The sequence below is a fragment of the Corallococcus sp. bb12-1 genome (genome assembly GCF_026626765.1).
Taxonomy (GTDB): Bacteria; Myxococcota; Myxococcia; order Myxococcales; family Myxococcaceae; genus Corallococcus; species Corallococcus terminator.
On the sequence record NZ_JAPNJZ010000018.1, the window covers coordinates 173,015 to 287,196 of the forward strand.

Genomic DNA, 114,182 nt, shown 5'->3' on the forward strand with positions numbered 1-114,182 from the left:
GCGAATCACCCGGGCCCCAGTTGCAGACCGCACCAGCTCCATGACCTCTTCGAAGCCCGCCTCCGAATCCAGGTCCGCGTGCGAGCCTCTCAGCGCTTCGCTCAGCTCCTCGATGGAACAGGGCGAGAGCACGAACCAGGCACCGAGCGCCAACCACGTCCTGCCGTGGGCCCACGCCAGCCGCACCCCGGCCAGCTCCGACCAGTTCCTGGCCCCGAACTCCTCGAGCCTCGCGCGCAGCGCTGGCTCTGCCTCAGGGATGTCGCGCTCCTTCATCGCAGGGACTCCTCCTCCATGACCCTCGGCATCAAGCATACGCCGTCATGAGGTCCGCGCCCTGAGCGAGAGGAGCAGGTCGATCGCGCGAACGTCGGCCGGAGAAGCCGGCGTGAAGACAACCATGCTCAATCCGTTTCCGTTGTCGACGGAGAAGGCCGAGTACTCGAGCGTGAGCGGACCGGCGATGGGGTGATGAATGCGCTTCAGCCCCACCCCATGGCTGCGCATCTCGTTCTCGGCCCAGAGCCGGCGGAAGTCGGCGCTGGTCTCCTGGAGTTCGGCCGCGAGCGCGACGGCTTCGGCGCTTTCGCCCGCGCGCGCGACGTCGAGGCGGAACACAGCCACGGCGAAGCGCGCGTGTGTTTCCCAATCAGGCAGCGAAGTGCGGACGGAAGCCGAGCCGAAAAGGCGTCTGAGCACGTTGCGCTCGCCGGGCGGTAGCGCGGCATAGTCGCTCAGCACCGCCGTCGCCGCCGCGTTCCAGGCCACGACGTCCCAGGCGGGCGTCTGCACATAGGCGGGGCTGGTCGGCATGGCGTCCAGCACGCGCTGCAAGGAGGCAGGGACCGGAGGCGGTGGAGTCGGTATCGGTGGCGGCGGTCGCTGCTGGGCCAGCAGGTACAGGACCTCGCGGCTGGCGGCGTCCAGTTCCAGCGCGAGCACCAGGCGTTCCAGCACCTCGTCGGAGGGCGGGCCGCCGCGCCCCTGCTCCAGCCACGTGTACCAGGTGACGCTCACGCCCGCCCGCGTGGCCACCTCTTCCCGCCGGAGCCCCGGCGTCCGGCGCCGGCTCGGGGCGCCGGGTGCCGGCGACAAGCGCTCGCGGCGGTCGCGAAGGAAGCCACCCAGGGTCAGGGCCGGGCCCGGCAGGCTGTTAGTGGTCATACCTGTATAACTCCTCGGCTTTTCCAGCCCTGAGCTCCGGAACATAAACCGCCTGCGAACAACGAGGAGGTCAGCATGCGTGTTTTTGTGACGGGCGCGACAGGATTCATCGGGACAGCGATTGTGCGTGAGTTGAGGACCGCCGGGCACGAAGTGCTCGGACTGGCGCGCAGCGGTGCCTCCGCCGACACCCTGGCGCGAGCGGGAATCCAGGCGCATCGGGGCGAGCTGTCGGACACCGCGAGCCTTGTCGCGGGCGCCCGTGCCTGCGAGGGCGTCATCCATACGGCCTTCATCCACGACTTCTCCCAGTACGCGGCCGCCGCCGAGACAGACCGGCGGGCGGTGGAGGCGCTGGCCGGCGCGCTGGAGGGCTCAGGCAAGCCCTTCGTCTCCACCTCGGGGACCGCGATGCTCGCGCCCGGCCGCCTCGGCACGGAGGCAGACGCTCCCTCCCCCGGGAGCGCGGCGGGCCCTCGCGCGGCTACGGAGGCGATAGTGATGGAAGCCGCCCGTCGTGGGGTGCGCGCAAGCGTCGTGCGGCTGCCGCCTTCCGTCCACGGCGCGGGCGACCATGCCTTCGTTCCCGCGCTCATTGACATCGCACGCCGCACGGGCGTCTCCGCATACATCGGCGAGGGAGCGAACCGCTGGCCCGCGGTGCACCGGCTGGATGTCGCACGCCTCTTCCGTCTGGCGCTCGAGCGCGCGACCCCGGGAACGCGTTTGCACGGCGTCGCCGAGGAAGGCATTCCGCTGCGCGCGCTCGCCGAGGCCATTGGCGCGGGGCTCGGCGTCCCCGTCCGCGGCATCGCCGCGGATGAGGCGCGCACGCATTTCGACTGGCTGGCGGGCTTCGTCGCCATCGACAATCCCACCTCCAGTGCCATCACCCGCGACACGCTGGGATGGAGCCCGCAGGAGCCGGACCTCAGGACCGACATGCGCGACAACGGGTACTTCACGCGGACCGCGTAGCTCCGCGAACCCCATCGTGCCCGTGATGGGGGCCGTTCGTCAGGGGGCCGCTACCGAGCCTTGCGCGTCCGGGGGCCTGGACCTGGGGAGGGAGTGCGTCGGGGACGCAATCGCTGCTCAAGCGCCGCCACCAGCAGGTCCAGCCCGAAGTTGAACTCCGTCAGGTGATGGCAGGCGGCCAGGTGGGGCGCGGCCCAGGCCACGTGGGGAAAGCCCGAGTCCTTGAGGTCGGCGCGGCGCCCCGCCAGTTCTCCGAGGTTCTGGCCGCTGAAGGTCGGACCGGAGGACACCTCGCGCAGGAGCGTCCCGATCAGGAAGGCGAGGACGGAACGCAGGGCATGCACGGCCTCCTCCGGCGCAAAGCCCGCCGCGTGCAGGATGGCGAGGGCTGATTCCGTGCCCGCCAGCCCCTGGTTGGATTTGAGCTGCCGCGTGAGCACCAGCGGGGCGGCCCGGGGGTGCTGAACCGCCGCGTGACGGAATGCCGCGGCGAGCGCGCGAACATCCTCGCGCCAGTCATCGGTCGGTTCGGGCGGTTCGATGGCCGCCAGGAACAACTCCGCGACACCGTCGAGGACCGCGTCCTTGTTGGCGACGTGGTGGTAGAGGCTCATCGCGTCCACACCGAGCACGGTCGCGAGCTTCCGCATGCTCAGCGCCTCGGTGCCGTCGCGGTCCACCAGGGTCAGGGCCGTCTGGAGGACCTTCTCGCGCGTGAGCCCTGAACCGCCCCTGGGCCGTCCACGCCGGGGCGTGGCACCCGCAGGCGCGAGGCCCGGACGGGGGGCGGGTTCGGACCTGTCGGGTCGCTTCATGAACTTGACAATACCTACAGCGTAGAATTACGTCCAACCCTACAGCGTAGACAAACCTGGGAGGCCTTCGATGCGACCTGGCTGGCGGGAATCCGATGTCACGGACATGCCAATGATTGGCACGCACATCGACACCTTCGACGGCATGGAGCGCGTTCCGGGAGGTCCCGGCGCCAGGCTGCGCTGGGCGAGGACGCGGGCCACGGACTTCCGCGCGGCGTTCGTTTCGACGGGGACGCCCGACAGCGTGGACACCTGCGAGTTGGTCACGCTGCCCTACCCCACGAAGTTCGGACTGTTCCGCGCCAGCACGGCGGTCGCGCCCTTCCTGTCCATCACCAATCGCATGCTGGTCATCCGCTGGCGCGAAACCGATGGCAGGCAGCGCGTGCTCCTCTTCGAGCCGAGCGACGTCGAGCTCGGCCGCAAGACGCCGTACTTCGCGGCGCGCGGTGGGCGCGCACCTGGCAGCAGGAGGTCATCCTCAACGCCAACAGCATCGAGAACACGGCGGAGCAGTACAACTCGCTGGTCCTCGAAAAGACGCTGGTCGACCGGTCCCAGGCGGATGAGCGCTTCCTCCAGTTCTTTCCCTCCAGCGAGCTGACCGCCGCCTGGACCCATCCCGGCACGGCCCCCACGTTCAGCCACCGGGCCATTCATCACCGCCGCTGACCGCGGCGCCCCCTCTTCAGGAAGAGACAAACGTGATCACCGAACAGGTACGCCAGGCACGTGAGAAGTTGGTGTTGGACCATTTCCACGACGAGGTGAGGCAGGACTGGGACGACGTCCTGGCGACCTTCCCGCATCCGCACTACGAGCTGATCCCCACCCTGACGGTGCACGACGGCAACAGCGCGGTGCGCGACTACTACCGCGACACCCGCATCGCCTTCCCGGATCAGGACCACGAAATCATCGCGCTGCGGCACAGCGACGACGCCGTCATCGTGGAGTTCTGGCTGAAGGGCACCCACCTGGGTCCGCTGGGCAAGATCCCGCCCACAGGGAACCGGTTCCGGGCGCGAATGACGGGGTACTTCATCTTCGACGCGAACGAGACGCTGGTCTGCGAGCGCGTCTACTTCGACACGCTCAGCATCCTCAAGCAGCTCATCGGGGGTCTGGACATGAAGAATCCGAAGAACTGGTTGCTCGCCGTCCAGTGCATCAAGGGGCTCCTGGCGATGTCCAGCGGCAAGCCGGAGCCCATCCTGACCGAGACCGCGCCCTGGACTCCCACCCAGCAGCCCCGGAGCTGAGCTGCTACTCCTCCAACTCCTGAGGGAGCGGATTCCTGAGGAATCGCGCTCCTTGGGGAAGGTTCACGACCTGGTATCCCTTGCCAGCGATACTGACGAGTTCTCCGTCATGGGCACCGGCCGCTTTGAGCCATTCATCCGCCTCCGTGCGAGTTTCGAATGAATGTGCTGCCCGCACACCTTCAACCGCAGGTGTCGTGATTTGCCGGAAGAACTCCCGATAATCCTCGAGCCTTCCAATCTCACGCACGTAGACCAGGGCAGCGGCGGCGGCTCGGAGCGAAGCCTCTTCCGGTGAGCCGTCTTGAAAGCCGCGGCTGACCGACTCAATGGTGAGAAGCGCGGTGTCCACATTGAAATGCGGATCATATTTCATGATTGCCCCCGGGTTAGAGCACGATGGGCACAAGAAGCAACGCCCCGCCTCCGCCTGTCGCAATGACAAACGAGCCGCCAGCGACAACAACGACCGTACCGATGACGAGCCCTTTTTTGTGCTCTCGGAGCCAGTCCAGAGCAGCGTCCATGTTCGAGAACCTCAGCCGGGCGGATTCCTTGCGCACCGCCTCCTTCTCCTGAACGCACTCAACGTACTCCTCGCGGCACTTCTTCGTGCAGTACTTATAGTACCACTCGTCCCGCTTGACATGAGGGTACGGCAGTTCGGGAGTGCTCCAACAGGCCGTGAAACATTCGACCTGCTCCTGGTCGCAGTTCCGTCCACCCGAACCACCCACGCCGGAAGCATCTTCCGTGATGACGTAGCTCTGGTTCCCTCCCGGGCGTTGACCATGGCTGCATCCGATGCCAGCCGCCACCATCCAGGTGCATAGAGCCAGAACCCTCATCATTGCTCCCCGGACGAGGCGGTGCTCACAGTCGCGAAGGAGGTGGCGGGAGGTGTTCTCCCGCCCTTCTCCGCTCCGGGCCAGGAGAGGGCTTTCGCCCCTCTCCCTTCCGGGGGTGATTACATGTTGCCCAGGGCCCTGCGCAGGCCGTCCTGGATGACGGACTGCAGGTCCTCGGCCGTGAGGTCGGGGTTCTTCTTGAGCTGTTCCTTCGCGTAGTTGGACCAGTCGCGAATTTCCCGCGCCGTGGGCTCACGCGGCTTGTCCGTGGGCTGGTTCATGTACAGCTCGAACACCCACTTGAAGGCGTCCTTCACGAACCGCTCGAGCGGGGCCGACTCCGCCGGGCCTCCCACGCCGCGCATGTCGTCGCGCACCGCGTCCTGGATGGCGCTGGAGAGCTGCGAGGGCGTCATGCCCGGGTTGTCCTCCAGCTTCTTCTTGGCGAACTCCTTCCACTTCGTGAGCTCCGCGGGCGTCGCGCCGCGCTCACCGCCCTGGTAGACCTTGGCCGCCCAGCTCACCGCGTCGTTGATGATCTTGTCCAGGTTGGCGCCGCCCGAACCCGACGACACGCCCGTCACCTCGTCGCGCACCGCGTCCTGGATGGCCGCCTGCAACTGCGCGGACGTCATGTCCGGGTTGTCCGCCAGGGTCTTGTCCGCGAAGGCCCGCCACTTCTGGAGTTCGCCCGACGTCGCACCGCGATCGGTGCCCTGGTAGACCTTGGCCGCCCAGCTCACCGCGTCGTTGATGAACTTGTCGACGTTCGCCTGGCTGGGCGGACCGCCCACGCCCGTCATGTCGTCGCGCACCGCGTCCATGATGGCGGCGGACAGCTGCGAGGGCGTCATGTCAGGGTTGTCCGCCATCGTCTTGTCCGCGAAGGCCCGCCACTTCTGGAGCTCCGCCGCCGTCGCGGAACGTGAGCCCCCCTGGTAGACATTGGAGGACCAGCTCACCGCGTCCTGGATGAACTTGTCGACGTTGACCTTGCCCTTCGCGCCCGAGCCGCCCGAGGACATGCCCGTGGCCTTGTCGCGCACGGCGTCCATGATGGCGGCGGAGAGCTGATCCGGCGTCATCTCCGGGTTGTCCTTCATCTGCTGATTCGCGAAGGCCGTCCACTCGGCCATCTCCGAGGGCGTCGGGCTGCGCGCCCCGCCCTCGTAGCAGGTGGCCGTCCAACTGACCGCCTCCTCCACGTACTTCTGGATCTTCGCCGGGGTGACCACGTCCCCGCCGTCGCGCCGCTTGCGCAGCTCACCCACGAGGGCTTCGCGGAGGTCCGCCGCCGTGATGTCCGGCTGCTTCTCCCGCAGCTTCGTCGCGAAGGCCAACATCTCCGTTCGCTCCTTCCCGCTGGGGAGCTTCGTGCCTTGGTAGACCTCGTTGAAGGCCTTGTCGAAGCACTCGTTCATCTTCGGGTCGGTCAGAGGCGCCAGCAGATTGGGCAGGACCTCCCGGGTCGCCGCCATGGGCTGGGCCAGCGCCGCGGTCATCGCGGGCGTGGCGACCATCGCCTGCTTCGCGCTCGTCGCCGTCACGGGCTTCGCCGGCGACGCGGAGGCACTCGTGAGCGAACCGAACAGGTTGGCGAGTTGCTGCGCGGAGACGGTCTTCGTCGCCGCCTTGTCATTCGTGGGCTGCTGCTTGGGCGCGGAAACGCCAGGCCTGCCCTCACCGATCTTCGACATGGTGACCCCCAGGGGCATGGATGCCCGTTAACTGGAATACCATATAACCCCTTAAACACCTGATTGTGCCCACGATAGAATTGATGGCTGACCTTTCGTCAAGTCACCAACGATTGCCTTCTGATCCCGAGGGTTTACGGCCCGACGCGGTGCGCAGTGCCGGGCGTTCTCCAGCGCAGCGCAGGCGCGCCTCCTGGCTGCCTGGTCACCAGGCGGGAGCGCCCTGGCCGAGGACCGGCGGCAGGAGCGCCCACGCGTCTTGCGTGGGAACGACGAAGCCTTGCGCCGGCCACATGCCGCTTGCGCCAGGGGCGCCGTTCCTAGCTTCAGGAGACACACCCCAACGGGAGACACGACCATGTTTCATCCAAGAGGGCCCCACCGGCATTCCCTGTACTGCATCCTGCCGCCCTACCTGCTCCGGTCGGTCGCGCAGAATGGCTCCGGCGCCCAGCGCGCCGCGGCCCTGCGCACCGCCGCCGTGGACAGCACGTTCCGCAACCTGCGCTTCGCCACGACCCAGACGGCCCAGCGGGCCCCATCCCGGATCATCTCGGGAATGATGGCCGACTCGCAGTGCCACCGCTCCATCTACGACCTGCAAGGACAGGAGACGTTTCCCGGCACGCTGGTGCGCAGCGAGGGACAGGGCGCCACCGGCGATGCCGCCGCCGACGAGGCCTACGATGGATTGGGCGCCACCTATGACCTGCTCTGGGAGGTCTACGGACGCAACTCCATTGACGACAGCGGCCTGCGGCTCAACGCCCACGTCCATTACGGCACGAACTACGACAACGCCTTCTGGGACGGCCAGCGCATGGTGTTCGGGGACGGAGACAAGGAACTCTTCAACCGCTTCACCATCGCCATGGACATCATCGGGCACGAGCTCGCGCACGGCATGACGGAGGACGAGGGCCCCCTGGTGTACTTCCGCCAGGCGGGAGCCCTCAACGAGTCCATCTCCGACGTCTTCGGCTCGCTCGTGAAGCAGAAGTTCCTCAACCAGACGGCGGACAAGGCCGACTGGCTCATTGGCGCGGGCCTCCTGGCCGACGGGGTCAAGGGCAAGGCGCTGCGCTCCATGAAGGCCCCTGGGACCGCCTACGACGACCCGGTGCTGGGCAAGGACCCGCAGCCCGGCCACATGCGCGACTTCGTCAGGACCTGGGAGGACAACGGCGGCGTGCACATCAACTCCAGCATTCCCAACCGGGCCTTCTGCCTGCTGGCCACGCAGTTGGGGGGCTACGCCTGGGAGAAGGCCGGCCACATCTGGTACGAGGCGCTGCGCGACACGCACCTGCGGCCCGACTGCGGCTTCGCCCGCTTCGCGCGCATCACGTTGATGGCCGCCGCCCGACTCTACGGCGAGGGCGGAGCCGAGGACGCCGCGGTCCGCGACGCCTGGAACCAGGTGGGCATCCCGGTCACCCGCGAGAAGGTCTCCGTGGCTTTCATCCCGCAGCAGCAGGGCGTCCCGGCCTCCAAGCCGTCGCGCCGCCCCAATGCCTGAAACCACGGGGCGTCCCGTCAGGCGCCCGGGAGCGTGAGATGCGCATCGAGCTCAAACGGGAAGGAGGGCTCGCCTTCATTCCAGGCCTCAACAGACCCCGTCTGTTCGACCTGGCGGACCTGCCTCCCGCGCAGGCGGAGGCCATCACCCAGAGCGTACGGGCCGCGTCCTTCTTCGAGCGGCCCGCCCGCGTAGGCACCGCTTCGAAGGGGGCGGCGGATCAGACCCGCTACACGCTCACCATCGAAGAGGGGGGACGCCGCCACTCCGTCCAGTTGCTTGAGCCCGTGGAGGATGCCTCCCTGCGCGCCCTCCTGGGACTGCTCAAGCAGGTGGAGCGCACGGAGGCCCGTGCGCCCCCTGACACCATCAACCGCTAGGCACGGATGCGCACGAGGCGCCGCGTGGCGACACACACCACGCGCCCCTCCAGGGCCTGGAGGCCGTGCTGCCGGCAGAACTCATCGTAGGCGGAGGGCCGCTCGCTCTCGAAGGTGAAGAGCGCCCGTGGGAGCGGCACGTCCGCCAGCTCCGCCGACGGCGTGAGGTCCAGCACGCCGAGCGTCTTCACGACCAGTTCCTCCAGCCCGTCCATACCCTCGACGGGGGCACGTGAGAGCACATACGAGAGGGCGCCCACGGTCTGCGTGGGCGCCACGGGGCGAATGTTGTCCGCGGCGAGCAGTTCCTCCCAGAGGACCTCGTGCAGGTCCCTCGCGGCAGCGGCCAGCGTCATGGACACGACGAGCCCACCGCTCACCACCACGCCCCTGCCGTGTCCCAAGTCAAAGCGGTGGTGGTCCAGGTGGATGGGATGGGTCACCAGGAGCTGGGTCGAAAGCGCGAGGTTGGCGGTGATGCCGAGCGGCCTCGCGAAGCCGTGCAGCAACAGCGCTCCTGTCTCGAAGGACGGCACGGCGCCCACCTCCGCGCGCGGCAGCACTTCCTGGGCCCGTTGCGTGAGCGTCATCCGGAACGCCTGGGCTTGCGAACGCTCCTCCTCCTCCATCCGGGCGGCGGCGGGCGAGGGTTCGAAGGACTCCGGCTGGCGGTGGTAGAGCTCACGCTTGTCGAGCGTGAAGACGGGAACCTCGTCGCCCACGCGAATGAGCCGACGGTGGGTCGTCACGACGGCGCGCTTCCCGTCGCCCGTGTTGCGCACCCGCCGGACCTGGATCTCCTGGCGGTACGTGTCCCCCACCCGCAGCGGCGCGTGCTGGCGCGCGTTGCGGAAACCCAGGTGGTAGATGGCGCCATGGGTGCTCGACATGCAGCACGCCAGGTAGAGGCCCATCATGAAGGGCAGCGGCAGCGTGCCGGGCGCGGTGAGCCCAAGCCGGGCCGCGAAGGGGGCGCTCGTTACGATGCGGTCGTGTGAATAGAAGCACTGGACCCAGAGGTCGCGCATCCCGGCGGTCGCCGTCATCTCGTAGGGGTTGAGCAGGAGGTCGTCGAGCGTCGGCGGGCGTTCGAGCGCGTGCGTGACCCGGCGTCCCACCACGACCTGCCCTTCATCCGCGACCGGGTCCTGGGGCGGCGCGAGCGCGAGCATCCGGTGCGCTGCCTTCAGGTGGGGCGGGCCAATGAGCTGTCCCTCCACGATGGCCATTCCCTCGTTCACCGACGAGGGGCCCGGGACCTCGCTGGCCCCTGGCGCGGCGAGTCCTGGCACCTTGCGTGTCAGCGTGGACAGCGTGCCTTGTCTTTGAGCCTGGGTCACCCGACGGGCCCAGGCCAGTTCGGCGGCCGTGGGCGTCATGCAACGGTTCACGGTCTCGAGCTGATCCGAGTGCAGGCAGCACTTGCCCGTGAAGCCATGCAGGCGCCCCTCGCGGGCGTGCGCCTCCAGCCCGATACGGTCCCCCACGTGCGTGTAGGGCGTGTCGAAGGGTTCGATGCCCGCCGCCCGGGCCGCCATGACGACCTGGCTCCGGGGATGGCTGAGCGTGAGCTCCGCGTGGGGGGTGGCACCGGTGAACCGGAAGAGGTCCCCATGCCCGAGCATCACCCCCAGGTTGCGCCCGCCGCCCGCGAGCGCCATCCGCCGCGCCTCCAGGACGGCCGCGGGGGTCTCCAGCAGCGGCAGGAACCGGGTGTGTCCCAGAGGGAGGCCCCGGGCGAGCTCCAGCGCGGCCACGCGCTCGTGCAGCGCATCCAGCTCCTCCGGCCCGTGGGTCATCGTCGGCATCAGCGCCGTCAGGCCGGGCAGCCCCACGCATACCTCCAGGTCGGCGGCATGCAATTCGGAGTGGTCCGCTTCGTTGATCCGGACGACCACGGGACGTCCGTCGAAGAGCCCTCCGCTCAGGGCTTCGATGACGCCAGCACGCGCGGCGGCCTTGGCGGCCAGTGGCACGCCATCCTGCAGGTCCAGGACGAAGCAATCCGCGGGCAGCCGGGCGGCGCGGGTGAACGCGAACTGGGGGATGAACAACAGACTTCGCCAGCCCGAAGGCGGGCGCGGAAGATGAGACACTTCTTTCATGGGGAAACCCTCTCGGAGTCAGTCACCGCTAGATTGCGGTAGCGACTCCCGAATGGATCTCCGCCACGTCATCTCCTCGTTGCACGCGTGAATTGATACGCGTTCGAAGTCACGAATGACCGCCACGCTTGAATATCGAGAATGTGATTGTCTTCAGGCGCCCTCGAGGAATCGGCGGTGGTCGCCAGCTGCGTCCCGCGCCGGGCGGGGCTCAATAGACGTAACGGACCTTCTTCGCCCACTCCGTCTTGCCGTAGTGCTTGTGGAGGTAGGAGAAGGCCTTCCGGGCCTCGGGGGTGTTCTGGCCGCAGCCGTTCTTGCTGGCACGCACCGCGCGGAAGAGCGCGATGGGGGAGCGTGGATCCTTGGGGTGCGCCTGGGCCCAGGCGAGCGCCACGCGCGAGTGGAAGGCCACCGCACCGCCCGCTTCGGTGAGGGCCTTCCATTGCGCCGCGGCGGCCTCCCGCTCCTCGGGAGTCTCGAAGGAGAACGGCGGTGTGACAGGAGCCTCCTTCTGCACCGCGCACCACCCGTTGGCGCCGCGCCGGATGTCCTCGGTCAGGTCGTACGTCGGGGACGTGTTGAAGCCGCGCCCCCACGACAGTCGCGCGGACACGGCGGGCAATCCCATCAGGAGGAAGCGCGCGTCGAAGAGCCGCTCCTCGGGCGTGGGCCGTCCGACGATGGCCAGGAGTTCCGCGCGGGCCAGGGGCTCGGTTCCCGCGAGCGAGGTCGCCACCGCCTGGAGCGTTTCGTCATCGCCCACCACGGAGGCCAGGGCGAAGGCGTTCCACGTCAGCCGCCGACGCAGCGCGGAGTCCTGGGGAAACGTCTCGCTCCAGGCCTTCAGCTTCCGCGCCGTGAGCCGGGGTTCGAGGCGCCACGCATTCTCCCCTGCCAGTCCCATGACCACGGGACCCGTCGGCTGGGGGTACTCCACCAGGGTGCTCTGGAGCACCTCCTCCCAGCTCTGGGCCAGGTCGAAGCGCTCCATGCGCAGGAGGCCGCTCAGGTAGGGCATCCCCCCCGTGAGGGGCCACGGAATCGCGTCGAGCCGGGCACGCGCAGTCGGCAACTCCCCCCGCTCGCGCAGCAGGTGCACGGAGTGGTACGCGAGGGTCAGGCCCGCCGGAGAGGACAGCGGCACCTTCGCGGCGTCCGCCAGCAGCTCCGGCAGTCCCGGCGAATCCGCGCGGGACAGCATCAGCGCCGCGACGAGCCAGGGCATGTGCGCGGTCTTCTTCCAGTGGGCCACGGCGGCGGCCTGGAGCGGAGCCCGAATGTTCTCCTCGGCCCTGAAGGACTTCATGGACTGAAACCACTCGACGAGTTCGGCCGCGGGCGGCGGGAGCGCGGAACAAATACTCCCATCCAGGTACTCGTTCGGAAGGTCGCCCAGCAGCGCGCTCAATCCGGACCCCGTGCCCGGCTCGAGCACCCGTGTCAGCAGCTCGCAATTCCAGGCCTGCGCATCCAGACGGGTGCGCACGAGGCTCTGGAGGCGGCGCGCGGGCCCATGGACCTCGAGCAGTTTCGGATCCGCGAGCACCTTCGCGATGGCTTGATCCGCCAGGACAAAGCGTTCACGGTCGGCTTCCGTCATCTTCCGCTCGTAGGACGATGACTCGGAGGGCTGCTCGAACAGCGCACGGCGCACGGCGGTGCGCGCCACGAGGTAGGCGCCCAGGGTGCGGTAGGGCGAGTCGGACGCGTCCGCGATGGCCTGGAAGGCGGCAGCCGCCGCGTCGAAGTTGTTGCAGTAGAAGAGCGTGGCCGCCTCCTGGTAGGCGCGCTCGGATTCGCGCCGCTTCTTTTCGCGGGGCTTCAGTCCCTTCTCGATTCCCGGAGCCGCCTCCTCCAGGGAGCCGCATTCGCCGAAGACGACGTCCTGGTTGCGGACCCACTCCTCCAGCAGCGCCGGACGCGACTTCCACTCCTTCGCGAGCACGCGGGCGGTGCTCGCGGCCCGGACGAAGGCGTCCGCGTGGATGCGGGAGATTTCCGCGTAGTTGTTCTCCAGGACAAACTGCAACGGGGCTGGCTCCCGCTGGGGAACGACCTCGCTCCGGGCGGCGGTCCACTGCTGGCTTCCCCACTCCGCGACCTGGTGGGGGGCGCCCTGGATGACATTCCTCCAGCCTTCCACCACGTGCTTCTGTTCGTCGGGGGTGGTGGGAATCCCCATCATCGTGCGCCAGGAGTAGACGAGGTACCGCGTGCGGAGGCTCCCTCGCAGCAGCCCCATTCGCCCGGCGGCAAAGTCCTCACGGGAGACGTCGGGATGCGCCGTGTCGTCGTAGCTGGATTCGTCGCCGCCGCCACACGCCACCGCGACGGCTGAGGGCAGGAGGACCGCGAGGCCGACGAGACCCACGAATGCTGACTTCATGATTGCGTCTCCGCCATGGCGCGTGCGAACGCGGACCAGGTCCACGGCTGGGGGTTGAAGAGGTAGAGGGTCGAAACACCGGGAGGCACGGCCTGCCACTCATCCATCGCCAGGCCCATGCTGCCCGCGCACGGGCGGGGCAGCCCGCGCGCGAACCGGGCCCGCCAGATGGGAGCCTCCGCGCCCAGGCGGAAGAGCTGCGGAACCACCTCGTCCACCGGCGCGCGGGTGATCCAGCTCCCTGGCGCGCACCACGACGCCAGCCCGGTGATGGACAGGGGCATTCCCGGCGGCAGGCGCTCGTGCAGGTCCTGGAGCAGCGAGACGTAGGCGTCGTGTTCCGACGCGCGCACGTCGAAGTCGAGCTGGAGCGACGTGACGTCCGGTCGCCGCACCAGGGCCGCCAGGCGTTCGGACAGCGCGCGCAGGCGCTCGGGGCTGAAGCGCGCGAGCGAGGCCCCCGGGAGCATCTGGAGGCGCACGGTGGCCTTCAGCGTGATGCCCGGTGGGAGCCGGAGCGGCTGCCGGCGGGGGTGCGCGCGCACGTCCGTGTCGGTGAGGTCGAGCGTCGTCAGCAGGAAGGCGACGTCCACGGGCTGTCCCGCGAGGAAGCGGAGGTCTTCTGGCCGCTCCCAGGCCCAGAGGACCAGCCGGGGTGGTGGGGCCACTTCTGGAGGAGACAGCGGCACGCACAGCAGCGCGAGGAAGGCAGCGGCCAACAGGCCACGCCGTGGCGTGAGGGACGCGCTCTGGATGGGAGGTTCGGAGGTCATCGCGGCTGGGGCGCCACACCCGGGAGGCATGCCCGGGTTTCGCGATGACATTTAGCAATCCCCACGCCACCGTCCCATGCACCGGGAGAGTCTGGCCAGCGGGCGCGGGTGAGCCGCCAGGCCCGGCTCAGCCCTGGCGGTGGGGACGACCCGGAGCGGCCTTCCGGTTCACCGCGGAGGCAGTTGCGCCTTGCGCAGGTCGCCCCAGCAGGCGTCGTAGTCCGACTGCAACGTCGGGCTTTCGAGCGCGGCGCGCGTCGGCGCAATCACGTGGCGGGTCTCGAACATGAAGGCGAGCGTGTTGTCGATCTTCTTCGGACCCAGCGACGCGGCGACCGCGGCCTCGTAGGTCTTCCGGTCCGGCCCGTGCGCGCTCATGCAGTTGTGGAGCGACGCGCCGCCTGGAACGAACTGGTCCGCCTTCGCGTCGTAGACGCCGTGGATGAGCCCCATCATCTCGCTCATCACGTTGCGGTGGAACCACGGCGGCCGGAACGTGTGCTCCGCCACCATCCACCGGGGCGGGAAGATGACGAAGTCGCAGTTCGCGGTCCCCGGCGTCTCGCTGGGCGAGGTCAGCACCGTGAAGATGGAGGGATCCGGATGGTCGAAGCTGACCGTGTTGATGGTGTTGAACCGCGCCAGGTCATACACATACGGAACATGGGAGCCGTGCCACGCGACCACGTCGAACGGTGAGTGGTCGAGCGTCGTCTCCCACAGGTGCCCCTGGAACTTCTGCACCACGCGCGTGGACCGGTCCACGTCCTCGAAGCTCGCCACCGGCGCGCGGAAGTCCCGTGGGTTCGCGAGACCGTTGGAACCAATCGGTCCCAGCTCAGGGAGCCGGAACGGCGCACCGTGGTTCTCACAGATGTAGCCGCGCACGGGGCCCTCCGGCAGCTCCACGCGCATGCGCATCCCGCGCGGGATGAGCGCGACGTGGCCCGGAGGCACATCAAGCACGCCCAGCTCCGTCACGATGCGGAGCGAGCCCTGCTGCGGGACGATCAGCAGCTCACCGTCGGCGTTGAAGAAGGCGGTGTCCACCATCGACGTGTTGGCGACGTACAGGTGCACCGCCGCGCCGTCGCCCGCCGCCGCGGAGCCATTGCCCCCGAGCGTGAACAGCCCGTCCAGGAACGTCGTCGGGTCCGTGGGCAGCGGCAGCGGATCCCAGCGCAGCCGGTTGGGCGGAGGCGGCACCTCGTCGAAAGGGCCGCTGCGCAGGCGGCGCACTTCGGTCTTCCGGTAGGGCGGGTGGCCCGCGCTGGGACGCAGGCGGTACATCCACGTCCGCCGGTTCTCCGAACGCGGCGCGGTGAACGCCGTGCCCGAAATCTGTTCAGCATAGAGACCGAACGCGACCTGCTGCGGCGTGTTCTGGCCAACCGGCAACACTCCGGAGATGGCCTCCGTTGCGTGCTCGTTCCCAAAGCCCGTGAGGTATTGGAGCGGTTCCATACCCGGGATGGTAACAAATGAAACCAGTTTGACAACCTTCAGGGGTCGCGGCCCAGGGCCTCGCTCGCCGCGCGTTCGACGCGCTCCAGCAACGAGCGCAGGAGTGCGCGTTCGCTGACATTCAGCCCTGCGAGCACCTCCGCCTCGGCGGCGAGCGCGGCGGGGGCCACCCGTTCGTAGATGCGACGGCCGGCGGCGGTCAGCGACAGCTTTCGCGAGCGGGCATCGCTCTGGCTCGTGACGCGCCTGACCAGGCCCCGCGCCTCCAGGGTGCGCGCGGCGCGGCTCACCGACACCTTGTCCATCCGCGTGCGTTTGACGAGGTCCAGCTGCGTGCGCTCGCCGTCCTCCCCCAGCACGGCGATGAGGCGCCACTCCTGCGTGCTCAGGCCGTGCTGCTCCGCGTACACGCGCGCGACCCGCTGGCTGACGACGTTCGCGGCGACCGACAGACGGTAGGGGAGGAACGCGTCGAGTTTCAGGCTCGCGGGGCGCGGTCGGGTCATCGTGGGGAGTATAGGGACGCGGGCTACCAGGTGACCGGCAGTTCGTGCACGCCGAGCAGGTTCTCATCCTTCTTGAAGCGGACCTCCTCCGGTGGCACGGCCAGCCGCAGCGTGGGGATGCGCTGGAAGAGCGTCTTGAACACCACCTCGAACTCGATGAGCGACAACGCCCGCCCCGTGCACAGGTGGATGCCATGGCCGAAGGCGAAGTGACGGTGCACCTCGCGCTGGAGGTCCAGCCGGTCCGGATCTTCGAAGACCGTTTCGTCGCGGTTGGCGGAATCCGGCTGGGCGAGGATGCCGTCGCCGGCGCGGATGAGCTGGCCGCCAATGGTGACGTCCACCGTGGCGACGCGTTGCCGGGCCAGGTGCGAGACGTTGATGAAGCGCATGAGTTCCTGGATGGCCGCGGTGATGGTCGCGGGGTCCTCCATCGCGCGGAACTTCGCCAGCTGCCCCGGGTCGAGCAGCAGCGCCAGCGTGCCCAGGCCGAACATGTACGCGGGCGGCCCGTGGCCCGCGTAGAACAGCGCATGGAACAGGGAGGCGGCATCCGGGGCGCTCAGCTTGCCCGTCGCCACCTGCTCGGACACGACGCGACCGATGAGCGTATCCGTGGGCTCACGCAGGTTCGCCTCCACCAACGCCAGGAAGACATCATCCAGTCCGACCAGCGCCGCCGTCGCCTCCTCGCGCGACGAGGTGCGGGAGCCGATGGTCCGACTGAGGACGTGCAGGCGTTCCGCGCCGTCATGGGGCACACCGAGCAGGTCGCAGATGATGCGCAGGGCGACGGGCAGCGCGAACGCGGCCATCAGGTCCACCGGATGCGGGCCCGCCAGCATCGCGTCGAGCGCCTCATCCACGGTGCGCTGGATTCGCGGTCGCAGGGCCTCCATCCGCCGGGGCAGGAACTCCTGCACGAGCATGGCCCGCTGCACCCGGTACTCCGCGTCCGGGCGCAGGAAGAAAGGCAGGGGCCGCCCCTGCCGTGCCGACGAGGAGGCGGAGATGTGCGGGAACCCTGGCATCGTGGAGTCCAGGACCAGTCGGGGATCGCTCAGGACCGCGAGCACGTCCTGGTAGCGACTGACCAACCACGGCGTGTTGCCGTTGAACATCCGCACGGGACACACCGGGGCCTCCTGCCTCAACCGCTTGTAGTCGGCGGGAGGCTCCAACGGATGCTGCCAGTCCTTGGGCAACGGATAGGAAGTGCTCATCGGGATGCTCCTGTTCGTGTCAGCAGGGCGGCGGCACCCGCCACGGTGGGATGTTGATACAGCTCACGCAATCCAAGGTCCCGGTCCAGCTCGGTCCGGACCCGGGCCGCGATCTCGATCAGCTGAAGGGAATGGCCGCCGAGCCGGAAGAAGTCGTCGTACGGGTCCACCGAAGCGACCTTCAGCACGTCGGCGAAGATGCGGGCGAGGTGTTCTTCCGTCGCGGTCCGAGCAGGACGCAGGCTCGACGCCCGTGCACCCGGGTCCACGGTCCGCAGGAGTTCTTCGTAGGCCTCCAGCAGACTTTCGATGAACGCGAGGTCGAAAAGACTCTCATCGAATTCGGCCCACACCGTGAACAGGCCGTCGGAGCGCTCCTCGACCCGCAGGGTGAGTTCGAACTTCGCGGAGGGGAGGTCCAGCAGCAGCTCCGTCACCTCGCAGCCGTGCAGGGCCAGCGCCCCCGCCGTGTGAGGCGGATGGTAGGCGAAGTTCACCTGGACCACGGGAGACCGCGTGGGGTCTCTGGGAGGGGACAGGTCCTCGACGAGCTGCTCGAAGGGCAGATCCTTGTGCGCGTACGCAGCGGCTGTGGAAGCGGCCACCCGCGTGAGCAGTTGGCGGAAGTCGGGGTCGCCGCGCAGGTCCACTTCCAGCGCGACAGTGTTGACGAAGAATCCGAGCACGCGCTCGACCTCGGGCAGGTCCCGGTTGGCCACGGCCAGCCCCAGCAACACCCGCTCACGTCCCGCACGCTGACCGAGCACGAGGCCGCACGCGGCGGCCAGCACCGTGAACACCGTCTGACGTTCAGCGCTCGCGAGGGCGTGCACGGACCGGGCAATGGCTGCGGGCAGCACGCGATGCGCACGGCGTCCCTGGCCCAGCGCGGGACGCGGGGCGACAAGGTCCAGGAAGAAGGGAACGCCTGACAGCCGCTCACGCCACCAGCGCGACAGGGACTCGCGCCGTGAAGCGGTGAGCTGCTCGCGCTGCCACGCGGCCCAGTCCACGTACTGCACGGGCAATTCGGACAGGCCCGTGGGTTCGCCCAGGACCGCCGCGCGGTAGGCGTGGGCCAGGTCCTCGGAGAAGACCTGAAGCGACCCGCCGTCCGCCGCGAGCAGGTGCAGCGCGAAGACAAGCAAGTGCGTCCGGGGCTCCAGCCGGAGCACGGTGAGCCGCAGCAGCGGTCCGTGCTCCAGGTCGAACGGACGGGCCGCCTCCGCTTGCGCGTGACGCAGGGCCTCGGCTTCGGTCGCCACGTCCACGACGTGGAGATGTGTCCGCCCCTCCGGCGAGATGTGCTGCTGCGTTCCCAGGGGGAAGGCGGTCCGCAGCGGTTCGTGCCGGGCCACCAGCATGTCCAGGGCCTCCCGCAGGGCTCGCAGGTCCAGCGGCCCCGCCACACGGTGGCAGCGGACCGTGGCGTGGGCCGCGCCCGTGGGGTCCATCCGGTGCAGGAAGCACAACCGCTGCTGGGCGAAGGACATCGGGAACGCGGTCGTCATGCGCGCGGCAATCGCTTGATCGTGGTGGGGGCGACCGGCGCCACGGTGAGCGCGTCGGCCAGTTGCGCGACGGTGGGTCCCATGAGGATGGTCGCGAGCCCGACCTCGCGCCCCATCATCCGACCCAGCCGCGAGGCCAGCCGCATCGCCTGCAATGAATGCATGCCCAGCGCGAGCAGGCTCTCGTGGACATCCACCCGGGTCACGCCCAGCAACTCCGCGACCACCGCCGCGATGCGGACCTCGGCTTCGGTCCTGGGCGCAGTGAAGGGCGCTTCCGGACTCCGTTGGGTCGTGGTGGGCAGCCGGAAGCGGTCCACCTTTCCATGCGGGGTCAACGGCCACGCCTCCAGGACGACGACCTCCGAGGGCACGAGATGTCCCGGCAGCCTGCGCGCCAGGTCCTCGCGCACGGCCTGCGCGGCCACCGCGACTCCCGCCTCGGCCACCACATAGCCAACGAGGCGGGGCTCCTCCGCGCGCGAGTCGATGACCGCGAGGGTGTCCGCCACGCCGGGATGTCCGGCCAGGGCGGCGCGCACCTCCGCCAGCTCCACCCGGAAGCCCCGGACCTTCACCTGCTCATCGCGGCGGCCCAGGTACTCGATGATGCCCCCCGGAAGCCACCGACCCAGGTCCCCGCTGCGGTAGAGCCGCGCGCCAGGATGCGTCGCGAGCGGATCCGGCACGAACCGCTCCGCGGTGAGCGCCGGCCTGCCTCGGTACCCCCGCGCGACGCCATCCCCTCCGATGCAGATCTCCCCCACGGCGCCCGGCGGCGCCACCTGCCCGTACGCGTCGAGCACGGCGACGTGGGCATTGAACAGCGCCCGACCGATGGGCACGTTCGTGGCTTCGGGATCATGCCCTTCGTCGAGTTTGTAGGCGCTGGCCATGACGGTGATCTCCGTGGGGCCGTAGGCGTTCGTCAGCTTCGTGAAGCCTCCTCGCTGAAGCGTGCGGAACGCCTCCGGGGGAAAGACCTCCCCGCCCACCAACACCCGATCCAGGGCGGCGAAGGACTCCGGGGCCTCCGCCGCCAACCGGGGCAACACCACGGGGGGAATCACCGCATGCGTGATGCGCTCCTCGATGAGGCAGCGCGCCAGCGTCGGCACGTCCCAGACCGGCGGCAGGAAGTGGACCGCGGCGCCGTTCAACAGCGCACCCCAGACCTCCAGCACCGAGACATCGAAGGAGACCGACGCCATCGCCAGCATCGTCTTGCCCGGTCCCAGGTCCTCGGCCAGGGCCGTCCGGTGCATGAGCGACACGACCGAGCGGTGTTCGATTTGAACGCCCTTGGGCTTGCCAGTCGAACCGGAGGTGTAGAGGACGTAGGCCAGGTCCGACGGACTTCCCGAGGGCAACGGCGGACCGGACTTCGCAGGAAGGTCGTCCAGCACGATGGTGGGAAGGCAGGTGAGCCGGTCCGTCAGCGCCGCCGTGGTGACCAGGGCGTGGGCCCCGGCATCCTGGACGAGCGACTCCAGGTAGGCCGGTGGCGCCTTCGGATCCAGCGAGAGGAAGGCCGCCCCCGCCATGAGGCTTCCCAACTGGGCCACGACCAGCTCCGCCGAGCGGTGGATGCACACCGCCACCAACGCCTCACGGCCGACGCCCAGCTCGCGCAGGTGGTGCGCCAGGTGCTCCGCCCGACGCGTCAGCTCGCCATAGGTCAGCACGGAGTCACCGGACCTCACGGCGGGAGCATCGGGCGCGTCACGGGTCCAGAGGGCCAGCATGTCGGGCACCCGGTACACGGGGGCCTCCTGGCGTGGGCCCACGCTGACGAGCGCGCGCCGGTCCGCGTCGTTCAGCAGCGACAACCTGGACACGCGGGTGTCCGGCGCGTCGGTGATGGAGCGCAGCAGTTGCTGGTACGCGGACAACATGCCGGTGATGAAGAAGTCCTCGAAGAGGTCGGAGTCGAACTCCCACGAGAGCAGGATGCCGCTCAGGGACGCGCGGGGACTGGAGCGCACGGGGGCCTCCGAGCGGGGAATGCTCACCACGTCCCCGGCCAGCCGTTGGAGGTATCCCGGTTCGGCGTAGAGCGGCACCGCGACGACGGCCAGCTCGAACTTGGCCGAGCCGTTGCCCAGTCCCTCCACGATGGTGACGTCGAGCGGTGACGCGTCGAGCGTGCCCACCGACGAGTCGTGGAAGTTGAACATCGTCTGCATCAACGGATTGAAGCCACCCTGATGCCGCGCGGGCGACTCCGCGAAGATCTGCTCATAGGGCAGCTCCTGGTGGTCATAGACGTCCAGCGTGGTGCGCCGCATCCGCGCCAGGAACTCCTCGAACGAAGGGTCCCCGTCCAGCCGTCCACGCAGCACAACCGTGTTGATGAACATGCCCAGCATGCCCTCGGTGTCCTGCCAGCGCCGGTTGGCGACCGAGGAGCCGACGAGGAGATCCCGGGAGCCGGTGTACCGGTGCAGGAGGACGAAGTACGCGGAGAGGAGCGTGGTGAAGAGGGACGTGTGGTTGCGGTCCGCCAGGGCCTGGAGGCGGCGCGCGAGGTCGCCATCCAGCTCCACCCGGGGCGCCACTCCGCGAAACCGCCTCCCCCCGGGGGCCGCGCGGCGAGGGAGCTGGAGCCGGGTCTCCGCGCCCTCCAATTCCTGACGCCAGAAGCGGCGCTGCGCCTCGGCGGCCTCGGTGCCCACCCACTCTCGCTGCCAGCGCGCGTAGTCGTAGTACTGCACCGCCAGCGCGGGCCGGCGCACCTGGCCCTGGCGGACGAATTCGGCGTAGCCGTTGAGCAGGTCCCGCACGAAGACGTTGAAGGACCAGCCGTCGTGCACGATGTGGTGTTCGACGTGCACGAAGACGTGCTCCTCCGCGCCCAGGCGCAGCAGCCGCCAGCGGAAGGGCCGGCCTTCGGCGAGCGAGAACGGGGCCTGCACCGCGTCCCGGACAGCCTCCGCCAACCGGGTGGCCAGCAGCGCTTCGTCCACGCCGCTGAAGTCCTGGAGGGGGACCTCCACCTCCCACGGTGCTTCCAGCTCACACCGCAGCTCCCCATCCACTTCAGGGAAGCGGGAGCGCATCACGTCATGGCGGCGCACGATGTCGGTGAGGCTCGCGTTCAGCGCGGCGAGGTCCAGCGCGCCCGCCAGCCGGAACACCGCCTGCGTGTGGTAGGCCCGCGCGTCCGGGTTGAGCTTGTGCATCAGCCACACGCGCTCCTGTCCAAACGAAGGCGTAAGGGTCATCCCCGCCGCGCCTCCCCGAGGGCCCAGGTCCACCCCTCCCTGTGCCTCCTTCAAGCCGGCCGCGAGCCGGGCCACCGTGGGGGCCTGGAGCACGGCGCTCAATTCCAACTGCGCGCCCAGCACGCGGCGCACCCGGGCCACGAGCTGGGTGGCGAACAACGAGTGCCCTCCCAGCTCGAACAGGTTGTCATCGCGCCCCACCCGCTCCATGCCGAGCAGCGCCGCGGCGATTGCCGCCAGCGCCACTTCGCCGGGCGACTCCGGCGGCTGGTAGCCCATCCGCTCCGCGCGTGGAGGCCTGGGCAGCCGCGCCCGGTCCACCTTGCCGCTGGTGTTCAGGGGCCAGGCCTCCACCACGACCACGACATCTGGCACCAGGTAGCCGGGCAGTCGGCGGCGAAGCTCCGCGCGCACCCCGTCGCCGGACAGGGCCGCTCCGGTGACGGGCATCACGTAGCCCAGCAGGCGCTCCCGCGTGTCGTCGATGAGGGCGACCGCGTCCCGCACGCCCGGCAGCGCAGCCAGGGCCGCTTCCACCTGGCCCAGCTCGATGCGCGCGCCGCGAATCTTCACCTGGTCGTCGCGCCGGCCCAGGAACTCCAGCGTGCCGTCCGGCAACCACCGGCCCAGGTCGCCGCTGCGGTACAGCCGCCTTCCCGGCACCGGGCCGAACGCATCCGGAATGAACCGCTCGGCGGTGAGGGCGCTCCGGCCCAGATACCCGCGCCCGACACCCTCCCCGCCAATGCACAGCTCGCCCGGCACTCCGTCGGGGACGAGGCGCAGGTGCTCGTCGAGGATGACCACGTGGCCGTTGGAGAGGGGGCGGCCAATGGGCACGCGCTCTGCCTCCACGGCGTGCACCTCCTGGAGCGTGCTGGCCACCGTCACCTCCGTCGGGCCGTAGCCGTTGACGAAGCGGTGGTGCGCTCCCCACTGCCGGGCCGTCTCCGGAAGGCACACGTCCCCGGTGCTCATCACCACCTGGAGGTCGGGGAAGCCGCCCGGTCGCAGCGTGCGCAGGACCGTCGCGGGCAGCACCGCGTGGGTGATGCGCCGGTCCACCAGCACGTGGGCCAGCGGCTCTCCGGAGAGCGGCGACGCATCCAGCGTCTCCAGCCTCCCTCCGTTGGGCAGCGCCATCAGCAGGTCGAACAGGGACGCGTCGAACGACGGGTGGAAGAACTGGAGCACCCGCGTGTCCGGCCCCAACGCGCCCAGGAAGTCCCGCTGCGCATGGAGGAGGTTGGAGACCCCGCGATGCTCGCTCATCACCAGCTTGGGCTCGCCCGTCGAACCCGACGTGCAGATGATGTACGCGAGATCCTCCGGGACGAGCGCCGTGTCCTCAATGGCCGCCGCGCCGGAGCCCACGTCGGAACCCGACTCCAGGAAGGGCACCCCCGGCACCTCGCTGGCTGGCGAGCCCACCACGAGCACCGCGCCGACCCTGCGGACGATGTCCTCGCGCCACGCCTGAGGGTGTGACGGCGCCAGGGGCAGGTACGCCGCACCCGCACGCCAGACGGCGAGGGCGAGTTCGACGAAGGCCGCGCCCCGCTCCAGCACCACCGCGACCACGTCTCCGCGCCCGATGCCCCGGGCGCGCAGGTTGGCGGCCAGGGCGCGGGTCCGCTCTGCCAGCCGCGCATAGGTGATTTCAGAGGCCCCATCCGAGAGCGCGACGCGGTCGGCATGCCGCCGGCACTGCGCGTCGATGACATCCACCACCGACCGCCACGGCCCATGGTCGACCCTGCCGCCCTGCACGCGGGCGGCCTGCGCCCCGACGTCCTGCCCCTCCGGCACCTCCGCCGGGGTGTGACCTTCGAGCGCCCAGGGACTCTTCAGGCGAAGGCTGGAGAGCAGGCGTTCGTACTCGGTTCCTGTCACCAGGGCGGACGGGGGCGTAGGGGGCAAGGGAGCTCCTGGAAGCAATGACACACATCGCGGCCGCCGCGCGGGGGTCCGTCCGGCAAAGCTCGCTTCCCCGGACCTCTACCACGCGAAAATCCACCGCGACGGCCTCGAATGGCTCCAGCCCTTGCCTCAGGGACACCAAGGCATTATATAACCAGGAGGTCATGGAATCCACCGGTTATATAACCCCCTCCCCGGGGCACCTCGACGCCACCTTCGCCGCGCTCGCGGATCCCACGCGCCGGGCCATCCTGGCCCGGCTCGCGTCGGGCGAGGCCTCGGTGAGTGAGCTGGCGGAACCGTTCGCCATGAGCCAGCCCGCCATCTCGAAGCACCTCAAGGTGCTGGAGCGGGCCGGGTTGATTTCACGGGGTCGGGATGCGCAGCGCAGGCCCCGCCGGCTCGAAGCCGCGCCGCTCGCGGAGGCCACCGGGTGGTTGGAGCGCTACCGCCAGTTCTGGGAGGAGAACTACCAGGCGCTGGACGCCATGCTCGAGGACCTGAAGGCGCAGGAGGCGCGGCCCCCCACTCCCCGCAAGAGGAAGAAGCAGCCATGAGGAACACGGGAAAGCTGACCCTCTCCACCCCGAGCGAGCTTGAACTCACGATGACGCGGGTCTTCAACGCGCCCCGCCGCCGGGTCTTCGACGCGCACACGAAGCCGGAGCTGCTCAAGCGCTGGCTCGGGGTGCACCGGGGCTGGTGGATGGCGGTCTGCGACATCGACCTGCGGGTGGGCGGCGCCTACCGCTACGTGTGGCGTGGACCGGACCGCGAGGACATGGGTGTGAGCGGGGTCTTCCGCGAAATCGTGTCGCCCGAGCGGCTGGTGAACACCGAGCGGTTCGACGACGCCTGGTACACGGGCGAGGCGCTGAACACGTTGTTGCTCATCGAGGAGGGCGGGAAGACGACGCTCACGACCACGATGCGCTTCGAGTCGAAGGAGGCCCGCGACGAGGTGCTGCGCTCGCCCATGGAGGGGGGCGTGGCCACGGGCTACGACACGCTCGAGCAACTGCTTTCATCCGAATTGAAGTCCCCTCACGACAAGGAACTGTCAATGATTGACACCCCGCGAATCCTCCAGACGGAAGCACAGCTCACCGCGCTCATCCACGTGACCGTTCCCCGCGCTGAAATCCAGCAGGTCATGGGGCCGGGCATCTCCGAGCTGATGGCCACGGTGGCCGCGCAGGGCATCAAGCCCGCGGGGCCGTGGTTCACGCACCACCTGCGCATCACTCCCGACGCATTCGACTTCGAGATCGGCATCCCCGTCACCACGCCGGTCAAGGCCGCGGGCCGCGTCAAGCCCGGCCACTGGCCCGCGATGAAGGTCGCGCGCACCGTCTACCAGGGCCCCTACGAGGGCATGGGCCCGGCCTGGGGCGAGTTCGAGGGCTGGATGAAGCAGCAGGGGCTCCAGCCGGCCCAGGACCTCTGGGAGGTCTACGTCGTGGGTCCGGAGTCGGGGCCGGACCCGAAGACGTGGCGCACGGAGTTCAACCGGCCCCTCGTCGACTGACGGGGGCCGGGCGGCTCATGGCCCGTTGGTCCTGGATTCGTTGAAGACCGTCGCGCCAAACAGGTGGGCCGCCTCCTTCGCGTCATCGCAGATGGCCGAGCACTTCTCGGTGGCACCGGGCGAACGGCAGTCGTTGGTGACGTTTCCGTTCGCGTCGTAGATGGGCCAATTCAGGTTGATGCAGGTATTGGCCTGCAACGTCTTCCAGCGCCAGTGACTCAGGCACGCGGCGCCATTCGTCTTCCACCCTGCCTCGAACGTCATGCTCACCGCGGGGATGGGATTGGCGGGAGGCGGATTGATGGTGGGCGTCAGGCCATCCCACAGGCGAATGAGGGTGCCGTCGTTCGTGTAGGAATCGCCGGCGCCGCAGTAGTCCGCTCGCGCCATGCGGGTGCAGGCCCAATGCGCCTGCGTCACGGGGCCCGCCTGGGCGCCATCCAGCCACGGCTTGTAGCCCCAGCGGTAGCACTTGGAGATGACGGCGTAGTCGCACGCCAGCGTGAAGGCGGTGGTGCTCTCCGTCCGGACACCGTCGTCGTCGTAGAGCCCCCGCACCGGCACGGCCAGGGCCTCCCCGCCGTTCGGATCCGGGTTGCTGTCGCAGATGTTGGACAGGGGCAGCCCCCCCAGGGTCTGCACGCGGTACAGGAAGGTGGAGCCGCTCGGGTCCCACGTACCGGGGGACTCCTTGGTGGCGACTTCCCTGGCATTGATGGCCTCCGTCACCTCCAACATGGTCGCGCTGGTGGACGAACGCATCAGGAGTCCCACCAGCTGCGTCCCCCGCAGCTCCTGCGTCGTCGCGGGGAAGGCGCCTTCATTGGGGTCCACCGACAGGCTCCAGGGTGTCCCCGGCGTGTCGGCCCCGGCGAGCACGGTGTAGACGCCGCTGGAGGGGCAGTGGAAGGCAGCGCTGGGGCACGTCGCGGCGGAGCAGGCCGGGGCCCCCGTCGCGAGGTGGTTGGGGCCCTGGTCCTCACAGGGCGCCTCACCCGAGCAGACCCTCATCACCGGAGTGCCCGAACAACTTCCCGAAGGCCGGCCCCCACAGAGGCCGCCACTGTTCAGCTTCACCCGAGCGCCCGGCGTGCAGGTGCCCTGCCCCGCCACCGTCAGTCCACAGGAACGGTCGGGCCCGCTCGGCCCCTGCACCAGGCAGTCCGTGAGGCTGGGCGTGGTGCCCTCCACCCGCAGCGTCAGGTCCGCGACCAGCTCCCCCCTTTCCAGCCTCAGCGTCACGGGCCGCCGCTCCCCGTTGCGGAGCATGGCGGCGTTCGCGAAGGCGATGCTCCCATACGACGTGCCGTGCAGCAGCGTGCCCTGGGAGTGGGAGCCGTCGTTCCCGTCGGCGAAGTCCTGCGTCACCAGGGCGGGCGCCGGCAGGTCGTCCTCCGGCAGGGGAACACCGCAGGCGACGAGGAACCCGACGGACAGACAGGCGGGGAGCAGGCGGAGGATTGATTTCAAGGAAGGAACCTCGTTCCAGGGGAGATGACGGAACACAAAGCAGCCGGCGTGCCACGGCTCGCGAGGCGGGAAGGGGAACGCGGGCGGCCCTTGCTGGCAGGACCGGCCGGCAAGTCTTGCCGGGGTCCGGCGGGCCTTGCCGCGACGGAGGCGTCAGAAGCGCGGCGTGGCGCAGACGCGCATCCCCATGAGGGCCTCGCGCTGGGTGGGCTCCACCACGTCCCGGTTCGAGGAGTGCGCGCTCAGGTCGCTCTGGTACCAGCTTCCACCCTGGGCCGAAGGCTGGCCGGGGACCACGTCCGAGCGCGTCCACTCCCACACGTTGCCGGCCAGGTCGTCCACGCCGAAGGGGCTGCGCGAGCGCGGGTGGCTGCCCACCTCATCCGGGCCGAAGCCCTGGGGTTCCCGGCCATAGGTGCGGTCGACGTTGGCGTCGTCCGCCTCCAGCCCGTCGCCCCCAGGGTAGCGGCGCCCATCCGCGCCCCGGGCCGCCCGCTCCCATTCCCGCTCCGTGCACAGGCGCGCCCCGGGCACCTGGCCGGTGCGATCCAACCAGGCGACATACGCCTGCGCGTCCTCGAAGGAGATGGCGGACACCGGGAAGCGGCGCCAGTCCTGCACCGCGCGCCGGTCCCGCTTCCCGTAGCGCACGGGCTCCCCTTCCCTCACGCGGTAGCGCGCCGAGGCCGGGTTCAACTCCAGACGCCAGCGGCCGTCGGGTTCCTCCACCAGTTCCACCACGGTGAGGCTCTGCCGGTTGCCGGGCCGACGCAGGGCGCGCTCCTTCGCGGGCAGCGACGCGAGGAAGGCGATGTAGTCACCGAACGTCACCTCGTGCCGCGCGATGAGGAAGCCGTCCGTCCGCGTTTCATGCAGGGGCGCGGCGAAGAAGAAGTTCTGCCGCAGGTATTCGCTCTCCGATGCGCCCAGGAGGAAGCGGCCAGGGGGCACATAGACGAAGCCGTCGGGCACCGCGGAAGCGGGCGGCAGCTTCAGCTCCAGCGTCAGGGCTTCTCCGGGGCGAAGCAGCACGGGGGCACGTACGGGGGCGCGGCCGGGGGCCTCCAGCAGCAGCAGGTGCGAGCCCGGTGGGATGTCCGCTTCGCGCACGGGGCCTGACCCGAGTTCGCGCCCCGGTGAGGCCGCGTCCTCCGGCCCCGGCCCCAGCAGCCGTACGCGTGCGCCCGGCGGCGACGTCACGACCGAGAGGCGTGCGGGCGCGGACAGCTCAGCCCTTCGGGCTCCGGAGACGTCATACAACGCGAGGCGATTCAGCCACTGCTCACGCGCTTCGGGTTGCTGGTGGAGCGCCGAGCGGGCGACCCGTTCCGCCAGCAGGTCCGCCAGGAAGTCCCTCACGGTGGCGCGGCCGGGGTCGAGCCCCCACGCGGTCTCCAGCGCGGACAGGGCCCGCAGCGCTTCGGCTTCCGCGACGCGCTCCACCTCCAGGGCGTGGGACCACACCTTCTCCGCGGCTTCGCGGTGCTCGCGTCCCGGTGCATCGAAGTGCGCGAACGCGTCCGTCCGCAGCCGCTCCGCTTCCACGTCCGCCGTGTGCGCGGCGACCACGGCGCCCCGGGCGTCGCGCAGTTGCTGGGCGATGCGCGCCTCCAACTGGGCCCTCGCCTGAAGGCGCGTGACGACCACCGCGCCCAGCAGGGCCAGGGGCGCGGCGATGGCGGCCGTCCAGCGCACGGCGCGTCGGCGGCGGGCGACCTGTCGTGAGCGGGCGAGGAAGTCCTTCTCCCGCGAGCGTCCAGGCCGTGTGCCCGCGTCGGAGGCCTCGGCGAGCTGGCGCCCCGCGTAGAGCAGCTCCACCGGACGGCCCAGGCGATCCCACTCGGCGGCGGCGCGCTCCAGGCGGTGGCGGACGGCGCGCCGCTGCTCGTCCTCACCCATCCACCCGCGCAGCGTGTCCCAGCCGGTGAGCAGGCTTTCGTGGGCGATCGTGTAGACACCCTCTCCGCCCTCGCCCTCGCCCGCGGTGAGGAGCCGGCCCTGGACCAGTCCCTCCAGCACCGAGCGTCCCGCCGCGTCGTCCGGGCCCCGCAGCAGCTCCGCGACGGTGCGGCGCAGGCGCGTGCCTTCGGGGGTGACGAGCTCCAGGAGCAGCTCGCGGGCGCGGGGGCGCTGCTCCGGCCGCAGCCGGGCCACCACCGCGTCCGCGTGACGGGCCAGCGCGCCCTGGACCCCGCCCAGGGTCTCCAGGGCCGTGGCGGGGATGAGGCTTCGTTCGCGGTCCCGGGCCTCCCAGAGCGCGGTGAGCGTGAACTGCAACAGCGGCAGGCCGCCTTCCGTGCGGGCCGCGGCGGTGACGAGCGCCTGCTCCAGCTCCGGGGACTCGAAGCGCACGCCCAGCGCGCGGGCCGGGCCGACGACGGCCTCGCGCAGTCCCTGTTCGGACAGGGCTCGCAGCAGGTGCAGCGCGCGAGGCACCTCCTCTCCCAGGCCGGGCAGGGCCACCAGCCGGGTGAGACAGTCGCTGCGCGCGGTGGCCAGCACCCGCGTCCGGGGCGCGCGGCGCACCACCAACGCCAGCTCCTCGGAGAGGCGTGCCGCCTGGGCGGGCTCCGAGAAGGTGACGAGTTCCTCGAGCTGATCCACGAAGAGCAGCACCTGGGGCGCATGGGCGGGACGGCGGCGCAGGGCCCGCGCCAGGGCGCCGCCCTCCTCGGCCTCCACGGTCGCGAGCAGTGCGTCGGCCGACACGTCGAGCAGCGGGGCCAGGGCTTCGACCAGTGAGTCCAACGGGCGACGGCCCGGCGTGCAGGAAACGACGGCCCACGCCGACCCGCGCGCCCCGGACTCCGAGCCAGCAGCGAGGGCGGGCAGGATGCCCGCGCGGCACAGCGACGACTTGCCCACGCCCGAGTCGCCCGCGAGCAGCACGAAGGCATCGCCGCGCAGGCGGTCCAGCACTTCGCGCACTTCGCTTTCGCGGCCGAAGAAGACGCCCCGGTGCGCGGCCTCGAACGGTTGAAGGCCCCGGTAGGGATTACCGGTGGGCAGCGCACCCGCGCGAGTGGGCAGGCTCAGCGCTTCAAGGGCTTCGCGCAGGGCGTCGCCGGAAGCAAACCGGTGGGCGGGGTTCAAAGCCAGACACCGGTCCACCACGGCCGCCAGCCCCGGAGGAAGCGCGGGCGCCACGTCGGCGAGCGGGCGCGGGGGCTGCTCCTCCACCGCGCGGCCCAGGGTTTCCACGGGCACACCGTCGTGGGGGGCCACGCCCGCGCACAGTTCATAGAGCAGCACGCCCAGCGCATAGACATCACTGGCGCGGCTCGCCGGTTCGCCGCGCCAGAGTTCGGGGGCCAGATAGAGCGGAGTGCCCGCGAGCGCCGGAACCGGCATGGGGTCGGGTCCACCGGTCGCGGGGCTTGCGGCATCAACCTGCGCGGACGGCGCGGTGGGCCGAAGGTGGGAGCCCCGTGTCGGACGCGCGCCGTCCTGCGTCCTGTCGCCAGACACGGTGGGCAGCGGCCGGAAGTCTTGCGTCGCTCGCACTCCCGCCTGTGCGCTGTCACCGGCGAGAGGGTTCAGTGGCAGGAAATCGCGCGTCGCTCGCGCCCCTTCCTGCGGCCTGTCACGAGACACAGAGGGCAGAGGCAGGAGGTCTTGCGTGGCATGAGCGTCAGCCTGCGGCCTGTCGCCAGACACAGGGGGCAGGGGCTGGAAATCTTGCGTCGCACGCGCGCTCGCGGACCCTAGCGCCTCCGCATCACCCGCCTGTTCCGACAGGGAGGCCAAAGCCTCCGAGGCGTTCGTCAACGGTCGCGGGCCAGCAGTCGCGCCCAATGGCCGTCGATCCACGGTGTCCCGCGCCGTGCCAGCACTGTCTTCCGCCCCCCCTTTCTCCGAGGGAGCAGCGGGCTCCGTCCACACGCTCCACTCCGCGAGCCCGAAGTCGAGCAGCTTCACCTCGCCGTCCTCCGACAGCACGGCGTTCGCGGGCTTGAGGTCGCGGTGGAGGATGCCCCGACGGTGGGCGGCGGCCAGGCCTCGCGCCAGGTCGATGCCGAGCCGCAGCGCCAGTCCGCCCTCCACCGGTCGGGCCAACTGGTCGAGCGACTCTCCCCGGATCAGCTCGGACACGAGATACGGCTGGCCGCGCGCCTCGCCCACGCGGTGGATGGCCACCACGTTGGGATGCTGGAGCCGGGCGATGGCGCGCGCCTCCTGGAAGAACCGCGCCCGGGCTGCCGCATCCGGCAGCCGACCCGCGGGCGTGGCGATGAACTTCACCGCCACCTGCCGGTCCAACAGCGTGTCCTGCGCCAGGAACACCTGCCCCATCGCCCCATGTCCCAGGGGACGCAGCAGCCGGTACTCCTCGAACTCGCGCGGAGGCTCCAACAGCGGCCCGGGAGGCGAGCTCATTCGTCCTCGGGCCCCCGACGTCCGGGACGCACCTGCACACCCAACTGCTTCAGCTTGAAGGAGAAGGTCCGGATCGGCATGCCGATGAGCGCCGCGGCCTTCGTCTGCACGCCGTCCGACGCCTCCAACGCCTCCATCATCCGACGGCGCTCCAGCTCACGCAGCTCCTGCGCCAATGGCGGACGCGCCCCCGCCGAGGCCTCGGCCACCGCACGGCCCGCCTCCGGCGTGGACTCCACCCCAGCAGGCACCGGGGCCGTCCCCTTGCGTCCCATCATGCGGGGAGGAAGGTGATGCGGCTCCACCACGTCCCCCGCGACCGCCGCGGCGACGTAGTCCATCAGGTTGCGCAGCTCGCGCACGTTGCCGGGCCACGCATGGCGCGACAGCGCATGCAGCGTGTCCGAAGCCAGCACCAGCTCCTGCCGGCCCAATGCCAGACACGCGCGCGCCAGGAAGTCGCGCGCCAGCAAGGGCACCTCCCGGGGGCGCTCCCTCAGGGGCGGCAGCAACACCGTGGCCGCGCCCAGGCGGAAGTACAGGTCCTGACGGAAACGCCCGGCCGCGACGTCCGCCTCCAGGTCGCGGTGCGTGGCGGCCACCACGCGCAGGTCGATGGGACGCTCGCGCGTGTCGCCCACGCGCGTGATGCGACGCACCTCCAGCGCACGCAGGAGCTTGGCTTGCGCGGACGGAGGCAGCTCGCCCACCTCGTCGAGGAAGACCGTGCCCCCCTGCGCGCTCTCCAGCAGGCCCACGCGAGACGTGGTCGCGCCCGTGAAGGCGCCCTTCTCGTTGCCGAACAGCTCGCTCTCCACCAGCCCTTCCGGGAGCGCGGCGCAGTTCACGGCGATGAACGGCCCGATGCCACGGCGCGACCAGTGATGCACCGCGAACGCCGCGTTCTCCTTGCCCACGCCCGTCTCACCACACACCAGCACCGGCAGCTCGCTGGCCGCCAGCCGGCGCAGGAGCGCATAGAGCTGGGACATGGCCGGATCCGCCACCAGCACCGAGCGCCCGGCCAGGTCCAGCCGCGTCGCCCCTTCGACCGCCGCCGCCGCCCGTCCCGGCTTCGCGGCCTGCGCCGCCGTGCGCGCGACCGCCACCAGCGTGTCCGCGTCACAGCCATCCGTGGGACAGGCCGCCGTGCCCAGCCGGGCCCGGGGACACGCCGCCAGCAGCGCCTCCACGCGCTCGCCGAACCCCTCCTCGCCCGGCTCGCCGGACACCTCTGGAAGCACGCACAACAGGTGCGCGGCATCCAGCCACCCCACGGCCTCCGCCGGCCCTGCCTCCGCCGTCAGCAGGGCCTCCACCGACTCCCGGCTCGCGGAGACGGAGTCGGGCAACGCGAGCACCAGCACCGACAGCGGCCGGCCGTAGCGCAGCGCGCGGTCCACCTCCTCGCGCAGGTGCGCCATCAGCCGCTCGGACTCCAGCGTGCGCCGCACCGCCACCAACCGGACGCGGGCGCGCACCACCGCCACCACCCCGCCAAAGGACAGCACGTCCCCGGACAAAAGCAGGTGCGCACCCTCCACCTGCCGGCCGTTGACGGACGTCCCGTTGTGGCTGCCCAGGTCCACGACGCGCGCCCCCTCCTCCGTCACCAGGATGCGGGCATGCCGCCGGGAAACACTTTCATCCTTCAGGCGCAGGTCCGCCGTTTCGTCGCGGCCCACCAGCACCGTGCCCTCGTCAGGCAGCGTGAAGCGCCACGACGAATCGCCCTCCATCACCAGGAGGTAGGCGGCTCCGGAATCTGGAGGCTCCCCTCCCCCCGTTGCGAGGGGCCGGGTCTCACGGGCGTTGGAAATCGAGGAGGACATCGCGCGAATTCCCATGCTGTCACGTTCCCTCCCGGGAGGACAGCGCCCCAGTCCCAACCGTGGGCCCCTCACCGGCGTGACGTCATCGGCAGGCGTTCGCCGGGACGCGACAGGTAGATGCGCGACACCGCGCGGCCCTGCACCTGCGTGGGGCGCAGGACCATCTGACCGCGCAGCTCCGGCAGCTCCATCAGGGTGGGCAGCAGCTCCGCGCGGGACGCGGGCGTGTCGTGCTCCACCTCCAGCACGCACACCCGGGCGCGGCAGTCCACGCGGGTGAGGTGCGCGCCCGCGAGCGTCGGCGACTGGAAGGCCCGGGCCACGGCGGACTCGGTGCCCCGGGTCCACTCCGGGTCGCGCGCTTCGGTGTTCGCCGCCGATTCCAGTTCCGCCTCCACCTCCACCTGCTCAGACGTCGGCGGTGAAGCAGGCGCCACGGGTGTGACGCCCGTACCAGGGACCGCCGCCACCGCGCTTCCCCCTGTCTGCCGCACCTGCGCGGACAGACGGCCCTGGCCCTGGCGCAGCGTCTCCAGCTCGATGCGCAGCGCTTGAAGCTCTCGCGACACATCCGCTGGCGCGCCGGTCGGGGCTTGCGACACGGGCGGCGTCGCCGAGTCCCCCTCTTTCAGACTCCAACCCACGGCGGCGGTCGCGAAGACCGCGGCCCCTGCCAGCACCTTCCAGAGGATGTCTCGCATGAGAATTACTCCGCGACCGTGAAGCTGGCGAGCACCGACGTGAGGAGCATGCGGGTCTTCATCATGGGAAGGGGTCCTTGTGGCGCGCCCTCGCGCGGCACCGCTGCATGCGGGCCGGCCTGGGCTGGCGGGAACCCGGTAGAGCAACCGCGGTGCCAACGGGCACTTCGCTCTGGGAGGACCCCAGGCCCGGCATGCCCTGCCGCGAAACAGGCCAGCAAGGCTTGCCAGGGTCCGGCAGCGGTTGCCGGAGCGTCACCTCACCGGGACGCGCCAGCAGGCCACCAGGCGTCCTGGGCCCTCCTGACGGGGCGGATGGACGGAGGGGGATATCGAAGGTACAAGGCCGCCGCATGGAGGCCGTACCTTGAAGAAGACCCTCATCACCGAAATCTCGAAGGAATACACCTTCGAGGCCGCGCACCACCTGCCCCACGTGCCCCAGGGGCACAAGTGCTCCCGCGTGCACGGCCACAGCTACCGCATCGAAATCACCCTTCAGGGTCCGCTCCACCCGCAGCTCGGCTGGATCGTCGACTTCGCGGAGCTGAACGCCGCCTGGGAGCCGCTCCACGCCCAGTTGGACCACCGGCTGCTCAACGACGTGCCCGGCCTGGAGAACCCCACGAGCGAGCTGCTGGCCGCGTGGCTCTACGAGCGCCTGGACATCCCCGGCGTGCGCGTCTCCCGCCTCAAGGTGGCGGAGACCTGCATGTCGTCCTGCACCGTGTTCCCGGCGCCGGCCTGAGCTGGATCAGGTCTCCACCTGTCCCAGGTTGGCGTGGAGGACCGCGCCATTCAGGATGGGTGTCTTCGCGCAGGTGTAGAGGAAGTCCGCGACCTCTTCGGGCGTGATGATCCGCCCGAAGGTCGTCCGCGCCGCCACGCTCGCCCGGGCGGCCGCGTCCCCTCCCAGGTGTTCCCGAAGGATTTCGGTGTCGGTGAACCCCGGGCAGACGCAGGCGGTATGGATTTGCGTGCCAACCAGCTCCTGGCAGGTGGCGCGCATCATCCCGACCATCGCGTGCTTGGTCGTCACGTAGGACGCGATGCCCTTCACGGCCTTCTCCGCCAGCGTGGAGCCCACGTAGAGGATGGACGAGCCGTCCGTGAGCAGCGGGCGTACCAGGCGGTTGAGCACCAGGGGGGCGACGACGTTGACCTCCAGCACCTGGCGGAAGTGCTCCGCGTCCATCGCCAGCGCTTCGTCATGCACGTAGCGGGCGGCGTTGTGCACCAGGCACACGCGACCTGCGTCCCTGCCGGGCCCCTCCTGGAGCGCGGGGACGAGCTTCGCCTCCCAGCCCGGAACGGCGAGGTCCACTTCCACGTTCACGACGCCCGGCACGGTGCACGGGTTGCGCGACACGTTCATCACGCGCCAGCCTTCCTGATGGAAGCGCTCCGCGGTCGCCCGTCCGATGCCCCGGCTGGCGCCGGTGATGAGGGCCCAGTCAGCCATGCTGTCCCCACTCCCAGGTGGCCCACTGTCCGGGGCCTGAAGCGCATTTCACCAACAGGTGCGTGATGCCGTCGCGCGCCATCGCGGCGCCGTCGCCCACCAGCTCCTCGCCGAAGACGCGCGCCAGTTCCTCCAGCGTCACGTTGGGCGCGGGCAGCACCGTCACGTCGCGCGCGAGGAAGTGCAGCTCCTCGCCGTTGAAGTACGCTTTGTAATTGCCCTGCGCGTCCTTCTCCAGGCGCAGGTGCCGCGAGCGGCCGGGCAGGAAGAAGGTCTCATTCCAGGCCTTGCAGCGCGTGATGACGGCCTGCTTCAGCGGGCCGTAGTCCGCGAGCAGGCCGTCCTCGGACACCTCGCCCGTCAACGCGACGTAGACGGTGAAGTTGTGCCCATGCAGGTTCTCGCGGTGCGTGGCGGAGAAGATGGTGAAGTGCCCCGCGGAGAACTTCATCTCTTCTTTGTGCAGCTCGATGGTCGTTGTGCGCGCCATGGGGATGGCGGAGGGCTTAGCACCAAGGACGGAGGGAGCGGAACCATCCTGGCCGCCTCCGTTCACCCTCCGCCACCTGCTCCCCTGCCCTCCGTTTCCAGGGGGACTAGAAGAGGAAGTCGGTGGTCAGGAAGTCCGACTCACGACGGGTGAGGATGGACTGGACCAGGGTGGTGTTGTCGGGCGTCGTCTTCGTTGCCACCAGCGTCCGGATGGAGAACACCCGGAGCGCGTCCGCGACCGACAGGGTGCCTTCCGCGGAGTCCTTGCGGCCGTTGAACGGGAACGTGTCCGGCCCGCGCTGGCACTGGCAGTTGAGGTTGATGCGGCCCACCTGGTTGGAGAACGCGTCGATGAACCGGCCGATGCGCGCCGAGTCCTTCCCGAACAGGCTGAGCTGCTGGCCGAACTGCGACTCCACCACCAGCCGGACCGCCTCCGCGTCGTCGTCGAACACCATCACCGGGACCACCGGGCCGAACTGCTCCTCGTGGGCCAGCCGCATCCCCTTCGTCACCGGGTACACCACCGTGGGCGCGTAGAACGACCGCGACGACTGGCCGCCCGTCGTGTTCACCACGCGGGCGCCCTTGGACACGGCGTCGTCCACGAGCCCCTGGAGGTACGCCGCCTTGCCCGGTTCAGGCAGCGGCGTGACGGCGACGCCCGGGTCCCAGGGCATGCCGGGCTTGAGCGTGTCCACCGCGGCCGTGAACTTCGCGAGGAACGCGTCCACGATGCTCCGGTGCACCACCAGCAGCTTGAGCGCCGTGCACCGCTGGCCGTTGAAGGACAGCGTGCCGGTGATGCACTCCTTCACGGCGTTATCCAGGTCCGCGTCCCCCAGGATGATGGCCGGGTTCTTCGCATCCAACCCCAGCACCGCCTTGAGCCGGTGCGGCCGGGGGTGCATCCGCTTCAGTTCGCTGGCGCCCTTGTTGGTGCCGATGAAGGCGAACAGGTCCACCTGCCCGCTCTCCATCAGCGCCCCCACAGTCTCCCGGCCCCGGCCGTAGATGATGTTGATGACGCCGGGCGGGAAGCAGTCGCGGAAGGCCTCCAGCAGCGGGCGAACCAGCAGCACGCCGAACTTCGCCGGCTTGAACACCACGGTGTTGCCCATCAGCAGCGCGGGGAAGAGCGTGCTGAAGGTCTCGTTGAGCGGGTAGTTGTACGGGCCCATGCACAGCGCCACGCCCACCGGGCCCCGGCGGATCTGCGCCATGATGCCCTGCTCCTGCACGAAGCGGGACGAGGTGTGGTCCAACTCCTTCAGCGCGCGGATGGTTTCGACGATCAGGTCGACGGTGCGGTCGAACTCCTTCTCCGAGTCCGGCAGCGTCTTGCCAATCTCCCACATCAACAGATTGACGACCGCCGTGCGCTGGGCGCGCATCGCGACGAGGAAGCGCTCCACGTGCTCGATGCGCTGGGCCACCTTCAACGTGGGCCACACGCCCCGGCCCAGGTCGTAGGCCTTCACCGCCGCCGCGAGCGCGTCCAGGGACTCGCGCGAGGTGAGCAGCGGCGTCGCGCCAATCACCTTCTGCTGGAGCCCTTCCGGCGTGCGGAGGAACACGGGGCTCTGCACGGGGTTGAGTTCGCCCGCCCAGGTGCGCAGCTCGCCTCCCACCAGGTACTCGCGCTGCTCCAGATAGGCGGGAAGCCGGACACCGGGGGGAATCTGCGCGTCGGTGGGGAACAGGTCGTCGAGAGCCGTCGTCATGGGCGCCCTTTTTAACCAAGCGCCCTGTCACCGGCACCAAATCCCGCGCGGGCGATGTGGGTGTGGGCGCCGGACGCTCGCGCCCGGGCCTGCGTTCCCGTCATGAAACCATGAGCAGGAGCGGCCGCGAGGTGCCTGGCAGCGGGCTGGGGCTCGCGCTGTGCCGCCGCATCGCCCGGTTGCATGGAGGCACGCTGCGCGTGGCGGCCTCCAGCGACAAAGGCACCACCTTTGAATTGACCCTCCCCAAAACTTCATCCGGAGCACGGACCCGGAGCACCGCGTCTCCAGCTTGAAGCGAAAGCTCCAGTGGAGCCCCACCTCGCGTTTCTCCATCCAGACCGTGCGCGGTGTCGGCTATCGGATGGAGGTGGAGAAGAGCCCCTGAGCCCTGGGGTAGCGTGCCTAGCCTGCCCGGGCCGGCGGATGGACCGCACGAACACACAGAAGGCACGAAGACATGCTGAAATCCACGGGAGCTCTCGTTGTCGCGATGTTCACCCTCTTCCCGCTCCAGGGTCAGGCCCAGAAGCAGGACTGCGCCACGGCGTTCGACGCGGTGGCCAAGGCGGGTCAGCTCGACAACGCGGAGGCGCTGGTCAGCAACGACTGCGTCATCATGTACACGGAGAACTGGCGGGAGGGCGCGGGCAAGAAGAACGACGCCGTCTGTGGTCCCGCGTGGAAGGCCCTGGAGGCCTCGGGCGCCACCGCCAACGTGCGCTCGCTGTTCATCCAGGACTGCGCCGTCACCCACATGACCGGCTGGAAGGCGCTGTCCCAGCCCCAGGCGGCGGCCGCGGGGCAGTGTTCCATCAGCCAGCTCATGACCGCGCAGAAGAAGGTGCAGGAGCAGCAGGCGGCCCTCTGCAAGAAGGTGGGCAAGGGCAGCGTCGACGCGGAGGTCGCCAAGAAGGTGCAGGCGTGTTTCGACACCCATGTCACCCCGGCTATCGCCAAGGCGCCGGGCCTGAAGCAGTTCGTCAATGAGTGCGTCGTGCAGAAGAACGCCTGGGCCCCTGACTCCATGTGCAACAGGAAGCAGCAGTCGGCCGTCACGTCCTGCCAGCGGAAGACCTTCGATGCGAAGAAGGCCGCGCTGACGAAGGAGCTCACGAAGAACCTCGGCAGCCTGTGCGAGCCGGCCGACGCGTTCGCCACGTGCATGGCCGAAGCGACCCGCTAATCCCAGCCATCCCTCCGCCCGGCGCCTTCGTCCCGCGCCCGGGCGGTTTCGTCACATAACGCCCGCTCACACCGGGGTGTGCCGGTACTCCTCGGGGGCTTCGTGCGCCCTTCGCACGACTCCCGAGGAGTCACCGTGAAAGCCTTTCCCGCTGTCCGCAGCACCTTCCTGGCGAGCGCGCTCGTCCTCACGTCCCTGCCCGGCTGCCAGGGCCCGGACGCCCCCGACACCGGAGCGGAAGAGGACCTCCAGACCACCGCCCAGGCCCTCACCTGTTCCTCGGCGGTGCCGACGATGACGGGCCCCACGACGCCAGCGGGCACCGTGACGCGCTCGGGGGTCTACAACTCCTCGTACGAGGCTTGGCAGGCGTTCGACGCGAACAGTGCCTCGCTGTGGCTCTCCGCGCTGAACCAGACGCCGGCCTGGCTTGCCTATCAGGTGCCCGCCGGCACCGCCGCGGTCCACCGCTACGCCCTCGCCTTCGCCAACGGAACCAGCCTCACCACGCGCGCGCCGAAGGACTGGACCTTCCAGGGCTGGAACGGTTCGTCCTGGGTGGTGCTGGACACGCGCACGAACCAGACGAGCTGGGGCGGGTGGGAGCGGCGGGAGTTCACGCTGGCCGCGCCCGCGTCCTACAGCCAGTACCGCCTGCACGTGACGGACGACAACGACAACCGTGCGGGCGTGGTCGTCATCTCCCTCAACCGGCTGGAGTTGATCACCTGCGCGAGCGACGGCGTCACCAACCCCGTCACGGCCCTCTGGACGCGCACCTCCGGGGCGGTGTCCACGCCCGTGCGCGTGCATGACCTCGTGGGAGACCCGGCGGGACGCTCGTACATCACGGGCTTCACGACAGGCGGGCTGAACGGCAACCCGATGATTGGCGGGATGGATGGCTTCCTCCATGCGCGCGACTGGAACGGCAACAACATCTGGTCGCTCCAGCTTGGGGCGCCGGACAGCGTCACGCTGGGCTACGGCATCGCGACGAACCGGACGTGGGAGGAGATCTACGTGGCCGGCTTCACGGACGGAGCGATGGACGGCACGCCCAAGGTCGGTCCCCGGGATGCGTTCGTGACGAAGTACCGCTACACCGGCGTCCATCAGTGGACCCGGCTGCTCGGCGTGGCGGGGACCTCCACGGAGGGCTATGACGTCGCGGTCGACACCGCGGACAATGCCTTCGTCGTCGGCACGACGCTGGGCGGCATGGATGGCAACACCCGCACCGGCACCGAGGATGTCTTCGTGACGAAGTACGACGCCGCGGGCACCAAACAGTGGACCCGGCAGATGGGCGCGGCCAGCCAGAACACGATTGGACGGCGGGCGGCCACCGACGCGGCCGGCAATGTGTATGTCTCCGGTTGGACCTACGGTGGGCTGGACGGCAACACCCGGGTGGGCGCGCAGGACGCCTTCGTCATCAAGTACGACAGCGCTGGCGTGAAGCAGTGGACCCGGCAGCTCGGGTCCCCGGGCAACAACGTGTGGCTGTATGGCTCGGCGACGGATGCGGCGGGCAATGTCTATTTGACGGGCCAGAGCGGCGGCGGCCTGGATGGGAACCCGAACCCCACCCCGGGCGGGGATGTCTACCTGGCCAAGTACGACCCTTCCGGCAACCGACTCTGGACCCGGGAGTTCAGCGCGGCGAACGGCATCTGGGCGTCGGGGATCTTCATCGACGCGACGGGGATCTACGTGAGCGGTGGCGCGCAGGGCGACGTGGGCAACCTGGCCAACGCCACGTTCGTGAAGGGGCACAACTACGTCGCGAAGTTCGACACGGCGGGCAACCGGCTGTGGGTGGTCCAGCAGAACCCGGCGGTGTTGCCAGCGGGAGGACAGGCCCCCGTCTACAGCAACGGCGTGAACCGGGAGTCCAACGGCAACCTCTACCTGGGGGGCTACGTGGAGGGGAACTTCGGCGGCAACACGCTGGTGGGGACCTCCGACGCGTTCGTGACGAAGCTCGCGGCCCCCTGAGTCGCGGGCAAGGGGCAGCGCGGCGCACGGGGGCGCCGCGCTGTCACTCCTCCGCGTCGGCGGGGAGGCCCTGGACGACGGCGCGGGCCCGGGTTCGCGGTTCGCCCTCGGGGTCGGAGGCGAGGAACGCCGCGAGCAGTGCACGGGCCTGGGTGTAGCGGCGCAAGCCGACGAGGGCCTTGATCTCCAGGCCCCGGACATCCCGATACTCACCGAGCTCCGCCGGGGTGTTCGCCACGGGCCAGTTCACGAGGAAGGCACGGCAGGGCGCGAGGGCCTCCGCGTGGAACCGCTTCTCCGCGGGGAGCCGGCAGCGCTGGTAGTCCAGCCTCCGGCGGGCCTCGGTGCCAGGCTGTCCCAGCCCTTCGAGTCGGGTGACGTCCCGCGTGGCCCGGTCCTCTTCCGCGCGAAGCTCCTCCTGCATCATCCGATGGCCGTCCTCCGCGTCGGCACGAAGGGTGAGGGTGCTGCGCACGATGGCATCGACCGCGGGCACCAGGGCGCTGTCTGGATACGTCTGGCGGAAGGTGGGGCCGAGGCCCAACACGGTGTCCCACTGCTCCAGGTTCCGGGCGGCGTGGATCCGCAACCAGGCGGCCTGTTCGGCCGGAAGTCGTTGCAGGTGGCGGGGCAGGTCCAACTGGGAGATGCGCTCGGCGTCCCTCCCCAGCGAACGCCATCGCTCCCGGTTCGCGTGGGCATCGAGCAACGTCAGCGCCGCCTCGGACCGCTCCTCGGGAGGACGGGTCGTGTCTTCCATGACGGCTCGCAGCCGCTCGCTCTGGACGGACGGGGAAGGCCGGGGCTCCACCCGGGTCAGGGCGCCGTCCAGCGGGGACGGGGACGGACGCGCTACCGCGCCCACCGGCAGGGCTTCGACACGGCGCGAGGTCGCCCCCGTTGATGAGACACGCGAGGGAACCGACTCCTGGCGCGCCTCCGTCTCCATCAACGAGGAAGGCTCGACCGAGCGTGCGGTCCCACGCGGCGATGCAGCATTCGCGGAGGCCTGGTCCCGGCGAGAGTCTCCGACCACGACAGTCGCCCCCGGACGCGCCGCGCCCCCCACCGGTTCTCCCGGCACGATGACGGACTCCACCTTCGCGGTCGGACGCCTCAGGAAGACCGCGACGCCCGGCAGCGCGAGCCCCACCGCCACCAGCAGCGCGGTAAGCACCGTGGACACGTGGCCACCGCGCGAAGACCGCGGCTCGGCGTCATCGTCCTCGGCCCCCTGGACATACAGGGTGCCGTCCCGTGACTCGGGTGGACGCGCGGGCGGATCATCATCGGGGTCGGGCCCCGGGGCGCTCTGGGTCACGGCGCGACGGGACGTTAGCCGAAGCGGATGACCCTTTCCGTCAGCCCCCCTCACGAAACCCGGTTCCTCCCGCTAGGCTGCGCTCACTGGGGGCTGTGAACGCCATGACGCAGGGGGGAGCGCTGGAGGGGACCGGCCTGTCCGCGATGCGACGGGTCTGGGTGCTGGGCATGGCCGCGGGCCTCCTGGGCGCGGTCCCCCATGCCTTGCGCGCCTACGCGGAGGAGCCCCGTGACTTCCTCCTCAAGCTCGCCCTCGCGCTCGTGCCGTACAGCGCGTGGGCCCTGCTCGGGCCGCCGGTGCTGGCCGTCTTCCAACGCATTCCCCCCGAACGGCCCCGGCTGCTGCGTCACCTGGGCCTGCTGCTGGTCGCGGGCGCGGGCTTCGTCCAGGTGCACGTGCTGCTGCTCGCGCCCGTGCTGTCGGCGCTCCAGCAATGGAGCGGGCACGGCGTCTCCTTCACCGAGGGCCTGTGGCGCCTGCTGCTGGAGCGCGGCGCGCTGGGCTACTTCGAATACCTGCTCTTGCTCGCCGCATGGTCCGCGCTGCGCACGACGCGGCGCCTGCGCGAACGGGAGCTGGCGGAGTCGCGCCTCGCCGTGCAACTCGCGGAGGCGCGGCTCCAGGCCCTGCGCGCCCAGTTGGATCCGCACTTCCTGTTCAACACGCTCAACGCCGTCGCGGGGCTGGTCCGCCAGCAGCGCAACCCGGAGGCGGTGGAGGCCCTGGCGGAGCTGGGGCACCTGCTGCGCGCGAGCCTGGAAGGCCGGGGCGACCACGAAGTCCTGCTGGAGGACGAGCTGGAGCTGGTGCGTCGCTTCCTCGGCATCGAACAGCTCCGGTTCGGCGGACACCTGGAGGTCCACCTCACGCCCGGCCAGGACACACTGAAGGCCCGCGTGCCCGCGCTCATCCTCCAGCCGCTGGTGGAGAACGCCATCAAGCACGGCATCGCGCGGAAGGCCGCCCGGGGACAACTCCAGGTGAGCACCGCGCGTGAGGGCAACCGGCTGCTGCTGGAAGTGCGCGACGACGGGCCGGGCCTGCGCGCGGGAGGCGCCGGAGGCACGGGCATCGGCGTGGCGAACACCCGCGCCCGCATCCAGCAGCTCTACGGCGAGCACTACGGCCTGACGTTGGAGGACCTGCCCGGGGGCGGCGTGCTCGCGAAGGTGGAGCTGCCCTTCATTGAGGGAAAGACAGACATGAGGCGGGGGACGCGTGGTTGAGACGCACCGAAGGGAAGGCTGGCGCGTGCTGGTCGTGGACGACGAACCGCTGGCGCGGGACAGCGTGAGGCACCTGCTGGCCCAGACGCCGGAGGTCACCGACGTGCACGAATGCCACGGAGGCCGCGAGGCCGTGGACCACATCCTGCGCGAGCGGCCAGACCTGGTCTTCCTGGACGTGCAGATGCCGGAGCTGGATGGCTTCGACGTCCTGCGCGAAGTGGGCGTGGAGCGCATGCCCCCGGTCATCTTCGTCACCGCGTTCGACACGTACGCGGTGCGCGCCTTCGAGGCGAACGCGCTGGACTACCTGCTCAAGCCCTTCAGCGACCAGCGTTTCCGCGACACCCTGGAGCGCGCACGGAAGCAACGGGCCCAGGGCAGGGACCAGAAGCTGCTCGAACACCTGTCGTCCCTGCTCGAACAGCACCAGGCCCCACCTCCCGCACCCGCCCGTCCAGCGGGTGGAAACAGCCCGGTGGAGCGCATCGCGGTGAAGACAGGCGGCAAGGTGCTGCTCATCCCCGTCGAGGAGCTGGACTGGTGCGAGGCGGAGGGCAACTACGTGGTGCTGCACGCGGGCACCCGCAAGCCCATGCTCCGGGAGACCCTGAACCAGGTGGAGCAGTGGCTGGACCCGCGCCGCTTCGTGCGCGTGCACCGCTCCGTGGTGGTCAACGTGGAGCGCATCCGGGAGCTGGAGCCCGACGTGGACAAGGGCTGGGTGGTGGTGCTGCGCGACGGGACGCGGCTGCGCTTGAGCCCTGGCCGCAAGGCCGCGGTGGAGGCCCTGCTGCGGCAGTCGTTCTGAGTTCGTCCCACCCGGCGGACGTTTCATCCCCCGCTCCGGCGGTTCCGACACATCGCTCCACGGCGCGCTCGCGGGCGCCCGTACAAACACGGCACGGCCCAACGCTCGCGCGGTCCGCGCGACAGCGAAGGGGTCGTCACCTGAAGCGATGGAAGCAAGGAGCACCGCATGAGCGTTCCCACCTCCAGAAGAGGCCTCTTCCTGGCCGCCGCCCTGGCCCTGGCCACGGCGCCGGGATGTCAGGGAGAAGCCACCTCCCCTCCCCCTCCCGAGCCGCTCGCCACCGGGCAGGCACTCACCTGTGGGAGCAACCTCGTCCCCCAGATGACCAGCGCGACGCTCCCCGGCGGCACCGTGACCGCCTCCGGCGTGTACGGCGGCACCTACGATGCCTGGAGGGCCTTCGACCGCAACGACGCCACGATGTGGATCTCCACCCAGGGCGCCGTCCCCGCCTGGATTGGCTATGAATGGGCGAACGGTCCGAAGAGGGTCACCCACTACGCCATCAAGTACGCCAACGGCGGCATCCTCTCCCGCGCCCCCCGGACCTTCACCCTCCAGGGCTGGAACGGCAGCGCGTGGGTCGTGGTCGATACCCGCCCCAATGAAATCACCTGGACCGGCTTCGAGCGGCGCGAATACGCGGTCGCCTCCCCGGGCTCCTACGTCAAATACAGACTGAACGTCACGGAGGACAACGACAGCCGCTCCGGCATCGAGGTCATCTCCATGGGCGGACTCGAACTGTTCGAATGTCAGACGGACACCGAGCCCCCCACCGTCCCGGTGCTGACGGGGTTCACCCCCGTGTCACCGTCCAAGAACAACACGACCCCCGTAGTCGCAGGGACGACGGAGGCGGGCGCCACCGTGAAGCTCTTCCTGGGCGCGTCCTGCCAGGGCACGCCGGTCGCCACCGTGACGGCCTCGGCCACCGGCGCCATCTCCGCGACGCTGTCGCTGACGGCCAACACCTCGACGACCCTCACCGCCACCGCGACGGACGCCGCGAACAACGTGTCCGCGTGTTCGGCGGGCATCACCTACCAGCACGACAGCCTCGCGCCTCCAGCGCCGACGCTCACGGGGTTCACGCCCGTCTCCCCGTCCGCCAACCTCCAGCCCTTCCTGTCCGGCACGGGCGAGCCGAACGCCACCGTGCGACTCTTCGCCGGCTCCTCCTGCCAGGGCACGCCGCTCGTCACCGTGACGGCCTCGGCCACCACGGGCGCCTTCTCCAAGCAGGTCTTCCCCACGGCCAACACGAGCACCTCCTTCAGCGCCACCACCACGGACGCCGCGGGCAACACGTCCTCGTGCTCCAACGCGCCCGTGTACCAGCATGACAACATCGCGCCCGGGATCCCCGTGTTCGCGAGCTTCAGCCCGGCTTCGCCCTCCTCCAGCACCCAGCCTTCGTTGAACGGGACGGCCGAATCCAGCGCGTCGGTGCGCATCCACTCCGCCGCGGGCTGCGTGGGGACGCCGCTGTCCACCGTCACCGCGAACGCGACGACGGGGGCCTTCACGCTCGCCCGCACCGTCGCCGCCAATGCCTCCACGACCTTCTCCGCGCGAGCGGTGGACGCGGCGGGCAACGGCTCCAGTTGCTCCGCGCCCACCACCTACGTGAACGACTCCCTGGCGCCCGCGCTGCCCACCGTCCTTCCGGGAGTCGTGCCCTTCACGACGGCGCCGTTCGTCGCGGCGGTGCAGGCCCAGACCGAGCCGGGAGCCCGCGTGGCCCTCTTCACGGACGCGGCCTGCACCGTGCCGTCCCCGTCCACGCCGGAGGCCTTCGCGAACACGACGGGCCTCGCCCTGGTGCCCCTGCTGCCCTCCCAGCTCAACTCGCAGCTCTTCGTCTCCGCACGCGACGCCGCGGGCAACCGCTCCGGCTGCGCGTCCTTCCAGACAGGCTGTTCACCGGGCACGAGCGACTGCGACGGCAATCCAGCGAATGGCTGTGAAGCCACGCTGATGAGCGACGAGGCGAACTGCGGCACCTGCGGCAACACGTGCGGTGGGGCCCCTTCCGCCAACGCCGTCTGCGGCGCGGGCACCTGCGGCCTGGGCTGCATGGTGGGCACGTTCGACTGTGATGGAAGCGCGGCCAACGGCTGCGAGTCCGCCACCGCCTGCGACCCGGCGACGTGCTCCGTCGTCCCGTTCCAGGAGCTGCTCATCACGGACCTGTCCGTGGTGGAGGACCCGGTGCGGACCACCGGCAATGGCGCCTGGACGTTCGGCACGCTGATGCGTGAGATGAACGGCGGCGCGGATCCGTCCCAGTTGGTGCGCACCTGGCTGCGGACCTGGGAGCAGCCCCAGTTCCTCCAGGCCTCGGTCGCCCCGCCCCGCCCGGCCATCCGCGACCTCGTGACGGACGCGTGGGAGGCGCGCAGCGGCGGGCCCGGCCAGCCGCTCGACTTCAACACCGCGCCGTTCCGGCTGCTCGCCATCGTCAACCGCATCGACCTGCGGCAGGAGGGCGTGGCCTCGGGCGAGGGCCGCTTCGTGTTCGGCGTGCTCGACCCGTTCGGCTTTCCCATGCCGTTCACCGTCATCTTCGAATATGTGCTGCCGGGCGGCAGCCCGGAGGAGCTCCAGCGCTGGGCTCGCGACTGGCACGAGCTGACCCGGTTGGGCATCGCGCACCCCGACTACAGGCCGAAGCTCCAGGCGCTCACGGACCGCTTCACCAAGGCCTCCGTGGCACCGGGACGCTTCATGGGCAGCGCCATCAGCCAGGTGCGCACCAACGAGAACTCGCTCGACTTCGAATGGGAGCTGCGCGAGTTCCACTTCGGCGCCACGGGCCTCGCCCCGGCCCCGGTGGCGCTCACGCCCGAGTTCTTCCTCTCCAACTCACCGATGCTGGGCAACTACATCAACCAGAACCAGGCGGCCATCCTCGCCGGCACCCACGACGTGCCCGCCACGTTCCAGGGCCAACCCTTTCAGGCCGCCTCCTCCATCACGCCCTTCTTCTTCTTCTTCAATGCCTCCGGGGTGAACGCGGAAGCGCGCCACCAGTTCTCCGTCAACACGTGCAACGGCTGCCACGCGGGAGAGACCAACACCTTCTTCCTCCACGTGGGGCCGCGCGAACAGGGACAGCAGGCCTTCATCTCCCCCTTCCTCGTCAGCGCCTCCCCCACCCCGGATCCGACAGGCGCGGGACCCGGGCGTGTGTTCCAGGACCTGGGGCGCCGCAGGGACGACCTGGCCGCCCTGGTGTGTGGCGAGCCGCCCACATTGAAGGCAGCGACGGACAGGGTCGGTGAGACGCTCCTCGCGCCGTGGCGGAAGGAAGGCGCGCGCAGGGCCGCCGTGCCGGGCTTCCCGCCCCGCTCCAACCTGCCCGCCGGCCGGATCCACTGAAGTCCCGTCGCCTCACCAAGGGCCTCCCGTCCGGTGCATGCGGCGGGAGGCACCTGCCGGTGAGGTGGCTTGTCAGGAGCGGAGGGGCGGGATTGACTGGCGGCATGTCCTCCTCCCGCCGCGTCCTCGTCCCGCTGCCCGACCGCGATTTCGACGTCACGGAGGTCGCGGTGCCCTGGCGCATGCTCACGGACGCGGGCCATCAGGTGGTGTTCGCCACGGAGAAGGGCCACATGCCCGCGGCGGATCCACTGCTGCTCACGGGTGTCCTCTTCGGCAAGCTGGGCGCGGACCCGGAGCCCCGCCGCTTCTACGGCGACCTCACCCTGACGGAAGGCTTCCAGAAGCCCCTCACGTGGGATGCGGTGGTGCCGGAGGACTTCGACGCGCTGCTCTTGCCCGGAGGCCACGCGCCGGGCATGCGGCAGTACCTGGGCAGCGAGGCGCTCCAGGCGAAGGTGGCGGCGTTCTGGGCGCTCCAGCGGCCCGTCGCGGCCATCTGCCACGGGGTGCTGGTGCTCGCGCGGGCGAAGGACCCCGCCACGGGCAAGAGCGTGCTGCACGGCACGCGCACCACCTGCCTGCCCAAGTACATGGAGCGCTCCGCGTACATGCTGACCGCGTGGAAGCTGGGGCGCTACTACCGCACCTATCCCGCCTACGTGGAGGAGGAGGTGGTCGCCTCGCTCGCGGAAGTCGGCCACTTCGAGCGAGGCCCCCGCGCGGGCACGAAGCGCGGCACCGCAGCGGACCACACGCCGGCCTTCGTGGTGGAGGACGGACGCTACGTGTCCGCCCGCTGGCCGGGCGACGCGTACCTCTTCGCCCAGCGCTTCCTCACGCGCCTGTAGGTCAGCGTCCTCACAGGGATGCGGAGCGCGCAGCGTCCTCATGGAGACCTGATGGGGATAGAGTCCCCTTCGAAGGAAAACAGGTTTTCCATGGAGACATCGATGCGCGCCCTGAAGCCCCTCCTCGCCTCGGCCCTGCTGGGCCTCCTCCCGGCCTGTGGACCCGAAGCCAGCCCTCCCGTGCCAGACGACACCGGCACGAGCCAGCAGCCGGTGCGGCTGGGCATCAAGAACGCGGATCCGTCCATCATCCGGGTGGGCAGCACGTACATCTCCGCGGAGTCGGACGGCAGCCGGCTCTATGTGCGGACGGCCGCGTCGGTAGCGGCGCTGGCGAGCGCGGCCCGGACGCAGGTGTGGGGCAACCCCACCGGCCTGGGCGAGGTGTGGGCGCCGCAGATCGTCCGGGACGGCACCACCTACGTCATCTACTTCGCGGCCGGCACGGGGAACGCCCACCGCATGTATGCCATCCAATCCCAGACGGCCAATGCGGGCTACTCCGGGGCGGTGAAGCTGGCGCTCCCGGACGACAAGTGGGCCATCGACGGCACGGCGTTCATCTACCGGGGCCAGCGCTTCTTCGTGTGGTCCGGCTGGGTGGGCAACTCCAATGGCGAGCAGACGCTCTTCATCGCGCGCATGTCCAACGCCACCACCATCACCGGGCCGCGCGCCGTCATCTCGCAGCCCCGCGAGTGGTGGGAGCAGGTCGACGTCAATCCGCCCACGCGCATCAACGAAGGGCCGGAGGTCATCATCGATCCGAACGGCCAGCTCCACGTCGTGTACTCGGCCAACGGAAGCTGGGACACGAACTACTGCCTCGCGGACCTGCGCCTGCGCGCGGACGGCGACCCGATGTATGTCTGGGACTGGTTCAAGTCCAACGGCTGCCTCTTCGGCGCCAATGGCGGCATCATGATGAGCGGATGGGATCCCACCTTGTACGCGAAGGGCGTGGGCCATCATTCGTTCGTGCTGCTCAACGGCGACCCGAACACCAGCCCGCCCGCGGGCCCCCAGTTCCCGCTGGCCTACCACGGCGTGCCCAAGGCGGATTCGCCCAACCCGTTCTGGTCCGGCCGCTACTGGTACTCCGGCACCTTCCAGTGGTGGGGCAACGTCACCTACGCGCGCGGGACCGAACGCAACACCGGCTGGAGCCTGAAGTTCTACGAATGACGCAGGGTCCGCTTAATCTTTAAATCGGGATTTCTCAGTCAGTCGGACTATGTTGGCCAGACCTCGCCGCACAGGAGTCGTCATGGCCAACACGCTGATGTTCCGCTGTCTGTCGTTGCTGGGAGTGGTGGGCGCGCTGGGAGGCTGTTCCGGGGAGGAGCCTTCCGGCGGGGCTCCAGAGACGCTGGGGCAGCAGGAGAGCGCCGCCATCGTGTCGTCCATCGTGGAGGGTGACTACGTCATCCGTTCGGCGATGACGAACAAGTGCATCGACGTGGCCTCGTCCGGCACGGCGGACGGCACCAAGGTGCAGCAGTGGGACTGCAACGGCACCAACGCGCAGAAGTTCCACATCTCGCCCACGTCGGGCGGGTACTTCAAGATCATCAACGTGAACAGCGGCAAGGGGCTGGACGTCGTGGGCGTCAGCACCGCTGCGAACGCCGTCATCCACCAGTGGAGCTACCTGGGCGGCAACAACCAGCAGTTCCGGTTCGTGAACCGGGGCGGCACGAGCTTCAGCATGCACCTGCGGCACACGGACATGGCGGTGGACCTGTCCTGGGGCTCCCCGGACAACGGGACGCTGCTGCTCCAGTACCCCTACGGGAACACCGCCAACCAGCACTGGACGTTCGACCTGGTCTCCGGCGGTGGTGGTGGGGGCGGGACGGGCTTCGGCGGCATCCTCACCCGCGAAACGTTCAACGCCATGTTCCCCAGCCGCAACGGCTTCTACACCTACGACGCGCTCATCTCCGCCGCGTCGGGCTTCCCGGGGCTCGCGACCACGGGCGACGCGGACACCCGCAAGCGTGAGGTGGCCGCCTTCCTGGCCAACGTCAATCACGAGACGGGCGGGCTCGTGTACATCGAGGAGATCAACAAGGCGGATTACTGCGACACGTCGTGGGGGCCTCCGGGCTGCTCCTGCGCTCCGGGCAAGCGCTACTTCGGGCGCGGCCCCATGCAGTTGTCCTGGAACGGCAACTACTGCGCGGCGGGCAACGCGCTGGGCCTGCCGCTGCAGGCGAACCCGGACCTGCTCTCGCAGGACGCGAACGCGGCGTGGCGCACGGGCTTCTGGTTCTGGACCACGCAGACCGGCGCGGGCTCCATGACGGCGCACAACGCCATCGTGAACGGCGCGGGCTTCGGGCAGACCATCCGCACCATCAACGGGTCGCGGGAGTGCAACGGCGCCAACCCCGGCCAGGTGCAGAGCCGCATCGACGCCTTCGTGCGCTTCTGCGGCATGCTCGGCGTGAGCCCCGGCAACAACCTGGGCTGCTAGCTCCACCCGCCGGGGCGGAACGGGTCTCCCCTTCCGCTCCGGCGTCCGGCCCTGCTCAGCCGACTTCCGACAGCAGCTCGCGCAAGGCCTCCTTCACCGGCCCCTTCACGTCGTGGGCGACCTTCTTGAGCATGTCCCTGGCCTTCACGAGCAGGGCGGGCTCCACCGCCTCCAGCGCGGACAGCGCGGCCCCCTGCGCTTCCGGGGTGCCTTCGGAACGCAGCAGCCGCTCCAGCAGTGCGAGGGCTTCCTGCGGCGGAGCCCCCAGGCGCAGCAGGGCCACCGCCGCGCTCGCGGCCGGGGCGGGGTTCGCGTCCTTGAGCAGACCTCCCAGCGCGGTGAGCGCGGCCGGGGACACGGGCCCCGTCAGCCCCAGCAGGGACACCGTCTCCACCCGGACCGCCGGGTTCGAATCCGCCAGGGCGCCAAGCAGCGCGGGCTCAAGGCCTCCCAGCGCGGGCAGGGTCAGTTCATTCAGGCGACAGTGCTCCAGCAGCGCACGCAGCGAGGACAGGGCCAGATAGCGGCGCATCCCTTCCGTCTTGCGCACCTGGGCCAGCAGCGCGGCGCCCGCGAGCTCCGGAGCCGCGGGCGCGAGCGCCCCCACCGACTCCAGCGCCGCGAACGACACGCGCTCCTCCGGATCATCCAGGTGCGCGATGAGCTTCGGCAGCAGCACGCCCTTCTCGTCGAAGGCCCGGCTCGCCGCGCGGGCCATGGCGTGCCGGACCGCGGGACGTGCATGGTCCAACGCCGCGCCCAGGGCCGGGAGCTGGGTGGGGTCCACCCGGCACACGTTGCCCAGCACCAGCGCGGCATCCCCCACGGACGGATCCGCCACATCCATGCGCGACAGGGCCTCCGTGATGGCCTGGACGGCGGTGGCGGCGAGGCGCGCGGGAGGGGGCCACCAGTCCGCCTGCAACAGGGACAGGATGAGCCCGTGCGCGGTGGAGGCCGGCCGGGCCAGGTCCTTCAAGAGGAACTGGGCGGTGCGCTCCCGCACCCCCACGTCCTCGGATCCGAGGGCTTCCCCCACCGCCTCCAGGGCCTCCGCCCGGGCTTCCGCGTCAGGGAGGGAGAGTCGGGCTACCCATTCATCGACGGGCCGGCTGCTGTTCACGCGTGCTCCTGGGGCGGGTTTTCTGGGGGCGACGCAACCCGGGACCCCTCCAGGCGATAATCCCGCCACGACTCCCGATTTCCAAGAACGAGAACCATCATCATGAGCTACCGCATCCAGAGAGGAGACACGCTGTCGGCGCTGGCGGGGCGCTTCGGCACCACGGTGTCGGCGCTGGCCAAGGCCAACGGCATCTCGAACCCCGACCTGATCATCACCGGCAACTCGCTGAGCATCCCGGGCAAGAGCGACAGCTTCCAGTCCGGTGGCGCGAACGGTGGCGGTCGGTCCTCGGCCGCGGGGGGCTCCTTCGGCGCTTCGGGCGCCGCGCCGATGGGTGAGATTCCCAGCTCGTTCGGTGCGAACGCGAGCCGGCTGGCCTCCTCCGCCCAGTCCATGGCGTCGTCGATGAACACCACCGGCTGGTGCGCCAAGGGCGTCAACCGCGCCCTGGCGGCGGCGGGCCTGAACGTGAACCCGCTGCCTTCCGCGTACATGTACGGGAACGTGCTGGCCAAGGACTCGCGCTTCCGTGAGGTCAGCCTCACCGACGAGCAGATCAAGCAACTGCCCCCCGGCGCCATCATCGTGAGCGACGCCTACAACAGCCCGGGCAACCCGCACGGTCACATCGCCGTCACGCTGGGCAACGGCCGCGAAGCCAGCGACCACATCGCGGGCATCCGCACGCATGGTACCCAGCGGGTGTTCATCCCCGTCTGAGTTCCGACAAGGCACGAGGCGATCCCGGCGGCCCTGGAGAGGAATCTCCGGGGCCGTTGCCTTTGGTGCGAGCCCTCCCGTGAAGCCTCCCGCTTACGGCCCCGAGGGACACACCCCATGCACTCTCCCCTTCCGGAGCGGTCCGTCCGCTCCCTCCCCGCTCCAGGCGCAGGCCTCCTCGGCGCGCTCACCTGCATCCTCCTCGCCGGCTGCGTCGCACCCTCCGGCGCTCCCGAACCCACCGAAGCGTCCCCGCCCGGCACCGCCACCGTGCGCCAGGCCCTGGCCTGTAGCGGCGGGGGCAGCATCGACCAGCACGCCGCGCAGTGCGACGGCACGGGGAAGCTCCTGTCATGGGCGCCGCCCGCGGACCCGGGCTCCTCCGCCGCGTATGACCACGTGCTGGAGCTGAACCAGAACTACCTGCTGGCGATGCCCGACGTGAGCGGCCTCACGAACCCGTCGGTGGCGAAGCCCGCGTACTACGCGTTCTCCTACGTGTGCAGCGGCACCTCCCCCGGGTGTTCTCCCGCGGGCTCGCCGGTGGGCTGGCCGCACAACCCCGCGGGCCTGTACGCGATGCTCGTGGAGTCCGGCCTCACGTATTCGCCCTACAAGAACGATCCGCGCCTGAGGACCACCGCGCTGGCGCTCCTGGACTGGCACCTGGCGCACGGCATGACGGCGGTGGGCGACCACTGGTCGCTTGTGCCCTACGCGAGCGGTGCCAGCGGCTCGCTGACGTATGCCGGCGCGGCGGCGGGAGGTTCGGTGGGCGTGGGGGACGGCGTGGGCTACCTCCAGCCGGAGAAGGTGGGCGCGCTCGCCTGGGCTGCCGTGCAGTCCTTCAAGTTCAATGGCAACACGGCCTACCGGGACATGGCCATCAACGCGGCCAACCAGCTCACCAGCCACCTGCGCACCCCGAGCGCCACCGTGTCGCCGTGGCCCTACCGCGTGCGGGCCTCCGACAACGCCGTGCGCACCGGGGCGAACATCGTCGACAACTTCGCCTCCAACGTGGTGGAGCCGCTCAAGCTCTACCAGGAGCTCATCCGGCTGGGGCAGGCGGGCACGCTCGACGGCGCGCCCGGCTACAGCGCGACCCGGCTGTCCCAATGGCAGTCCACGCAGTCCACCGTGCTCGCGTGGCTGCTGGGACCCAACGGCCCCATCGCGACGCAGAACTGGACCCAGTACTTCGAGGACGTGGGCTCTGACGCGACGAACAACCTGAACCAGCTCGTCCCCGGAGAGACGGCCAAGTTCCTGATGGACAACCCCGGCCTGGACCCCAGTTGGCAGGCCCATGTGCAGAACATCATCGCCTTCATCGAAACGAACTTCGGGGACACGCTCGAGTTCGGCGCGCGGCCCATCAAGGAGCAGTACGCGTTCCACTACAAGATGGGCAGCCACACCTCGCGCTACGCCGCCGTGAACGCCCGCTACGCGGAGCTCACGGGGGACGCGGTGGCGAAGGACAAGGCCTTCCGCGCGTTCAACTGGGCCACGTACATGGTGCGTAACAGCGGGCTGACCATCGACGGGCCCTATCCCAACAACGTCTGGTTCACGGATGGCTGGGGCGACTTCATCCGGCACTTCGTCATCGGCATGGGCGCACAGCCGGACTGGGCGCCCGCCGGACAGAACCACCTGCTGCGCACCACCTCCGTGGTGAAGAGCGTCACCTACGGACCGGGCAACGAGGTCCGCTACACCACCTATGACGCCAGCGCGACGGAGGTGCTGCGCCTCGCCTTCGTACCCTCGTCCGTGACGGCGGGGGGTACCGCGCTGTCGCAGCGCACGGACCTGGCCGCGGACGGGTGGACCTTCGACACCGGCAACAACGCGCTGCGCATCCGTCATTCGAACAGCGGCGTCATCGTCATCTCCGGGGCGCCTCCCACGGCCCCCACCGTCGCCATCACCGCCCCTTCCGTCGGACAGAACTTCACCGCCCCCGCCACGCTCAACCTCGGGGCCACCGCCACGGCCATTACGGGACGGAGCATCGCCAGCGTCACGTTCCGCGCGGGAACCACCGTGCTGTGCACCGTGAATGCGCCTGCTTCCAATCCCGTCGCGTGCACGGCCACGAGCAGCCTGGGCAATGGCAGCCACACCGTGAGCGCGGAGGCGGTGGACAGCCTGGGTGAGAGCGGCTCCGCTTCGGTGGCCCTCACCGTCGCGGGCCCGCCGACGGTCGGCATCACCAGTCCGGCGTCCGGCGCGACGTTGCCGACGGGGAGCATGACCTTGGGCACCCATGCCAGCGCGGGCGCGGGGCGGACCCTCACGCGCGTGGAGTTCTTCCAGGGCACCACGTCGCTCTGCTTCACGACGACCGGCACGGCCTGCACGTGGAACGCGACAGCCGGCACGTACTCCAACGTCTTCGCCCGCGCCACCGACAGCGGCAGCCCGGCGCTCGTCACGAACTCCGCGCCCATCAGCTTCACGGTGAGCGCTTCGGCTGGCGGCGTGCGGCTGGTGGGCATCGATACGGTGGGGACGCAGAACGACTACGACAACGGCGGTTCGGTGAATGCGTTCCAATACACCGCCGTCGCGACCGGGACGCTGGGGACGCTCAAGGTCTTCGCGGCGCCGGGGAATGCCAATGCCTCGCTGTCCGTCGGCGTCTACAGCGACACCTCCGGCGCGCCGGGCACCCTGCTCTCCTCCTGCACCACGGCGGTCGTGGATCCGCTGCCGCTGGCGACGGGCCAGTGGTACGGCTGCACCGCGTCCCCACAGGTGACGCTCACGTCGGGCACCGTCTACTGGCTGGCCCTGCTGGGCGCGAACGGCGGCGGGGTGTTCCGCTACATGGACCAGCCCACCGGCTCCATGCGCTTCTCCCCGACGGGCCTCGCCGCGCTGCCGGGCCCCACCTTCGGAAGCTCCACCGTCTACGCGGGCGCGTCCAATGCGTCGATGTATGGCCTTTCGGCTGGAAGCTCCACCGCGCCGACTGTGTCCATCACCTCGCCTGAGGCCAATGCGAACTTCACCGCGCCCGCCAACCTGAATCTCCAGGCCACCGCGACGGCGGGGCCGGGCCGGACGCTCACGAAAGTGGAGTTCTTCGACAACGGCACCACGCTGTTGTGCACGGTGACGGCGCCAGCCTCGGCCTCCGTGAGCTGCGGGGTCAGTTCGCTCCTGGATGGCGCGCACAGCGTGACGGCGAAGGCCACCGACGACCTGCTCCAGGCCACCACCTCCGCCGCGGTGGCCCTGTCCCTGTCCAATCCGCCCACGGTGGTCCTCACCTCCCCCGTCGCCAATGCCACGTACACGGCGCCGGCCTCCGTGGCGCTCGCCGCGTCCTCCACCGCCGGCCATGGCCGGAGCATCGCGCGGGTGGACTTCTACGCGGACGGCACGACGCTGGTCTGCTCCAGCACCACCACCCCGTACGGCTGCACCTGGAGCAATGTCGCGCAGGGAAGCCACACGGTGCGGGCCGTGGCCGTGGACAGCGCCAGCCCCGCCGCGAGCACCTGGTCCAGCACCGTCTCCATCACCGTGAGCAGTGCCGCCACCGTGCCCTCGCCTCCCACCGGACTGACGGCCACGGCGGTGTCGTCCGCGCAGGTGGACCTGGCGTGGACCGATGCCTCGAACAACGAGAGCGGCTTCCAGGTGGAGCGGGCACCGGACGTCTCCGGAGCACCGGGCACCTTCGCCCAGGTGGCGACGCCGGGCGCCAATGTGACAGCCTTCAGTGACACGGGCCGCGCCGCGAGCACCCGCTACTGGTACCGGGTCCGGGCGACCAACGGCGCGGGCGCCTCTGCCTTCACCGCCAACGCCAGCGCGACGACCCCCGCCGCGCCCACCGCGCTGGTCGGCAACAGCACCGTGCTGACCGCGTCCGACTTCGAGAACGCGGGCGTCGCGGCGGCGTTCAATTACGTGGCGAGCGCCACCGGCAACGTCACGCGCCTGCGCATCTACGTGGACGGACAGACGACGGCCACCACGCTCCAGCTCGGCTTGTATGCGAATGGAAGCGGAACGCCCGGTGCGCTGCTCCGGAGCTGCACCGTCACGACGGTGACAGCCGATGCGTGGAACGAATGCACCGTCACGTCGCAGGCGGTGACGTCGGGCACGACGTACTGGCTGGCCGTCCTGGGTCCGTCTGGCGGAGGCAACGTCCACTGGCGACACACGAGCGGCACCGGTTCCTACAAGGTGCAGCCGGACCTGACGACGACCCTGCCCTCCACCTGGACCGGCACCGGGGGCTACCCGGGCAGCAACATGTCCGCCTACGCCGGCAACTGAAGCCGGCGCTCAGTCCAGCGAGGCCAACAGCTCGTCCAAGGTGACACGCGTCGCTCCGCGCGTGTCACCGACCACCGACTCCAGCATCCCCTTCGCCCTGCGGAGTCGGGCGGGATCCACCGACATCAGCGCGGACAGCGCGGCCTCCTGGACCTCGGGGGCCGCCTGTCCCAACTGGCCCTTCAACAGGAAGAGGGGCTCCGCCGACGGCGCCCCCAACCCGAGCAACGCCACGGCGGCACTGGCCGCCACGGAAGGACTCTCATCCCGGAGCCGGTCGCGCAGCGCCGCCAGCGCGACCGGCGACACGGGGCCCATCAGGCCCAGCAGGGACACCGCTTCCTGGCGGATGGGCGGCTCCGGCTCCTCCAACGCGCGAAGCAGCGCGGGCTCCGGATCCATCAGCGTGGGCACGGCCCGTTCTTCCAACAGCAGCTCCTCCAGCAGGCTCCGCAGCGACACGAGGGCCAGATAGAGGCGCACGCCGTCCGTCCTGCGCACCTGCTCCAACAGACGGGGCGCGGCGACGTCCGGCGCCAGCACCGCGAGCGACCCCAGCGACTCCAGGGCGGAGATCGCCACCGACTCCTCGTCGTCCAGCAGGGCGAGCACCCGGGGCAGCGCCGGCAGCGCGTCCTTGCCCAGCCGCCCCACCACGCGCGCCATCGCGCTCCGGACGGACGGGTGGGGATGCGCGAACGCCCCTTCCAGCGCGGAGAGCTGGGAAGCATCCACCCTGCACACCAGGGTCAGCACCAGCGCTGCATGCTCCAGGTCCGCGGAGCCGGCCTCCGTTCGCGGCAGCGTCGACAGGACGGCCTGGACGGCGCTTTCGGTGAGGCTCGCTTGAGGAGGCCACCAGCCGCGCTGCAACAGGAACAGGATGGGACTGGCGGCGGCCGTCCCGGGGCGCCCCAGCTCCTGAATGAGCGCCCGGGCGGTCCGCTCCCGCGACTCCGCCTCCCCGGACCCCAGCGCTTCTTCCAGGGCCTCCAGCGCCTCCTCGCGCGCGCGCGCATCCCGCGCGGAGAGTCGGGCCACCCATTCATCCACGGTCGGGACGCGACCCACGCGGCACTCCTCCACTGAAATGAAAGCGCGCCAGTCGGAAGGTGTCCGACCCGCGCGGGTTCAGGCAATCATCCCACGCCCCTGCTTGAGTGCGGCCTCCCACTGGAGCGTGCAGCCCTTGCCGTTCACCTGGTCGCCGGCACCAGGGCTCGCGAAGGAGCCCGTGCGGTAGGCCTCCGACATGAGCGGTCCCCGCAGCCAGCGCTCAGACCTGGACCATCTGGAGGAGATTGCCGCAGGTGTCCTCGAAGACGGCGACGATGACGGGCCCCATGGGCGTGGGCTTGCTCCGGAACACCACGCCCAGCTTCAGCATCCGCTCATATTCGGCCTGGCAGTCATCGACGCCGAACGCCGTCAGGGGGATGCCCGCGTCGAACAGCGCCTTCTGGTAGACGCGCGAGGGGGCGAAGCCCATGGGCTCCAGCAGGAGCTCCGTGCCTGCCTGGGCCTCGGGCGAGACGACGGTCAGCCAGCGGTGCTCCCCCAGGGGGACGTCCACCTTCGTCACGAAGCCCAGGACCTCCGTGTAGAACTTCAGGGCCTTCGCCTGGTCGTCCACCATCACGCTGGTGATGTTGATGCGCATCGTGTCTCTCCAAGTCGGTGCTGCGGTGTTTTCAGTCCAGCCACGGGGCGACGACCAGCCCCCGGAGCCTGTGCATGCGAACCGTTAAAGCAAGCCAGCCCGTCCCAGGTCCACTTCAGCGGTGCCGCACGCCGTGCCGGAAGCAGTCCACCACGTGGTCGTCCACGATGCCCGTCGCCTGCATCCACGCATAGACGATGACCGGCCCCACGAACTTGAAGCCGCGCTTCTTGAACGCCTTGGAGAACTCCTCCGACAGCGCCGTCTTGGCCGGCACGTCGCCCTTGCCCGTCCAGGTGTTGCGAAGGGGCTTTCCGCCCGCGAGTCCCCAGACGAACGTGGAGAAGTCCTCGCCCGCCTCCGCCATGTCCAGGTACACGCGGGCGTTGCCGATGGTCGCTTCAATCTTCGCGCGCGCACGGACGATGCCGGCATCGCCCATCAGCCGATCGACGTCCTTCTCGGTGAAGCGCGCCACGACCTTCGGGTCGAAGCCCTTGAACGCCTTCCGGAAGGCTTCGCGTTTGCGCAGGATGATGATCCACGCAAGCCCCGCCTGGAACCCCTCCAGCATCAGCAGCTCCCAGAGCGCGCGGCTGTCGCGCTCCGGCACGCCCCATTCCTCGTCATGGTAGGCCTGATACAGCGGGTCGCCCTCGGCCCAGGCGCAACGGTGTGGCATCCGCTCTCCTCAAGGTCTCGCGCCCGCATGAAGGCGGACGCGCGGCAGGGCTACCACGAGGACTGAACGGGCGACCAGTCCTGTTCTTCGTTCATGCGGGTCGGGTCAGCAGCGCGAACAACCCGTCGCTCCACCACCTGCCGCGCAGCCCGGGAAGAAACCGTTGCCAATGGATGCTGCTGCGGGGGATGCGCCCGGGCAGGGGGTAGTCGAAGTCGATGCTCTGGAAGCCCGCTTCGACCGCCATGCGCCGCGCGTCCAGTTCGGTGATGGGGGTGATGTGCCCCGAGTCCCGGTAGTCCTGCTCGCAGAACGCGGGGAAGTAGCCTCGGACCAGGAATGACAGACGCGCGGTCAGGCTGTCGTTGTTGGGCGTGGTGATGAAGAGGTGGCCTCCCGGCCGCAGCACCCGGAAGGCCTCCTTCACGAAGTGGCGGGGGTTGGCCAGATGCTCCAGGACTTCGATGGCGAACACCCAGTCCACGGACGTGTCCGCCCACGGGAGCACGTCCCGGGAGACGTCGCGCTGGTGGAACTCCACGCCGGGCAGACGGCTCGCGCCCGCATCGTGGATGTCCGTGCTGAGGATGCGTTCGATGGCGGGATTGCCCTGCAACCGGCGGATCCACCCGCCGCGGCCCGAGCCCACATCGAGCACCACCCCCGAGGCCCGGTGCCCCGCCGCGCTCCAGGCCGCGTCCCGCAGCGGCTCCGGTGACAGGCCCTCCTCTCGTCGGGCGTACGCGGCGGCGTCGTGGCCCAGGGGTCCCGCGCTGCCGTTGTCCGTCGCATTCGAGTCCATGCAAGGAAGCTCGCACAGAGGCGCGGGCCCGTGAAGACAACCTGGGGCGAATGGATTCCCCAGGGCCTCACGGACGCCCGGAAGGACGCTTCAGTGCAACCCTGGCGGCTGCACCCCGCCGGGAATCGGTACGGATTCGCCGGTCGGGAACCCCGGTTCATCCTTGAGCGAGATGCGAATCATCTCGCGCAGCGCGGGAATGTCCTGGTGACCGTGGACGGACACGGCGTGCTCGGTCGCGGCCCGGACCACCTCGTCCTCCTCGCCCGTGATGGTGAGCGTGCAGTTGGAATCGTCGGGGGTCTCCCGGCAGTCCATCATCTTGCGTGACATGGCCATTTCACCTCCCACCCATGAGGTGCGCATGTGAAATGGCCTCCGCAATCCACGGAAGCGAAAGCTTCGCCTATCATCCGCGCCCGCAACGTCACCAGGAGGCAACCGCATGGGACAGGAAGTGGATGTCATCGTCGTTGGCGGAGGGCTGGCGGGCCTCGTCGCCGCGACCGAACTGGCGGATGCCGGCAAGCGCGTCGCCGTCGTGGACCAGGAGGCTGAACAGAACCTGGGCGGGCAGGCGTTCTGGTCGTTCGGCGGCCTGTTCCTGGTGGACTCGCCCGAGCAGCGGCGCATGGGCATCAAGGACTCGCACACGCTCGCGCTGGAGGACTGGATGGGCACCGCGGCCTTCGACCGCGAGGAGGACCACTGGCCCCGCAAGTGGGCGGAGGCCTTCGTCAGCTTCGCCGCGGGCGAGATGCGCTCCTGGCTGCACCAGCAGGGGATGACCTGGTTCCCCGTGGTGGGCTGGGCCGAGCGCGGCGGCTACGGCGGGGTGGGCCACGGCAACTCCGTCCCCCGCTTCCACGTCACCTGGGGCACGGGCCCCGGCGTGCTCGCGCCCTTCATCCGCCGGGCGAAGGCGGCGCAGGCCGCCGGCAAGCTCACGTTCCTGTTCCGCCACCGCGTGGACGAGCTGCTCGTCACCGCGGGCGCCGTCGTCGGTGTTCGCGGCATGAAGCTGGAGCCCACGGACGTCCCGCGCGGCGTCACCAGCTCCCGCAAGACGGAAGGCGACTTCGAACTGCGCGCGCAGGCGGTCATCGTCACGTCGGGCGGCATCGGCGGCAACCACGAGCTGGTCCGCAAGAGCTGGCCAGAGCGGATGGGCCCCGCGCCCAAGTTCATGATTCAAGGCGTCCCCGACCACGTGGACGGGCGGATGATCGCCATCACCGAGGCCGCGGGCGCGCGGCTCATCAACCGCGACCGCATGTGGCACTACACCGAGGGCCTGCGGAACTGGAACCCCATCTGGCCGCGCCACGGCATCCGCATCCTGCCCGGCCCCAGCTCGCTGTGGCTGGACGCCACCGGCAAGCGCCTGCCCCCGCCGCTGTTCCCCGGCTTCGACACGCTGGGGACGCTGGAACACATCCTGAAGACGGGCCATGAGCACACCTGGTTCCTGCTGAATCAGCAGATCATCAAGAAGGAGTTCGCGCTGTCCGGGTCGGAGCAGAACCCGGACCTCACGGGCAAGGACTGGCTGGGCGTGCTCAACCGCGCCGTGGGCAAGAAGGCCATGGGCCCGGTGGAGGCCTTCAAGGAGAAGGGCGAGGACTTCGTGGTGGCCAAGGACCTGCGCGAGCTGGTCGCCGGCATGAACACGAAGACGGAGAAGCCGCTGTTGGACTTCGCCACCGTGGAGCGGGAGGTGCTGGCCCGCGACGGACAGTTGGACAACCCCTTCGGCAAGGACCTTCAGATCGCCGCCATCCGCCAGGCGCGCGGCTACCGGGGGGACAAGCTGGTGCGCACCGCGAAGCTGCACCGCATCCTGGACCCCAAGGCGGGACCGCTCATCGGCGTGAAGCTGAACATCCTCACGCGCAAGACGCTGGGCGGCTTCGAGACCGACCTTTCGGGCCGCGTCTTCAACGCCCAGGGGGAGACCATTCCCGGGCTCTACGCGGCGGGCGAGGTTGCGGGCTTCGGAGGCGGCGGCGTCCACGGCTACCGCGCCCTGGAAGGGACGTTCCTCGGAGGCTGCATCTTCTCCGGCCGCGCGGCCGGTCGCGACGCCGCCAGCCGCGTGTAGTCCCCGGCGAGCGGCAGGGGCCTTCAACACGCCCCTGCCCTTCGCGAGGTCCGCTCAGGACACCGTGGCCTGGAAGGGCCACGGGCTGGAGCGCGACCCGGCCATCCAGTTGTCGTGCCGGCCGTCCCAGTGCTGGTAGGTGAGCAGCGACGGGTCCACGTCATCCAGCGTGTTGACGCCGACGGAGCGGAACAGGCCGCCCATCTCGGGCACATCCCCGGCGCCAAAGCACATGACACCGCAGTGCTTGCAGAAGCTGCGGGAGTTCGGGCTCCCCTCGCGCCGGTACTCGCTGAGATGCTCCTGGCCCTTGATCAGCCGGAAGGCGCTCGGCTTCATGGAGACGTTCCCGACGTTGCCGAACTTCGTGCAGAACGTGCAGTTGCAGCGGCTCACGTCGGCCAGGTCCGCGGTGGCCTCGTAACGCACGGCGCCACAGTGGCAGCCGCCCGTGTACGTCCGCACACCGGCCTTGGCGGGGTTCTGCTGGGAGTCGTTCTGGGTCTGGGTCATGGCGAAATCTCCGGTGCCGCGTTGAAGGAACCCGACCCTTATCCCCCCTGTCAGTGACAGCCTTATGTCAGGTTTGTCCGCCCCCTGATGGGTCGTCCTGGAGGCCCCCCTGACCTTCCCCGTGGGATTGGGGCAGATTCCGCCCGTCCAACGCTGCTCCGGAGGCCGCTTGAACGTCTGGAAACCCCTGCATCGCATCCTCGCCGTGACGTTGTTCCTCCCCCTGCTGGCCGTGGCCGCCGCGCCGAAGCCGGCCCCTGGCACCGCGCGCAAGCCGGTGCAGCGCCCCTCGCGCCAGTACACGATGGAGCAGTTCATGGGGACGACGGAGGTGACGGGCCCTGAGTTCGCCTCGGATGAGAAGCGGATCCTCTTCTCGTCGAACGCCTCCGGCATCTACAACGTCGCCAGTGTGGCGGTGACGGGTGGGAAGACCACCGCGCTGACGAACTCCAAGACGGACAGCATCCGGATGGTGGGCACCTTCCCGCGCGACAACCGCTTCCTCTTCGAGCGCGACCAGGGAGGCAACGAGCAGACGCACGTGTACGTGCGCACGCCGGACGGCAGGGAGAAGGACCTCACGCCCTTGAAGAAGGGGGCCGCGGGCTTCATCGGGTTCAGCCGCGACGAGTCCGCCTTCTACATCGTCACCAACGAGCGCGACGAGGGCGCCATGGACCTGTACCGCCATGACGCGAAGACCTACGCGCGCACGCTGCTGTTCCAGAACGACAAGGGCCTCGCCATCGCCGGCGTCGCCCCCGACGCGTCGTGGGTGGTGATGAACGAGTCCATCACCACGTCCGACGGAAACGTGTGGCGCTACGACGTCGCGACGAAGACGTTGAAGAACCTCACGCCCCACCAGGGGACCGCCAGCTACTCGGTGGCGGACATCGACCCGGTGTCCGGGGAGCTGTACCTGCTCACGGACGACGGTTCGGAGTTCAAGCGCCTGGTGCGCCCGGCGAAGGAGGCCGGGAAGTGGGAGGACGTGGAGAAGGCGGACTGGGACATCGTCGCGTCCACGTTCTCGCGCACGGGGGCGTGGCGCGTCACCACCCTCAACGTGGACGCGGGCACCGAGGTCCGGCTGCACGACGTGAAGGCGGGCACCCAGCTCTCCCTGCCCCAGCTCCCCCCAGGCGCGGTGTCCGAGGTCGTCTTCGCGCGCAGCGAGAAGAAGCTGGCCTTCATGCACGAGGGCGACCGCTCCTCCCCCAACCTGTACGTCTATGACCTGACCGAGAAGAAGGCCACGCGCCTGACGGACACGATGGGCAAGGCGCTGGATCCGGAGGACCTGGTGGAGTCGCAGGTGGTGCGCTTCAAGTCCTTCGACGGGCTGGAGATCCCCAACCTGCTCTTCAAGCCGCACCAGGCCACGCCCGAGCAGAAGGCCCCCGCGCTCGTCTGGGTGCACGGCGGCCCCGGGGGCCAGACGCGCAAGGGCTACATCAACTTCATCCAGTACCTGGTGAACCGGGGCTACGTGGTGCTGGGCATCAACAACCGGGGCAGCACGGGCTACGGCAAGGCGTTCCACAAGGCGGATGATCAGAAGCACGGCAAGGAGCCGCTGCTCGACGTCGTGGAGGCCCGGAAGTACCTGGCGAGCCTGCCGTACGTGGACGGCTCGCACGTGGGCATCATCGGCGGCAGCTACGGGGGCTACATGGTGCTGGCGGCGCTCACCTTCCACCCGGATTCCTTCGAGGCGGGCGTGGACGCCTTCGGCATCTCCAACTGGCTGCGCACCCTGAAGGGCATGCCGCCTGAATGGGGAGCCTTCCGTCAGGCCATGTTCCAGGAGGTGGGCGACCCGGAGAAGCAGGAGGCGATGCTCAAGGAGATCTCCCCCCTCTTCCACGCGGAGCGCATCAAGAAGCCGCTGCTCGTCATCCAGGGCGCCAATGATCCGCGCGTCCCCCAGGCGGAGTCGGATGAAATCGTCGCCGCCGTGAAGAAGAACGGCGTCCCCGTGGAGTACCTCCTGCTCCCCGACGAGGGCCACGGCTTCAAGAAGAAGAAGAACGAGGTGGAGGTGAACGAGCGCGCCCAGAAGTTCTTCGACCGCTACCTCAAGCCCGCGCCGACCGCCGCCCCCACGCCCTGACGGGCGCCGCTTTACAATAACTGCATATACAGGCAATCCTCCCGGCGTGATGAACTCCGCACGCCGGTTGTCCGCCTTGTGGTCCCTTCGCGCCCTCCTGCTGACCGTGGGCGCCCTGACCTCGGGGTGCGCCGGCGCGCCCCCGCGTGAGAAGGCCGCCGAGGCCGTGCACGCTCCGGCGGCGGTTCCGGCGCCCCTGGGCTCAGGGGCCCTGGAGGCGCGCGAGGCGGATGCGTTCTTCCAGGACCACCGCTTCCGGGACGGCACGGTGCTGCCGGAAGTGCGCATCCACTACGCGACGCTGGGCACACCGCGACGGGATGCCTCCGGCGCGGTGACGAACGCGGTGCTCCTTCTGCACTGGACCAGCGCCAGCGGCGAGGTGCTGCGGGGCAAGCCCTTCATGGACTCGCTGTTCGCGCCGGGCCGTCCCCTGGACGCGACGAAGTACTTCCTCATCTTCCCGGACAGCGTGGGCCACGGCCGCTCCAGCAAGCCGAGCGACGGCGCACGCACGAAGTTCCCCGCCTACGGCTACCGGGACATGGTGGAGCTGCAGCACCGGCTGGTGACCCAGACGCTGGGCATTGCCCGACTGCACGCCATCGTGGGCCTGTCCATGGGCGGCATGAACGCGTGGCAATGGAGCGAGCTGTATCCGGAAGTGGTGAAGGGCGTGATGCCCATCGTGTCGCTGCCCACGCGCATCGCCGGGCGCAACCTGCTGTGGCGCCGGTTCGTCTCCCGGCAGATCCGCACCGACCCGGAATGGAAGGACGGCCTCTACACCGCCCCGCCCCGGGGCTGGCGCGAGGCCTTCCCCGTCTTCCGCATGATGCTCGACGGGGTGCCCCACCTGCAGGCCACGCTCCCGGATGCCGCGGCGGCGGATGCGTTCATCCAGGCGGCGATGGCGCAGGCGGAGGGCATGGACGCCAACGACGTCCTGTACTCGCTCGAGTCCTCCTCCGACTACGACCCGGAGCCCGCGCTCGACGTCATCCAGGCCCGGGTGTTCGCGCTCAACTTCTCCGACGACGAATTCAACCCCGTCTCCCTGCGCACGCTGGAGACGCTGATGCCCCGCGTGAAGCACGGGCGTTTCGTCGTGCAGCAAGGCGACGCGCGCTCCTTCGGCCACCTCACCCAGGCGCACCCGGAGCTGTGGGCGGAGCAGGTCGCCGCGTTCCTCGCCTTCCTCGAAGGAGCGTGAGCCGTGCTCCCCGGTTCAACGACGGCGACGGGAGGCGGCCTTGGGCGCGGGGGCCACTTCTTCAGCCTGGCCCAGGCCCGTCCGGGCAACGGAGGCCAGCAGGTCTCGCAGCGAGGAGGCCTGGGAGTCGCCCACGGCGCGCTCGAAGTCCGCCTGGGCGCGCAGCCAGAGGGGCCGGGCCTTGCGGTAGACGTCCTTGCCTTCGGCGGTGATGTCCACGGCGCGCTGGCGGCGGTCGGTGCGGCCCACCTGGAGGGCGACGAGGCCGTCCTTCAACAGGGGCTTGAGGTTGTGGGTGAGCGTCGAGGGGTCCATGACCAGTTGATGGGCCAGCTCGTTCACGGTGAGCGGGCCCTGGGTCTGGACGCGGTGGAGGATGGAGTACTGCGTCGTCCGAACGCCGCTGGGTGCGAGCACCTGATCATAGAACTGGGTGACATGGCGGCTGGCCTGCCGCAGCGCCAGACAGTTGCAGAGGGTGCGCAGGGGTTCGTCTAGGGACATCGCCGTTCCGTGAAGCCGGGAGGACACGCCCGCGCTCCGGTGGGAAGTATACGCGGGCCCGGCCGTGCCCGCCGCAAGGAGACACCGTCATGAAGACTGGAAGACTCCATTACGCCTGGGTGGTCGCCGCGACCATCTTCGTGGTGCTCCTGTGCGCGGCGGGCGTGCGCGCGACGCCCAGCGTGTTCATCGTGCCGCTGGAGCGGGAATTCGGCTGGAGCCGGGCCCTCGTCTCCTCGGCCGTGTCCGTGAACCTGGTGCTCTACGGGCTGGTGGGGCCGTTCGCCGCCGCGCTGATGCAGAAGTTCGGCATCCGTCGCATGACGCTCGTCTCGCTCTGCGTCATCGCGGTGGGCGTGGCGCTGACGAACTTCATCCACGCGCCCTGGCAACTGGTCCTCTTCTGGGGCGTGCTGGTGGGCCTGGGCACCGGGACGACGGCGATGGTGCTGGGCGCGACGGTCGTGCAGCGCTGGTTCGTCACGCGGCGGGGGCTGGTCATGGGCCTGCTCACCGCGAGCACGGCGACAGGGCAGCTCGTCTTCCTTCCGCTGCTGGCGATGTTGGTGGAGCACCACGGCTGGCGCGCCGTCTCCTTCACGGTCGCGGGCGTCGTCGCGGTGATCATCCCGCTGGTCGCGCTGTTCGTGCGCGACCGGCCCGAGGACCTGGGGCTGAAGCCCTTCGGGGCCGCGCCGGACGCGGAGCCGGTGAAGGTCTCCACCGTCAATCCGCTGGCGAACGCGCTGGGGGCACTGGGCCGGGCGTCGAAGCACCGCGACTTCTGGCTGCTCGCGGGCAGCTTCTTCATCTGCGGGGCGACGACGAACGGGCTCGTGGGGACACACCTGATTCCGGCGTGCATGGACCACGGCATCCCGGAGGTCCGCGCCGCGGGACTGCTCGCGGTGATGGGCATCTTCGACCTGGTGGGCACGACGGCGAGCGGGTGGATGTCGGACCGCTTCGACAACCGCTGGCTGCTGTTCTGGTACTACGGCCTGCGCGGCATCGCGCTGCTGTACCTGCCGAGCGCCTTCGAGATGTCGCTCTTCGGCCTGCCGCTGTTCGCGGTGTTCTACGGCCTGGATTGGATCGCCACCGTGCCCCCGACGGTGCGCCTGACGACGCAGACGGTAGGTGCCGAGGACGGCCCCATCGCCTTTGGCTGGGTGGTGGCCGCGCACCAGATTGGCGCGGGCCTGGGAGCCCTGGGCGCGGGCGTCATCCGCACGTCGCTGGAGACGTACACGCCCGCATGGGTCGTCGCCGGAGTCATCTGCCTGGGCGCGGCGCTGGTGGTGCTGCGCATCGGACGCGGGCCCGCGCGGGCGGAGCCGGTGATGAGCACGGCGGCACCGCACTGAGCGCGACCGGAGCGCTTCAACCCTCCCCGAGCAACACGACCTTGCCCACCGTGTCCCGGCCCTCCAGCCTGCGGTGGGCCTCCTCGGCCTGGGCCAGGGGAAGGCTCAGCCCCACCACGACGCGCAGCCGCTTCGCCACGACCTCCGCCAGCAGGGCTTCGCGTGCCCGACGCTGCACCTCCGGGGGCGTGGGGGTGCGCAGCCAGTAGGCGCTCACGGTGAGTGACTTCGCGTAGAGCGACTCCACCTCCACGTGTGGCGGAGGTCCACTGGCGTTGCCGTAGCTCACCAGTTGGCCGAAGGGCGCCAGCGCGTCCACGCTGGCCTGCCACGTGCTCGCGCCCACCGAATCCAGCACGCGCTCCACGCCGCGTCCCTGCGTCAGCGACAGGACCCGCGCCGCGACGTCCTCCTGGTCGTAGCGGACGATGTCATCCGCCCCCACGTCCCGGGCGAGCTTCGCCTTGGCCTCGCCCGACACCGTGCCAATCACCCGTGCCCCGGCGGCCTTCACGAGTTGCACCGCGAGCAACCCCACGCCTCCGGCCGCCGCGTGGACGAGCACCGTCTGCCCCGCCTCCACCCGGCCCACGGTGTGCACCACGTGGTACGCCGTCAGCCCCTGCACCAGCAGCGCCGCCGCCTGCGCGAATGACACCTCCGGCGGAAGTTCGAGCAGTTCGTCCACGGATGCGCGCGCGAGCTCCGCGTAGGACTCCTTCGTCAGCGCCACCACCCGGCGCCCCACCCACTTCGCGTCCACGCCCGGCCCCACCGCGCTCACCACGCCCGCGGCCTCACTGCCCAGGATGCGCGGAAGCGGAGCCTGGGCGTCGTACAGGCCCCGGCGGCGCTCGGTGTCCGCGAAGTTCACCCCCGCGGCATGCACCCGCAGCAGGACCTCCCCTGGCCCGGGCGTGGGTTCGGGCACGTCTTCCCAACGGAGGACCTCGGGCCCTCCCACCTGGTGGTAGCGGATGGCTTTCATGCGCGAAGGCCTAACGGCCGCTCCGACGCTTGTCAGGAATGATTTCCGACTGGCGTCCTTCGAAAGCGAAAGGAGCGGTCCCCATGCGCACGGCGACGAAGCAGGCCCCGATGAACCCCAAGCACCTGAATCCTTCCGGTCACGGCATCGAAGCGTCCTCGCGTCCCAGCACGGGCACCGCTCCCTTCACGTGCCGCTGGCGCGACTTCGCGTCCTATCGCCTCGCCTCGCCCGGCTCCTGAAGGCTTCCACGCCCCGTCCCCGACGCGGCACGGACACCCTCCCGAGGCCGGGCTCCCCACCAGGGAACCCGGCCTCTTCTTGCGTCCGGGCGCCCCGCATCACCTTCGTCCCCACTTCACCCATAGGTCGCGCACGGGGTGCAGCCTGGATTCCAAATCCGGGCGAGCAGGGTTCGACTCCCTGGCGGCCTGTCAGCCCGAAAGGCCCCGTGTCATGGAAACGCTGGTGTTGAGCCAGTCCTATGAGCCCGTCGCACGCATCCCCTGGCAACGCGCCATCCACCTGCTCTTCCAGGGCAAGGTGGAGGTGGTCGAGGAGTACGAGGACCGCGTCGTGCGCTCGGTGACGGTGGAGCTGCGCATGCCGTCCGTCATCCGCTTCGTGCGCGCCCTGTGGAAGGGCCCGCGCGGCATCCGCTTCAGCCGCGAGAACGTCTACCAGCGCGACCACTGCCGCTGCCAGTACTGCGGCCGCAAGGTCACGCGTCCGGAGGCCACGTACGACCACGTGGTGCCGCGCGCCCAAGGGGGCCACACGAGCTGGGAGAACATCGTCATCGCCTGCGTGCCCTGCAACCAGAAGAAGGGCAACCGCACCCCGGCCCAGGCGCGCCTGACGCTGCTCGCCGTGCCCGTGAAGCCGAAGAAGATGCCCAACGCCGTGCACCTGTCATTCCTCGTCGAACAGGGCGTGCCGATGTCCTGGCGCAAGTTCCTGAGGGACGTCGCCTACTGGCACACGGAGCTGGAAACCTGAGTCCCGGGGGTGCCGGGACTTCGCTTCCGTGCGGCAACGGTTAGAGTGCCGCACGTCGGAGGGGGCGTTCCGGAACACCATGGCGACGAGGAAGAGCGAAGACCAGGAGCGGCTCATCGACCGCGACCTCACCGCGTTGGCTCGCGAGGGGAAGCTGCCGGCGGCGTACGGTGTGGACGTCGCCGTGACCGAGGTGTTGGGCCTGCTGACACGTGGCGGCAAGCACCCGCTGCTGGCGGGCGAGCCCGGCGTGGGCAAGAGCGCGCTCGTGCAGGAGGTGGCCCGCCGCATCGCGGAGGGCCGCGTGGACGGCGACCTGGCGCATGCGCGGCTGGTGGAGGTGTCCGTCGCCAACATCCTGGCGCGCAGCACCCAGCGCCAGGCCGCGGAGAGCTTCGAGGAGCTGCTCACGCACCTGGGCCGGCACCCCTGCCCCATCGTCTACATCCGCGACCTGCCGGTGGCCCTGGGCGGCCCCCTGGCCCCGGTGGCTGTGCGCGCGCTGCGCACCGGCGGCCTGCGCTTCATCTTCGAGACCGAACCCAAGCGAGTGCAGGAGTTGCTGCGCGCGGACGAGGCCCTGGCTGAACGGCTCCACCTGCTGCCGCTCCACGAACCGCCGCTGGAGAAAGCGCGCTGGATCGTCGGCCGAGTGGCGGAGGAGCTGGAGCGCGACCTGCGGCTGCCCATCGACCCGGCCGCGTGCGACCTGGTGCTGCGCCTGTCCGCGAAGTTCCTGCTCGCGCAGCAGATGCCTCGCAAGGCCATCGAGTTGCTCAAGGAGACGGCGGCGGAGGCCGCGGGCGTGGCGCGCGACCACGTGGGGCCGGAGGACGTGCTCACCCGTTTCTGCGCCGCCACGCGCCTGCCCCGCTTCGTCGTGGACGACGCGATGCCGCTGGACCTGGAGGAGACGGAGCGCTTCTTCGGGGAGCGGCTGCTTGGCCAGACGGACGCGGTGGGCGCGGTGCTGCGGTCGGTGGCGCTGCTCAAGGCGGGCCTCAACGACCCGCGCCGCCCGCTGGGCGTGTTCCTCTTCGCGGGGCCCACGGGCGTGGGCAAGACGCAGTTGGCGAAGCTGCTGGCCGAATACCTGTTCGGATCCGCCGACAGGCTGGTGCGCCTGAACATGGCGGACTACCCCAACGACGGCGATGAGAGCGTGCCCTTCGGTGCGTCGTGGGCGCCCGCGCTGGAGACGCGGCGCGGAGAGCTGTCCGCGCTGCTCGATGGCAAGGTGTTCACCGTGCTGTTGCTGGACGAGTTCGAGAAGGCGGCGCGCAGCGTGCACGACCGCTTCCTCCAGCTCTTTGACGAGGGCACCTTCGTCAACGGCGCGGGTGAAGCGGTGTCGTGCAACAACACGCTCATCGTGGCCACGTCCAACGTGGGCTCGGAGGTGTACCGCGAGGCGGGCCTGGGCTTCGCAGCGCACAAGCGCGCCGAGGAGCAGGTGTCGGAGGTGGACCGCCGCATCGCGGAGGCCTTCCGTCCGGAGTTCCTCAACCGCTTCGACGCCATCTGCCACTTCCGTCCGCTGTCGCGCGTGGACATCCGCAAGATTGCCCAGCGCGAGGTGGGCCGTGTGCTGGAGCGCGAGGGCATCCGCGCCCGCGCCCTGGACGTGGAAGTGACGCCGGAGGTGGTGGACCGGCTGGTGGAGCGTGGCTATTCGCCCCAGTTCGGCGCGCGCTATCTGCAGCGTGAAATCGAGAAGACGCTCACCGCGGCGTTGGCGGTGGAGATCGCCCGCAGGCCGCTGCCGCCGGGCACGCCCGTGCGCGTGGAGGCCCGGCCCGGAGGCCGCGTGGTGGCGGTGGCGGAGCCCGTCCCTCCGCCCCGGGAAGTGACGGCGCAGTTGCTTCTGCCCACCGCGAAGGCAGCGGCGGTGAAGCGCCGGTTGGACCGAAAGTCACTGCTCGTGGAGATGGACCGGCTGGTGGGCCGTGCCCGCGCGCTGGCCACGTCCGCCGGACGGCCGGAGCTGGAGGAACGCCGCGCCGCGCTGCTGGCGGAGACGCAGGCGCCCAACCTCTGGGACGACCCGCTGCACGCGGCGGACGTCATCCGCGCCTTCCGCACGGTGGAGGCGCAGATTGGTGAGCTGGAGCGCCTGGAGGCCGCGTGTCTCTTCGGGCGCAGGCTGGTGCGCGAGGCGAAGAACGAGGTGCAGCTGGCCTCCGCCGCCCGGCAGGTGGAGGACGTGGCGCGCGAGGTCCAGATGGCGGAGGCGCTGCGAGCCGCGGGGGCCACGCCGCTGGACAACGAAGCGCTGGTGGACATCTGCGCCAGCGACGCGTCGGAGCAGCAGGACGCGTGGGTGCAGGAGCTGGCCACCATGTACCTGGGCTGGGCGCAGCGGCGCGGCTACGAGGCCACGGCCGTGGCGGAGGCGGACACGCCCGCGCGCGTGGTGGTGCGCATCGCCGGGCCGGGCGCGTACGGGTTCCTCGCGGGCGAGACGGGGCTGCATCGTCGCCTGGAGGAGGAGAAGCGTCAGCGCGCGTACGTGCGCGTGCACCGGGGCGGGCCGCTGGAGGAAGTGGAGCGGGCGCTGCTGGTCCTGGAGGGCCGTCCGGTGAAGAGCCGCGAGGGCGAATACCTCCAGCGCGTGCGCAACGAAGTCACCGCGAAGGACGAGGCGACGGGGCGCATGCTGACGCTCATCGGGGCCGGGGAGATGGACGAGCTCAAGGGCATCGCGGCACGCGTCGTCGCGGGCCAGGGCGCCAGCACCGACGAGGCCCGCCGCTACTTCCTGGGCCGGGGCGCCCGCGTGGAGGATCCGCGCACCGGAGCCGGCACCCCGCGCGTGAAGGACGTGATGCGCGGCGAGCTGGATGTCTTCATCGCCGCGTGGATTTCGCGTCCCCCGCCGGAGTCGACACCGCCGCTCGCATGAGGCATCAGGGGCGGATGCGCCACGTCTGGGCGCATGTGCTCCACGCTCCCAGACGCAACCTCAGGGCAGATAGCCCCGAGCAACGCCCTGCCGCATCGCTTCCGCGAGCACGTCCAGGCCCTGCGCGGTGTTGATGCGCGAATGAGACGTGGTGCCACTGACAATCTGCACCGCCCCGCCCAGGACGAACGGCAGGGGCCGCCGTCCCAGCCGCAACAGCCGCTCGTCGTAGAAGGCCTTGGGCGCGCGCTCGCGCAACAGCTTCGGCAGGGCGACCATGTTCGCCGTGCGCGACGGCTGCATCGCGGGCCCCAGGCACGAGAAATCCAGCCCGATCTCCGGCAACACCGCGCCGCGCCCGTCGCGGTCGAAGACGAAGACCACCTGCGACGTCTCCTCCTGCGAGCCGCGCACGCTCGTCTCCGTCGTCTTCGTCATTTTCAGGCCGCCCGTGATGAGGGCCGCGCCCAGTGCCACCTGCGTCTTCTTCTCGGTGTGCTCACTCTGCGTGCGCATGGAGCTGGCGCCCCGGAGGATGACCGTCACGTCCTCCCAGGCCATCGTGAGCGGCTCACCGGAGCGGGGCGTGAACGTCCCCTGCGCGGAGCCGAACGTCACGGTCCGGGCCGTCACCCGCTCCACGGTCTCCGCTTCATCGATGGCGAGCACCGCGAGCCCCGCGTCCTGGAGCGTCTTCACCAGCGCATCCGCCGCATCAGGCGCGAGCCGGGCGAGGAGGGCCGGCGGCTCCGGGGCCAGCCGCATGCGGGCCTCCGCGGGCGCCATGCCCGACGCCGCAGCGAGCACCTGCGCCGCTTCGGGGACTTCTCCAGCCGGACGAACGAGCGCGACGATCTTCATGGCGATTCCCCACCCCTGCGTTGGCTGGCTGGCAGTGGGCGCATCCTCGCGCGAAAGCCACCCGCGCGCATCCGAACGCGGGTGCCCCGGGCACATTCCCCGGAGCGTCCGTAAAAGGACGTCAGTCGAGCAGGTGGGGATTGCGCAGCAGCAACACCCCGGCCTGCACGGTGCTGGTGTACCCGTTGAGCTTGCCCGTGCGCGTCAGCTCGCTCACGTCGCGCACCCCGGTCTCCGCGAGGACCCGGTCCACCACGCCCTCGCCCTGGTTGTAGGCTGCGAGCGCGAGTCGCCAGTCACCATAGCGAGCATGCAGCGCCTGGAAGAGGGCCGCGGCGGCCTCCGTCTCGCGGGCCACGTCCAGCCGCTCGTCGTGCCCGGTCTCCACTTTGAGCCCATAGCGGCGCGCCGTCTCCGGGATGAACATCCACACGCCCGCACCCCTCGGCCCCGGCGCCAGCGACGGCTCGCGCGACGTCTCCGGCAGGTTGCTCACCGCCGACTCCACCATCGCCACCGCAAGCAGTCCTTCCGGAAGGGACTTTGAGCGCAGCGTGCCCGTCAGCACCTCGCGATGCACCGCGAGATTCGCCAGGGCCTTGCGCATGAAGTCGCGCCCCTTGGGCGTGGTGACGAACCGGTTGAGTTGCTCCACCACGGCCGCGTCCACCACCACGGGCAGGTCACCTTCCTGCTGCCGAGCGGCGAGCGCCCGGGCCTCCGTGAGCGACACCGCGCGGCCACGCACCGCGCCCTGCGCCCACAACGCCAGGGGCGCCATCACCAACGCGAGGGAAAACACCAGGCCCAGGGCACGACCGGAGCTGCGGGGACGGGGCTCGAACAACATGTGGATCCTCCTGACGGTGGGGTGGGACATGCCGGTGACTCCGGCGGGAAGGGGGCTCGAACCCGGCACGCGTGACGACGCCTGGAGCAGGCACCGCGCATAGGCCTCGGCGGGCACCCGGGGCCCGGTGACGAGCGCTTCGTCGCAGGCGAACTCCTGACGGTCAGCCAACCAGCGGCTGAACGCCCGCGCGAAGGGATTCCAGAAGAAGGCACTGTCAAAACCCAGCCGCGCATACGCGAACACCGTGTCGCGCTGCCGGTGGTGCTGAAGCTCGTGCCGCACCGTGAGCCGGAACGCCTCCGCGTCCTCCAACAACACGGAAGGCACCACCACCCACGCGCCATGGCCCGGGAACCACACCGAGAACGCGCCCCCACCCGTGTCCCCCAACACCACCCGCACCCGACCCACACGGCGAAGCAACGGCAGCGCTTCAAGCCCCCGCCGCAGGCGCGCGTACCGCCGCAGCTCCCACACCAGGAACCCGAACATCCCCGCGCCCAGCATCACCCCAGGCACGGCGACCGGAACGCCGCGCCCCGTTGGGGGCGGTGGCGACACGACACCCCGAACAGCCCGCGCCTCCGCGAGTTCGACCGGCGCTGTGTAGCGAACCAACGAGCGCTCGAACGTGAAGAGCGGCGCCACCGGCAACACCTCGCGCACCCCGAGCGCCCCGAATGGCAACAGCACCGCCAGCGCCCACGTCATCCGCCCCACGCGCAGCGTCTGCCGCGCGCTCAGCCGCCGCTCCATTCCCAGCCAGAGCGCGGCGCGCAGCAGCCCGAAGCCCACCGCCACCAGCGCCGCAGCCGTGAGGTACGCGGCCAGCACCTCCCGCGCGAAGGGCCCCATCACCGGCCCCCCTTGCGGCCCAGCAGCTTGCGGATCTGCTCCACCTCCTCCGCCGACAGCGGCACCGCCTCCACCAGCCGCGCCACGAGCGACGAAGGGGTACCGTCGAACACCGTCGCCACCAGGTGCCGCACGCTCTGGGCCTCGTAGGCCTCGCGCGACAGCCGCGCCGAATACAGGTGCCCGCGTCCCTCCTTGCGGCTGTGCACCACGCCCTTCTGCTCCAGGATGCGCAGCACCGTGGACACCGACGTGTAGGCCAGCTTGCGCTCCGGCGGCAGCGCCGCGAGCACGTCCGCCACGCTCACCTCCCCCTGCTTCCACACGAGCTGCATCAACTCCAGCTCCACCGGCGTCAGCGGCCGGGACTCCTCGACGGACGGCGACCTGGACACGGCGGCGACCTCCCCTGACGAAGAACTAAGGACTTAGTTCCAATACAACTAAGCCTTTAGTTGAACGACGTCAAGCAGGCGGCCGGTGAAGGGAAACGGGAGGGGGGTGCGGATTCCCACGCGCCAGGGGGTGCAAGTCCTTAGACTGCCGGCACATGCTCCACGTCATACCTCTGGGCGGCCTCGGCGAAATCGGCCTCAACGCCATGGTGCTCGCCTGTCGTGGGGAGCTGCTGCTCATCGATGCCGGACTGATGTTCCCCTCGGCGGGAATGCCCGGCGTGGACATCATCGTCCCGGACTTCACCCACCTGAAACGCAACGCCGCGCAGTTCAAGGGCGTGGTGCTGACGCACGGGCACGAAGACCACATTGGCGCGCTTCCCTACTTGCTCGACGAGTTGCCCGTGCCCGTCTACGGCACGCGCTTCACGCTGGCGCTCGCGCGCAACCGCCTGGAGGAGCTGGGCGTGGAAGCGGACCTGCGCGAAATCGAACCGCGCTCGCCCTTCAAGGTCGGCACCGCCTTCACGGTGGAGGCCACGCGCGTCACGCACACCGTGCCGGACGCCGTGGGCTACATCGTCCGCACGCCCGAAGGCACCATCATCCACACCGGCGACTTCAAGCTGGATCCGGATCCCATCGACGGGTTGAAGACGGACCTGGAGCGATGGGGCGAAGCGGGCGAAGAGGGCGTGCTGTGCCTGCTGTCGGACTCCACCAACTCCGAGCTGGTGGATGAGACGGGCAGCGAGCGCGTGGTGCAGACCACCTTCGAGCGCCTCTTCCAGGAGACGAAGGGCCGCATCGTCGTCGCGCAGTTCTCCTCCAATCTCCACCGCGTGCGCCACATCCTGAGCCTCTGCGAGCGCACCGGCCGGCTCGTCGCGCTCCAGGGCCGCAGCATGGTGCGCAACGTGGAGCTGGCCCGCGAGATGGGCTACCTCCAGGTCCCCGACTCGCTCTTCGTGCACATCGACTCCGTGCCGAAGCTCGCGCCCCACCGCGTGGTGGTGCTCACCACCGGCGCCCAGGGTGAGCCCCGCGCGGGCCTCACCCAGTTGGCCCACGGTGACGGCCCGGTGCGGCTGGAGCCCGGCGACCTGGTCATCGTCAGCGCCCGCCCCATCCCCGGCAACGAGCGCTCGGTGGGCGCGCTGCTCGACCAACTCCACTGGCGCGGCGCCCGCATCGTCTACGCCCAGGTGGAACCCGGCGTGCACGTCTCCGGACACGCCAGCCGCCCCCAGCAGCGCCGCGTGCTGGACATCGTGAAGCCCCGCCACTTCGTCCCCGTACATGGGGAAGTCCGGCACCTGCACCGACACCTGACTACCGCCCGCGAGTCCGGCATGGCACCCGAGGGGTTGCTCCTGGCGCACGACGGCGACGTGGTGACGTTCGAGGAGGGCCGGGGCCGCTTCTCCGGCAGCGTGCCGTCCGGGCGCATCCTCCGGGAGCGCTCCGGCAGCGGGGTGGTGACACCGGAGACGCTCGTGGAGCGCAACCGGCTGGCGGAGACGGGCATGGTGGCCGCGGTGGTGGTGCTCCGGCGCGACACGCAGGCCCTGGTGGCGGGCCCCCAGTTGTCCGGCCAGGGGCTCTCCCCGGACGAGCAGGGGGTGCTGCCGCGAATCGCCCTGGAGGCGAAGGCCTACTTCGAGGAGCTGAACCCACAGCTGCGCGGGGACGACGCCCTGGCGCGCGAGGAGCTGGTCCGGGCGGTGAAGCGGGCCTTCAAGCAGCACACCACCCGGCGCACCCTGGTGGTGCCCTTGGTCGTCCGGGTGTAGGTATGGTAAGGGCGGCCCATCCCCATGCCCTCCTTCGACGTCGTCTCGAAAATCGATCTGGCTGAGCTCGACAACGCGGTCAATCAGACCAAGAAGGAGCTCGGCACGCGCTATGACTTCCAGGGTGTCAACGCCGACATCGTCGTCGCTCCGGACAACACCTCCGTCACGGTGAAGGCCAACAGCGAGGACAAGGTCCAGGCCGCCAAGGAAGTGCTGCTCTCGAAGATGGCCAAGCGCGGCATCAGCCTGCGGGTGCTGGAGTTCGGCGACATCGAGAAGACGGGCCTCGCGAACGTCAAGCAGCCCATCAAGCTGCAGCAGGGCATCCCGGTGGAGAAGTCCAAGGAGCTCATCAAGGTGCTCAAGGACTCCAAGATAAAGGTGCAGGCCTCCATCCAGGCGGATCAGCTGCGCGTGACGGGCAAGAACCGCGACGACCTGCAGGACGCCATGGCGCTGTTCCGCAAGGAGCAGGACCGGCTGAGCCTGGACATGCAGTTCACCAACTTCCGCGACTGAGCCCTTCCGCCATGCACGCCGCTCCCCTGGCCCCGCTGACGCTCCTGCTGCTGGCCACCGCCACCCCCTCGTTCGCGCAGGACGCCGTGCGCCCCAGCAAGCCGGTGCCCGTGCTCAAGAAGGCGCCGCAGCCGGAGAAGGGGCTCAAGGACTTCGGCTCGCCCATGGTCCTCAAGCCGCTGACGGTCGAGGGCGCCACGGCGAACTTCTCCGCCCGGGTGGGCTGGCGCAAGGACACGCTCTTCGTGGGTGTGGAGGCCACGGACAACCAGTTGCTCGCTGGCGACCTCATCACCCTCACCCTGTCCTTCCCGGACGCGGGTCCCACCGCCACGGGCTACACCTACCGCTTCGCCTTCGACGGCCAGCGCACCTCCCCGCCGGAGAGCGGCACGCCTCCGTTCGCGCAGAAGCTGGTGAACGCCGCCGTGCACCGCCAGGGCGACACGCTCTCCGTGGTGGCGATGGTGCCGGTGCGCGCCCTGCCCCGCTTCCCCGCGGTGGCGCCGCTCGTCATGGACCTCTGCATCACCTACGAGGACCAGGACCAGGTGGGCGCGAAGACGGTGCCGGTGTCCAACTGCACGGGCGGCACGACGATGGTGGGCGAAGCGCTGCGCCTGCCGGACGACGCGCGCAAGAACCTCAAGCTCAAGCCCCCCGCATCCGTCACCGCCCTGGAGGCGGCGCCCACCGGCTGGCTCGGCTGGGGCATCCTGCCGTACCCGGACTGGGCCCAGGGCGACGCGGCGCTCAACCCTGCTTCACTGCGCGCGCTGGTGGCCCCGAACGCGGTGGACGCGACGAAGATGGGCGTCAACGTGCCGGATACGTTGAGCCTGCCGGACGGACGACCGGTCGTTACGGTGCTCACCGGGAAGAATCCCTATGCCGTCGAGGGTCAATGCGACTCCGACGACGAGCTTCGGATGGGGCTCTACGTGGTGTCGGGGAAGACGGCGCAGCAGGCGCTCGAGTGGCCGGCCGCCACCTGTGCGCTGGGTCGCGCCAGCTCCGTCGAACTGGATGAAGAGGGAGCGCTGACCATCGGTTACTCGAACGGCGCCATCGTCAACTTCGTTTGGAGTGCGGACCACTTCGATCGAACGGAAATCGGAAAGCGGTAGACGCAGTGGAAGACACCAAGAGCCTGTACATGATGACCCTCGGCTGCCCGAAGAACCGGGTGGACTCCGAGGTGATGCTGGGCACGCTGCGCACCCGTGGCTATTCGCTCGTGCAGGACCCGGCGGCCGCCCAGGTCATCGTCGTCAACACGTGCGCCTTCATTGGCCCGGCGAAGCAGGAGTCGGTGGACTCCATCCTGGAGATGGCGGAGCTGAAGAAGACGGGCGCCTGCAAGACGCTCGTCGTCACGGGCTGCCTGTCCCAGCGCTACGGCCAGGACCTGTCGCTGGAGATGCCGGAGGTCGACCACTTCCTGGGCACCAGCGCCTACGCGCAGATTGGCGACCTGCTGGCCGCCGAAGCCTCGCCGCGTCAGGTGATTCCGGATCCGGACTACATCCACAACGCCCAGACGCCGCGCATCAACTCGATGCCGAAGTACACGGCGTACCTGAAGATTTCGGAAGGCTGCGACAACGCCTGCGCCTTCTGCATCATCCCCACGCTGCGCGGCGGTCAGCGCTCGCGCACGGTGGAAGACATCGTGGCCGAGGCGCGCAACCTGGTCGACAGCGGCGTGCAGGAGCTGAACCTGGTCGCGCAGGACCTGACGGCGTACGGGCATGACCTGCCCGGCAAGCCGAAGCTCCACGAGCTGCTCAAGGAGCTGGTGAAGGTGGACGTGAAGTGGATCCGCCTGCACTACGCCTACCCGCGCGTGTTCCCGGACGAGCTCATCGACGTCATCGCGTCCGAGCCGAAGATCGCCAAGTACCTGGACATGCCGGTGCAGCACGCCAGCGACAAGCTGCTCCTGTCCATGAAGCGCGGCCGCAACTCCAAGTTCCTCAAGGAGCTGCTGACCAAGCTGCGCGAGCGCGTGCCGAGCCTGGTGATGCGCACCTCGCTCATCGTCGGCCTGCCGGGTGAGACGGAGGAGGACTTCGAGCTGTTGAAGGAGTTCGTGAAGGAGCAGCGCTTCCAGCGCCTGGGCGTCTTCCAGTATTCCGACGAGGAGGGCACCTCCGCGTTCGACCTGCCGAACAAGGTCCCCGCGAAGACCATCGAGCGCCGCTGGCGCGAGGTGATGGCCATCCAGAAGCGCATCAACCGCGAGCAGAACAAGAAGCTCGTGGGCCAGAAGCTCACCGTGCTGGTGGAGGGCCCCAGCGAGGAGTCCGAGCACCTGCTGGTGGGCCGTCACGAGGGACAGGCCCCGGAGATCGACGGGCAGGTCTACATCAACGACGGTCTGGCGTACCCGGGCGAGTTCGTCACCGTGGAGGTGACGGAAGCGCACGACTACGACCTCATCGCCCGCGTGGTGGAGCGTCCGGATCCGAAGCAGCGCACGCACACCCCGCGCGAGGCCATGCCCGCACCCGTGCCGATGAAGTCACTGAAGCGTCCGGCGGAGCCTCGGCCGGAGTAGTCACCGGCCACGGTCGAACCGGTACTTTCGGGCCCCGGCTCGCACTCCTTGAGGGGGTGCGGCTGCGGGCCCGAACCTTGTGGCACGGGGCGACCTCGCCCTGGCCCATCAACACGAGGCGGCTCCTTCCGCTCCTCGCGCGCCTCGACAGGCGGCGACGGGCCCGCCCCCCTCGTGCGCACCACCACGCATTACCCAGTCGGCGCGGAACTACTTCGGATCCTCGGGCTCCAGCTCGCGCTCCTCCACAGGGGGCGGCTGCGGGCCGGAACCCTTCGTGGGCACCGCTACGCCTTCGCCCAGCGGCGTCGGCTGGCACTCGCACACGGTGCGCCGCGACGCGGTCTCCGTGACGAAGGCGCAGGTGGTGGGGCACTCGGGCTGACGGCCCTCCTCCACCAGCGACACCGCGTAGCTCCGCGCGGCCTGGAGCGCGGCGTGACACGCGGGCAGGGTCTGGGAGAGCGACGCCCACGGCAGCCGGTGCTGCGTGTTGGCGCCTCGCAGGGTGGTCGGAAAGCTCAGGCCCACCTGGCAGCCCGTCTCCAGGCGATGTCCGTCCGCGCCCCGGGGCTCCACGTACAGGCGCACGCCTTCGGGCACGTCCCGGTACACCGCGCCGGAGAGGGCCACCGCACCGTCCGGCTCCGGGCGCGAGAAGACGCCGTAGCAGGCCTCCTCGCTGAAGGCCCCGCCCTCGCCCGCGCACTGCTGCCGGCCGCCAGTCTCATCGGGCGTGCGCACGTGCGGCCTGCGAAGCACCAGGGCCCCTCCCTGCGCGTCCACGGTGGCGGTGAAGCGGCCCCACACGTCCGGGCCCAGACGCCCCAGGCTGCTCTGCGACGGCCAGCGTCCGGCGGCCTCCATCACCAGGGGCCGCGCGCCCAGCCCGTCGGCGACCTCCACCGCGTCCACGACAAAGGTGCGCGGAGGCAGGCCCGCGGCCGTCTCCAGCGGCTGGAGTCCCTGCGCCAACGCCGGGTCCACCGCCAGCCGGGAGAAGGGCTCGCGCGTGCCCAGGACAAAGGGGCCGGTGATGCTCGTCGTGCCTTGCGTCACCTGCACGGCCAACAGCGGCCAGTCCCCCACGGGCTCGCGGCTGAGCTCCACCACGTGCGACTCACGCACCGCGTCCGAGACGCGCAGCTCCGCCTCATGGGCGGCCCGGGGGCGCGTGGCGGTGAAGGTCACCTCGCGGCGCAGCGGCTCCACCGTGAGGGCGTACGGGGCCAGCACGTCCTGCCCCAGCGTCACCGAACAGCCCTGCTCACCGGACAGCAGCACCGTGCGCAGGGGCGGCGCCACCGGGCCCACCGTCAGCAGCGGGGCCTGCACCTCGGGCCAGGAGCGATATCCGCCGGAGGGCTCGGGCACGCGAGCGGTGCCAGCGGCCGTGGGCGGCTCCCCGCCGAAGCATCCGGAGGACACGAGCGACAGGGGCCGCGCGACGTCCAGCACCACCGGCACGGCCCGCCCCGCGAGCCGTCCCGCGACGGTGAGCCGCAGCGCGGGGGACGACAACAGGGGCAGCGTCTGTCCCACGAGGCTCGTGGGACGCACGGGGCCCGGGGGCGCGGAGGACTGACACCCCGCGCCCAGCAGCACGCATCCCGCCAGCAACACGCCGCGCATGGAGGGCGGCCTTTCCTACGGCGCCTTCGCCTTGGTGAAGTCGTCCACGCGGGTGCCCTCGGGCGGGTTCAGCTTGAAGCTGTCCGCGGAGATGCCCACGTTCGTCTTCAGGTCCACGAAGGCGATGGTGTTCTCGCTGCCGTCCGGGTCCACCACGGTGCTCTTGAGGACCTGCGCGGACGTGGGGTCCACCTCCAGGCGCACCTGGCGGAAGCGCGGCTCGGTCTTCAGTGGATCCAACACCAGCAGTGTGCCCTTGCAGTCCTTGCAGTCGCCCTTGGAGATGGCGAACTCGTCCGCGAGCTTCCCCTGACCGAAGAGGAACGTCACCGACGCGGAGAGCTGGTTGGTGTCCACGGCGGCCACCGACAGCGTCTGCGCGGCCGGGTCGTACGCGTACACCTTGCTGCCCGCGAGCACGAAGGTGCGCGGCGACGGGTTCGTGTACTCCCAGCGCATCAGGCCCGGCTTCTTGTACGTCACCGTGCCCGTGGACGACTGCGTGCGGCGGAAGGTCTTGTACTTGTAGTCCTGCTTGAAGCCCGACTTGAAGTCGTTCGTCTTCTCGTAGAACGCCTGCATCCGCTCCACGAGCGTCTTCACCTCGGGCGTCATCTTCGGCGCGGGCTTCGTGGCGCTGGCTGCCGGGGCCTTCATGTCGGCGGCAGGCGCGGCCGTGCCGGCATCCAGCGGGGCCGCGGGCTTCGGCGCGGCGGCCGGAGCCTTCGCGGCGGCAGCAGCCGGCTTCGGTGCGGGGGCCGTCTGGGCCACGGGTGCGGCGGGGGCGGCGGTGGTGGGGGCCTGCGGCGCGGCGAGCAGCGTGAAGAGCAGGGATTCCAGCAACATGGCGTGCGCCTCCGGAGCAGGCGCCGAGGGCGCCCGCAGGGTCCATCTACTTCATCCGGACGGCCCCCGGGGGGCCAGCATTCACCGCTGTGTGGCTTTGACCAGACGCTTCCGCTGCTTCACGCCCAGCAGATAGAAGCGCTCCCGAAGCTCCTGGGCCTGCTCGGGCGTCAAATCCCCGGAGCTGCCCAGGTGCTCGTCCCGCCAGGCGATCGCCCGGCTGACGCTGGCCGACGCCGCCGCGGAGATGTTCAGGCTCTGGCTGAAGCCCTTCATGGGCACCCAGAAGGTGCCATCCACGCTCGCCAGCACGTCGTCGCTCACGCCGAAGCGCTCGTTGCCGAACACCATGGCGAACTTCGAGTCGAAGCGCAGGCTGTAGAGGCTGGTGGCCCCTTCGCGCAGCGCCGACGCGTAGAGGCTGAAGCCCTGCCCCTTCAGGTGCTCACGGCAGTCCGCGAACGTCTTGTAGAGGTGCACGTCCAACCACTTGTCGCAGCCCTGGGCCACCCGTGAATTGGGGACAAAGGGTGCGTCGGGGTTGATGACGACGTGCACCTCCTGCACGCCCATGGACTCGCAGGTGCGAAGCACCGCGGCCATGTTGAAGTTGTCCTCCAGCCGGTCGAGCACCACCGTGAAGTTGCGCGTGCGCTGCGCCACGACACGGTCGATCTTCTCCTTGCGTACATCGAGCAGGAACTGCTCCGGCTCGACGACGTCGCGATCGAACTTCTCGTAGCGGGGTCCTCCACCAGCCATCGACTCAGCGCCTCCCGCCGGACTTCTTCGCGGCGGACTTCTTCGCGGATGCCTTGCGCACGGGCTTCTTCGCCACGGCCTTGCGCGCCACCGAACCCCGCGTCGAAGCCTTCTTCGCGACAGGCTTCTTCGCGACGGCCTTCTTCGCGACAGGCTTCTTCGCCATGGGCTTGCGAGCCAAACCCGCCGCCTTCTTCGCCACGGCCTTCTTCGCGGAGGCCTTGCTCACGGGCTTCTTCGCCACGGGCTTGCGCGCCGCAGCGGTCCGGGTCGAAGCCTTCTTCACGGCCTTCTTCGCCGGACGCGTCGCGGACGCCTTCTTCGCGGGAGCGCCCGGGCGCTTGCCCGAGCCCTTCGGCGGGGCCTCCGTGTGGATCTTGTCGGTCTTGCCGGTGAAGAGCACCTCCGCCACCGAGTCCATCAGCGCCTGCATGCCCTCGCCCGTGGCGCAGGACACCGGGTACACGCGGATGCCACGACGGCGCAGGGCCTCCGTGAAGGGCCCCAGCCGCTCGCGGGCCTCCGTGAGGTCCAGCTTGTTGGCGGCCACCACCTGCGGCTTGCCGGACAGCTCCGCGCTGTACTTCTTCAACTCCTTGTTGAGGATGTTGAAGTCGGACAGCGGATCACGGCCGTCGCCCATGGCGCCCATGTCGATGAGGTGCACCAGCACCTTGCAGCGCTCCACGTGGCGCAGGAACTGGTGGCCCAGGCCCACGCCTTCGCTGGCGCCCTCGATGATGCCGGGGATGTCCGCCATGACGAAGGACAGGTGATCCTTGTACTGGACCATGCCCAGGTTCGGCACCAGCGTGGTGAACGGGTAGTCCGCCACCTTGGGCCGCGCCCGGCTCACTCGCGAGATGAACGTGCTCTTGCCCGCGTTCGGGAAGCCCAGCAGGCCCACGTCCGCCAGCAGCTTCAGCTCCAACCGCAGGGTGATCTCCTCGCCCTGGGCGCCGTCCTGCGCGAAGCGCGGCGTCTGGCGCGTGGAGGTGGCGTAGTTCATGTTGCCCAGGCCGCCACGGCCGCCCTTGGCCGCCATGAACTCCTGGCCCGGTTCGCCCAGATCCACCAGCAGCTCGCCGGTCTGCTCGTTGCGGATCAGCGTGCCCACCGGCACCTGGAGCACCATGTCATCGGCCCCGCGACCGTTGCAGTCGCTGCCCATGCCGTGCTCGCCGTTCTTCGCCCGGTGGTGCTGCTGGTAGCGGTAGTCCAGCAGGGTGGTGAGCTGGGGGTTCGCCACGAACGACACGGAACCGCCGTTGCCGCCGTCCCCACCGTTGGGGCCGCCCCGCTCGATGAACTTCTCGCGCCGGAAGGACACGGCACCGTTCCCGCCGTCCCCCGCCTTCACGTAGATGCGTACTTCGTCGACGAACTTCATGGGGGGATTACCCTCCTGGAAAAACACAAAGCGGGCCGTCCTCGCATCCAACCGTCGGTGAGGACGGGGTGGACCGGGAACGACCCGCTCGGGGATGCCGTGCCCGGGGTTTCCCCCGGAGCAACCGACTAGGCGGTCGCCTGCTCGGCGGCGGCCGGGTACACCGACACCTTCTTCTTGTCACGGCCGAGGCGCTCGTACTTCACCACGCCGTCCACCGTCGAGAAGAGGGTGAAGTCGCGGCCGAGCTTCACGTTCGTGCCCGGGTGGATGACCGTGCCGACCTGGCGAACCAGGATGCTGCCCGCGGAGATGGTCTCGCCGCCATACACCTTCACGCCGCGGTACTGCGGGTTGGAATCACGCCCGTTGCGCGAAGAACCCTGTCCCTTTTTATGGGCCATGACACCTGCTCCTTGAAGTTCGAGTGAAGAAGACCTGCGAAGGGGACCGACTTAGCCGGAGATCGAGGTGACCTTCACCTCGGTGTACGACTGACGGTGGCCACGACGGCGGGTCCAACCTTCCTTCTCCTTGCGGAAGTGGAGGACGCGGCGGTGCTTGTCCTGCGCCAGCACCTTGCCCACGACCTTCGCGCCCGACACCGTCGGCTGCCCCACCTTCGGGCTGTCCGAGCCGCCCAGGAGGAGGACCTCGGTGAAGGAAACCTCGGCGCCGATGTCCCCGGTGATCTTCTCGATCCGGAGAACGTCGCCCTCGGCAACGCGGTACTGCTTCCCGCCCGTGCGAATGACTGCGTACATCGTCGAACCCCTGTCAGCTATGGAATCCAACGCGCATTTCGGACGGCGGACCGCCCGGCGCGCTAAAAGACGGCGGGACTTACGGGAAACCCGGGGGGGAGTCAAGGCACATGGCGGATCAGACGTCCCGCCAACCCCCTCAACGACTTTTGAATAGAATTCCCGGAATAAAGTCCACTAGAACGCATCCCGTGGCCGCAAAGGCTGCGGCCTGCTTTCAACCCACCTGTACCTCATTCCTGAGGGGGAGAACCACCATGAAGAAGTTCCTGATCGGCCTGGCGGCCCTGGCTTCGCTCACTGCTTGCGGCGGCAACCTGTGCGACGACTCCGAGGACGCTGCCGACGACCTGTTCAGCAAGGCCGAGGCCTGTGGCATCACCGTCACCAAGCCCGCCGAGCCCACGGACGCCGAGCGCGATGCCTGTAAGGAATCGCTCGACACCTGCTCGGACGCCGACAAGGACAAGCTGAACGACTACCTGTCCTGCCTGAAGGACGCGAAGGGCTGCAGCGACAAGACCTCGGCCGAGCAGCAGGCCTACGGCGAGCGCATCGCCGCCTGCGCCACGAAGCTCTCGGGCGTGAGCGCCGCCTGCGACCTGGGCGGCTAAGCCGGTTCGCCCCGACCCACCCGTCGGGGCTCAGGGCCCGGTTCCCTCCCCAGGGAATCGGGCTCTTTCATTGCGGGACCCCGTCCCTCGCGCCTCCAGCGCCCGGTCCACCACGCGGCGGCGCTGCTGGAACTCCAGCTCCAACGGGTCCAGCTGCAGGCCGCGCTCGTAGGCCTCCAGGGCCCGCTTGAGCTGGCCGTCGCGCTCCAGCGCGCTGCCGGTGAGGAAGTGCACCCGCGCGGTGCCCACCGCCCGGGGCTGTTCGGCCAGGAATTCGCGACGCAGGGTCTCCGCCTGTCCGGGAGTGAGGCCCGCCTCCAGGCACCGGGCAACGCCCCGGGAGTTGCCCAGCCGCGCGTCGTAGCGTGCCCGGCGCAGCGGCAGGCCCAGCGTGTCGCCCGCGTCCCGCACGCGGATCAACATCGACTCCAGGCGCGACTGCTGCCCGCGAGACAGGGGCCGCTGCCGCACGGCGGACAGGGCGGTCCACAGCTCCCGGGCCCGCTCCCGCGCGGCCTCCAGTTCCACGTCCGGGGACAGGCCCAGCACCGCATAGTGGGTCCCCTCCCCGCCCAGCCGTTCACCGTGGGCCGCGAGGATGCACTCCGCCTCCGCGTCGTCCGGAAGCTCCCGGGGCGGCGCGGGGGGCGACGAGGCCGGGGCACCCGACAGGTGCTGCTCCACGCGGGCCTTCAGCGTGGCCGACGGCGCGACGAACTGCACGCCGAAGCCAGGTCGCATGCTCCAGGCCTGGGCCTGCTCGGGGGAAACGTGGCGAACCACCTCGCACGTGACGCTCAGCGGCCCCGTGCGCAGGGGCAGCACCACCTGGACCTGGGAGAACAGCAGCGGCAGCTCTCCCGTCGCGTGCAGGAACACCCCTCCGCGCGACAGGTCGGAGCCCGTGAAGGGCCGGGGCTGCGCGCCCGGATGCAGCAGCACCTGCACCGGGAGGGTCGCGCCCCCGCTCGGGGAACCGGCGGGCGCCACCGCGGGCGTCCTCCGGGGCCCACCGACAGAAGGTCCCTGCGAGGCGCCCGGAGGCGCGGGGGATGCGGGGCGGGGTCCCGGCGTGGACACGCGAGGCGGCGGGGTCCGCACGACCAGGGCCTGCTCCAGCGCGGAGCGCAGGGCGAGCGCGTTCGGGAAGCGCTCCTCGGGGGTCTTCGCCAGCGTGCGCAGCACGACACCCTCCAGCGCGGCCGGCACCGTGGGGCAGATGGAGCGCAGCGGCGGGGGCTGCCGCGTCTGGTGTGCCACCAGTTGGGCGGTGAGTCCCTCGTCGGGAAAGGGCAACCGGCCCGTGAGCAACTGGTAGGCGATGACGCCCACCGCGTACAGGTCCGCGCGACCATCCAGGCGGCGGCTCAGCGACTGTTCGGGGGCCATGTACTCCGGAGTCCCCACGATGATGCCCGCCATCGTCTCCGGCATGCTCGCGTCCACCAGCTTCGCGATGCCGAAGTCGAGCACCTTCACGAACGGCATCCCCCGGCCGCGCTTCACCAGGAAGATGTTGTCCGGCTTCAGGTCGCGGTGGACGATGCCCCGCGCGTGCGCCGCATGCAGCGCGTCACACACCTGGGCCAGCATGGGCACCACGGCCCCGGCCGACAGCGGCGTCCCCACCCAGGCCGACAGCGGCGCCCCCTCCAGGTACTCCATGATGAGGTACGGACGCGGCGCCGCGGCGTTGAGGTCGAAGATGCTGACGATGTTCTCGTGCCCGATGAGGTTCACTGCCCGGGCCTCGGCATGGAAGCGCTGCACCAGCTCCGGGTAGCGCGCCAGGTGCTCGTGCAGCACCTTCACCGCCACCCGGCTGCCAATGGACACGTGCTCCCCCAGGTACACGGACCCCATGCCCCCCCGGCCCACCCGGCGCACCAGCCGGAAGCTGCCCATCCGGGTCCCCACCAGTGGATCCACTTCCTCCTGCGCGGGCCCCGTCCCCGGCTCCCCAGCGGGTGCACTCCCCCCCACACCGCCCGCCTCCCGGACAAGCGTGTCGCACGACGTCTCCGGTCCATGTCCCCGACCGCACGCCACACACGTGCGCTCACTCCTCGCGACTTCGGCCATACCACTCCCCCCCGGCCAATTCCCCGCCCAATCTGCACATCCCGGAAGCCCCGTATCCACTGTCAACGAGGGCCGTTGTCGCAAAGTGAGGCGGGGCCCCTCCCCTGGGCCGGGGTGACGGTTGGGCGCAGGACTGCGGCGTGTCAGGAAGGTGTCACGCGGGTAGGATGCGGCCATGTCCCGCTCGGCCCGACGCATCCCCACCGTGAACCTGTCCCACTACCGCTCCGGCACTCCCGAAGAGCGGGCCCGCTTCGTCCAGGTGTTTGGCGACGCGCTCAAGGAGTTCGGCTTCGTGACCGTGGAAGGCCACGGCGTCGAGGACGCGCTCATCCGCCGCACGTACGCGGACGTGGAGCGCTTCTTCCAACTGCCGGAGTCCACCAAGACGCGCTACGCGGTGCCGGAGCGTCCGGGGCAGCGCGGCTTCATGGCGTTCGGCCAGGAGCACGCGAAGAACCGCAAGGTGGGGGACATGAAGGAGTTCTGGCACGTGGGCCGCGAGCTGCCCGTGGGCCACCCCTACCGCGAGGACTACGGCGCCAACGTGTGGCCGGAGGAGCTGCCCTCCTTCCGCGAGCACACCCTGACGCTCTACAAGGAGCTGGACGACGCGGCGACGGTGATGCTGCAGGCGCTCGCGGACTACCTGGGCATCGCGCGCACCACGTTCAGCGACATGACGGTGGATGGCAACTCGGTGCTGCGGCTCATCCACTACCCGCCCCTGAAGGACCGCTTCATCCCGGGCGCGGTGCGCGCGGCCGAACACGAGGACATCAACTTCATCACGCTCTTGTGCGAAGGCACGTCCGGCGGCCTGGAGCTGCTCACGCGCGACGGCGAGTGGATTCCCGTGGACACGCTGCGCGGGCAGATCGTCGTGGACTCGGGCGACATGCTCAGCCGCGTGATGAACGGCATCATCCCGTCCACCACGCACCGGGTGGTGAACCCGCCCAGCACGGAGCAGGACACCGTGCGCTACTCGATGCCCTTCTTCGTGCACCCGTTCTCCGACTGTATCCTCAAGCCGCTGCCGCAGACGGAGACACCGGACAACCCCGCGCGCCACCCACCCATCACCGCGGATGCGTTCCTCAAGCAGCGCCTGCGCGAGCTGGGCTTCATCAAGTAAGCGCCTGGGCCAGCAGCTCCGAGAGGTGCACGCGGAAGTGGCGTGTGCCCTCGGCCCCATGGAGCCAGGGGCCCCGGCCCGTGAGCCACGTGGGCCGCCACGCACGTCCCGTCTCGTCCGTGAGCACGACGGTGGCCACGCGGCCCAACCGCTGGACGCCCCGGTCGTACAGCGTGAAGAGTTGGAGCTGGCACGAGTCCTCGTAGCCGCCTCCGAACAGGACGTGCGTGTCGCTGACGACGATGGCGTGCGCGCCCCGCACCGGCGACTCCCAGACCGTGGGAACTCTCCCGGTCCGCATGCGGATGAGGGGGAAGTCCGTGTAGCTGTAGAACCAGGTCTCGTGCTCCGACGCGACGTTGAGCGCGTAGCAGTCCGCCATGACGTGCAGTCCCATCGCCTCCTTCACGTCGCTGGACAGGCGCTGTCCCAGGACATCGAAGCGCACCAGCCCGTCCTCGCCAATGGGCCTGGAGGCGGCATCCCCGTGTCCCCAACCGTAGTTGCCGAAGATGCCTTCATCGAAATAGCTGACCCAGACCTGCCCGTCGGCGGTCGCCTGCACGTCCGCGATGCCATCGCCCAGGGTCATCTCCCGCACCAGGGTCCCCTCGCGCGAGTAGACCCTCGCGTTGCGCTCAGGCTGCGTGGAGCGGTAGCGGCACCGGGGGCTCACGAGCAGCACCTCGTTCCCGGGCAGCGGCTGGACCTCGTGGAAGTCCGTCAGCGCTGAAGGCAGGGGGATCCGCTCCCAGAAGTCCGCCAGGTCCACGTAATGGAGGACCTCGCCCCCTTCCGCGAGCAGCCACAGGTCGTTGTCCAGCCCCACGCCCCGGGCCTTCACCGCACGCCCGGCGAGCGGCTCGCCCACGTCGACCAAGGCGCGGACTTCGAGTTGGAGCGTCTTCTTCATGCGCAGCTCGGGTTGCTTGCGTGGGGCCATGGCGAGGCGTGGACGGAAGCTTTCGCGAAAACTGACGGTCCCTCCTGTGTCCGGCCTCCGGGCGGCCCAGCCCACGAGGCTCGCGCCTCCCGGGGACCGGTGCCATCCTCCCCCACCCGTGGCCACCTCCCTCGAACTGTTCGCCATCCAGCCGCGCGTCACGCTCGACGACTACGCCTCGCAGGAGACGTTCGCCGCGCACCACCGGGCCCTCGCCGCGCGAGTGGACGCCCTGCGCGCCCGGGATGCTTCAGGCCGGCCGCTGCACCCCGCGCTCGCCGTGTGGCCGGAGATGGTGGGCGCGGCGCTCGGGTTGATGGGGCACCTGCCGCGCGTGCGCCGCTGCAAGACGACGAACGGCGCGATGACGCGCGTGGCGCTCGCGGAGTGGCGGGCGCTGTTCCAGACGTGGCGCGCCTTCCGTCCCCCTTCGATGGAGGAATGCCTCTACGCCACGGTGGCGCCCCGGGTGCACCGGGCCCTGTTCGAGACCTTCTCTGGCATCGCGCGCGATTACGGCCTGTGGGTCGTGGCGGGCAGCGCGCTGCTCCCCTCCAACCGCCTGGGCATCGACACGCCGGAGTACGCGCCCGCGTTGGCCCGCACCTTCAACACCAGCTACACCTTCGCGCCGGACGGTCACTGCGTGGGCGTGACGCGCAAGGTGAACCTGGTGCCCACGCAGGAGGACGTGCTGAACCTGAGCCCCGGCCGCCCGGAAGACCTGCCCGTGGTGGACACGCCCTTCGGCAAGCTGGGCACGCTCATCTGCTACGACGGCTTCCGCGAACCGCACACCTCCAACGAGCCCTGGTTCGTGCCGTGCGCGCAGTACCTGGACGCGCTGGGCGTGGACGTGCTCGCGCAGCCATCCGCCAACGCCTGGGCCTGGGACGCGCCCTGGGCCTTCAACGCGCCCGGTGAATCCCAACTGCGCCGCGAGCAGTGGTTCAACGAGGGCCTCTTCACGCAGCTGCGCACGCTCAAGCGCGTGCGCTACGCGGTGAACCCGCAGCTCACCGGAGGGTTCTTCGAGAACACCTTCGAGGCCCCCTCGCTCATCCTGGAGCGCCGGGGGCCGGACGACGTGCACGTGCTCGCCCAGTCCGCGGATCCACGCGGCGAGGACGTGCTCCACGTCACCGTGCCGCGTTAGTCCCCGAGCTTCTTCTTCAAGAGCTCGTTGACGAGGCCAGGGTTGCCCTTGCCCTTCATCGCCTTCATCACCTGGCCCACGAAGAAGCCGTACACGCTCTTCTTGCCGGCCTTGTACTTCTCCACCTCGCCCGCGTTCTTCGCGAGGATGTCGTCCACCACCGCCTCCACCGCCCCCACGTCACTCACCTGCGCGAGGCCCTTCTCCGCGATGATGTCCGCCGGAGTGCGGCCGGTGCGGAACATCTCCCCGAGCACGTCCTTGCCCGCGTTCGCGGACACCGTGCCCTTCTCCACCGTGGCCAGCAGCTCGCCCAACTGAGCGGGCGTGAAGCGCAGCGCGGACAGCGGCGTGCCCTCTTCCTTGAGCAGGCGGCTCAGCTCGCCCAGGAACCAGTTGGAGAGCTTCTTCGCGTCCGGCACGTGCGCGGCGCAGGCCTCGAAGAAGTCCGCCAGCGGGCGCTCGGCGGTGAGGATGCGCGCGTCGTAGGCGGGCAGTCCGTACTGGCCCATGAAGCGCGTGCGCTTCGCACGGGGCAGCTCCGGCAGCGACTTCGCCTGCGCGTCGCGGAGCGCGTCCGACACGATGAGCGGCTGGAGGTCCGGCTCCGGGAAGTAGCGGTAGTCGTGCGCGTCCTCCTTGGAGCGCATCGACCGGGTGATGCCCTTGTTCACGTCCCAGAGGCGCGTCTCCTGGGCCACCTTGCCGCCGGACTCGAGGACGTCCACCTGTCGCGCGGCCTCGTACTCGATGGCCTGCTTGAGGAAGCGGAACGAGTTGAGGTTCTTCAACTCGCAGCGCTGCCCGTAGGTGGTGGACCCCTTGGGCATCACCGACACGTTGGCGTCGCAGCGGAAGCTGCCCTCCTCCAGGTTGCCGTCGTTGACGCCCAGGTACACCAGCACGTCGCGCAGCACCTTGAGGTATTCCACCGCCTCGTCCGCGTCGCGCAGGTCCGGCTCGCTGACAATCTCCATCAGCGGCACGCCCGCGCGGTTCAGGTCCACCAGGCTCTGGCCCGCGGAAGCGGACGCGTCGTGCACGCTCTTGCCCGCGTCCTCCTCCAGGTGGATGCGCCGCACGCGCACCGTCTTCTCACCCGACGGCGTGTCGATGACGAGCTCGCCCCACTCGCAGATGGGCTGGTCGTACTGGGTGATTTGATAGCCCTTGGGCAGATCCGGATAGAAGTAGTTCTTCCGGCTCCACACGCTCGTGGGCTTCACCGCGCACCCGAGCGCCAGCCCCGTGCGCACCGCGTACTCCACCACGCGCTGGTTGAGCACCGGCAGCACGCCGGGCATCCCCAGGCACACCGGGCAGGTGTGGTGGTTGGGCTCGGCGCCGAACGCGGTGGAGCAGCCGCAGAAGATCTTCGACTGCGTGAGCAGCTGCGCGTGGACCTCGAGGCCGATGACCGTCTGGAAATCGCTCAGGGGCATGGCGGTGTCACCCTTGCCGGTGTCCGCTCCCCGCTAGACGGGGACGGCGCGGCGGAAGAAGTCGTGCTCGCGCTCGAACGCGCGGGCGATGCGCAACAGGCGGGCTTCGTCGAACGGGCGGCCCAATATCTGGAGTCCCACCGGCAGCCCCGCCTGCGTGAAGCCACACGGCACGGACAGCCCGGGCAGGCCCGCGAGGTTGCAGGGCAGCGTGTAGATGTCCATCAGGTACATGGACAGCGGGTCGTCCACCTTCTCGCCCAGCTTGAACGCCGGCACGGGAGACGTGGGCGACACGAGCGCGTCCACCTGCTGGAAGGCCCGCGTGAAGTCCTCGCGGATGAGGGTGCGGACCTTCTGCGCGCGCAGGTAGTAGGCGTCGTAGTAGCCGGCGGACAGCGCGTAGGTGCCCAGCATGATGCGGCGCTTCACCTCCGCGCCGAAGCCCTGGCCCCGCGTCTGCGTGTACAGCTCCTTGAGCCCGCGCGCGTCCTTCGCCCGCTGTCCGTAGCGGATGCCGTCGTAGCGCGCCAGGTTGCTGGACGCCTCCGAGGAGGCCAGCAGGTAGTACGTCGCGAGCGCGTACTTCGTGTGTGGCAGCGACACGTCCACCAGCGTCGCGCCCATCCGCTCGAACTCCTCCAGCGAAGCGCGCAGCGTGCCTTCCACTTCCGGGTCCATGCCGGCGGTGAAGTACTCGCGGGGCACGCCCAGCTTGAGCCCGCGCACGCCGTCCTCCAGGCCCGTGAGGCAGTCCGGCGTCGCCACGTCCGCGGAGGTGGAGTCGAGCGGATCATGCCGCGCGATGAGCTGGAGCAGCGCGGCGGTGTCCCCCACCGTGCGCGCCATGGGGCCCGGCTGATCCAACGACGAGGCGAAGGCGATGACGCCGTAGCGCGACACCCGGCCGTAGGTGGGCTTGAGCCCCACGGTGTTGGTGAACGCCGCAGGCTGACGGATGGAGCCGCCCGTGTCGGTGCCCAGCGCGCCAAACACCTCGCGCGCCGCGACCGCCGCGGCCGAACCACCGGAAGAGCCGCCCGGCGTGCGCGTCAGGTCCCACGGGTTGTGGGTGGGAAAGTACGCGCTCGACTCATTGGACGAGCCCATGGCGAACTCGTCCATGTTCAACTTGCCCAAGAGCGGCAGGCCCGCTTCCTTCAGCAGGCGCACCACGGTGGCGTCGTACGGGGGAACGAAGCCCTCCAGGATGCGCGACCCGCAGGTGGTCTCCACGCCCTGGGTGAGGAAGATGTCCTTCAGGCCCACCGGTACGCCGTCGAGCGCGCTGGCGGGACTGCCCGCGTGGCGGCGAGCGTCGCTGGCCTCGGCGGCCTTGAGGGCCCCGGCTTCATCCACGCGCAGGAAGGCGCGCACCTTCGGGTCCACTTGCGCGATGCGCTGGAGGCTCGCCTGCGTGGCCTCCACGGAGGACACCTCGCGTGAGGCCAGCTTCGCGGCCAGCTCCAGCATCGACAGGTCGGTGAGCGTCGACGACATGGCGGGCTACTCCAGAATCTTCGGGACCGCGAAGGCGGTGCCCACCTTCGCCGGTGCGTTGGCGAGTCCCGCTTCAGGGGGCAACGACGGCCGCATCACGTCCTCGCGCAACAGCGAGGACGCGAGCGTCGCGTGGGAGGTGGGCTCCACCTGACTGACATCCAGCGCTTCCAGCTCCGCCACCGCGTCCAGGACCTGCGACAACTGGGTGGCGTAGCGCGCCTCCTCTTGCGGCGTCAGCGACAGCCGCGCCAGGGTGGCCACGTGCCGGACCTGCTCGAGCGTGAGGGCCATGGGGACCGCCTCCTCCCAGAGGCGCTGACGATGCGTTGGGGCTACGAACGCTTGAACAGGTTGAGGATGGCGCCCATCACCTTGCCGCCCTGCTCGTGGCCGTGATTGCCCAGCAGGTGCTGCAGCTCGCCCGCGTCCAGCCAGACGCCGTGGCAGTTGAAGCAGCTGTCCAGCTCCACGTTGCCCTGCTTGAGCGTCTGCAGGTCCATGCCGCACTTGGGGCACTTCATGTAGTGCAGCTTCTTCAAATCCTCGCGCTGCTGGACGGCCGTCTCCTGGGCCTGCTGGAGGGCCAGCTTGCGCTTGGCTTCGATCTCCTCGCGCGCGAAGTAGTCGTCTTCGTTGTGGGAGGGCTTGTCGGGGGTCAGGTCGGACATGGTTCGGGTTCTCCTTGGCGTCAGCCACCATACCCTCTCCCCAAAGGGTCGCAGCCGAAATGTAGGCCCTGTCCCGCCCGCTCTGACGCCTGCTGGAAAATTGACCCGGCCCCCTCTCTCCCTATTCTCGCCGCGCGGATTGCTACAGCTCGCTACGCGGCTGGAATCGGGCAGAGGGAACCGGGGTCCATGACAGCGGCCAAGAAGGGTGGTCGGGCGGAGAAGGCAGTGCTCTCCCGACAGGAAATCGCGACCAAGCGCAAGGCGCTCGCGAACAAGAAGATGAAGGCGGGGGGGGCGGCGAGCCCGGCCAGACGGGCGCTCGCGGGCGTCTTCGTCCTGGCTGCCTCGCTGCTGGCCCTGCTGGCGGTCGCCACGTTCGACGCGCATGACCGGGTGGGACCCGGCTTCCACAACGCGGTGGGCCCCATGGGCCACCTCATCGCGGAGACGCTGCGGGGCGCGCTGGGTGTGTGCGCCTACTTCATCCCCGTGGGTGGCATCTACACCGCCGTGGTGCTCTTCGTGGGCAACCGCGAGCGGCGCCGCCTGCCGCAGATCATCTCCCTGGCGCTGCTCACGTGCAGCGTGGCGGTGCTCTCGCAGCTCATGTTCGCCAAGGACAAGGGCTGGGCGCATCCGCCCGGTGGCGCCCTGGGCGCGGGCCTGGGCGGGCTGATGGAGGGCATGTTCTCCACGGTCGGCACCGTCATCCTCGTCACCGCCATCAGCGCGGCGGCGCTCATCGTGGGCACGCAGTACACGTTCTTCAAGCTGTGCTCGCTGGTGTGGGCCGGCCTCACCGTGCTGGGCCGCCGCATCTCCGAATCCGCCCACGTCTTCTGGGAGGCGCAGAAGGTCTCCTTCCAGGCCCGCCAGGAGCGGCTCGCGCAGGAGAAGGAGGAGGAGGCCGCGTTCCTCGCCGAGTTGGAGGCCGAGGAGGAGGAGCTCTCCGAGGCCGAGCGTCTGGCCGAGGAGGCCGAGGAGGCCGAAGCGGAGTCCATGGCCGAGGAGGCCGTGCGCCTCGCCCGGCAGACGGAGAAGGAGCAGGCCGTCAACGCGAAGAAGGCCCTCAAGGATTCGCGCGAGCGCGAGAAGCTGGAGAAGAAGCTCGTCCGCGAAGAGGAGCCCGAAGAGGACGACGACGACGCGCGGGACGAGCCGCCGTCCCTTCCCCCGGAGCGCGCCGAGCGCCGTTCGCCGGGCGCGGATCCGGCCTGGGCCGCATCCTTCCTTGCCCCCCAGCCGCAGCTCCCCGCGAACACCGAAGGCGCCGAGCCGCCGCGCCGCGCCCGCAAGACGCCGCAGATCGTCACCCCGCCCTCCGCGCCGTCCTCGCCCCCCGTGCCCGCCGCGGCGCTCGCCGCCCCGGTGGCGGAGGCCCCCGCGAAGCCCCTGGTGGCGGAGAAGGCGGAGAAGCCCCTGGCGGCCTCGCCCGGCAACGCGCTCGTGCCCGCGCCGCCCTCCGCGCTGGCGCGCATGCCCCTCATCGTGGAGCCCAAGGCCCCGCCCAAGCCCACCGCGGTGAAGCGTCCGCAGGATCAGTTCGAGTTTGTCGGTGACCGCAAGAGCTTCTCCCTGCCGCCGCTGGACGTGCTGGAGGCGGACAAGAAGGAGCGCACCGCGCTGGACAAGGACGCGTTCCTCGTCACGGCGGAGAGGCTGCGCGCGAAGCTCGCGGACTTCGGCATCGTGGGCGAGGTCGTCGAGATCCGTCCCGGTCCCGTCGTCACCATGTACGAGTTCCTGCCGGGCCCCGGCATCAAGGTCAGCAAGATCGCCGCGCTCCAGGACGACCTGGCCATGGCGATGGAGGCCATGCGCGTGCGCATCGTCGCCCCCATCCCCGGCAAGGGCGTGGTCGGCATCGAGGTCCCCAATCGCGACCGCGAGACGGTGTTCCTCAAGGAGATCGCGGAACAGGACACGTTCCAGAAGAGCGTCAGCAAGCTCACCATGTGCGTGGGCAAGGACATCGAAGGCATGCCGTACGTCTTCGACCTGGTGAAGGCGCCCCACCTGCTCATCGCGGGTACCACCGGCTCCGGCAAGTCCGTGGCGGTGAACGCGATGATCATGAGCATCCTCCTCAAGGCCACGCCCGAGGAGGTCCGCTTCATCATGGTGGACCCGAAGATGCTGGAGCTCTCCGTCTACGAGGGCATCCCGCACCTGCTGCTCCCCGTCGTCACGGACCCCAAGAAGGCCGCGCTCGCGCTGCGCTGGGCCGTGGAGGAGATGGAGCGCCGCTACCAGCTCTTGTCCGAGGCGGGCGTGCGCAACATCGCCGGCTACAACAAGCTGGTGGAGACCAGCGCGTCGGAGGTGAAGGCCGCCGCGCCCGCTCCCGCCGCGAAGAAGAAGACCAAGCCCAAGAAGCTCTTCGTCGTGGACGTGGAGGGCAGCACGTCCCCCGCCTCCGCGAGCGAGGGCATGGGCGTGGCCGCTCCGCGCGAGGACGACTCCGACGAGCTGCGTGAAGCCATCGTCTCCGAGCCCGCCCCCGACCTGGAGGCCGACGGCGAGGTGGACGCGGAGTTCGAGGAAGAGGGCGACGCGCCCGAGCCGGTGGAGGCCGCTGGCGAGGCCAAGAAGGAACTCAAGAAGCTGCCCTACATCGTGGTCATCATCGACGAGCTCGCGGACCTGATGATGGTCGCGAGCCGCGAGGTGGAGACGTACGTCGCGCGTCTGGCGCAGATGGCGCGCGCGGCCGGCATCCACCTGATGGTCGCGACGCAGCGTCCGTCCACGGACGTCGTCACCGGCATCATCAAGGCCAACTTCCCCACGCGCATCAGCTTCATGCTGCGCTCGAAGCCGGACTCGATGACGATCCTGGGTACGGTGGGCGCGGAGGCCCTGCTGGGCATGGGCGACATGCTCATCATGCCGCCGACCAGCGCTCACCTGCAGCGCGTGCACGGCGCCTACGTGTCCGAGCAGGAGATCAAGAAGGCGGTGGACCACCTCAAGGCCCAGGGCAAGCCCGTCTTCGACGAGTCCATCCTCAAGCCGCGCGACGAGGACGTGGAGGGCGGAGAGCAGGAGGACGAACTGTCCGACGAGCTCTACGACCAGGCGCTCGCGGCGGTCAGCGAGATGCGCTCGGTCTCCATCTCCATGCTCCAGCGCAAGATGCGCATCGGCTACAACCGCGCGGCGCGCATGATTGAGCGCATGGAGCGCGACGGCGTGGTGGGCCCCGCGGACGGCGCCAAGCCCCGCGAGGTGCTGCTGCGCGGCCTGGGCGACATGCCTGGCGCCGGGGCGATGTAGCCCACCGTCAGCCGCCGTCTTCCGGGGAACGGACACCCGTTCCCCGGACGTTTCCCCTCGGGGGCGCTCCGGATCTGCTCCGGGCGCCCCCTTTGCTCTTTCGTCCTTTCGTCCCAGGCACCGGAGCCCTCCTGAATGATCGTCGCCATCTCCCGCTTCCGCGCCCCGCCCGAAGAAGCGGACGGTTGGGTCCAGCGCCTCCAGGAGCGCTCGCGGCGGGTGGACGGCTACGCGGGCTTCCTGGGCCTGGAGGTGCTGCGCTCGTTCGAGCGCTCGCCTGAAATCCTGCTGGTGACGCGCTGGACGGACCGTGAGGCGATGAAGGCCTATTTCCAGTCCGAGGACTTCCAGCGGGCCAGGGGGGCCAGCGCCTCCCAGGATGACGCCACCTTCGCGCTGTACGAGGTCGTGGCCACATGACATTCGGCCCGCGCTCGTCTAAGGGCGGTGCACCATGGCTGAACGTCTTGCCCTATTCGCCACCGCCGCACGCGGCACCGAGGACCTGCTGGCCGAGGAGTTGAAGGAACTCGGCGCGAAGCGCATCCGCCAGGACCGCGGCGGCGTGCGCTTCATGGCCGCGCTCGACGAGGCCCTCAACGTCTGCCTCTGGTCCCGCATCGCGATGCGCGTGCTCTACCCGCTGGGCGAGTTCGAGGCCCCGGGCGCGCAGGGACTCTACGACGCCGTGGCCAGCGTGCCGTGGGAGGAGCACCTCACCACCAACGTCACGTTCGCGGTGGACGCCAACCTGAAGGACACCGAGCACGCGCACTCGGGCTTCGTGGCGCTGAAGGTGAAGGACGCCATCGTGGACCGGCTGCGCACGAAGCTGGGCTCCCGGCCGGACGTGGACACGCGCAACCCGGACGTGTCCGTGGTGGCGCACCTGGTGAAGGAGAAGCTGTCCCTGTCCCTGGATCTGGTCGGAGACCCGCTCCACCGGCGCGGCTACCGCGTGCGCCCCACCCCCGCGCCCCTGAAGGAGAACCTGGCCGCGGCCCTGCTGCGAGCGGCGGGCTACACGGGCCAGGAGGCGCTGGTGGATCCGATGTGCGGCTCGGGCACCATCGTCATCGAGGGCGGCCTCATCGCCCGCAGGCGCGCCCCGGGCATCGGCCGCAGCTTCGCGGTGGAGCGCTGGCCGCACATGGGTCCCCGGGCGCGCGAGCTGCTCGCGGACCTGCGCGCGGACGCACGGCGCAACGAGCGCAAGGTGGAGGTCCCCATCCTCGGCTTCGACAAGAGCGAGGAGGCCCTGGAGGCCGCGGACCGCAACGTGAAGGCGGCGAAGCTGGGCGAGGAGGTCCAACTCGCGGAAGGCGACGCGACGAAGCTCGGGCCCCTTCCGGAGGGCGGCGGGCTCATCCTCACCAACCCGCCCTACGGCGACCGGCTTGGCTCCGGTGGGCAGAAGGGTATGAAGACCTTCTACTTCAAGCTGGGCGACTCGCTGCGCGCGCTGCCGGGCTGGAAGGTGTGGGTGCTGTCCGGCAACCCCGCCTTCGAGAGCGCCTTCCACGCGCGCCCGGCGATCCGCCGCGACGTGTGGAACGGCCCCATCCCCTGCACCCTCCTGGGCTACCGCGCCCCGGCCGGCCTCTCAAAGCCGGTGCTCGGTGCGCCGGGCGAGTCGCTGGAGGTTGCTCCGGTGCGTCCAGAGCATGAGGACGAATAGGCCCGCGGTGAGCAGCACGTAGTCGCGGGAGTGCGCGGTGAGGAACGCGGTGACGATGGCGACGACGGCGGCGGACAGCGAGCCCACCGAACTGACGCGCCACTTCGCCACCACCAACCCGTAGATGACCGCCCCGGCGAGCGCCGCCGTGGGCACCAGCACGCACAACACGCCCAGCGCGGTGGCCACGCCCTTGCCACCCTTGAGCTTGAGCCACACCGGGTACACGTGCCCCAGCACCGCGGACAGCCCCACCAGCGCGTGCGCCAGCGAGTTCCCCGGCATCCAGTGCAGCGCGAGCCCCACGGGCACCGCGCCCTTGACCGCGTCCAAGAGCAGCACCACCGCGCCCAGCTTCTTGCCCGCGACGCGCGTGACGTTGGTCGCGCCGATGTTGCCACTGCCGCTGTCACGCACGTCCACGCCGCGCAGCCACCGCGTCAGCAGCACGCCGAACGGAACGGAGCCGCAGAGGTAGCCCAGCAGGAGGAAGGCGGAGAGCACGGAGGAAGGGGCGCGAGCGCCTAGGACAGCAGGTGCGGAAAGCGGGTTTGCACCACGACGTAGGCGTAATTGACGAGCAACACCAGGGGGAACGCGATGCGCACCCACCGCCACTCGCGCTCTTCCAGTTCGACCTCCGGAATGGGCAGCGCGAAGACGAAGTGCAGCACCGTCAGCACCGCAGCCACCGCGAACAGCAGCGCGAACACGGTGCCCAGGGGGTTCGCCTCCCAGGCCCCCGGGATGTTGAAGTGCGCGACGCGGTCCGCCACCCGGGTCAGCCCACAGCCCAGGCAGGGCCAGCCTGTATGCTCGCGCAGCACACAGCCCCAGAACGGGATGAGCCGCGCCACGGGGACATACCGGCCCACGAGCAGCCCCCCGAGTCCGACGAGGCCGAGCCATTCGAATGAACCCAACCGGCGGTTGGGGGCGGGGATGGTGACCTTCATACGCTCCTCGCGCCGAGTGTGCGGGACAAGCCGGAAGGATGGAAGGGCCGCCTTGCCCGAGCCCGGAAACCTGGGCTAAGCGAACGGGCATGCACATGCTCCGCTCCGCCCTGCTGACGCTGGTCGCCGTTCCCCTCGTGGCCCTCGCGGCGGAGAAGACGCCCGCGCCCGCCAAGGCCGCCGCCGAGAAGAGCGACTGCCACCACCCCGCCGAGGCGAAGGCCGCCGAAGCCCCCAAGGCCGCGGACACCGGCTGGACGCTCACCCGGGGCGAGGCCCTCAAGGGCGCGCCCACCGTGAAGCTCGCGGAGCTGCTCGCCAAGCCCCAGGCCCACGACGGCAAGTCCGTGCGCGTGGAGGGCCAGGTGCGCAAGGCCTGTGAGAAGAAGGGCTGCTGGATGGAGCTGGCCCAGGACGCCAAGAGCCCGGGCGTGCGCGTGACGTTCAAGGACTACGGCTTCTTCGTCCCCCTGGACTCCGCGGGCTCGCAGGCGCGCGTGGAGGGCGTGGTGAAGGTCGCGGAGCTGAGCGACGCCCACGCGAAGCACTACGAGGCCGAAGGCGCCATCGTCCCGCGCGGTACCGACGGCAAGCCGCGCGAAATCCAGCTCGTGGCCTCCGGCGTCGAACTGCGCCGCCCGTAGCATGGGAGGCCGCAGCTTCAGCATGCGAGGCGTGCAGGGCGCGGCCGACCGGGCCGTGCAGCACGCCCGCGCGTGGCTCCTGGAGACGGAGCCCGGGTCGCGCGTGCACGACGTGCAGTTGGATCCCCGCTTCCAGCACCGGGGCGTGGACCTGCTCTGGGAGCTGGCATCGGGCGAGGTGCGCGGCATCGAAGTGAAGGGCGACCGCAACGCCACCCGCCGCCGCTACTTCTTCGAACTGGTCTCCAACCTGGAGAAGGACACCCCCGGCTGCTTCCTCTACAGCGGCGCGGACCTGATGGTGTACGTGTTCCTCACCCAGGGCGAGCTGCACGTGCTGCCCCTGCCCCGGGTGCGCGAGTGGTTCCTGGGCCGCGCGAAGGACTACGCCCTCAAGCACGCCTTCACGCAGACGGGCGCCATCCGCTACACCACCGTGGGCGCTGTGGTGCCCGTGCGCGACGTAGCGGAAGGTGTGCCCGGCGTGAGCGCGGTGAAGCTCAAGCGTGCGGCACCGGAGCTGCCCGGCAAGCCGGACGCCCCGACGCCCGACACCGGGGCTTCGAACGACACCCCGGGCCCGGTGGCAGCCGCTCCCCCCGCCGCGACCGACGCCGGGGCTCCGGAAACACGGAGCCGCCGGCGCACGGGGACGCGGTGAGCGACCGCCCGGCGCGCTAACGCCGACGCTGCGGCTGCGCGCGCTGGTGCCGGTGCTGACGGTGGCCCGGGTGCATCTTGTCGTGCTGGGCCTCCAGCCGCTCCTGCGTGCCCATCAGCTCCAGCAGTGCGGCGCGGTCGTTCTGCTGCTTGAAGATGTGCTCCAGGCGGGGCACCAGGTCGAGCGACAGGTGGATGTCGTTCGCCTTCTCTGCCTCCGCCAGCAGCGAGCGGCCTTCGATGGACGCATCGATCCACGCCTGCAGGTGGATGAGGCCGTCCACCGCCAGCAGGCGGGAGATGGGCGCGCGCGCCGTGTCGTGGATGAGGTTCTTCAGGTCTTGGATGGCGGGCTCACGCTCGCCCCGGGCCGAGCGGACCACCGCCTGGGAGATGCCGCGCCGGTCGGGCAGCAGGAACTCCTCGATGTCGGCGAAGGCCGTCGCGTCGTCGTGGTGGCCCTGGGCGGCCAGCGACTCCGCCAGGCTGTCGAACAGCTCCGCGTCCTTCTCCGAGAAGGGCGCCAGCGCCTCCTGGAGGAAGGGCGCGGGCAGCACGCCCTTGTCATCCACGGTCAGCCGCGAGCGCAGCGACTTCAGGCGCTCGGAGGCGGCGGACACCGGGGCGTCCGGCAGCTTGTTCAGGCGCTGCACGAGCGCGTTCATCAGCGCCGCCAGCCCTTCGGTGAACTCCTGCGGGGACACGCGGTCGCCCATCCACCGGCGCCACAGCTCCACGGCGGCGGCCACGACGTAGTCCTTGAACGGGCCGGTGCCCTTCCAGCTCCCCTTCCACTGCTGGGCGATGCCCAGCGGGTACGCCGTCTCCGCGAGCTTGCGGTAGTCCGCCTCGCTCACGGGGATGCCGTAGTGCCCCAGCGTGCCCAGCAGGGCCTCCGTCGGGTAGTCCTTGAGACCCTTCGTCTGCCACGACTTTTCCACGCGCTGCGTGCTCACCAGATGCGCTCCGAGGCCATGCGAGTGCCGGCCATCGGCCCCGCTGAGCGTCTTGTAGCGGAAAGCGGGGCTTGTCGGGTACGGCCTTGCGGGTCCCGTCAGGCGGCGGACGGCTGGGGAGGGGGGCGGCCCGGCACGATGGGCCAGACCGTGGGCTGCCTCCGCCCGTCCTCCACCCTGCGGGCCAGGTACGGGACGCACTCCCGCTCCTGGAAGGCCCTCTTCCACGCCGCGAAGGAGCCCCCGGCGCGCCAGGCGTCCATCGCCGCGAGCCCCGCCTCCGGGCCACACTGGGCCAGCATGTACTCCACCCAGGCCCAGCGCGCGGAGGTGGGCCGCACCTCGGCCCGGCCGCGCAGGCCCTTGCGAAGCCGCTCCAGCTTGTTCTCCACCTCGCGAAGGCCCGCGAAGGGCGCCCCGTCCAGCGGCGTGTTGCGCTTGGCCACGAAGGGCGCGACGCCCAGGGCCACGGGCAGGATGCGGGACAACTCCGTCGTGAAGCGGATCAGCTCGTCGATGTCCGCGTCGCCTTCATGCGGCAGGCCCACCACATTGTAGACCTTGAGCTGCTTCATCCCCGCCGTCCGGGCGAACCGCGCCGCGCGGACGATCTGCTCCTCGGAATGCTTGCGGTCCACCAGGTCCCGCATCTTCTGCGACGCCCCGTCCGCGGCCACCGTGAGGTTCGTCGCCCCACCCCGCCGCAGCTGATCCACCAGTTCCTGCGTGAGCCGGTCCGCGCGCAGCGAGGACACGCCCACCTCCCGGCCGGAGTCCACGAGGGTGCGAAGCAGTTCCACGATGCGGGGGTGATCCGTCACCGCCGCCCCTACCAGCCCCACGCGCTTCGCATGGGCGGGGATGAGGGACAGGATGCGCTCCGGGGGCACCGTGCGCATGCCGCCATTCGTCGTCCGGCGCATCACGCAGTAATGACAGCCTCGGGAGCAGCCCCGCTCCGGCTCGATGAGGAACATCGAGCGCAGCTCCGTGTGCGACGTGATGATCTGCGTCCGGGCCGGTAGCCGGGCATCCGTCGCCTTCGCCACGTGGTAGCGCGCGCCACCCCGCCCGGGGACCCTGAAGCCGGGGATCCGCGACAGGTGCTCCAACAGCGCCTCGCGCTCCATGGAGGCCGCGGCCTCCAGCAGCACGTGGATGAGGTCCTCCGCCTCTCCCTGGACCAGCACGTCCACGAAGGGCTCCAGCGGATCCGGGTTCGAGAACGTCAGCGGACCGCCCGCAACCACCAGCGGATGTCTTGCCGTCCGTTCCGCCGCAAGAACCGGCAAACCAGACAACTCCAACATCGTGAACAACCCTGTGAGCTCCAACTCATACGCCACAGAGAAGGCAAGCATTGCAAAACCAGACACCGGCGCCTGGGATTCCCAGGTAAACAATGGCGTCCGTGTTCTCTTGTATGTCTCGACATCATCGGGAAGGAAGACACGCTCGGCGGTCGCCCCCGCGTGCTCGTGTATCTCCCGGTAGATCGCCTGGTAGCCCAGCGAGCTCATGCCCACGTGGTAGGGGCTCGGGTAGCAGAGCGCGACCCGGTAGGGCGCCTCCTTGCGGAGCGTTCCCTCCTCGTCCGCCAGAAGCGAGCAGACGTGCTCGATGAGTTCGTATCGGCCCTCCATGGTCCTCCAGACAGTGGAATGCAGGTTGCATAAACACCACGGCCCCGGACCGCTACTCCCTCGTGGGGGAGGAGCTGCCGGGGCCGCGGAAGACCTTCAGGGTCGCCGAGTAGGACCGACGACTACTTGAACGACGGGACGTTGTCCGTCAGGACGCAGGCGCCCAGTTCGGGATCGCACTGCACCTTGAAGTCCGGGTTGATGCCGGAGCCTTCGCCGCACGTCACCGGACCGTTGGTCGGATCCGCCGGATCCGCCTCGGGGTCGCAGCCCGTGGACGGCCACATCGCCCGCCAGACGTAGTGGGAGACGCAGCCGTTGTTCGTGTACGTGAGCTCGCCCGACATCTGCGTGCCCGGCGCACCCGGGTTCGAATACACCTGCACGTTGTCGAACTGGTACGTGATCGCTTCCGCGGCGGCGCCAGCGTAATCACCCGTGCTGGCGTTGACGCCAGCCGAGTTGAACTCCGTGGCCTTGCAGAAATCGTTCGCGTCGGTCGTCGTCTCCAGGCTTCCGATGGTCTGGAGGCCGGCGTACGTGTTGGACGGGTCGAACTGACCCAGCGACGCCAGGGCGTAGGGACGGATCACCAGCTGAGACGTTCCCTGGTCCGGATTCGCGAACTTGAAGACGCCCAGATCGTCGCCCGAGAGAGCCACCGACCCGGCGCAGTTCGGCCCCGTCGGGGCGTCGATGGCCTCGTACTTCGCGAACCACTGACCCTCTTGGACGATGCAGCCGGCACTCGGCTGCTCGAAATCGCAGGCGGTGAGGCTGCCTGCCGTTCCCAGCATCACCAGCGTTGAAAGAATGCTCTTGCGCATGTTGCTGATCTTCCTCACGTGGATGCTGGTTTAGAACGTGTACCGGACACCGAAGCGGATCTGCCGCGGGGCCTGGTAGCGGTCGGGGTTCTTGAAGTTCTTGTTCACGTCGTCGGCGCTCAGGAACTCGCCCGGGCTGCCCGCGATCGGAACGCGGCCAGGGTTGTCAGCCGTGGGCAGGTCCGCCGCCGTACCGGGGGTCTGGGTCGCCTCGTCGAACACCGGGAGGACCTCGGCGAACGTGTAGGACTCGTCCACGCTGTCCACGCCCTGGAAGTTGAAGAGGTTGAACACGTCCAGGGTGAAGGTGACGACGTTGTCCTTGCTGATGCGGTAGTTGACGCCCACGTTGGAGTCGACGCTGTTGATCCACGGGGTGCGACCACCGGTGCCGCGCGGCAGGACGAACGTCTCGTCCTGGCCGTAATTCGGGTAGGCGCCGAGGTAGTTGATCGGCTGGCCCGAGTTGCCGCGGTAGGACAGACCGATGCTGGCGGACAGCGCGTTGGAGAAGTTGATCTCCTTGGCGCCGAACACCTTGATGGCGTGCGTACGGTCGAAGGGCAGCAGGCCCGTGCGGTTGCTCAGAAGCTCAATCAGGTCGAAGTCCGCGAGGATGTTCGGATCGAGCTGGTTGTTCTCCGGACGGAACAGACCGGGGTAGTTGCCGTACAGGCGGGACCACGTGTAGCTCGCCTGCGCCAGCCAGCCGTCCGTGAACGTGCGGTTCAGGTAGACGGTGACCGCGTCGTAGTCACGCACCGGCGTCGGGAACTCCTTGGCGAAGCCGCTGCCGGGGTTGCCGAGGAAGTACGTGTTGCCGTCGTCGCGGCTCATGTCCTCGATGACCTTGCCCATGTTGCGGTGCGTGTAGGTGGCACCGAGACGGGTGTTGGCCAGGAGTTCGTACTCACCACCGACCACGAACTCGTCGGAGGACTGCGGCGAGATGTCCGGGTCGACGGCCTGGTTCTGCACCAGACCACCGCTGTACAGCTCGTTCGCGTTCAGGCTGCTTTCCGCGCGAGGAACCACGAGACCCGGGTCCGCGCAGTTGCCACGCTGACCCTCCAGCGTCGACGGGTCGCAACCGCCCGCCGCACCCGGCTCCGCCAGGACGCGACGCGCACCGAAGCGACGCTCGCCCGGGAAGGCGCGGTCCATCATGTTGAGCGGAACCTGCTCGTAGTACCGGGCGAAGTTGACGAACAGCTTCGCGCGGCCGTTGGCGAACGGATCCAACACTGCGCCGAGCCGGGGTGACCACTGGTTGCCGAGTTGCAGCGCCAGGTTGCCGTCACCGCCGTACATCGACTGCACGTCGTAGCGGACGCCCAGGTTCAGGGTGACGCGGTTGGCGATCGACCAGCTGTCCTGCAGGAAGCCACCGATGGTGGTTCCGCTCGTCGACGACTGCTGCACGGACTCGAAGACCGGCGAGTCAGGCGCCGTCTGGTAGCCGTAGCGGCGGTTGTCAGACCAGATCGGGATGAGGACGCCCTCGCGGGTACGCGCCGAGGATTCCTGCCAGAACACGCCGCCCGAGTACGCCTTCTTCTGGTCGTAGGTCAGGAACTCCGCGTCCACGCCCGCCTTGAAGACGTGCGTGCCCAGCGCATTGAGCAGGTAGGTGCCCTTCGCGTTGATCTGGTAGCGGTCCAGCGTGGCCTCGGACATGAATCCGGGGCCGCCGACCCGGTAGTTCGTCGCCGGGCAGCGCAGGTTCTGCTCCGCCGTGGTCGTGCCGCAGAACTCATCCGCGTTCGGAATGCTCTCGAACGTGGTCAGCGAACGCCGCCCCGTGTACTGCGCCAGCGCGTAACCCGCCAGGCCCGTCGTTTCACCAATGCCGCTGCCGTCCGCCGGAGGCGTGGAAGCGGTCTGGTGGAACCAACCGGCGTTCGCGTCGATCAGGATCTTCTTGTCCATGAAGGCGCCGGCGTACTTCAGGCCGAGGCCCGTGGAGTTCGCGCGGTTCTCGGTCTGGCCAATGTCCTCGGGACGCTGCACCTGCGCACCCGGCAGACCACCCGTACGGGGGCTGATGGACAGCTTGCCCAGACCACCCGACACGGTCGGGGTGCCGTTCAAGGAGAACGACACGTTGTGGTCCTGATTGATCAGGTACGTCAACTTGCCCATGTACTGGATGGTGCGCGAGTCCGCGAAGTACTTCCGCTGCGACCCAGGGATCTCCTGGACCACGCTGAAGCCGTTCGCGTCCGTCGCGACCGCACCGTCATCGTCCAGCGTGAAGGCGTTGAGCGCACGGGTGTGCTCGTAGCGCTGGAACGCGGGCGTGAAGCCAGCGAAGAACCAGAGCTTGTCCTTCAGGATGGGACCACCGAGGGTCGCGCCGAAGTCGCCCAGGTTGCTCAGGGCGTTCAGGCCGGTGACCGTGGTGCCGTCCTCGATGACCAGCTTCCGGTTGCCTTCGAAGGCGCCCGGAGTCCAGTTGGCGAACACGGAGCCGTGGAACTCGTTGGAGCCCGACCGGGTCACCGCGTTGATGACACCGCCCGTGGAGCGACCGAACTCCGGCATGTAACCGCCGGTGATGATGTTCACGTCCTGCACGAACTCGATGCTCAGCGGGCTGGCGTTCACGCCGAAGGCCGGGTCGTTCGTGGACAGACCGTCCACCACGTAGCCGTTCTCAGGCGAGGTCGTGCCGTTGATGGACACGCCGTACTGGTCGGACTGGGCGCCCGGGGCGAGCTCGGCCAGGGACTCAAAGGAGCGCGTCGCGCCACCCTTGCCCACCGGACGGGCCACCGCGATGCGCTTGATGAACTCCTGATCCACGTTCACGCCGGTGTTCGTGGAACCGACGTCGATCGTCGGCGGGCTGCCAATCACGTCCACCGTCGACGTGAAGCTGTCAGGCAACAGCTCCACGTTCACGCGGATGGTGCGGTTGAGGAGCAGCTGGATTTCCGGGCGGGCGTAAGGCTTGAACGTCTCCTTCTCGAACCGCAGCGTGTACGTACCCGGCGGAAGCTGGGGAATACGGTAGTTACCCTGAGCGTCGGTAACCACGATCTGCTCGCCCTGCAGGTTGGGTGAGGTGGCGGTGACAACGACATCCGCCGCCGGCTTCTTGTCCTCCGTGTTGATGACAGTGCCGAGAATGACGCTGGACTGCGCGAAAGCCGCTGATCCGTACAGAAGACCCGCAGCAATGACAACTCCGGTTTCCCGAAGTACGTGTTTCACTTGCATACCTAACCCCTCCAAGGTGGGCTGCAACCGAAAATGACCTCGGAAAATATCCGAGGTCAAGCAGTTGTCAATAGACCGTTGCTTTTTGGTGACCAGTGGGGCATTGGCGCGATCACGTCGGCGGCGCCTGACACGGTTGCTTGAACCCGGAACCCTTTTCTGTATGGTAGCCGCCCTTCAATCCGGGCAGGGCGGGACGGGCAGTCCACTGGTGAAGAGGAGTTACGTGCATGTTCGATTCAGTCCTTGACCGTGGGCAAGGACCCAGGTCGCGCTTCGGCGTCGGTGCGGGCATCTCCACGGTGCTCCACATCGGCCTGCTGGGTCTGGTGGCCTACCTGTCCACGCGTCCTCCTCCGATCGAGGAGAAGGAGGTCGAGGTCACGCTGAAGGCGACCATGGCGCCGCCGCCTCCGCCTCCTCCGCCTCCTCCTCCCGCGTCGAAGCCGAAGACGGAGAAGAAGATCACGCCCAAGAAGCCCAAGGACGTGATCGTGCAGCCGAAGGAGATCCCCCAGCAGAAGCCGGAGGAGACGGAGACCCCGCCCGAAGCCGAGGAGGAAGAGGCGAGCGAGGCGGAGGTCGAGGGTGGCGTGGAGGGTGGCGTCGCCGGCGGTGTGGTTGGAGGCGTGGTCGGGGGTGTGATTGGCGGCGTGGTGGGCGGGCAGCTGGGCGGAACGGGCACGGACGTGCTGTCGTTCGGTCAGGGCATGACGCGCCCGGAGAAGATCGGTGGTCCCGAGGTGTCATACACGCGTGAGGCCATTGAGGCGCGCGTGCAGGGCCTGATGATCGTGAAGTGCGTCATCACGACCGAGGGGAAGGTCGAGCGCTGCCGCGTCATCAAGCCGCTCCCCCACATGGAGCAGGCCGTGATGGACGTACTGGCCGCCTCACGCTACAAGCCCGTCACGTTCCAGGGCCGGCCGGTCGAGGTCCAGTACACCTTCAACTTCAACCTGAAGCTGCCGCGCTGATCCAGCGCACCCGCTGAGCAGTCAGCCGAATCTACCCCGCGCTCGTGAGGAGGAGCGCTCCATAGCCATGCAATTCACTCTTGTCGATATCTGGAATCACACGGGCCTCTTCGCCCGCATGATCATCTTCACCCTCGCCATCATGTCGGTGGCGTCGCTGGTCGTCATGGCGGAGCGGATCATCGTCTTCCGCAAGACGCGCTCTGACAGCCGCAACTTCGCCGCGAAGATGGGCGCCATCCTCGCGAAGGGCGATCTGGCGACCGCCGCGAACACCAACCTGGGCAAGGACGTGGGCCACCTGGGCCGCGTCATCAACTCCGGTCTGACGGCGTACCGCATCAACCCCGGCAACAAGGACCTCGCGGTGGAGTCCGTGGCCCGGGCGCTGGAGCGCCAGGCGCAGCGCGAGGTGCAGAGCCTCAAGCGCGGTCTGACCGTGCTGGCCACGGTGGGTTCGACGGCGCCGTTCGTGGGCCTGCTGGGCACCACGATGGGCATCGTGAACGCCTTCCAGTTGATGGCGGCGGCCGGCTCCGGCGGTCTGGGCACCATTTCGGCCGGTATCGCCGAGGCGCTCATCACCACCGCGTTCGGTCTGCTCGTCGCGATCCCCGCGGTGATGGTCTACAACTTCCTGCAGGGTTGGGTGGATGCCCGCGCCGTGGACATCTCCGAGTCCTCCAACGAGTTCCTGGACGTGGTTGCGCGGCACGTGGGCGGCGGCGCCCAGTCCTCGCACGCGGCTTAGTTCAAGCCCACCCCTGGGACATCCCGCCCCCGAGGGCGGCCCGGCTGTAACCAGCCGAGCTGCCCCGGAGTGGGAATCCCTTCCCGGACACAGGTGCACGCATGGGAATGTCAGCAGGCCCCAAAGGGGGCATCAAGAGCGAGATCAACGTCACGCCCCTCGTGGACGTGGTGTTGGTGCTCCTCATCATCTTCATGGTCGTGACGCCCATGCTCCAGCGCGGAAAGTCCGTGGAGCTGCCCAAGGCCACGGAGATCGAGAAGGAAGGCGGCAAGGACGCCGACCCGCTGGTCCTCTCCATCACCACGGACAAGAAGGTGTTCGTGGAGAACGACGAGGTCAATGAGCAAGGCCTCCAGGAGAAGATCGCCGCGGAGCTCGTGAAGGATCCGGGCAAGAAGATCCTGCTGAAGGGTGACAACACCCTGAGCGTGGGCGACGTGCGCAAGGTGCTGGACACGGCGCGCAAGGCGAAGGCGAAGCAGATCGCCCTGGGTGTCGAGGAGAAGAAGTAATGTCCCGAGGACACAAGCAGCGTCAGTGGGTGAAGCCCTCATCCGCGCCGAACTCGGAGATCAACGTCACGCCCCTGGTGGACGTGGTGCTGGTGCTCCTCATCATCTTCATGGTGGTGACCCCTCTCCTGGAGAAGGACATCCTCGTCCGGGTCCCGGAGACGGAGGTCGAGGAGAACCAGCCGCCGCCGGAGCCCGACGCTCAGCAGATCGTCGTGCAGGTGGACAAGGATGGCGTCTACTCCATCAACACGGAGCCGATCCCCACCGCCGACTACGTCACCCGCCTCAAGCGGATGTTGAACTCCAAGAAGCCGGACGAGAAGGTCGTCTTCTTCATGGCGGACGACGCGGCGAACTACGGCAAGCTCGTCGTGGCACTCGACGGTGCGCGGGCCGCGGGCGCGAAGATCCTGGGCATGGCCACCGAGTTGCCCCAGAACGCGGTCATCCAGGGCACGCAGACGACGCCCGAGGACGCTGCGCCCGCGCCGGCTCCGACGCCCTGAGTCACGCAAGGCCGGGCTGACACACTTTCAGCAGTCGCAGGTTTCAACGAGAAGCTCGCTGACAGGGATCCTTCCCCGTCAGCGGGCTTCCTGCTTTTGAGGCCCGGGGTCCCCGCCCGGGACGGGACGTCTGGTGCGGCGGATGGAGCCCCAAGCCGCTTCGCGAGGTGGGGCTCCCGGTATGGGCATTGCTCTGCCCTCCCCCGGTGCAGGTCGGGAGGGGGAGACGATGCTGGCTCGGGTGCGGTCGGGGGCGTTGATGGGCATCGACGCGGTGGTGGTGGAGTGCGAGGTCGACATGGCGCTCGGGCTGCCCTACTTCAACGTCGTGGGGTTGCCGGAAGGGGCGGCCCGAGAGTCGAAGGTGCGGGTCGTCTCCGCGCTGAAGAACACCGGCTTCGACCTTCCCCAGAAGCGGATCACCGTCAACCTGGCGCCTGCGGATCTTCGCAAGGAGGGAGCGGCCTTCGAGCTGCCCATCGCGCTGGGGGTTCTGGCCGCGGCGCGGCTGATGGAGGAGGAGCCGTTGGGGCTCTACCTCTTTGGCGGCGAGCTTTCGCTCGATGGCTCCATCAAACCCATCAAGGGCGTGCTTCCACTGGCCGTGGCAGCCCGGAACGGGGGCTTCCGGGGGGTGATGGTGCCAGCCGCCAACGCCGCGGAGGCGGCGCTCGTGGAAGGGCTCCAGGTGCTCCCCGTGGCCCACCTGCGTGATGCCGTGGGGCATCTCACCGGAAGCGCTCCGCTCACACCGCTGATGCGCGAGACAAGACCGGGGGCAGGTCCCCGCAAGGCGACCGCCGACATGGCCGATGTGCGGGGCCAACCGGAGCTGAAACTGGCCCTGGAGCTCGCGGCGGCCGGCGGCCACAACGTCTTGATGGCCGGCCCTCCCGGTTCGGGCAAGACGATGCTGGCGCGACGGCTGCCGGGCATCCTGCCGGAGATGACCTTCAACGAGGCCCTGGAGGTGACGAAGGTCTACTCCATCCAGGGGCTGCTGGGAGACGAGCAGGCGCTGATGCGTGAGCGCCCCTTTCGCGCCCCGCACCACACGCTGTCCGATGCGGGGCTCGTGGGTGGCGGGCCCGCGGCGCGGCCGGGAGAGCTGTCACTGGCCCACCACGGGGTGCTGTTCCTCGATGAGCTTCCGGAGTTCCGCAAGAACGTGCTGGAGGTGCTGCGCCAGCCGCTGGAGGAAGGCGCCATCCACCTGGCTCGCGCAAGCCAGCACATCACCTATCCCTGCCGTGTGATGTTGGTGGCGGCGATGAATCCCTGCCCGTGCGGCTACTTCAACGTGCCGGGGCGCACGTGCACTTGCGCGGAGCACCGCGTGTTCGACTACCACGCGCGCGTCAGCGGTCCGCTGCTGGACCGCATCGACATCACCGTGCAGACACGGCCAGTGGAGTACCACCAGCTCGCGGCGAAGACGCAGGAGCTGCCCAGCCAATACTACCGACAGCGAGTGGAAGCCGCCCGCGAGCGGCAACGCGCCCGGTTCCAGGATGCGCCGGACGTGCACTGCAACGCCCAGATGCCCTCGCACCTGTTGCGCCGCTACTGTGTGATGTCTCCCCGCGCGGAGCAGATGCTGGAACTCGCGGTCAGCCACCACGGCCTGTCTGCCCGCGCGCATGACCGGCTCCTCAAGCTGGCCCTGACACGCGCGGACCTGGAAGGCCATGGGCGCATCGAGGACATCGACATGCAGCTCGCGGTCGACTGCAGGATGCTGGACCGACGGGGCTGGCTGCATGCCAACACCCAGGGGGCGACGGATGCTTCACGCCCCTCCTCCCGTGCATGGAGAAGTGCACCGGGCGGCAAGCCCTGACGCCCGGATCCGCGAACGTCAGTACGGCACGATCGCGGAGGTGGCTGCGTCACGGACGGCGGGCGGATCCGCGACCACCGGCGAAGCGGCCCCCTGCCCATCTCCAGGCAAGCGCGCCGGGGCGCGGGCCTCGAGCCGGGGCGCGGGCCCCGTGATGATGCGCGCCGACCTACCGAAGGTCAGGTACGCGTAGGCCCAGTTGAGCAGCACGGCCAGCTTGCTGCGGAAGCCGATGAGGAAGGTGATGTGGATGAAGAGCCAGGCCAGCCAGGCAATGAAGCCTGACTGCTGGACGCGGCGGAAGGCCACG

97 protein-coding genes and 1 pseudogene (2 of these 98 running past the window's edge) are annotated in these 114,182 nt (G+C 69.7%); 44 read left to right on the plus strand and 54 right to left on the minus strand.

Annotated features, from left to right (window positions below; all coding sequences use genetic code 11):
- Nucleotides 1-276, minus strand: partial view of a hypothetical protein gene (locus OV208_RS21445; protein ID WP_267575735.1) — the 5' portion only. Its footprint begins 255 nt before the window's first position; the window shows 276 of its 531 coding nt (coding positions 1-276); its start codon is at nt 274-276; its stop codon lies beyond the left edge, outside the window.
- 45 nt (nt 277-321) lie between these two features.
- Nucleotides 322-1,164: a helix-turn-helix transcriptional regulator gene (locus tag OV208_RS21450; protein ID WP_267575736.1), complete on the minus strand. Its 843-nt coding sequence runs from the start codon at nt 1,162-1,164 to the stop codon at nt 322-324.
- A gap of 75 nt (nt 1,165-1,239) precedes the next feature.
- Here OV208_RS21450 and OV208_RS21455 point away from each other — a divergent pair, with 75 nt between their 5' ends.
- The gene (locus OV208_RS21455; RefSeq protein ID WP_267575737.1) at nt 1,240-2,142 is read left to right on the plus strand and encodes an SDR family oxidoreductase; all 903 of its coding nucleotides are present in this window, start codon (nt 1,240-1,242) and stop codon (nt 2,140-2,142) included.
- Nucleotides 2,143-2,192: 50 nt separating this feature from the next.
- Here the strand turns inward: OV208_RS21455 and OV208_RS21460 are convergent, their stop codons facing one another.
- Nucleotides 2,193-2,957, minus strand: coding sequence for a TetR/AcrR family transcriptional regulator C-terminal domain-containing protein (locus OV208_RS21460; protein ID WP_267575738.1), 765 nt, complete (start codon nt 2,955-2,957; stop codon nt 2,193-2,195).
- A gap of 70 nt (nt 2,958-3,027) precedes the next feature.
- On the opposite strand from OV208_RS21460, the gene OV208_RS21465 reads away from it, so the two are divergent.
- Complete coding sequence (locus tag OV208_RS21465) at nt 3,028-3,564, plus strand: hypothetical protein (protein WP_267575739.1); 537 nt, start codon at nt 3,028-3,030, stop codon at nt 3,562-3,564.
- 100 nt (nt 3,565-3,664) lie between these two features.
- The gene (locus OV208_RS21470) at nt 3,665-4,222 is read left to right on the plus strand and encodes an ester cyclase (RefSeq protein WP_267575740.1); all 558 of its coding nucleotides are present in this window, start codon (nt 3,665-3,667) and stop codon (nt 4,220-4,222) included.
- Between the two features lie 4 nt (nt 4,223-4,226).
- Here OV208_RS21470 and OV208_RS21475 read toward each other — a convergent pair whose 3' ends face one another.
- From OV208_RS21475 to OV208_RS21485, 3 genes are all read right to left on the minus strand, one after another.
- Entirely contained in the window at nt 4,227-4,598 is a 372-nt protein-coding gene (locus tag OV208_RS21475; protein WP_267575741.1) for a hypothetical protein, read from the minus strand.
- A gap of 13 nt (nt 4,599-4,611) precedes the next feature.
- Nucleotides 4,612-5,073, minus strand: a complete 462-nt coding sequence (locus OV208_RS21480) for a hypothetical protein (protein WP_267575742.1) — start codon at nt 5,071-5,073, stop codon at nt 4,612-4,614.
- 116 nt (nt 5,074-5,189) lie between these two features.
- Nucleotides 5,190-6,767, minus strand: coding sequence for a hypothetical protein (locus tag OV208_RS21485; RefSeq protein ID WP_267575743.1), 1,578 nt, complete (start codon nt 6,765-6,767; stop codon nt 5,190-5,192).
- 358 nt (nt 6,768-7,125) lie between these two features.
- On the opposite strand from OV208_RS21485, the gene OV208_RS21490 reads away from it, so the two are divergent.
- The gene (locus OV208_RS21490; protein ID WP_267575744.1) at nt 7,126-8,286 is read left to right on the plus strand and encodes a M4 family metallopeptidase; all 1,161 of its coding nucleotides are present in this window, start codon (nt 7,126-7,128) and stop codon (nt 8,284-8,286) included.
- A gap of 38 nt (nt 8,287-8,324) precedes the next feature.
- On the plus strand, nt 8,325-8,666 hold the full coding sequence (locus tag OV208_RS21495) for a protealysin inhibitor emfourin (protein ID WP_267575745.1): 342 nt from the start codon (nt 8,325-8,327) through the stop codon (nt 8,664-8,666).
- Here the strand turns inward: OV208_RS21495 and OV208_RS21500 are convergent.
- From OV208_RS21500 to OV208_RS21535, 8 genes are all read right to left on the minus strand, one after another.
- Nucleotides 8,663-10,771, minus strand: a complete 2,109-nt coding sequence (locus OV208_RS21500) for an aldolase/citrate lyase family protein (protein WP_267575746.1) — start codon at nt 10,769-10,771, stop codon at nt 8,663-8,665. The genes OV208_RS21495 and OV208_RS21500 overlap by 4 nt on opposite strands.
- Before the next feature lie 211 nt (nt 10,772-10,982).
- On the minus strand, nt 10,983-13,160 hold the full coding sequence (locus OV208_RS21505) for a hypothetical protein (protein ID WP_267575747.1): 2,178 nt from the start codon (nt 13,158-13,160) through the stop codon (nt 10,983-10,985).
- A complete protein-coding gene (locus tag OV208_RS21510) occupies nt 13,157-13,933 on the minus strand; it encodes a hypothetical protein (RefSeq protein WP_267575748.1) in 777 nt (258 codons plus the stop codon). The genes OV208_RS21505 and OV208_RS21510 overlap by 4 nt, the downstream gene beginning before the upstream one ends.
- A 168-nt stretch (nt 13,934-14,101) precedes the next feature.
- The gene (gene hmgA, locus OV208_RS21515; protein ID WP_267575749.1) at nt 14,102-15,397 is read right to left on the minus strand and encodes a homogentisate 1,2-dioxygenase; all 1,296 of its coding nucleotides are present in this window, start codon (nt 15,395-15,397) and stop codon (nt 14,102-14,104) included.
- 38 nt (nt 15,398-15,435) lie between these two features.
- The gene (locus OV208_RS21520; RefSeq protein WP_267575750.1) at nt 15,436-15,903 is read right to left on the minus strand and encodes a MarR family winged helix-turn-helix transcriptional regulator; all 468 of its coding nucleotides are present in this window, start codon (nt 15,901-15,903) and stop codon (nt 15,436-15,438) included.
- Nucleotides 15,904-15,926: 23 nt separating this feature from the next.
- Nucleotides 15,927-17,126, minus strand: coding sequence for a cytochrome P450 (locus OV208_RS21525; RefSeq protein WP_267575751.1), 1,200 nt, complete (start codon nt 17,124-17,126; stop codon nt 15,927-15,929).
- Complete coding sequence (locus tag OV208_RS21530) at nt 17,123-18,637, minus strand: condensation domain-containing protein (RefSeq protein WP_267575752.1); 1,515 nt, start codon at nt 18,635-18,637, stop codon at nt 17,123-17,125. Before OV208_RS21530 ends, OV208_RS21525 begins: the two co-directional genes overlap by 4 nt.
- The gene (locus OV208_RS21535) at nt 18,634-23,781 is read right to left on the minus strand and encodes a non-ribosomal peptide synthetase (protein WP_267575753.1); all 5,148 of its coding nucleotides are present in this window, start codon (nt 23,779-23,781) and stop codon (nt 18,634-18,636) included. The genes OV208_RS21530 and OV208_RS21535 overlap by 4 nt, the downstream gene beginning before the upstream one ends.
- 164 nt (nt 23,782-23,945) lie before the next feature.
- On the opposite strand from OV208_RS21535, the gene OV208_RS21540 reads away from it, so the two are divergent.
- Together OV208_RS21540 and OV208_RS21545 are read left to right on the plus strand one after the other, a co-directional pair.
- Nucleotides 23,946-24,338, plus strand: a complete 393-nt coding sequence (locus OV208_RS21540) for an ArsR/SmtB family transcription factor (protein WP_267575754.1) — start codon at nt 23,946-23,948, stop codon at nt 24,336-24,338.
- Entirely contained in the window at nt 24,335-25,309 is a 975-nt protein-coding gene (locus tag OV208_RS21545; RefSeq protein WP_267575755.1) for an SRPBCC domain-containing protein, read from the plus strand. The genes OV208_RS21540 and OV208_RS21545 overlap by 4 nt, the downstream gene beginning before the upstream one ends.
- A 15-nt stretch (nt 25,310-25,324) precedes the next feature.
- On the opposite strand, the gene OV208_RS21550 is transcribed toward OV208_RS21545, so the two are convergent.
- The 4 genes from OV208_RS21550 to OV208_RS21565 form a co-directional block, all read right to left on the minus strand.
- Nucleotides 25,325-26,779 (minus strand): ADYC domain-containing protein, encoded by a 1,455-nt coding sequence (locus tag OV208_RS21550; RefSeq protein ID WP_267575756.1) that lies wholly within the window; start codon nt 26,777-26,779, stop codon nt 25,325-25,327.
- 153 nt (nt 26,780-26,932) lie between these two features.
- Nucleotides 26,933-31,156: a protein kinase domain-containing protein gene (locus OV208_RS21555; protein WP_267575757.1), complete on the minus strand. Its 4,224-nt coding sequence runs from the start codon at nt 31,154-31,156 to the stop codon at nt 26,933-26,935.
- The gene (locus OV208_RS21560) at nt 31,153-32,988 is read right to left on the minus strand and encodes a sigma 54-interacting transcriptional regulator (protein ID WP_267575758.1); all 1,836 of its coding nucleotides are present in this window, start codon (nt 32,986-32,988) and stop codon (nt 31,153-31,155) included. Before OV208_RS21560 ends, OV208_RS21555 begins: the two co-directional genes overlap by 4 nt.
- Nucleotides 32,989-33,056: 68 nt before the next feature.
- Entirely contained in the window at nt 33,057-33,689 is a 633-nt protein-coding gene (locus tag OV208_RS21565) for a hypothetical protein (RefSeq protein WP_267575759.1), read from the minus strand.
- Nucleotides 33,690-34,056: 367 nt separating this feature from the next.
- Here OV208_RS21565 and queD point away from each other — a divergent pair, with 367 nt between their 5' ends.
- The gene (queD, locus tag OV208_RS21570) at nt 34,057-34,437 is read left to right on the plus strand and encodes a 6-carboxytetrahydropterin synthase QueD (protein WP_267575760.1); all 381 of its coding nucleotides are present in this window, start codon (nt 34,057-34,059) and stop codon (nt 34,435-34,437) included.
- Nucleotides 34,438-34,443: 6 nt separating this feature from the next.
- On the opposite strand, the gene OV208_RS21575 is transcribed toward queD, so the two are convergent.
- From OV208_RS21575 to OV208_RS21585, 3 genes are all read right to left on the minus strand, one after another.
- Nucleotides 34,444-35,151: an SDR family oxidoreductase gene (locus OV208_RS21575; protein WP_267575761.1), complete on the minus strand. Its 708-nt coding sequence runs from the start codon at nt 35,149-35,151 to the stop codon at nt 34,444-34,446.
- Nucleotides 35,144-35,641 (minus strand): 6-pyruvoyl trahydropterin synthase family protein, encoded by a 498-nt coding sequence (locus tag OV208_RS21580; RefSeq protein ID WP_267575762.1) that lies wholly within the window; start codon nt 35,639-35,641, stop codon nt 35,144-35,146. The genes OV208_RS21575 and OV208_RS21580 overlap by 8 nt, the downstream gene beginning before the upstream one ends.
- A gap of 106 nt (nt 35,642-35,747) precedes the next feature.
- Entirely contained in the window at nt 35,748-37,367 is a 1,620-nt protein-coding gene (locus OV208_RS21585) for an NADP-dependent glyceraldehyde-3-phosphate dehydrogenase (protein WP_267575763.1), read from the minus strand.
- A gap of 110 nt (nt 37,368-37,477) precedes the next feature.
- On the opposite strand from OV208_RS21585, the gene OV208_RS21590 reads away from it, so the two are divergent.
- The 4 genes and pseudogenes from OV208_RS21590 to OV208_RS21605 all read left to right on the plus strand — a co-directional run bounded on the left by OV208_RS21590 (nt 37,478) and on the right by OV208_RS21605 (nt 40,554).
- A complete protein-coding gene (locus OV208_RS21590) occupies nt 37,478-37,663 on the plus strand; it encodes an ATP-binding protein (RefSeq protein WP_420715040.1) in 186 nt (61 codons plus the stop codon).
- Nucleotides 37,651-37,755, plus strand: a pseudogene (locus OV208_RS21595) (DNA-binding response regulator); the annotation flags it as partial. The gene OV208_RS21590 and the pseudogene OV208_RS21595, both read left to right, overlap by 13 nt.
- A gap of 72 nt (nt 37,756-37,827) precedes the next feature.
- The gene (locus OV208_RS21600) at nt 37,828-38,553 is read left to right on the plus strand and encodes a hypothetical protein (RefSeq protein ID WP_267575764.1); all 726 of its coding nucleotides are present in this window, start codon (nt 37,828-37,830) and stop codon (nt 38,551-38,553) included.
- A 135-nt stretch (nt 38,554-38,688) separates the two neighbouring features.
- Nucleotides 38,689-40,554, plus strand: coding sequence for an SBBP repeat-containing protein (locus OV208_RS21605; RefSeq protein ID WP_267575765.1), 1,866 nt, complete (start codon nt 38,689-38,691; stop codon nt 40,552-40,554).
- Nucleotides 40,555-40,597: 43 nt separating this feature from the next.
- On the opposite strand, the gene OV208_RS21610 is transcribed toward OV208_RS21605, so the two are convergent.
- On the minus strand, nt 40,598-41,740 hold the full coding sequence (locus OV208_RS21610) for a hypothetical protein (protein ID WP_267575766.1): 1,143 nt from the start codon (nt 41,738-41,740) through the stop codon (nt 40,598-40,600).
- A 239-nt stretch (nt 41,741-41,979) separates the two neighbouring features.
- Here OV208_RS21610 and OV208_RS21615 point away from each other — a divergent pair, with 239 nt between their 5' ends.
- The 6 genes from OV208_RS21615 to OV208_RS21640 all read left to right on the plus strand — a co-directional run bounded on the left by OV208_RS21615 (nt 41,980) and on the right by OV208_RS21640 (nt 50,632).
- Nucleotides 41,980-43,104 carry a sensor histidine kinase gene (locus tag OV208_RS21615; RefSeq protein ID WP_267575767.1) on the plus strand — a complete coding sequence of 375 codons (1,125 nt, stop codon included), beginning with the start codon at nt 41,980-41,982 and terminating at the stop codon, nt 43,102-43,104.
- Complete coding sequence (locus OV208_RS21620) at nt 43,097-43,915, plus strand: LytR/AlgR family response regulator transcription factor (RefSeq protein ID WP_267575768.1); 819 nt, start codon at nt 43,097-43,099, stop codon at nt 43,913-43,915. The genes OV208_RS21615 and OV208_RS21620 overlap by 8 nt, the downstream gene beginning before the upstream one ends.
- Nucleotides 43,916-44,083: 168 nt before the next feature.
- Complete coding sequence (locus tag OV208_RS21625; protein WP_267575769.1) at nt 44,084-47,302, plus strand: Ig-like domain-containing protein; 3,219 nt, start codon at nt 44,084-44,086, stop codon at nt 47,300-47,302.
- A 104-nt stretch (nt 47,303-47,406) separates the two neighbouring features.
- Entirely contained in the window at nt 47,407-48,153 is a 747-nt protein-coding gene (locus OV208_RS21630) for a type 1 glutamine amidotransferase domain-containing protein (RefSeq protein ID WP_267575770.1), read from the plus strand.
- 102 nt (nt 48,154-48,255) lie between these two features.
- Nucleotides 48,256-49,338 (plus strand): glycoside hydrolase family 43 protein, encoded by a 1,083-nt coding sequence (locus OV208_RS21635; protein WP_267575771.1) that lies wholly within the window; start codon nt 48,256-48,258, stop codon nt 49,336-49,338.
- An 82-nt stretch (nt 49,339-49,420) separates the two neighbouring features.
- Nucleotides 49,421-50,632 carry a glycoside hydrolase family 19 protein gene (locus tag OV208_RS21640; protein ID WP_267575772.1) on the plus strand — a complete coding sequence of 404 codons (1,212 nt, stop codon included), beginning with the start codon at nt 49,421-49,423 and terminating at the stop codon, nt 50,630-50,632.
- 55 nt (nt 50,633-50,687) lie between these two features.
- Here the strand turns inward: OV208_RS21640 and OV208_RS21645 are convergent, their stop codons facing one another.
- On the minus strand, nt 50,688-51,755 hold the full coding sequence (locus OV208_RS21645; protein WP_267575773.1) for a HEAT repeat domain-containing protein: 1,068 nt from the start codon (nt 51,753-51,755) through the stop codon (nt 50,688-50,690).
- Nucleotides 51,756-51,857: 102 nt separating this feature from the next.
- Between OV208_RS21645 and OV208_RS21650 the strand changes: the two genes are divergently transcribed.
- On the plus strand, nt 51,858-52,478 hold the full coding sequence (locus OV208_RS21650) for a LysM peptidoglycan-binding domain-containing protein (RefSeq protein ID WP_267575774.1): 621 nt from the start codon (nt 51,858-51,860) through the stop codon (nt 52,476-52,478).
- 117 nt (nt 52,479-52,595) lie between these two features.
- The gene (locus OV208_RS21655; RefSeq protein WP_267575775.1) at nt 52,596-56,783 is read left to right on the plus strand and encodes an Ig-like domain-containing protein; all 4,188 of its coding nucleotides are present in this window, start codon (nt 52,596-52,598) and stop codon (nt 56,781-56,783) included.
- Nucleotides 56,784-56,792: 9 nt separating this feature from the next.
- On the opposite strand, the gene OV208_RS21660 is transcribed toward OV208_RS21655, so the two are convergent.
- From OV208_RS21660 to OV208_RS21685, 6 genes are all read right to left on the minus strand, one after another.
- Nucleotides 56,793-57,854: a HEAT repeat domain-containing protein gene (locus OV208_RS21660; RefSeq protein WP_267575776.1), complete on the minus strand. Its 1,062-nt coding sequence runs from the start codon at nt 57,852-57,854 to the stop codon at nt 56,793-56,795.
- A 60-nt stretch (nt 57,855-57,914) separates the two neighbouring features.
- A complete protein-coding gene (locus OV208_RS21665) occupies nt 57,915-58,037 on the minus strand; it encodes a hypothetical protein (RefSeq protein WP_267575777.1) in 123 nt (40 codons plus the stop codon).
- Nucleotides 58,038-58,059: 22 nt separating this feature from the next.
- Nucleotides 58,060-58,443, minus strand: coding sequence for a VOC family protein (locus OV208_RS21670; protein ID WP_267575778.1), 384 nt, complete (start codon nt 58,441-58,443; stop codon nt 58,060-58,062).
- Nucleotides 58,444-58,558: 115 nt separating this feature from the next.
- The gene (locus OV208_RS21675; RefSeq protein ID WP_267575779.1) at nt 58,559-59,125 is read right to left on the minus strand and encodes a DNA-3-methyladenine glycosylase I; all 567 of its coding nucleotides are present in this window, start codon (nt 59,123-59,125) and stop codon (nt 58,559-58,561) included.
- Nucleotides 59,126-59,216: 91 nt separating this feature from the next.
- On the minus strand, nt 59,217-59,927 hold the full coding sequence (locus OV208_RS21680; protein ID WP_267575780.1) for a class I SAM-dependent methyltransferase: 711 nt from the start codon (nt 59,925-59,927) through the stop codon (nt 59,217-59,219).
- 90 nt (nt 59,928-60,017) lie between these two features.
- Nucleotides 60,018-60,260 carry a DUF1059 domain-containing protein gene (locus tag OV208_RS21685; RefSeq protein WP_267575781.1) on the minus strand — a complete coding sequence of 81 codons (243 nt, stop codon included), beginning with the start codon at nt 60,258-60,260 and terminating at the stop codon, nt 60,018-60,020.
- A gap of 112 nt (nt 60,261-60,372) precedes the next feature.
- Here OV208_RS21685 and OV208_RS21690 point away from each other — a divergent pair, with 112 nt between their 5' ends.
- A complete protein-coding gene (locus OV208_RS21690; RefSeq protein ID WP_267575782.1) occupies nt 60,373-62,028 on the plus strand; it encodes an FAD-binding dehydrogenase in 1,656 nt (551 codons plus the stop codon).
- 54 nt (nt 62,029-62,082) lie between these two features.
- Here the strand turns inward: OV208_RS21690 and OV208_RS21695 are convergent, their stop codons facing one another.
- Nucleotides 62,083-62,541, minus strand: coding sequence for a GFA family protein (locus OV208_RS21695; protein WP_267575783.1), 459 nt, complete (start codon nt 62,539-62,541; stop codon nt 62,083-62,085).
- A gap of 169 nt (nt 62,542-62,710) precedes the next feature.
- Here OV208_RS21695 and OV208_RS21700 point away from each other — a divergent pair, with 169 nt between their 5' ends.
- Nucleotides 62,711-64,660 (plus strand): alpha/beta hydrolase family protein, encoded by a 1,950-nt coding sequence (locus OV208_RS21700; protein ID WP_267575784.1) that lies wholly within the window; start codon nt 62,711-62,713, stop codon nt 64,658-64,660.
- A 49-nt stretch (nt 64,661-64,709) separates the two neighbouring features.
- Nucleotides 64,710-65,873 (plus strand): alpha/beta fold hydrolase, encoded by a 1,164-nt coding sequence (locus OV208_RS21705; protein ID WP_267575785.1) that lies wholly within the window; start codon nt 64,710-64,712, stop codon nt 65,871-65,873.
- A gap of 15 nt (nt 65,874-65,888) precedes the next feature.
- Here OV208_RS21705 and OV208_RS21710 read toward each other — a convergent pair whose 3' ends face one another.
- Nucleotides 65,889-66,377 carry a MarR family winged helix-turn-helix transcriptional regulator gene (locus OV208_RS21710; protein WP_267575786.1) on the minus strand — a complete coding sequence of 163 codons (489 nt, stop codon included), beginning with the start codon at nt 66,375-66,377 and terminating at the stop codon, nt 65,889-65,891.
- An 89-nt stretch (nt 66,378-66,466) separates the two neighbouring features.
- Here OV208_RS21710 and OV208_RS21715 point away from each other — a divergent pair, with 89 nt between their 5' ends.
- Nucleotides 66,467-67,744 carry an MFS transporter gene (locus OV208_RS21715; RefSeq protein WP_267575787.1) on the plus strand — a complete coding sequence of 426 codons (1,278 nt, stop codon included), beginning with the start codon at nt 66,467-66,469 and terminating at the stop codon, nt 67,742-67,744.
- Nucleotides 67,745-67,760: 16 nt separating this feature from the next.
- Here the strand turns inward: OV208_RS21715 and OV208_RS21720 are convergent, their stop codons facing one another.
- Entirely contained in the window at nt 67,761-68,732 is a 972-nt protein-coding gene (locus OV208_RS21720; protein WP_267575788.1) for a quinone oxidoreductase family protein, read from the minus strand.
- An 83-nt stretch (nt 68,733-68,815) separates the two neighbouring features.
- On the opposite strand from OV208_RS21720, the gene OV208_RS21725 reads away from it, so the two are divergent.
- From OV208_RS21725 to OV208_RS21735, 3 genes are all read left to right on the plus strand, one after another.
- The gene (locus OV208_RS21725; protein ID WP_267575789.1) at nt 68,816-68,974 is read left to right on the plus strand and encodes a hypothetical protein; all 159 of its coding nucleotides are present in this window, start codon (nt 68,816-68,818) and stop codon (nt 68,972-68,974) included.
- Nucleotides 68,975-69,188: 214 nt separating this feature from the next.
- On the plus strand, nt 69,189-69,731 hold the full coding sequence (locus OV208_RS21730) for an HNH endonuclease (protein ID WP_267575790.1): 543 nt from the start codon (nt 69,189-69,191) through the stop codon (nt 69,729-69,731).
- Nucleotides 69,732-69,810: 79 nt separating this feature from the next.
- Nucleotides 69,811-72,633: an AAA family ATPase gene (locus OV208_RS21735; RefSeq protein WP_267575791.1), complete on the plus strand. Its 2,823-nt coding sequence runs from the start codon at nt 69,811-69,813 to the stop codon at nt 72,631-72,633.
- Nucleotides 72,634-72,693: 60 nt separating this feature from the next.
- Here OV208_RS21735 and OV208_RS21740 read toward each other — a convergent pair whose 3' ends face one another.
- The 3 genes from OV208_RS21740 to OV208_RS21750 form a co-directional block, all read right to left on the minus strand.
- Nucleotides 72,694-73,494 (minus strand): hypothetical protein, encoded by an 801-nt coding sequence (locus OV208_RS21740; RefSeq protein ID WP_267575792.1) that lies wholly within the window; start codon nt 73,492-73,494, stop codon nt 72,694-72,696.
- 121 nt (nt 73,495-73,615) lie between these two features.
- Nucleotides 73,616-75,202 (minus strand): transglycosylase SLT domain-containing protein, encoded by a 1,587-nt coding sequence (locus OV208_RS21745; protein WP_267575793.1) that lies wholly within the window; start codon nt 75,200-75,202, stop codon nt 73,616-73,618.
- Nucleotides 75,202-75,597, minus strand: a complete 396-nt coding sequence (locus OV208_RS21750; RefSeq protein WP_120545121.1) for a BlaI/MecI/CopY family transcriptional regulator — start codon at nt 75,595-75,597, stop codon at nt 75,202-75,204. Before OV208_RS21750 ends, OV208_RS21745 begins: the two co-directional genes overlap by 1 nt.
- A gap of 155 nt (nt 75,598-75,752) precedes the next feature.
- Here OV208_RS21750 and OV208_RS21755 point away from each other — a divergent pair, with 155 nt between their 5' ends.
- The 4 genes from OV208_RS21755 to rimO are packed head-to-tail and all read left to right on the plus strand — an operon-like array spanning nt 75,753 to nt 80,475.
- The gene (locus tag OV208_RS21755; RefSeq protein WP_267575794.1) at nt 75,753-77,393 is read left to right on the plus strand and encodes a ribonuclease J; all 1,641 of its coding nucleotides are present in this window, start codon (nt 75,753-75,755) and stop codon (nt 77,391-77,393) included.
- 24 nt (nt 77,394-77,417) lie between these two features.
- Complete coding sequence (locus OV208_RS21760; protein ID WP_267575795.1) at nt 77,418-77,915, plus strand: YajQ family cyclic di-GMP-binding protein; 498 nt, start codon at nt 77,418-77,420, stop codon at nt 77,913-77,915.
- Nucleotides 77,916-77,926: 11 nt separating this feature from the next.
- On the plus strand, nt 77,927-79,042 hold the full coding sequence (locus OV208_RS21765; RefSeq protein WP_267575796.1) for a hypothetical protein: 1,116 nt from the start codon (nt 77,927-77,929) through the stop codon (nt 79,040-79,042).
- A gap of 32 nt (nt 79,043-79,074) precedes the next feature.
- On the plus strand, nt 79,075-80,475 hold the full coding sequence (gene rimO / locus OV208_RS21770; protein WP_420715043.1) for a 30S ribosomal protein S12 methylthiotransferase RimO: 1,401 nt from the start codon (nt 79,075-79,077) through the stop codon (nt 80,473-80,475).
- A 210-nt stretch (nt 80,476-80,685) separates the two neighbouring features.
- On the opposite strand, the gene OV208_RS21775 is transcribed toward rimO, so the two are convergent.
- The 6 genes from OV208_RS21775 to rplU form a co-directional block, all read right to left on the minus strand.
- Entirely contained in the window at nt 80,686-82,107 is a 1,422-nt protein-coding gene (locus OV208_RS21775; RefSeq protein ID WP_267575798.1) for a hypothetical protein, read from the minus strand.
- Between the two features lie 15 nt (nt 82,108-82,122).
- Nucleotides 82,123-82,953: a LolA family protein gene (locus OV208_RS21780; protein ID WP_267575799.1), complete on the minus strand. Its 831-nt coding sequence runs from the start codon at nt 82,951-82,953 to the stop codon at nt 82,123-82,125.
- A gap of 81 nt (nt 82,954-83,034) precedes the next feature.
- Nucleotides 83,035-83,715 (minus strand): TrmH family RNA methyltransferase, encoded by a 681-nt coding sequence (locus tag OV208_RS21785; RefSeq protein WP_267575800.1) that lies wholly within the window; start codon nt 83,713-83,715, stop codon nt 83,035-83,037.
- A gap of 4 nt (nt 83,716-83,719) precedes the next feature.
- Entirely contained in the window at nt 83,720-85,105 is a 1,386-nt protein-coding gene (obgE, locus tag OV208_RS21790; RefSeq protein WP_267575801.1) for a GTPase ObgE, read from the minus strand.
- Between the two features lie 128 nt (nt 85,106-85,233).
- Entirely contained in the window at nt 85,234-85,509 is a 276-nt protein-coding gene (gene rpmA / locus OV208_RS21795; protein ID WP_267575802.1) for a 50S ribosomal protein L27, read from the minus strand.
- Between the two features lie 51 nt (nt 85,510-85,560).
- A complete protein-coding gene (gene rplU, locus OV208_RS21800; protein WP_267575803.1) occupies nt 85,561-85,869 on the minus strand; it encodes a 50S ribosomal protein L21 in 309 nt (102 codons plus the stop codon).
- A 257-nt stretch (nt 85,870-86,126) separates the two neighbouring features.
- Between rplU and OV208_RS21805 the strand changes: the two genes are divergently transcribed.
- Complete coding sequence (locus OV208_RS21805) at nt 86,127-86,483, plus strand: hypothetical protein (RefSeq protein ID WP_267575804.1); 357 nt, start codon at nt 86,127-86,129, stop codon at nt 86,481-86,483.
- A 30-nt stretch (nt 86,484-86,513) separates the two neighbouring features.
- Here OV208_RS21805 and OV208_RS21810 read toward each other — a convergent pair whose 3' ends face one another.
- Nucleotides 86,514-88,565 carry a serine/threonine-protein kinase gene (locus OV208_RS21810; protein ID WP_267575805.1) on the minus strand — a complete coding sequence of 684 codons (2,052 nt, stop codon included), beginning with the start codon at nt 88,563-88,565 and terminating at the stop codon, nt 86,514-86,516.
- A gap of 175 nt (nt 88,566-88,740) precedes the next feature.
- Here OV208_RS21810 and OV208_RS21815 point away from each other — a divergent pair, with 175 nt between their 5' ends.
- Nucleotides 88,741-89,703 carry an isopenicillin N synthase family dioxygenase gene (locus OV208_RS21815; RefSeq protein ID WP_267575806.1) on the plus strand — a complete coding sequence of 321 codons (963 nt, stop codon included), beginning with the start codon at nt 88,741-88,743 and terminating at the stop codon, nt 89,701-89,703.
- On the opposite strand, the gene OV208_RS21820 is transcribed toward OV208_RS21815, so the two are convergent.
- Nucleotides 89,696-90,616 (minus strand): hypothetical protein, encoded by a 921-nt coding sequence (locus OV208_RS21820; protein WP_267575807.1) that lies wholly within the window; start codon nt 90,614-90,616, stop codon nt 89,696-89,698. The two genes, OV208_RS21815 and OV208_RS21820, sit on opposite strands and share 8 nt — an antisense overlap.
- Before the next feature lie 148 nt (nt 90,617-90,764).
- Here OV208_RS21820 and OV208_RS21825 point away from each other — a divergent pair, with 148 nt between their 5' ends.
- Nucleotides 90,765-91,802: a carbon-nitrogen hydrolase family protein gene (locus tag OV208_RS21825; protein WP_267575808.1), complete on the plus strand. Its 1,038-nt coding sequence runs from the start codon at nt 90,765-90,767 to the stop codon at nt 91,800-91,802.
- Here OV208_RS21825 and gatB read toward each other — a convergent pair.
- From gatB to OV208_RS21845, 4 genes are read right to left on the minus strand one after another with little or no spacing between them, the layout of a single operon-like run.
- Nucleotides 91,799-93,244: an Asp-tRNA(Asn)/Glu-tRNA(Gln) amidotransferase subunit GatB gene (gene gatB / locus OV208_RS21830; RefSeq protein ID WP_267575809.1), complete on the minus strand. Its 1,446-nt coding sequence runs from the start codon at nt 93,242-93,244 to the stop codon at nt 91,799-91,801. The two genes, OV208_RS21825 and gatB, sit on opposite strands and share 4 nt — an antisense overlap.
- Nucleotides 93,245-93,277: 33 nt before the next feature.
- Nucleotides 93,278-94,744, minus strand: coding sequence for an Asp-tRNA(Asn)/Glu-tRNA(Gln) amidotransferase subunit GatA (gene gatA, locus OV208_RS21835; protein ID WP_267575810.1), 1,467 nt, complete (start codon nt 94,742-94,744; stop codon nt 93,278-93,280).
- Between the two features lie 6 nt (nt 94,745-94,750).
- Nucleotides 94,751-95,038 (minus strand): Asp-tRNA(Asn)/Glu-tRNA(Gln) amidotransferase subunit GatC, encoded by a 288-nt coding sequence (gatC, locus tag OV208_RS21840; protein WP_120537697.1) that lies wholly within the window; start codon nt 95,036-95,038, stop codon nt 94,751-94,753.
- A gap of 41 nt (nt 95,039-95,079) precedes the next feature.
- Nucleotides 95,080-95,415 carry a zf-TFIIB domain-containing protein gene (locus OV208_RS21845; RefSeq protein ID WP_267575811.1) on the minus strand — a complete coding sequence of 112 codons (336 nt, stop codon included), beginning with the start codon at nt 95,413-95,415 and terminating at the stop codon, nt 95,080-95,082.
- Nucleotides 95,416-95,604: 189 nt separating this feature from the next.
- Between OV208_RS21845 and OV208_RS21850 the strand changes: the two genes are divergently transcribed.
- From OV208_RS21850 to OV208_RS21860, 3 genes are all read left to right on the plus strand, one after another.
- Nucleotides 95,605-98,694: an FtsK/SpoIIIE family DNA translocase gene (locus tag OV208_RS21850; protein ID WP_267575812.1), complete on the plus strand. Its 3,090-nt coding sequence runs from the start codon at nt 95,605-95,607 to the stop codon at nt 98,692-98,694.
- Between the two features lie 135 nt (nt 98,695-98,829).
- Nucleotides 98,830-99,114 (plus strand): antibiotic biosynthesis monooxygenase family protein, encoded by a 285-nt coding sequence (locus OV208_RS21855; protein ID WP_267575813.1) that lies wholly within the window; start codon nt 98,830-98,832, stop codon nt 99,112-99,114.
- Nucleotides 99,115-99,148: 34 nt separating this feature from the next.
- A complete protein-coding gene (locus OV208_RS21860) occupies nt 99,149-100,372 on the plus strand; it encodes a THUMP domain-containing class I SAM-dependent RNA methyltransferase (protein WP_120536799.1) in 1,224 nt (407 codons plus the stop codon).
- Here the strand turns inward: OV208_RS21860 and plsY are convergent.
- Entirely contained in the window at nt 100,298-100,876 is a 579-nt protein-coding gene (gene plsY / locus OV208_RS21865; protein WP_267575814.1) for a glycerol-3-phosphate 1-O-acyltransferase PlsY, read from the minus strand. The two genes, OV208_RS21860 and plsY, sit on opposite strands and share 75 nt — an antisense overlap.
- Nucleotides 100,877-100,896: 20 nt before the next feature.
- Nucleotides 100,897-101,328, minus strand: a complete 432-nt coding sequence (locus tag OV208_RS21870) for a DUF2752 domain-containing protein (protein WP_267575815.1) — start codon at nt 101,326-101,328, stop codon at nt 100,897-100,899.
- 89 nt (nt 101,329-101,417) lie between these two features.
- Here OV208_RS21870 and OV208_RS21875 point away from each other — a divergent pair, with 89 nt between their 5' ends.
- Both OV208_RS21875 and OV208_RS21880 read left to right on the plus strand, forming a co-directional pair.
- On the plus strand, nt 101,418-101,972 hold the full coding sequence (locus tag OV208_RS21875) for a DUF4920 domain-containing protein (RefSeq protein WP_199732924.1): 555 nt from the start codon (nt 101,418-101,420) through the stop codon (nt 101,970-101,972).
- A gap of 22 nt (nt 101,973-101,994) precedes the next feature.
- Nucleotides 101,995-102,633: a hypothetical protein gene (locus tag OV208_RS21880; RefSeq protein WP_267575816.1), complete on the plus strand. Its 639-nt coding sequence runs from the start codon at nt 101,995-101,997 to the stop codon at nt 102,631-102,633.
- Between the two features lie 16 nt (nt 102,634-102,649).
- Here OV208_RS21880 and OV208_RS21885 read toward each other — a convergent pair whose 3' ends face one another.
- The 4 genes from OV208_RS21885 to OV208_RS21900 all read right to left on the minus strand — a co-directional run bounded on the left by OV208_RS21885 (nt 102,650) and on the right by OV208_RS21900 (nt 109,280).
- The gene (locus OV208_RS21885; RefSeq protein ID WP_267575817.1) at nt 102,650-103,588 is read right to left on the minus strand and encodes a hypothetical protein; all 939 of its coding nucleotides are present in this window, start codon (nt 103,586-103,588) and stop codon (nt 102,650-102,652) included.
- Between the two features lie 98 nt (nt 103,589-103,686).
- Entirely contained in the window at nt 103,687-105,231 is a 1,545-nt protein-coding gene (locus OV208_RS21890; protein WP_267575818.1) for a radical SAM protein, read from the minus strand.
- 122 nt (nt 105,232-105,353) lie between these two features.
- On the minus strand, nt 105,354-106,058 hold the full coding sequence (locus OV208_RS21895; protein WP_267575819.1) for a hypothetical protein: 705 nt from the start codon (nt 106,056-106,058) through the stop codon (nt 105,354-105,356).
- 30 nt (nt 106,059-106,088) lie between these two features.
- A complete protein-coding gene (locus OV208_RS21900) occupies nt 106,089-109,280 on the minus strand; it encodes a TonB-dependent receptor (protein WP_267575820.1) in 3,192 nt (1,063 codons plus the stop codon).
- A 230-nt stretch (nt 109,281-109,510) separates the two neighbouring features.
- Here OV208_RS21900 and OV208_RS21905 point away from each other — a divergent pair, with 230 nt between their 5' ends.
- The 5 genes from OV208_RS21905 (at nt 109,511) to OV208_RS21925 (ending at nt 113,872) form a co-directional block, all read left to right on the plus strand.
- Nucleotides 109,511-110,257, plus strand: a complete 747-nt coding sequence (locus OV208_RS21905; RefSeq protein WP_120541296.1) for an energy transducer TonB — start codon at nt 109,511-109,513, stop codon at nt 110,255-110,257.
- A 67-nt stretch (nt 110,258-110,324) separates the two neighbouring features.
- Nucleotides 110,325-111,008, plus strand: coding sequence for a MotA/TolQ/ExbB proton channel family protein (locus tag OV208_RS21910; protein ID WP_120541295.1), 684 nt, complete (start codon nt 110,325-110,327; stop codon nt 111,006-111,008).
- Nucleotides 111,009-111,109: 101 nt separating this feature from the next.
- Nucleotides 111,110-111,523 carry an ExbD/TolR family protein gene (locus tag OV208_RS21915; RefSeq protein WP_267575821.1) on the plus strand — a complete coding sequence of 138 codons (414 nt, stop codon included), beginning with the start codon at nt 111,110-111,112 and terminating at the stop codon, nt 111,521-111,523.
- Nucleotides 111,523-112,032: an ExbD/TolR family protein gene (locus tag OV208_RS21920; RefSeq protein ID WP_267575822.1), complete on the plus strand. Its 510-nt coding sequence runs from the start codon at nt 111,523-111,525 to the stop codon at nt 112,030-112,032. Before OV208_RS21915 ends, OV208_RS21920 begins: the two co-directional genes overlap by 1 nt.
- Before the next feature lie 229 nt (nt 112,033-112,261).
- Nucleotides 112,262-113,872: a YifB family Mg chelatase-like AAA ATPase gene (locus tag OV208_RS21925; protein ID WP_267575823.1), complete on the plus strand. Its 1,611-nt coding sequence runs from the start codon at nt 112,262-112,264 to the stop codon at nt 113,870-113,872.
- Between the two features lie 18 nt (nt 113,873-113,890).
- On the opposite strand, the gene OV208_RS21930 is transcribed toward OV208_RS21925, so the two are convergent.
- On the minus strand, nt 113,891-114,182 hold the end of the coding sequence (locus OV208_RS21930; RefSeq protein ID WP_267575824.1) for an NAD(P)/FAD-dependent oxidoreductase. Its footprint extends 1,100 nt past the window's final position; 292 of the gene's 1,392 nt are visible here — the last part of the coding sequence; its start codon lies beyond the right edge, outside the window; it ends in the stop codon at nt 113,891-113,893.

Excerpts from the sequence above, each read along its gene's own strand:
- OV208_RS21450 (WP_267575736.1), bottom strand. The coding sequence starts at position 1,164 with ATGACCACTAACAGCCTGCCGGGCCCGGCCCTGACCCTGGGTGGCTTC.
- OV208_RS21455 (WP_267575737.1), top strand. The coding sequence starts at position 1,240 with ATGCGTGTTTTTGTGACGGGCGCGACAGGATTCATCGGGACAGCGATT.
- OV208_RS21460 (WP_267575738.1), bottom strand. The coding sequence starts at position 2,957 with ATGAAGCGACCCGACAGGTCCGAACCCGCCCCCCGTCCGGGCCTCGCG.
- OV208_RS21465 (WP_267575739.1), top strand. The coding sequence starts at position 3,028 with ATGCGACCTGGCTGGCGGGAATCCGATGTCACGGACATGCCAATGATT.
- OV208_RS21475 (WP_267575741.1), bottom strand. The coding sequence starts at position 4,598 with ATGAAATATGATCCGCATTTCAATGTGGACACCGCGCTTCTCACCATT.
- OV208_RS21480 (WP_267575742.1), bottom strand. The coding sequence starts at position 5,073 with ATGATGAGGGTTCTGGCTCTATGCACCTGGATGGTGGCGGCTGGCATC.
- OV208_RS21485 (WP_267575743.1), bottom strand. The coding sequence starts at position 6,767 with ATGTCGAAGATCGGTGAGGGCAGGCCTGGCGTTTCCGCGCCCAAGCAG.
- OV208_RS21490 (WP_267575744.1), top strand. The coding sequence starts at position 7,126 with ATGTTTCATCCAAGAGGGCCCCACCGGCATTCCCTGTACTGCATCCTG.
- OV208_RS21495 (WP_267575745.1), top strand. The coding sequence starts at position 8,325 with ATGCGCATCGAGCTCAAACGGGAAGGAGGGCTCGCCTTCATTCCAGGC.
- OV208_RS21500 (WP_267575746.1), bottom strand. The coding sequence starts at position 10,771 with ATGAAAGAAGTGTCTCATCTTCCGCGCCCGCCTTCGGGCTGGCGAAGT.
- OV208_RS21505 (WP_267575747.1), bottom strand. The coding sequence starts at position 13,160 with ATGAAGTCAGCATTCGTGGGTCTCGTCGGCCTCGCGGTCCTCCTGCCC.
- OV208_RS21510 (WP_267575748.1), bottom strand. The coding sequence starts at position 13,933 with ATGACCTCCGAACCTCCCATCCAGAGCGCGTCCCTCACGCCACGGCGT.
- hmgA (WP_267575749.1), bottom strand. The coding sequence starts at position 15,397 with ATGGAACCGCTCCAATACCTCACGGGCTTTGGGAACGAGCACGCAACG.
- OV208_RS21520 (WP_267575750.1), bottom strand. The coding sequence starts at position 15,903 with ATGACCCGACCGCGCCCCGCGAGCCTGAAACTCGACGCGTTCCTCCCC.
- OV208_RS21525 (WP_267575751.1), bottom strand. The coding sequence starts at position 17,126 with ATGAGCACTTCCTATCCGTTGCCCAAGGACTGGCAGCATCCGTTGGAG.
- OV208_RS21530 (WP_267575752.1), bottom strand. The coding sequence starts at position 18,637 with ATGACGACCGCGTTCCCGATGTCCTTCGCCCAGCAGCGGTTGTGCTTC.
- OV208_RS21540 (WP_267575754.1), top strand. The coding sequence starts at position 23,946 with ATGGAATCCACCGGTTATATAACCCCCTCCCCGGGGCACCTCGACGCC.
- OV208_RS21545 (WP_267575755.1), top strand. The coding sequence starts at position 24,335 with ATGAGGAACACGGGAAAGCTGACCCTCTCCACCCCGAGCGAGCTTGAA.
- OV208_RS21555 (WP_267575757.1), bottom strand. The coding sequence starts at position 31,156 with ATGAGCTCGCCTCCCGGGCCGCTGTTGGAGCCTCCGCGCGAGTTCGAG.
- OV208_RS21560 (WP_267575758.1), bottom strand. The coding sequence starts at position 32,988 with ATGTCCTCCTCGATTTCCAACGCCCGTGAGACCCGGCCCCTCGCAACG.
- OV208_RS21565 (WP_267575759.1), bottom strand. The coding sequence starts at position 33,689 with ATGCGAGACATCCTCTGGAAGGTGCTGGCAGGGGCCGCGGTCTTCGCG.
- OV208_RS21575 (WP_267575761.1), bottom strand. The coding sequence starts at position 35,151 with ATGGCTGACTGGGCCCTCATCACCGGCGCCAGCCGGGGCATCGGACGG.
- OV208_RS21580 (WP_267575762.1), bottom strand. The coding sequence starts at position 35,641 with ATGGCGCGCACAACGACCATCGAGCTGCACAAAGAAGAGATGAAGTTC.
- OV208_RS21585 (WP_267575763.1), bottom strand. The coding sequence starts at position 37,367 with ATGACGACGGCTCTCGACGACCTGTTCCCCACCGACGCGCAGATTCCC.
- OV208_RS21590 (WP_420715040.1), top strand. The coding sequence starts at position 37,478 with ATGAGCAGGAGCGGCCGCGAGGTGCCTGGCAGCGGGCTGGGGCTCGCG.
- OV208_RS21600 (WP_267575764.1), top strand. The coding sequence starts at position 37,828 with ATGCTGAAATCCACGGGAGCTCTCGTTGTCGCGATGTTCACCCTCTTC.
- OV208_RS21615 (WP_267575767.1), top strand. The coding sequence starts at position 41,980 with ATGACGCAGGGGGGAGCGCTGGAGGGGACCGGCCTGTCCGCGATGCGA.
- OV208_RS21625 (WP_267575769.1), top strand. The coding sequence starts at position 44,084 with ATGAGCGTTCCCACCTCCAGAAGAGGCCTCTTCCTGGCCGCCGCCCTG.
- OV208_RS21630 (WP_267575770.1), top strand. The coding sequence starts at position 47,407 with ATGTCCTCCTCCCGCCGCGTCCTCGTCCCGCTGCCCGACCGCGATTTC.
- OV208_RS21635 (WP_267575771.1), top strand. The coding sequence starts at position 48,256 with ATGCGCGCCCTGAAGCCCCTCCTCGCCTCGGCCCTGCTGGGCCTCCTC.
- OV208_RS21640 (WP_267575772.1), top strand. The coding sequence starts at position 49,421 with ATGGCCAACACGCTGATGTTCCGCTGTCTGTCGTTGCTGGGAGTGGTG.
- OV208_RS21650 (WP_267575774.1), top strand. The coding sequence starts at position 51,858 with ATGAGCTACCGCATCCAGAGAGGAGACACGCTGTCGGCGCTGGCGGGG.
- OV208_RS21655 (WP_267575775.1), top strand. The coding sequence starts at position 52,596 with ATGCACTCTCCCCTTCCGGAGCGGTCCGTCCGCTCCCTCCCCGCTCCA.
- OV208_RS21665 (WP_267575777.1), bottom strand. The coding sequence starts at position 58,037 with ATGTCGGAGGCCTACCGCACGGGCTCCTTCGCGAGCCCTGGTGCCGGC.
- OV208_RS21670 (WP_267575778.1), bottom strand. The coding sequence starts at position 58,443 with ATGCGCATCAACATCACCAGCGTGATGGTGGACGACCAGGCGAAGGCC.
- OV208_RS21675 (WP_267575779.1), bottom strand. The coding sequence starts at position 59,125 with ATGCCACACCGTTGCGCCTGGGCCGAGGGCGACCCGCTGTATCAGGCC.
- OV208_RS21680 (WP_267575780.1), bottom strand. The coding sequence starts at position 59,927 with ATGGACTCGAATGCGACGGACAACGGCAGCGCGGGACCCCTGGGCCAC.
- OV208_RS21685 (WP_267575781.1), bottom strand. The coding sequence starts at position 60,260 with ATGTCACGCAAGATGATGGACTGCCGGGAGACCCCCGACGATTCCAAC.
- OV208_RS21690 (WP_267575782.1), top strand. The coding sequence starts at position 60,373 with ATGGGACAGGAAGTGGATGTCATCGTCGTTGGCGGAGGGCTGGCGGGC.
- OV208_RS21695 (WP_267575783.1), bottom strand. The coding sequence starts at position 62,541 with ATGACCCAGACCCAGAACGACTCCCAGCAGAACCCCGCCAAGGCCGGT.
- OV208_RS21705 (WP_267575785.1), top strand. The coding sequence starts at position 64,710 with ATGAACTCCGCACGCCGGTTGTCCGCCTTGTGGTCCCTTCGCGCCCTC.
- OV208_RS21710 (WP_267575786.1), bottom strand. The coding sequence starts at position 66,377 with ATGTCCCTAGACGAACCCCTGCGCACCCTCTGCAACTGTCTGGCGCTG.
- OV208_RS21715 (WP_267575787.1), top strand. The coding sequence starts at position 66,467 with ATGAAGACTGGAAGACTCCATTACGCCTGGGTGGTCGCCGCGACCATC.
- OV208_RS21720 (WP_267575788.1), bottom strand. The coding sequence starts at position 68,732 with ATGAAAGCCATCCGCTACCACCAGGTGGGAGGGCCCGAGGTCCTCCGT.
- OV208_RS21725 (WP_267575789.1), top strand. The coding sequence starts at position 68,816 with ATGCGCACGGCGACGAAGCAGGCCCCGATGAACCCCAAGCACCTGAAT.
- OV208_RS21730 (WP_267575790.1), top strand. The coding sequence starts at position 69,189 with ATGGAAACGCTGGTGTTGAGCCAGTCCTATGAGCCCGTCGCACGCATC.
- OV208_RS21735 (WP_267575791.1), top strand. The coding sequence starts at position 69,811 with ATGGCGACGAGGAAGAGCGAAGACCAGGAGCGGCTCATCGACCGCGAC.
- OV208_RS21740 (WP_267575792.1), bottom strand. The coding sequence starts at position 73,494 with ATGAAGATCGTCGCGCTCGTTCGTCCGGCTGGAGAAGTCCCCGAAGCG.
- OV208_RS21745 (WP_267575793.1), bottom strand. The coding sequence starts at position 75,202 with ATGGGGCCCTTCGCGCGGGAGGTGCTGGCCGCGTACCTCACGGCTGCG.
- OV208_RS21755 (WP_267575794.1), top strand. The coding sequence starts at position 75,753 with ATGCTCCACGTCATACCTCTGGGCGGCCTCGGCGAAATCGGCCTCAAC.
- OV208_RS21760 (WP_267575795.1), top strand. The coding sequence starts at position 77,418 with ATGCCCTCCTTCGACGTCGTCTCGAAAATCGATCTGGCTGAGCTCGAC.
- OV208_RS21765 (WP_267575796.1), top strand. The coding sequence starts at position 77,927 with ATGCACGCCGCTCCCCTGGCCCCGCTGACGCTCCTGCTGCTGGCCACC.
- rimO (WP_420715043.1), top strand. The coding sequence starts at position 79,075 with ATGACCCTCGGCTGCCCGAAGAACCGGGTGGACTCCGAGGTGATGCTG.
- OV208_RS21775 (WP_267575798.1), bottom strand. The coding sequence starts at position 82,107 with ATGCGCGGCGTGTTGCTGGCGGGATGCGTGCTGCTGGGCGCGGGGTGT.
- OV208_RS21780 (WP_267575799.1), bottom strand. The coding sequence starts at position 82,953 with ATGTTGCTGGAATCCCTGCTCTTCACGCTGCTCGCCGCGCCGCAGGCC.
- OV208_RS21785 (WP_267575800.1), bottom strand. The coding sequence starts at position 83,715 with ATGGCTGGTGGAGGACCCCGCTACGAGAAGTTCGATCGCGACGTCGTC.
- obgE (WP_267575801.1), bottom strand. The coding sequence starts at position 85,105 with ATGAAGTTCGTCGACGAAGTACGCATCTACGTGAAGGCGGGGGACGGC.
- rpmA (WP_267575802.1), bottom strand. The coding sequence starts at position 85,509 with ATGGCCCATAAAAAGGGACAGGGTTCTTCGCGCAACGGGCGTGATTCC.
- rplU (WP_267575803.1), bottom strand. The coding sequence starts at position 85,869 with ATGTACGCAGTCATTCGCACGGGCGGGAAGCAGTACCGCGTTGCCGAG.
- OV208_RS21805 (WP_267575804.1), top strand. The coding sequence starts at position 86,127 with ATGAAGAAGTTCCTGATCGGCCTGGCGGCCCTGGCTTCGCTCACTGCT.
- OV208_RS21810 (WP_267575805.1), bottom strand. The coding sequence starts at position 88,565 with ATGGCCGAAGTCGCGAGGAGTGAGCGCACGTGTGTGGCGTGCGGTCGG.
- OV208_RS21815 (WP_267575806.1), top strand. The coding sequence starts at position 88,741 with ATGTCCCGCTCGGCCCGACGCATCCCCACCGTGAACCTGTCCCACTAC.
- OV208_RS21820 (WP_267575807.1), bottom strand. The coding sequence starts at position 90,616 with ATGAAGAAGACGCTCCAACTCGAAGTCCGCGCCTTGGTCGACGTGGGC.
- gatB (WP_267575809.1), bottom strand. The coding sequence starts at position 93,244 with ATGCCCCTGAGCGATTTCCAGACGGTCATCGGCCTCGAGGTCCACGCG.
- gatA (WP_267575810.1), bottom strand. The coding sequence starts at position 94,744 with ATGTCGTCGACGCTCACCGACCTGTCGATGCTGGAGCTGGCCGCGAAG.
- gatC (WP_120537697.1), bottom strand. The coding sequence starts at position 95,038 with ATGGCCCTCACGCTCGAGCAGGTCCGGCACGTGGCCACCCTGGCGCGG.
- OV208_RS21845 (WP_267575811.1), bottom strand. The coding sequence starts at position 95,415 with ATGTCCGACCTGACCCCCGACAAGCCCTCCCACAACGAAGACGACTAC.
- OV208_RS21850 (WP_267575812.1), top strand. The coding sequence starts at position 95,605 with ATGACAGCGGCCAAGAAGGGTGGTCGGGCGGAGAAGGCAGTGCTCTCC.
- OV208_RS21855 (WP_267575813.1), top strand. The coding sequence starts at position 98,830 with ATGATCGTCGCCATCTCCCGCTTCCGCGCCCCGCCCGAAGAAGCGGAC.
- OV208_RS21860 (WP_120536799.1), top strand. The coding sequence starts at position 99,149 with ATGGCTGAACGTCTTGCCCTATTCGCCACCGCCGCACGCGGCACCGAG.
- OV208_RS21870 (WP_267575815.1), bottom strand. The coding sequence starts at position 101,328 with ATGAAGGTCACCATCCCCGCCCCCAACCGCCGGTTGGGTTCATTCGAA.
- OV208_RS21875 (WP_199732924.1), top strand. The coding sequence starts at position 101,418 with ATGCACATGCTCCGCTCCGCCCTGCTGACGCTGGTCGCCGTTCCCCTC.
- OV208_RS21880 (WP_267575816.1), top strand. The coding sequence starts at position 101,995 with ATGCGAGGCGTGCAGGGCGCGGCCGACCGGGCCGTGCAGCACGCCCGC.
- OV208_RS21890 (WP_267575818.1), bottom strand. The coding sequence starts at position 105,231 with ATGGAGGGCCGATACGAACTCATCGAGCACGTCTGCTCGCTTCTGGCG.
- OV208_RS21895 (WP_267575819.1), bottom strand. The coding sequence starts at position 106,058 with ATGCGCAAGAGCATTCTTTCAACGCTGGTGATGCTGGGAACGGCAGGC.
- OV208_RS21900 (WP_267575820.1), bottom strand. The coding sequence starts at position 109,280 with ATGCAAGTGAAACACGTACTTCGGGAAACCGGAGTTGTCATTGCTGCG.
- OV208_RS21905 (WP_120541296.1), top strand. The coding sequence starts at position 109,511 with ATGTTCGATTCAGTCCTTGACCGTGGGCAAGGACCCAGGTCGCGCTTC.
- OV208_RS21910 (WP_120541295.1), top strand. The coding sequence starts at position 110,325 with ATGCAATTCACTCTTGTCGATATCTGGAATCACACGGGCCTCTTCGCC.
- OV208_RS21915 (WP_267575821.1), top strand. The coding sequence starts at position 111,110 with ATGGGAATGTCAGCAGGCCCCAAAGGGGGCATCAAGAGCGAGATCAAC.
- OV208_RS21920 (WP_267575822.1), top strand. The coding sequence starts at position 111,523 with ATGTCCCGAGGACACAAGCAGCGTCAGTGGGTGAAGCCCTCATCCGCG.
- OV208_RS21925 (WP_267575823.1), top strand. The coding sequence starts at position 112,262 with ATGCTGGCTCGGGTGCGGTCGGGGGCGTTGATGGGCATCGACGCGGTG.